At 61.3% G+C, this 115,343-nt stretch carries 92 protein-coding genes and 2 pseudogenes (1 of these 94 running past the window's edge); 46 read left to right on the forward strand and 48 right to left on the reverse strand.

The window, feature by feature from the left end; all coding sequences use genetic code 11:
- Positions 1-187: 187 nt before the first annotated feature.
- Positions 188-639, reverse strand: a pseudogene (locus PQR32_RS08935) (hypothetical protein).
- Positions 640-1,292: 653 nt separating this feature from the next.
- Here PQR32_RS08935 and PQR32_RS08940 point away from each other — a divergent pair.
- Positions 1,293-4,925, forward strand: coding sequence for an enterotoxin A family protein (locus PQR32_RS08940; protein WP_408224650.1), 3,633 nt, complete (start codon positions 1,293-1,295; stop codon positions 4,923-4,925).
- A 6-nt stretch (positions 4,926-4,931) separates the two neighbouring features.
- On the opposite strand, the gene cobA is transcribed toward PQR32_RS08940, so the two are convergent.
- From cobA to PQR32_RS08970, 6 genes are all read right to left on the reverse strand, one after another.
- On the reverse strand, positions 4,932-5,696 hold the full coding sequence (gene cobA / locus PQR32_RS08945) for a uroporphyrinogen-III C-methyltransferase (protein WP_408224653.1): 765 nt from the start codon (positions 5,694-5,696) through the stop codon (positions 4,932-4,934).
- A 54-nt stretch (positions 5,697-5,750) separates the two neighbouring features.
- Entirely contained in the window at positions 5,751-7,067 is a 1,317-nt protein-coding gene (locus PQR32_RS08950) for a sulfate adenylyltransferase subunit 1 (RefSeq protein ID WP_116119209.1), read from the reverse strand.
- A 25-nt stretch (positions 7,068-7,092) separates the two neighbouring features.
- A complete protein-coding gene (cysD, locus tag PQR32_RS08955) occupies positions 7,093-8,055 on the reverse strand; it encodes a sulfate adenylyltransferase subunit CysD (RefSeq protein WP_408224656.1) in 963 nt (320 codons plus the stop codon).
- Between the two features lie 109 nt (positions 8,056-8,164).
- Positions 8,165-8,911, reverse strand: a complete 747-nt coding sequence (locus tag PQR32_RS08960; protein WP_408224659.1) for a phosphoadenylyl-sulfate reductase — start codon at positions 8,909-8,911, stop codon at positions 8,165-8,167.
- On the reverse strand, positions 8,908-9,447 hold the full coding sequence (locus tag PQR32_RS08965; protein ID WP_408224662.1) for a DUF934 domain-containing protein: 540 nt from the start codon (positions 9,445-9,447) through the stop codon (positions 8,908-8,910). Before PQR32_RS08965 ends, PQR32_RS08960 begins: the two co-directional genes overlap by 4 nt.
- A gap of 22 nt (positions 9,448-9,469) precedes the next feature.
- Positions 9,470-11,149, reverse strand: a complete 1,680-nt coding sequence (locus tag PQR32_RS08970) for a nitrite/sulfite reductase (RefSeq protein ID WP_408224665.1) — start codon at positions 11,147-11,149, stop codon at positions 9,470-9,472.
- Between the two features lie 235 nt (positions 11,150-11,384).
- Here PQR32_RS08970 and PQR32_RS08975 point away from each other — a divergent pair, with 235 nt between their 5' ends.
- The 4 genes from PQR32_RS08975 to PQR32_RS08990 all read left to right on the forward strand — a co-directional run bounded on the left by PQR32_RS08975 (position 11,385) and on the right by PQR32_RS08990 (position 15,073).
- Positions 11,385-12,326, forward strand: a complete 942-nt coding sequence (locus PQR32_RS08975; RefSeq protein WP_007175965.1) for a CysB family HTH-type transcriptional regulator — start codon at positions 11,385-11,387, stop codon at positions 12,324-12,326.
- 32 nt (positions 12,327-12,358) lie between these two features.
- Positions 12,359-13,528, forward strand: a complete 1,170-nt coding sequence (locus PQR32_RS08980; RefSeq protein ID WP_408224667.1) for an ABC transporter substrate-binding protein — start codon at positions 12,359-12,361, stop codon at positions 13,526-13,528.
- 155 nt (positions 13,529-13,683) lie between these two features.
- Positions 13,684-13,944 (forward strand): hypothetical protein, encoded by a 261-nt coding sequence (locus PQR32_RS08985; RefSeq protein WP_408224670.1) that lies wholly within the window; start codon positions 13,684-13,686, stop codon positions 13,942-13,944.
- Positions 13,859-15,073: a J domain-containing protein gene (locus tag PQR32_RS08990; RefSeq protein ID WP_408224673.1), complete on the forward strand. Its 1,215-nt coding sequence runs from the start codon at positions 13,859-13,861 to the stop codon at positions 15,071-15,073. The genes PQR32_RS08985 and PQR32_RS08990 overlap by 86 nt, the downstream gene beginning before the upstream one ends.
- Before the next feature lie 46 nt (positions 15,074-15,119).
- Here PQR32_RS08990 and PQR32_RS08995 read toward each other — a convergent pair whose 3' ends face one another.
- From PQR32_RS08995 to PQR32_RS09020, 6 genes are all read right to left on the reverse strand, one after another.
- Positions 15,120-16,271, reverse strand: a complete 1,152-nt coding sequence (locus tag PQR32_RS08995; RefSeq protein ID WP_408224675.1) for a Gfo/Idh/MocA family protein — start codon at positions 16,269-16,271, stop codon at positions 15,120-15,122.
- A 32-nt stretch (positions 16,272-16,303) separates the two neighbouring features.
- Positions 16,304-17,353, reverse strand: coding sequence for a sugar phosphate isomerase/epimerase family protein (locus PQR32_RS09000; protein WP_408224677.1), 1,050 nt, complete (start codon positions 17,351-17,353; stop codon positions 16,304-16,306).
- Between the two features lie 78 nt (positions 17,354-17,431).
- Positions 17,432-18,394, reverse strand: coding sequence for a substrate-binding domain-containing protein (locus tag PQR32_RS09005; RefSeq protein WP_408224679.1), 963 nt, complete (start codon positions 18,392-18,394; stop codon positions 17,432-17,434).
- A gap of 89 nt (positions 18,395-18,483) precedes the next feature.
- Positions 18,484-19,497, reverse strand: a complete 1,014-nt coding sequence (locus PQR32_RS09010; RefSeq protein WP_408224681.1) for an ABC transporter permease — start codon at positions 19,495-19,497, stop codon at positions 18,484-18,486.
- On the reverse strand, positions 19,478-20,965 hold the full coding sequence (locus PQR32_RS09015) for a sugar ABC transporter ATP-binding protein (protein ID WP_408224683.1): 1,488 nt from the start codon (positions 20,963-20,965) through the stop codon (positions 19,478-19,480). The genes PQR32_RS09010 and PQR32_RS09015 overlap by 20 nt, the downstream gene beginning before the upstream one ends.
- Before the next feature lie 3 nt (positions 20,966-20,968).
- Complete coding sequence (locus PQR32_RS09020; protein ID WP_408224686.1) at positions 20,969-22,048, reverse strand: LacI family DNA-binding transcriptional regulator; 1,080 nt, start codon at positions 22,046-22,048, stop codon at positions 20,969-20,971.
- 310 nt (positions 22,049-22,358) lie between these two features.
- On the opposite strand from PQR32_RS09020, the gene PQR32_RS09025 reads away from it, so the two are divergent.
- The 8 genes from PQR32_RS09025 (at position 22,359) to PQR32_RS09060 (ending at position 27,993) form a co-directional block, all read left to right on the forward strand.
- Positions 22,359-23,012 carry a protein-L-isoaspartate O-methyltransferase family protein gene (locus PQR32_RS09025; protein ID WP_132375767.1) on the forward strand — a complete coding sequence of 218 codons (654 nt, stop codon included), beginning with the start codon at positions 22,359-22,361 and terminating at the stop codon, positions 23,010-23,012.
- A gap of 57 nt (positions 23,013-23,069) precedes the next feature.
- Positions 23,070-23,393, forward strand: coding sequence for a rhodanese-like domain-containing protein (locus tag PQR32_RS09030; protein WP_091796474.1), 324 nt, complete (start codon positions 23,070-23,072; stop codon positions 23,391-23,393).
- 16 nt (positions 23,394-23,409) lie between these two features.
- Positions 23,410-23,700 (forward strand): TolC family protein, encoded by a 291-nt coding sequence (locus PQR32_RS09035; protein ID WP_408224690.1) that lies wholly within the window; start codon positions 23,410-23,412, stop codon positions 23,698-23,700.
- Positions 23,697-23,882, forward strand: a complete 186-nt coding sequence (locus PQR32_RS09040) for a hypothetical protein (protein ID WP_408224693.1) — start codon at positions 23,697-23,699, stop codon at positions 23,880-23,882. The genes PQR32_RS09035 and PQR32_RS09040 overlap by 4 nt, the downstream gene beginning before the upstream one ends.
- Positions 23,883-23,982: 100 nt before the next feature.
- Positions 23,983-24,453 (forward strand): DUF2844 domain-containing protein, encoded by a 471-nt coding sequence (locus tag PQR32_RS09045; protein WP_408224696.1) that lies wholly within the window; start codon positions 23,983-23,985, stop codon positions 24,451-24,453.
- A gap of 30 nt (positions 24,454-24,483) precedes the next feature.
- Positions 24,484-25,803, forward strand: a complete 1,320-nt coding sequence (locus tag PQR32_RS09050; protein ID WP_408224699.1) for a DUF3443 domain-containing protein — start codon at positions 24,484-24,486, stop codon at positions 25,801-25,803.
- A gap of 145 nt (positions 25,804-25,948) precedes the next feature.
- Positions 25,949-26,401, forward strand: a complete 453-nt coding sequence (locus tag PQR32_RS09055) for a DUF2844 domain-containing protein (RefSeq protein ID WP_408224702.1) — start codon at positions 25,949-25,951, stop codon at positions 26,399-26,401.
- A gap of 32 nt (positions 26,402-26,433) precedes the next feature.
- On the forward strand, positions 26,434-27,993 hold the full coding sequence (locus PQR32_RS09060; RefSeq protein WP_408224705.1) for a DUF3443 domain-containing protein: 1,560 nt from the start codon (positions 26,434-26,436) through the stop codon (positions 27,991-27,993).
- An 84-nt stretch (positions 27,994-28,077) separates the two neighbouring features.
- Here PQR32_RS09060 and PQR32_RS09065 read toward each other — a convergent pair.
- Positions 28,078-28,578, reverse strand: a pseudogene (locus tag PQR32_RS09065) (aminotransferase class III-fold pyridoxal phosphate-dependent enzyme); the annotation flags it as partial.
- 377 nt (positions 28,579-28,955) lie between these two features.
- Between PQR32_RS09065 and urtA the strand changes: the two are divergent.
- The 15 genes from urtA to ureG all read left to right on the forward strand — a co-directional run bounded on the left by urtA (position 28,956) and on the right by ureG (position 44,751).
- The gene (urtA, locus tag PQR32_RS09070) at positions 28,956-30,254 is read left to right on the forward strand and encodes an urea ABC transporter substrate-binding protein (protein ID WP_408224708.1); all 1,299 of its coding nucleotides are present in this window, start codon (positions 28,956-28,958) and stop codon (positions 30,252-30,254) included.
- A 203-nt stretch (positions 30,255-30,457) separates the two neighbouring features.
- Positions 30,458-32,095, forward strand: a complete 1,638-nt coding sequence (gene urtB, locus PQR32_RS09075; protein WP_408224711.1) for an urea ABC transporter permease subunit UrtB — start codon at positions 30,458-30,460, stop codon at positions 32,093-32,095.
- Between the two features lies 1 nt (position 32,096).
- On the forward strand, positions 32,097-33,281 hold the full coding sequence (gene urtC / locus PQR32_RS09080; RefSeq protein ID WP_408224714.1) for an urea ABC transporter permease subunit UrtC: 1,185 nt from the start codon (positions 32,097-32,099) through the stop codon (positions 33,279-33,281).
- Entirely contained in the window at positions 33,278-34,141 is an 864-nt protein-coding gene (urtD, locus tag PQR32_RS09085) for an urea ABC transporter ATP-binding protein UrtD (protein ID WP_408224717.1), read from the forward strand. The genes urtC and urtD overlap by 4 nt, the downstream gene beginning before the upstream one ends.
- Positions 34,142-34,186: 45 nt before the next feature.
- Positions 34,187-34,879, forward strand: a complete 693-nt coding sequence (gene urtE, locus PQR32_RS09090; RefSeq protein WP_408214726.1) for an urea ABC transporter ATP-binding subunit UrtE — start codon at positions 34,187-34,189, stop codon at positions 34,877-34,879.
- A gap of 116 nt (positions 34,880-34,995) precedes the next feature.
- The gene (locus PQR32_RS09095; RefSeq protein WP_408224720.1) at positions 34,996-35,877 is read left to right on the forward strand and encodes an urease accessory protein UreD; all 882 of its coding nucleotides are present in this window, start codon (positions 34,996-34,998) and stop codon (positions 35,875-35,877) included.
- A 414-nt stretch (positions 35,878-36,291) separates the two neighbouring features.
- On the forward strand, positions 36,292-37,980 hold the full coding sequence (locus PQR32_RS09100) for a hypothetical protein (RefSeq protein ID WP_408224723.1): 1,689 nt from the start codon (positions 36,292-36,294) through the stop codon (positions 37,978-37,980).
- Between the two features lie 53 nt (positions 37,981-38,033).
- Complete coding sequence (locus PQR32_RS09105; RefSeq protein WP_408224726.1) at positions 38,034-39,119, forward strand: acyltransferase family protein; 1,086 nt, start codon at positions 38,034-38,036, stop codon at positions 39,117-39,119.
- Positions 39,120-39,372: 253 nt separating this feature from the next.
- Positions 39,373-40,176, forward strand: a complete 804-nt coding sequence (locus tag PQR32_RS09110; protein WP_408224729.1) for a transporter substrate-binding domain-containing protein — start codon at positions 39,373-39,375, stop codon at positions 40,174-40,176.
- Between the two features lie 175 nt (positions 40,177-40,351).
- Positions 40,352-40,654: an urease subunit gamma gene (ureA, locus tag PQR32_RS09115; protein ID WP_011487082.1), complete on the forward strand. Its 303-nt coding sequence runs from the start codon at positions 40,352-40,354 to the stop codon at positions 40,652-40,654.
- A 19-nt stretch (positions 40,655-40,673) separates the two neighbouring features.
- Entirely contained in the window at positions 40,674-40,979 is a 306-nt protein-coding gene (locus PQR32_RS09120) for an urease subunit beta (protein ID WP_054041797.1), read from the forward strand.
- 58 nt (positions 40,980-41,037) lie between these two features.
- Positions 41,038-42,744 (forward strand): urease subunit alpha, encoded by a 1,707-nt coding sequence (ureC, locus tag PQR32_RS09125; RefSeq protein ID WP_408224732.1) that lies wholly within the window; start codon positions 41,038-41,040, stop codon positions 42,742-42,744.
- 3 nt (positions 42,745-42,747) lie between these two features.
- Entirely contained in the window at positions 42,748-43,419 is a 672-nt protein-coding gene (gene ureE / locus PQR32_RS09130; RefSeq protein WP_408224735.1) for an urease accessory protein UreE, read from the forward strand.
- A complete protein-coding gene (locus PQR32_RS09135) occupies positions 43,406-44,086 on the forward strand; it encodes an urease accessory protein UreF (protein WP_408225141.1) in 681 nt (226 codons plus the stop codon). The genes ureE and PQR32_RS09135 overlap by 14 nt, the downstream gene beginning before the upstream one ends.
- Before the next feature lie 11 nt (positions 44,087-44,097).
- Positions 44,098-44,751 carry an urease accessory protein UreG gene (gene ureG, locus PQR32_RS09140; RefSeq protein WP_408224738.1) on the forward strand — a complete coding sequence of 218 codons (654 nt, stop codon included), beginning with the start codon at positions 44,098-44,100 and terminating at the stop codon, positions 44,749-44,751.
- 36 nt (positions 44,752-44,787) lie between these two features.
- Here the strand turns inward: ureG and waaA are convergent, their stop codons facing one another.
- The 4 genes from waaA to PQR32_RS09160 all read right to left on the reverse strand — a co-directional run bounded on the left by waaA (position 44,788) and on the right by PQR32_RS09160 (position 49,724).
- Entirely contained in the window at positions 44,788-46,104 is a 1,317-nt protein-coding gene (gene waaA, locus PQR32_RS09145; protein WP_408224741.1) for a lipid IV(A) 3-deoxy-D-manno-octulosonic acid transferase, read from the reverse strand.
- 67 nt (positions 46,105-46,171) lie between these two features.
- Positions 46,172-47,056: a Kdo hydroxylase KdoO gene (gene kdoO / locus PQR32_RS09150; RefSeq protein WP_408224744.1), complete on the reverse strand. Its 885-nt coding sequence runs from the start codon at positions 47,054-47,056 to the stop codon at positions 46,172-46,174.
- Positions 47,057-47,105: 49 nt separating this feature from the next.
- A complete protein-coding gene (waaC, locus tag PQR32_RS09155) occupies positions 47,106-48,107 on the reverse strand; it encodes a lipopolysaccharide heptosyltransferase I (protein ID WP_408224747.1) in 1,002 nt (333 codons plus the stop codon).
- Between the two features lie 222 nt (positions 48,108-48,329).
- Complete coding sequence (locus tag PQR32_RS09160; RefSeq protein ID WP_408224750.1) at positions 48,330-49,724, reverse strand: phosphomannomutase/phosphoglucomutase; 1,395 nt, start codon at positions 49,722-49,724, stop codon at positions 48,330-48,332.
- Between the two features lie 292 nt (positions 49,725-50,016).
- On the opposite strand from PQR32_RS09160, the gene PQR32_RS09165 reads away from it, so the two are divergent.
- The 11 genes from PQR32_RS09165 to PQR32_RS09215 all read left to right on the forward strand — a co-directional run bounded on the left by PQR32_RS09165 (position 50,017) and on the right by PQR32_RS09215 (position 63,971).
- Positions 50,017-51,279: an oligosaccharide flippase family protein gene (locus PQR32_RS09165; RefSeq protein WP_408224753.1), complete on the forward strand. Its 1,263-nt coding sequence runs from the start codon at positions 50,017-50,019 to the stop codon at positions 51,277-51,279.
- On the forward strand, positions 51,276-52,106 hold the full coding sequence (locus PQR32_RS09170; protein ID WP_408224756.1) for a glycosyltransferase: 831 nt from the start codon (positions 51,276-51,278) through the stop codon (positions 52,104-52,106). The genes PQR32_RS09165 and PQR32_RS09170 overlap by 4 nt, the downstream gene beginning before the upstream one ends.
- Positions 52,107-52,145: 39 nt before the next feature.
- On the forward strand, positions 52,146-53,294 hold the full coding sequence (locus PQR32_RS09175; protein ID WP_408224759.1) for a glycosyltransferase family 4 protein: 1,149 nt from the start codon (positions 52,146-52,148) through the stop codon (positions 53,292-53,294).
- A 12-nt stretch (positions 53,295-53,306) separates the two neighbouring features.
- On the forward strand, positions 53,307-54,329 hold the full coding sequence (gene galE / locus PQR32_RS09180; RefSeq protein WP_408224762.1) for a UDP-glucose 4-epimerase GalE: 1,023 nt from the start codon (positions 53,307-53,309) through the stop codon (positions 54,327-54,329).
- A gap of 224 nt (positions 54,330-54,553) precedes the next feature.
- Positions 54,554-55,771: an ABC transporter substrate-binding protein gene (locus PQR32_RS09185; protein ID WP_408224765.1), complete on the forward strand. Its 1,218-nt coding sequence runs from the start codon at positions 54,554-54,556 to the stop codon at positions 55,769-55,771.
- A 107-nt stretch (positions 55,772-55,878) separates the two neighbouring features.
- Positions 55,879-56,754, forward strand: a complete 876-nt coding sequence (locus PQR32_RS09190) for a branched-chain amino acid ABC transporter permease (protein WP_132375813.1) — start codon at positions 55,879-55,881, stop codon at positions 56,752-56,754.
- An 8-nt stretch (positions 56,755-56,762) separates the two neighbouring features.
- Complete coding sequence (locus PQR32_RS09195; protein WP_408224768.1) at positions 56,763-58,703, forward strand: branched-chain amino acid ABC transporter ATP-binding protein/permease; 1,941 nt, start codon at positions 56,763-56,765, stop codon at positions 58,701-58,703.
- A 29-nt stretch (positions 58,704-58,732) separates the two neighbouring features.
- Positions 58,733-59,467 carry an ABC transporter ATP-binding protein gene (locus PQR32_RS09200; RefSeq protein WP_408224771.1) on the forward strand — a complete coding sequence of 245 codons (735 nt, stop codon included), beginning with the start codon at positions 58,733-58,735 and terminating at the stop codon, positions 59,465-59,467.
- Between the two features lie 977 nt (positions 59,468-60,444).
- Entirely contained in the window at positions 60,445-61,308 is an 864-nt protein-coding gene (locus tag PQR32_RS09205) for a sugar transferase (RefSeq protein WP_408224774.1), read from the forward strand.
- A gap of 163 nt (positions 61,309-61,471) precedes the next feature.
- Positions 61,472-62,707: a glycosyltransferase family 4 protein gene (locus PQR32_RS09210; protein ID WP_408224777.1), complete on the forward strand. Its 1,236-nt coding sequence runs from the start codon at positions 61,472-61,474 to the stop codon at positions 62,705-62,707.
- 130 nt (positions 62,708-62,837) lie between these two features.
- Positions 62,838-63,971 (forward strand): AGE family epimerase/isomerase, encoded by a 1,134-nt coding sequence (locus PQR32_RS09215; protein ID WP_408224780.1) that lies wholly within the window; start codon positions 62,838-62,840, stop codon positions 63,969-63,971.
- Between the two features lie 161 nt (positions 63,972-64,132).
- On the opposite strand, the gene rfaE1 is transcribed toward PQR32_RS09215, so the two are convergent.
- Genes rfaE1 through PQR32_RS09230 form a run of 3 tightly spaced genes read right to left on the reverse strand, consistent with a single transcriptional unit; the run spans position 64,133 to position 66,553 of the window.
- Positions 64,133-65,194 carry a D-glycero-beta-D-manno-heptose-7-phosphate kinase gene (rfaE1, locus tag PQR32_RS09220; RefSeq protein WP_408224783.1) on the reverse strand — a complete coding sequence of 354 codons (1,062 nt, stop codon included), beginning with the start codon at positions 65,192-65,194 and terminating at the stop codon, positions 64,133-64,135.
- A complete protein-coding gene (locus PQR32_RS09225; RefSeq protein WP_408224786.1) occupies positions 65,157-66,305 on the reverse strand; it encodes a glycosyltransferase family 9 protein in 1,149 nt (382 codons plus the stop codon). The genes rfaE1 and PQR32_RS09225 overlap by 38 nt, the downstream gene beginning before the upstream one ends.
- Positions 66,302-66,553 (reverse strand): hypothetical protein, encoded by a 252-nt coding sequence (locus PQR32_RS09230; protein ID WP_408224789.1) that lies wholly within the window; start codon positions 66,551-66,553, stop codon positions 66,302-66,304. The genes PQR32_RS09225 and PQR32_RS09230 overlap by 4 nt, the downstream gene beginning before the upstream one ends.
- A gap of 1,301 nt (positions 66,554-67,854) precedes the next feature.
- Here PQR32_RS09230 and rffA point away from each other — a divergent pair.
- Complete coding sequence (gene rffA, locus PQR32_RS09235) at positions 67,855-69,027, forward strand: dTDP-4-amino-4,6-dideoxygalactose transaminase (RefSeq protein WP_408224791.1); 1,173 nt, start codon at positions 67,855-67,857, stop codon at positions 69,025-69,027.
- A 133-nt stretch (positions 69,028-69,160) separates the two neighbouring features.
- On the opposite strand, the gene PQR32_RS09240 is transcribed toward rffA, so the two are convergent.
- The 10 genes from PQR32_RS09240 to PQR32_RS09285 form a co-directional block, all read right to left on the reverse strand.
- On the reverse strand, positions 69,161-70,069 hold the full coding sequence (locus tag PQR32_RS09240) for a glycosyltransferase family 2 protein (RefSeq protein ID WP_408224794.1): 909 nt from the start codon (positions 70,067-70,069) through the stop codon (positions 69,161-69,163).
- 78 nt (positions 70,070-70,147) lie between these two features.
- On the reverse strand, positions 70,148-71,302 hold the full coding sequence (locus tag PQR32_RS09245) for an NAD-dependent epimerase/dehydratase family protein (RefSeq protein WP_408224797.1): 1,155 nt from the start codon (positions 71,300-71,302) through the stop codon (positions 70,148-70,150).
- A complete protein-coding gene (locus tag PQR32_RS09250) occupies positions 71,299-71,949 on the reverse strand; it encodes an acyltransferase (protein WP_408224800.1) in 651 nt (216 codons plus the stop codon). The genes PQR32_RS09245 and PQR32_RS09250 overlap by 4 nt, the downstream gene beginning before the upstream one ends.
- Entirely contained in the window at positions 71,946-72,947 is a 1,002-nt protein-coding gene (locus tag PQR32_RS09255) for a glycosyltransferase family 2 protein (RefSeq protein ID WP_408224803.1), read from the reverse strand. The genes PQR32_RS09250 and PQR32_RS09255 overlap by 4 nt, the downstream gene beginning before the upstream one ends.
- A gap of 11 nt (positions 72,948-72,958) precedes the next feature.
- Complete coding sequence (locus tag PQR32_RS09260) at positions 72,959-74,449, reverse strand: lipopolysaccharide biosynthesis protein (protein ID WP_408224806.1); 1,491 nt, start codon at positions 74,447-74,449, stop codon at positions 72,959-72,961.
- A 485-nt stretch (positions 74,450-74,934) separates the two neighbouring features.
- On the reverse strand, positions 74,935-75,828 hold the full coding sequence (rfbA, locus tag PQR32_RS09265; protein ID WP_408225144.1) for a glucose-1-phosphate thymidylyltransferase RfbA: 894 nt from the start codon (positions 75,826-75,828) through the stop codon (positions 74,935-74,937).
- 10 nt (positions 75,829-75,838) lie between these two features.
- Positions 75,839-76,900: a dTDP-glucose 4,6-dehydratase gene (gene rfbB, locus PQR32_RS09270; RefSeq protein WP_408224809.1), complete on the reverse strand. Its 1,062-nt coding sequence runs from the start codon at positions 76,898-76,900 to the stop codon at positions 75,839-75,841.
- A gap of 1,392 nt (positions 76,901-78,292) precedes the next feature.
- Positions 78,293-79,027 (reverse strand): Crp/Fnr family transcriptional regulator, encoded by a 735-nt coding sequence (locus PQR32_RS09275; protein ID WP_408225147.1) that lies wholly within the window; start codon positions 79,025-79,027, stop codon positions 78,293-78,295.
- A gap of 471 nt (positions 79,028-79,498) precedes the next feature.
- Complete coding sequence (locus PQR32_RS09280; protein WP_408224812.1) at positions 79,499-80,899, reverse strand: hypothetical protein; 1,401 nt, start codon at positions 80,897-80,899, stop codon at positions 79,499-79,501.
- Positions 80,900-81,376: 477 nt separating this feature from the next.
- Positions 81,377-82,924 (reverse strand): methyl-accepting chemotaxis protein, encoded by a 1,548-nt coding sequence (locus PQR32_RS09285; protein ID WP_408224815.1) that lies wholly within the window; start codon positions 82,922-82,924, stop codon positions 81,377-81,379.
- Between the two features lie 271 nt (positions 82,925-83,195).
- Between PQR32_RS09285 and PQR32_RS09290 the strand changes: the two genes are divergently transcribed.
- Positions 83,196-84,296 carry an MraY family glycosyltransferase gene (locus PQR32_RS09290; RefSeq protein WP_408214817.1) on the forward strand — a complete coding sequence of 367 codons (1,101 nt, stop codon included), beginning with the start codon at positions 83,196-83,198 and terminating at the stop codon, positions 84,294-84,296.
- A 112-nt stretch (positions 84,297-84,408) separates the two neighbouring features.
- On the opposite strand, the gene PQR32_RS09295 is transcribed toward PQR32_RS09290, so the two are convergent.
- The 4 genes from PQR32_RS09295 to PQR32_RS09310 are packed head-to-tail and all read right to left on the reverse strand — an operon-like array spanning position 84,409 to position 89,129.
- Positions 84,409-86,286, reverse strand: a complete 1,878-nt coding sequence (locus PQR32_RS09295; protein ID WP_408224818.1) for a polysaccharide biosynthesis protein — start codon at positions 86,284-86,286, stop codon at positions 84,409-84,411.
- 5 nt (positions 86,287-86,291) lie between these two features.
- Positions 86,292-87,323 (reverse strand): MraY family glycosyltransferase, encoded by a 1,032-nt coding sequence (locus tag PQR32_RS09300; RefSeq protein ID WP_408224821.1) that lies wholly within the window; start codon positions 87,321-87,323, stop codon positions 86,292-86,294.
- Positions 87,324-87,330: 7 nt separating this feature from the next.
- Positions 87,331-88,287, reverse strand: a complete 957-nt coding sequence (locus tag PQR32_RS09305; protein WP_408224824.1) for a UDP-glucose 4-epimerase family protein — start codon at positions 88,285-88,287, stop codon at positions 87,331-87,333.
- Positions 88,284-89,129 (reverse strand): glycosyltransferase family 2 protein, encoded by an 846-nt coding sequence (locus PQR32_RS09310; RefSeq protein ID WP_408224827.1) that lies wholly within the window; start codon positions 89,127-89,129, stop codon positions 88,284-88,286. The genes PQR32_RS09305 and PQR32_RS09310 overlap by 4 nt, the downstream gene beginning before the upstream one ends.
- Before the next feature lie 514 nt (positions 89,130-89,643).
- Between PQR32_RS09310 and PQR32_RS09315 the strand changes: the two genes are divergently transcribed.
- From PQR32_RS09315 to PQR32_RS09325, 3 genes are all read left to right on the forward strand, one after another.
- Complete coding sequence (locus PQR32_RS09315) at positions 89,644-91,869, forward strand: hypothetical protein (protein WP_408224830.1); 2,226 nt, start codon at positions 89,644-89,646, stop codon at positions 91,867-91,869.
- Positions 91,870-92,015: 146 nt separating this feature from the next.
- Positions 92,016-92,966 carry a glycosyltransferase family 2 protein gene (locus PQR32_RS09320; RefSeq protein WP_408224833.1) on the forward strand — a complete coding sequence of 317 codons (951 nt, stop codon included), beginning with the start codon at positions 92,016-92,018 and terminating at the stop codon, positions 92,964-92,966.
- The gene (locus PQR32_RS09325; protein ID WP_408224836.1) at positions 92,967-93,356 is read left to right on the forward strand and encodes a GtrA family protein; all 390 of its coding nucleotides are present in this window, start codon (positions 92,967-92,969) and stop codon (positions 93,354-93,356) included. It abuts the gene before it with no gap.
- 111 nt (positions 93,357-93,467) lie between these two features.
- Here the strand turns inward: PQR32_RS09325 and PQR32_RS09330 are convergent, their stop codons facing one another.
- Entirely contained in the window at positions 93,468-94,628 is a 1,161-nt protein-coding gene (locus PQR32_RS09330) for an acyltransferase family protein (protein ID WP_408225150.1), read from the reverse strand.
- A 212-nt stretch (positions 94,629-94,840) separates the two neighbouring features.
- On the opposite strand from PQR32_RS09330, the gene PQR32_RS09335 reads away from it, so the two are divergent.
- Positions 94,841-95,950: an acyltransferase family protein gene (locus PQR32_RS09335; RefSeq protein WP_408224839.1), complete on the forward strand. Its 1,110-nt coding sequence runs from the start codon at positions 94,841-94,843 to the stop codon at positions 95,948-95,950.
- A 40-nt stretch (positions 95,951-95,990) separates the two neighbouring features.
- Here the strand turns inward: PQR32_RS09335 and wecB are convergent, their stop codons facing one another.
- The 12 genes from wecB to PQR32_RS09395 form a co-directional block, all read right to left on the reverse strand.
- Entirely contained in the window at positions 95,991-97,127 is a 1,137-nt protein-coding gene (gene wecB / locus PQR32_RS09340; protein WP_408224842.1) for a non-hydrolyzing UDP-N-acetylglucosamine 2-epimerase, read from the reverse strand.
- Positions 97,128-97,154: 27 nt separating this feature from the next.
- A complete protein-coding gene (locus tag PQR32_RS09345; protein ID WP_408224845.1) occupies positions 97,155-101,195 on the reverse strand; it encodes a glycosyltransferase in 4,041 nt (1,346 codons plus the stop codon).
- An 86-nt stretch (positions 101,196-101,281) separates the two neighbouring features.
- Positions 101,282-102,757, reverse strand: coding sequence for an ABC transporter ATP-binding protein (locus PQR32_RS09350; RefSeq protein ID WP_408224848.1), 1,476 nt, complete (start codon positions 102,755-102,757; stop codon positions 101,282-101,284).
- 88 nt (positions 102,758-102,845) lie between these two features.
- Positions 102,846-105,299 carry a glycosyltransferase gene (locus PQR32_RS09355; protein WP_408224851.1) on the reverse strand — a complete coding sequence of 818 codons (2,454 nt, stop codon included), beginning with the start codon at positions 105,297-105,299 and terminating at the stop codon, positions 102,846-102,848.
- Between the two features lie 57 nt (positions 105,300-105,356).
- A complete protein-coding gene (locus PQR32_RS09360; RefSeq protein ID WP_408224854.1) occupies positions 105,357-106,313 on the reverse strand; it encodes an ABC transporter permease in 957 nt (318 codons plus the stop codon).
- A 59-nt stretch (positions 106,314-106,372) separates the two neighbouring features.
- Positions 106,373-108,544, reverse strand: coding sequence for a glycosyltransferase family 2 protein (locus PQR32_RS09365; protein WP_408224857.1), 2,172 nt, complete (start codon positions 108,542-108,544; stop codon positions 106,373-106,375).
- 84 nt (positions 108,545-108,628) lie between these two features.
- Positions 108,629-109,540 (reverse strand): glycosyltransferase family 2 protein, encoded by a 912-nt coding sequence (locus PQR32_RS09370; RefSeq protein WP_408224860.1) that lies wholly within the window; start codon positions 109,538-109,540, stop codon positions 108,629-108,631.
- Positions 109,522-110,418, reverse strand: a complete 897-nt coding sequence (gene rfbD / locus PQR32_RS09375; protein WP_408224863.1) for a dTDP-4-dehydrorhamnose reductase — start codon at positions 110,416-110,418, stop codon at positions 109,522-109,524. Before rfbD ends, PQR32_RS09370 begins: the two co-directional genes overlap by 19 nt.
- 14 nt (positions 110,419-110,432) lie before the next feature.
- Positions 110,433-110,984 carry a dTDP-4-dehydrorhamnose 3,5-epimerase gene (gene rfbC, locus PQR32_RS09380; RefSeq protein ID WP_408224866.1) on the reverse strand — a complete coding sequence of 184 codons (552 nt, stop codon included), beginning with the start codon at positions 110,982-110,984 and terminating at the stop codon, positions 110,433-110,435.
- On the reverse strand, positions 110,969-111,862 hold the full coding sequence (gene rfbA / locus PQR32_RS09385; protein WP_408225153.1) for a glucose-1-phosphate thymidylyltransferase RfbA: 894 nt from the start codon (positions 111,860-111,862) through the stop codon (positions 110,969-110,971). The genes rfbC and rfbA (PQR32_RS09385) overlap by 16 nt, the downstream gene beginning before the upstream one ends.
- Before the next feature lie 10 nt (positions 111,863-111,872).
- Complete coding sequence (gene rfbB / locus PQR32_RS09390; RefSeq protein ID WP_408224869.1) at positions 111,873-112,934, reverse strand: dTDP-glucose 4,6-dehydratase; 1,062 nt, start codon at positions 112,932-112,934, stop codon at positions 111,873-111,875.
- 455 nt (positions 112,935-113,389) lie between these two features.
- The gene (locus PQR32_RS09395) at positions 113,390-114,301 is read right to left on the reverse strand and encodes a GDP-mannose 4,6-dehydratase (RefSeq protein ID WP_408224872.1); all 912 of its coding nucleotides are present in this window, start codon (positions 114,299-114,301) and stop codon (positions 113,390-113,392) included.
- Positions 114,302-114,493: 192 nt separating this feature from the next.
- On the opposite strand from PQR32_RS09395, the gene PQR32_RS09400 reads away from it, so the two are divergent.
- Positions 114,494-115,343 carry the 5' portion of a symmetrical bis(5'-nucleosyl)-tetraphosphatase gene (locus PQR32_RS09400; RefSeq protein WP_408224875.1) on the forward strand. It continues 29 nt past the right edge of the window, so 850 of the gene's 879 nt are visible here — the first part of the coding sequence; its start codon is at positions 114,494-114,496; its stop codon lies beyond the right edge, outside the window.

Consider the following 115,343-nt stretch of genomic DNA (forward strand, 5'->3'; position numbering starts at 1 on the left):
CACACCGCTAATTCTTAGGCGGGGCCCCCGCGCAGTGGCGGTAGTGGTGCATCTGGAATCTGCGTTCTCGCACATTCGGCTTTCGTGACAAGGCGCTCATTCTTCCCGCCTCGCGCTCCGCGCTCGTCGGAACGGTCTGCTCAAAACCAGTGAGATATTCTGTGTGCGGTGGGGCCGTGAGCCACTGTCAGTGTGCCGTCGAAGTACGACGCGTGACCGTTTTGAATCGCATCTGCCCGTTCGCCATCACCCTCTTTGCACCCGTACGTTCACGGCTATCTGTTGCTGTCCGCGTCGCCTTAGCCAGAAGGTCCGTCGCGTGGCGCGCAGTAATGCGGCTTTGAGGAATGCCCTTCGCATCGAGCGCGATGACCTGGTATAACTCACGGTCATTCTCGACTTCGCGTTGGTAGTCCTCGACAGTGTCCAACAGCAGTTCCAGCAGTTTCCGCTGGCGATGTCTTTCGTCTCGCGTCACCGCCGGACTCTAACTATCGAAGCCACAAACGTGGCTAACTTGTCCAGTTGACTCAGTTGCCGTTCAACAAGTCCAAAAGCGGACAGGGCGAGTTTTTCGTATTGAAGTGCGTCAACGGGTGGGCGCGACGTGGTGCGTGAATTCTTGACGGATTTAGTCATGGCGCGATCTCCCTCAAACTAACCTAGATCGCCCGACACGCGCTTGTAAAGTGGTGAGCGGGCACAATGATACGGTTGGCAGACTGGCACCACACCAAACCAGCAGACCCGTAGGTCTCCCTATCACGGCCCGCCCATAGCAAGAGGACGCGCAGGAACAGACGCACGTCCCGCCGGAGCAGGAGTACGTGCGTGGTGAGCAGGCTGCCAAGCCTGACCGTCCTTGATGGACGGCGAATTGAGTTTAAAACGTATCGCTTCCCAAGTGATCACCCGCGCGAGCTAAAACTCGCGTGCCATCACCAATTCCGAAACTTCCCAAGCGTCCGCCTGAATACAAGACTACAGCGCCGAGGAAACGTCGGCGAAAAAACGGAACGATTGTTTGCTGACGGACCGCGGCGGCTGCGAGCAGCACTCGCCGGAAAGAGAAAGGGCGCGTCACCAAAGCGGAATGCTATGCCGGTCTAATAACGCTGCCCCTATGTAGCAGGACGTCCCTTCCGTTGCACCCACAATCGCCGCGGGTGATCGATCCCGCACGCCATACTCCGCTACCACCACGCTACGCGCCGTCATTCCTACGATGTTCCTCATAGTGTTTCCGGATCCACTTGGATATTTCCGGCAATCCACTTCCTGGAGCATTGACCATGCAAGTCTCCGATGCAAACCAAGGCTACACTCCTCGCGTTAGCAACGACGTCCCAGCCGATCAGCAGAACGCAGACGGTTCAACGTCCAGTCAAGACATCTGCAAAAACGGTACAGGGCAAACGGGCACGCAGGCCTCGGATGCGGCAGGAAAAGCCCACCCCGCGCCGCCGACCACGCAAGTTGGAAACGCCCCCGGACCTCGCCTCACCACGTCCCAACGCGTGAAGCTCGACGCTGGCCGGCACGGGTCCGATGCATTCAGTGCAAGCACGTCGCCCACACAAGGTAGGTCAACGGCAGGGAGCGGCCGCGCGGCCAGCCATGCGCTCCGCACCGGCTCGCCCTCGCACGCGCTGCCTGCACACGCTGCCGAGCCCCACGAGAGCGTACGGGTCGAACGCGGTGTGTGTTCAAGCAAATGCGTCATGGATCGCGGCGGCAACGCGCTAAGGGACGGCGCCGTGGATTCCGAACGAATCGATCAGCGCGATTACCCGGAAAGCCAGGATCAGGTGCACGGCGGGTTATGCGAAGGAATGGTGCGAGAGGTCATGCGGCGAATGGATCTCGCGACCACCCCCGGGGTCCCCACGACAGTATCCCCGACTGGCCGCATGTTGCCGCTCACGGCGGTTCAAGGCATGCGTGCGGATGCCAGCCGGTCCTCGCCTGCGCGGAACGATATGTTCGGCCGCATCAATAACTTCCAGAACAACCGAACCGGGCTCAGATTCAATCACTACACATCGCAAGCGCCGGTCACTCTTGACCGCACGGGGACAAAACAAAGGCGCATTGAACGGTTTCTGGACCGCTTACACGATTCGCTACAGAAACCCGATGATATGGCCTATGTCCAGTTGGCTTTGGTGAAGAAAGACGTAAGGCGCGGGCACGCCCTTCTGATCCAGCGGGGACCTGACAATCGCTATTCGATCTTCGATCCTAACAATGGCGCCTTCCAATACGCCGACTGGGACCATATGGCCCATGCGTTAGAGAGATATCTGAACTCCGCCTTCCAGATGGGCCAGGCTTCAGGTGGGCCGCGTTCTAACGTTCGTCAAGACCAGTATGACGTCATTCCCTTCAAAATGCAGGTCTATTCGAACGCGCAGCACGCCGGAACGCCAGTCGACGAACTTCCCCCGCAACAGGGGGCGGCCGGTATTAGCCCACCCGACGGCGGCTGCGATGACATCATCTACAAGGAGCGTTCAACGGCGTGGAGCGACACATCGCTCGATGCACTTTTCCCGCAAGGATCGGCAACGTCCGGCCTGCACAGTCCGAATGAGAGCGTCGGCAGCTATGCGCTGCAGGAAGTCGCGTCGGGCAGATCGATCAATCTCCTTGCCGCCACGAACCTGCTACGTGGCTCGCTGAGCAATCCGTACGGGCACCAGGGTATCGTCGACGCTCTGAATGTTGGGCACGAACGATATCAAACAGCCTCTACCACCGTATTACCGAACCACACCAGACACAGCGGCGTGCTCCATACGGCGAACGCGGGTGAGCTGGTCACCGATCTCAGGACGCACTTTAGCGAACCGTACGTCAGCGAAGATGCAACGACGCGCCATCCCAATGACTTCGCGGTAGTCGATCTGACGCTTAACCCACGAGCCGCTAGCGGGTCGAACCGAGAGCCCAGCCGGCCGGTCATCATCCAGCGGATGAACACCACGGACGACTATGCGAGCGATCAGTACCAGGTTTACGACCCGAACTCGGGGGTTTTCGTGTACCAAGGTTTTCAGAATCTGGCGTCCACCATGCGCCGCATCTACGATACCGGATATAGCGACGAGGGAGGCGTCCACCATGCGACGACCACGTGGTTTTCCAATGATTCCAGCATCGCCGACACCAGCCTCCCGGCCCTTGAAAGACAACCTCCCTCTCCGGTGCGGAACGTCACGCTGCTCCGCGCGGAGCATGCGGGTGGACTGGAGCACGCCAATGATGGCGCGCACGTACCGGAGAACTTTAATCTGCCGCCCGAGCCGGCCGATAACCGGCCTTCCATTCAGGATTACGTGCGCGCGCATATCGACGAATTGAAAAAACGTTCGGTCGATTCCCGGCCGGACGCCGAACCGCGGCTACTTTTCCGGCCTTCGACGGAGACACCCGAAGAAGTCAACAGGCAAGGCGGCTTCGACGCCGAATGGACACCGCTGAGCGAGATCAATCTGCGAATGCACAATTTCGACGTTGCCTCACACGAGGGGGAGACGGACAGCGCCGGCTATCTCGGCACTTTCGCTCTTCCGTCGGTTGCCGTCATACGCCAGCAGCATCAGCCCCGCCCCGGATACGTCTACGTCATCGCGGCCTCCCCCAACATGGTGGATGTCAACGGCAGCCTTGGACCACACGCCTTGGAGCGAAGAGACAGGGAATATGCGGCGATGGGGCATATCGACAACACGCAGGTAGTCGGCTGGTGGCGCACGGAAGACCTGCATAACAATCCCGCAACGAAGTACACACCCAACCACAATTTTCGCTGGGACGTGTACGACCATCTGCGAACCGCAGGCGCGCAACCACAGTTGGCGCGTTTTCCTGCTGGCAGCTCGGCCTGGCAGGAGCCCGCCTACAGACCGTTCGCAGGCACACGCCGACACAATGACCAGACGATCGCTGCGATCCCCAAGGAAGATCCCAACCGGACCCAGGCGGCCTTTTATCTGAACGCCATGATGAAAATCAATCAGGCGGCGGCCAAACAGTCGAACGGCGAAGATTACCGCGGGCCGATGACCATAGAGGCGTATGGCGGAGGGTCGTACATTCTTTATACGGATCGTTACGACCGTCCTTATATTGCGGAGAAAAGCTCTGCAGACAAGTACCCGGAAAACACACGGCAATTCGCGATGGGCGAGGACGGACGTCTCCATTATCCAAAGAACTACAACAAGGTGATACTGGTCGGCAGCGACGGTTATCTCCGAGTCGGACCAATTCCCGAGGACCCGGAGGATTTGAACGGGGTGTTTCGTTTCAGCGGTGGCCGTCTCGTTCACGCGAAGGACAACAAGTATCTGAACGTAGGTTATGGTTCTTCGCCATTCGTCGCTAACTATCCAAACGGTAGCTGGTCGCAATGGGAATTGAAGGATCCTGCCGGCCATGCGGTCACGCCGCCCATGTCCAACAGGAACAGCTATTCGCTGGAGGCCATGGCCTATAACCGGCGAAAGCTCTACGCCTTCAGTCAGGACCCGGATTCGGCGCTGCCGGCCGGCACGACGCACTTCGCCACGGAATTGGAGATGCTGGATATTCCGCCACGCAATATGCAGCAAAACATCGGATACCTGCAATATTCTGGGGCGACCGACGTAGTTGCCCCCGAGTTGTTCAACGAAAATGCCGCCTGGCTCTTCAAAGATGGCTATTACGCGACCGCAACTAGCGAGAACGAACTCCAGGTGCGCACTGTTTCAGGAGAGATGATCTGGGAGGCAACGCACGACAAGCAAACGGGCTGGACATGGAGGCAAGCCGGCCCGATTGTCTCCACGGGTTTCCCAATTAGCGACGAGATATGGAACGGCATCAAGGCGCGAGAAATCGGCCGCCTCGATCAGGAAGACAAGCTGGCAAAGGTATAGCTACCCTCAAGCCGCGACCAGCATTCCCTTCGCCGAGCGGACCATCGCGTCCGCCTCGCGCGCGGCGAACGCTTCACCGATCATCAGCAAGCTGGGCTGCGACGCCTCGACCCACCCAACTGCCTCGCCGGCAGCGAGCCCTTGCAGCGTCAACGTCAGCGTGCGCTCGCGCTCCGTGCTGCAGGCCTCGACGATCGCGACCGGCGTGCCGATATCCCGGCCCGCGTCAATCAATTGCTGCGCGATCTTCACACCACTATCGCGGCCCATGTAGAACACCAGTGAATCCGCCTTGACCTGCTCGCGGATTTCCTCAGACCCTTGCGCGCGACTGAAGGTCGCCAGCGCCACGCTGCGCGATACGCCACGCAGCGTCAGGGAGCGCTTCAACGAAGCCGCGCTCGCCAGCGCCGCGGTAATCCCCGGCACCACCTCGTACTCGATGCCGGCCGCTTCCAGCGCTCGCATTTCTTCGTCGGCGCGGCCGAACAGCATCGGGTCGCCGCCTTTCAGGCGCACCACCACGTCGTGCTCGAGCGCGGCATCGACAATCTGCTTATTGATGAACTGCTGCGCAGTGGAAAGCTGCCCGCAACGCTTCCCAACGGCAATCCGCCGCGCGTGCGAAGGCGCATAGTCCAACATAGCCGGCTCGACCAGCGCATCATGCAGCACGACATCGGCCAAACCGAGCAGCCGCGCCCCACGCACCGTAATCAGGTCCGCAGCGCCCGGCCCCGCGCCGATCAGATAAACCTTAACCTTACCCATTTGCCTAAACCTGTCCGTTAGGTCGCCAGCACGACGCAGTGACGTGCCAGGCGCTCAAGCCGAAAACGCCCGAATCATCCCCGCCGCAACGGTATGATGCGTCGCTTCGTCGATCAGCACGAATGCACCCGTGCCCTGGTGCGAGTCATAGACATCGCACACCAGCGGCTTTTGCAACGTCAGCGCCACGCGGCCGATATCGTTCATCGTCAGATCCTTGCGATCGGTCGCTTGCGACAGCGTATGCACGTCGAGCACTTCCTTGATCGCACCAATCCGCGCAAACACCGTGTTGGTGGTCTGCTTCAACAGATACTTGCGTTGCGTCGACAGCGGCGTGTCGTCGAACCAGCACAGATCGGCTTCCAGCTTTTTCGCCGGTTCGGGCGCCGCTTCACGCAACACGAAGGTGTCACCACGCGACACGTCGACGTCTTCCGCCAAACGGATCGTCACCGTTTGACCCGCGAACGCGCGGTCCACCGCAGCCGTGCCACCCGGCACCGGCGCAATGATTTCAGCAACCGTCGCTTCACGATTGGCCGGCAACACGACGATCGTGTCGCCGAGCTTCACTTCACCAGCTTCGACACGGCCCATGTAGCCGCGGAAATCGTCGGCCTGGCTGCCATCCTGGCGCGCCACCCACTGCACCGGGAAACGCAGCGCCTGGCCCGTCGGCACTTCGACAGGCAACGCTTCGAGCAGGTCCAGCAGCGGCTCGCCCGCATACCACGGCATGCTTTCGCTCGCCGTCACGATGTTGTCGCCCTTCAGCGCGGACACCGGCACGAAGCGCACATCGCTCAAACCGAGTTGACGCGCGAGTTCGACATACGCGTCGCGAATTTCGTTGAAGCGCTGCTCGCTGTAATCGACCAGGTCCATCTTGTTGATGGCGACGATCGCGTGCTGCAAACCCAGCAGCTTGACGATCGCGCTATGACGCTTGGTTTGCGGCAGCAACTGCGCGACGCCATCGACAAACGTCACGCGCGTTGCGTCGACGAGAATGATCGCCGCGTGCGCGGTCGACGCGCCCGTCACCATATTGCGTGTGTACTGCTCGTGGCCCGGCGTGTCGGCGATGATGAACTTGCGCTTCGCAGTCGCGAAGTAACGGTACGCGACGTCGATCGTGATGCCCTGCTCACGCTCGGCTTCGAGGCCGTCCGTCAGCAGCGACAGATCGATTTCGTCGCCGACGGTACGTTTATTCTTCGCGCGCGACAGCGCCGAGAGTTGATCTGAAAGCACAGCCTTGCTGTCGTACAGCAGGCGGCCGATCAACGTGCTCTTGCCATCGTCGACGCTACCCGCGGTAATGAAACGCAGCACGCCGAGGTCTTCTGGTTGGTGAATACCGCTCATGATTGCTTTACCCTCGTCCGTGTGCTTAGAAATAACCTTGCTTCTTACGCTGTTCCATCGCGGCTTCGGAGACCTGATCGTCCATCCGCGTCGCGCCGCGTTCCGTGATTTCGGTCACGGCCGTTTCGGCGATGATCTTCTCGAGATCGTCCGCATCGCTTTCCACCGGGCACGTGCAGCTGATATCGCCGACGGTACGGAAGCGCACCAGCGCCCTTTCGCTGACTTCGCCTTCACGCATCGGCGTGAGCGGCGTAACCGGCACGAGCAGGCCATTGCGGCGCACGATCTCGCGTTGATGCGCGTAGTAGATGGACGGCAGTTCGAGCTGTTCGCGAGCGATGTACTGCCACACGTCGAGTTCGGTCCAGTTCGAAATCGGGAACACGCGCAGATGTTCGCCGTTATGCAGACGCGCGTTATACAGGCTCCACAGTTCCGGGCGTTGCGCCTTCGGATCCCACTGACCAAATTCATCGCGGAACGAAAAGATCCGTTCTTTCGCACGGGCCTTTTCTTCGTCGCGGCGCGCGCCGCCGATCAGCGCGGTGTAGCCATACTGTTCGATGGTTTCGAGCAGCGTCACGGCTTGCGCGGCGTTGCGCGAATCCGTTTCGCGGCGCAGACGCACCGTGCCGCGCTTGATCGAATCTTCCACGTGACCAACCACCAGTTCCGCGCCAATCTCTTCCGCGCGACGATCGCGGAAGTCGATCACTTCTTCATAGTTGTGGCCGGTGTCGATATGCACAAGCGGGAACGGCAGCACAGTCTTGCGATTCGCGCCGATGCCGAAGGCCTTCAGCGCGAGGTGCAGCACCACGACCGAATCCTTGCCGCCCGAAAACAGCAGCGCGGGCTTGCTGCATTCAGCGACCAGTTCGCGCAGGATATGAATCGACTCGGCTTCGAGCCAGTCGAGGTGATCCATACGGTTTGCCGTATTGGCGAGCGGTGCGTTCACAGTGGAATCGAGCGTGGTGCTCATGTTTGGGTCCTTCGTTGGTTCGCGTCGCAAGCGGTTGCTCGCGTCGCGGAAGTATTCAAATCGATATGTGCGGCGTTCGGGCTAAAAACCAAGCCCGCTCACTCAACCTTCAGGCCTGGGCGTTTGCGCCGCGGTCGACCGCGATCGGCGTAATCGTCGTGATGTGCAGTCCGCATTCCTTCGTATCGCGCGACTCCCACCACCAGCGCCCTGCCCGGCTGTCTTCACCGGGGCGCACGGCGCGCGTACAAGGCTCGCAGCCGATGCTCGGATAGCCGCGCGCATGCAGCGGATTGACCGGCACGTCGAACGCTTTCAGGTAGGCCCACACTTCGGCCTCGGTCCAGTCGGTCAGCGGATTGAACTTCGCGATATTGCGCGCGGCGTCGTGCTCTTCCGCATGCAACTCAGCACGCGTCACCGACTGCTCGCGACGCTGGCCCGTGACCCATGCGCTGACATCCGACAGCGCGCGGTTCAACGGCTCGACCTTGCGGATTTCGCAGCAGCGCTTGCGCAGATCGACACTTTCATAGAAAGCATTCAGACCGTGCGAGCCGATGTATTCCTCGACCGCCGCGGCTTGCGGATGAAACTGTTCGATGTCGTAGCCGTAACGCTCTTTCACGCGATCGAGCATGGCCAGCGTTTCCGCATGCAAACGGCCCGTATTCAGCGAGAAGATGCCGATCTTCACACCGCGCGACAGAATCGCGTGCGTGAGCAGCATGTCTTCCGCCGCGAGGCTGCTGGCGAGCTTCACGTTCTCGTGGCGCGCGGCGATCGAGTCGAGCAGCGCATCGAGGCGTTCGACCTTCGCGGCGAGCTCCGGCGTGAGGGCTTGAACTTCGCTCATGCCGAGGCCTTCGCCAACTCGCCTGCTTCACGGCGACGGAACAGCGGCGACGAATTCACCGCGCCCTGGTAGTTAAAGCTGAATTCGTCGAACGCTTTGAGCGCGTCGTCGAAGTCTTTGTCGGCGCGCAATGCGTAAGCATCGAAGCCGCAACGGAACATGAACGCCAGCTGATCGCGCAGCACGTCGCCGATCGCGCGCAGTTCGCCTTTGTAGCCATAACGCTCGCGCAGCAGTCGGCCGATGCTATAGCCGCGGCCATCGCGGAACACCGGGAAATCCACGCCGATCAGCGCGACCTTGTCGAAGTCGGCGACGATATCCGCCGGTTCGCTATCCGCCGGGAGCCACACGCCGATTTCAGCGGTACTGCGCGATGCGATCAGCGCATCGCGGGAAGCCTGCCACAACGCGAGCGGTACCAGCACTTTGCCTGCGGGCAATGCATCGACTGCGGGCAGCGTGCCGTCTTCAGCGGCGCGCACCACCGTCCAGTCATCGTTGACGATCGCGCGGTTCTTGATGATAGAAGCCATCTGTTCAGTATCCTTTTCGCGGTTACGCGTGAGCCGGTTGACGCGAGGCGTACACGCGTTCCTTGAACGGGGTGATGCCGATGCGGTTATACGTTTCGATGAAACGCTCGCCTTCGTGACGGTTTTCCACGAACGTATCGATCACCTTGCTCATCACGTCCGGCATTTCTTCTGCCGAGAACGACGGGCCGATCACGCGGCCGAGGTGCGCGCCAGTAGCGCCCGTGCCCTGCTCGCCGCCGAGCGTCACCTGATACCACTCCGAGCCGTCCTTATCGACGCCCAGAATGCCGATGTTGCCGACGTGGTGGTGGCCGCACGCATTGATACAGCCCGAGATGTTCAGCGACACGTCGCCGAGGTCGTACACGTAGTCCAGATCGTTGAAGCGTTCCTGAATGGCCAGCGCGATCGGAATCGACTTCGCATTCGCGAGCGAGCAGAAGTCGCCGCCCGGGCACGCGATGATGTCGGTCAGCAGGCCGATGTTCGGCGTCGCAAAACCTTGCGCCTTGGCCTTTTCCCACAGCGCGAACAGGTCGCGCTTCTTCACGTTCGCAAGAATCAGGTTCTGTTCGTGCGACACGCGGATTTCGCCGAGGGAGTACTCGTCGGCCCAATCGGCGACGGCTTCCATTTGCGTATCCGTTGCATCTCCGGGGGCAATCGTGGTCGGCTTCAAAGACAAGGTGACCGACGAATAGCCCGACACCTTGTGCGGACGCACGTTACGCTCGACCCAACGGGCGAACGCACGGTTTTCCAGCAGATGGTTTTCGAACGAAGCGTCCGTGTCCGGCAGCTTTTCGTACACCGGCGGCTGGAAGTACTGCGACACGCGATCCACTTCGGCTTGCGTGAGCGTCGAAGGACCGTCCTTCAGGTGCTGCCATTCTTCTTCGACCTGCGCCGAGAATTTCTCCGGGCTCAACGCCTTCACGAGAATCTTGATGCGCGCCTTGTACATGTTGTCGCGGCGGCCGTAGCGGTTGTACACGCGCAGCACGGCTTCGCAATACGTCAGCAAATGTTGCCACGGCAGATCTTTACGGATGATCGCGCCGATGATCGGCGTACGGCCCATGCCGCCGCCGGCCAGGATATCGGCCACCAGCTCGCCCTGTTCGTTCTTCCGCAGATACACGCCCATGTCGTGAATCTGCACGGCAGCGCGGTCTTCCTTCGAACCCGACACGGCGATCTTGAACTTGCGCGGCAGCCACGCGAATTCCGGGTGGAACGTCGACCATTGACGCAGAATTTCGGCCCAAGGACGCGGATCGACGAATTCATCCGGCGCCACGCCGGCGAACTGGTCGGCGGTGATGTTGCGGATACAGTTGCCCGAGGTCTGAATGCCGTGCATTTGCACAGCGGCGAGCTTGCGCAGGATTTCCGGCGTTTCTTCGAGCTTGATCCAGTTGTACTGGATGTTCGAGCGCGTCGAGAAGTGGCCGTAGCCGCGATCGTGTTCGCGCGCGATCTGGGCGAGCACGCGCATCTGGTCGCTGCGCAGGTTGCCATACGGAATCGCGATGCGGTGCATGTACGCGTGACGCTGCATGTACAGGCCGTTCTGCAGGCGCAGCGGACGGAACTCCTCTTCGCTCAATTCGCCCGACAAGCGGCGGCGAACCTGATCGGCGTACTGCGCGACCCGTTCATCGACGATGGTCTGGTCGTACTGATCGTATTGGTACATTCGGGGACCCCAATTTTTTGCAGTGATACGCAGCGATCCGGGGGCCGGCCACCCGGTTTCGCCGCGCCTTGGATACCTCTGTTTGTCACCATTCGCAGACGAACGTTTAGACCCATCGCTCATTTGCTTATGACAAATACAGATATCCATATTGAAAAAGATGGACAGATCGTAATAAACTCGCCTTATATTTCAAACGACTAAAAAATTCTTTTGATATGCGGAGAGGTTATATATGAACCTGCATCAATTCCGCTTCGTCCGCGAGGCTGTGCGGCAGAATTTCAACCTCACGGAAGCGGCCAAGGCACTGTTTACAAGCCAGCCAGGCGTTTCCAAGGCGATCATCGAGCTGGAAGACGAGCTCGGCGTGGAAATCTTCACGCGGCACGGCAAGCGCGTGCGCTCGCTGACCGAGCCGGGACGCATCATTTTGCAGTCGGTGGAGAAGATTCTGCAGGAAGTGGAGAGCCTCAAGCGAGTCGGTAAAGATTACGCGGCGCAAGATCAAGGCAATCTGGTGATCGCCGCGACCCACACGCAGGCGCGCTACTCGCTGCCCGCCGCTATCGCCGAATTCAAAAAGCGCTTCCCGAAAGTCCACCTTTCGATCCTGCAAGGTAGCCCGACCCAAGTGGCCGAGATGGTCATTCACGACCAGGCCGACCTCTGCATCGCCACGGAAGCGATCGCTAACTATAAAGAGCTAGTCTCGCTACCCTGCTTCCAGTGGCACCACGTCGCGGTGATGCAGCCGGATCATCCGCTGCTCGACCGCAAACTTTTGTCGCTGGATGATCTGACCCAATATCCGCTGATCACTTACGACAACGCGTTCGCCGGCCGCACCAAGATCAACGAGGCGTTCCGCCTGCGCGGGCTGCATCCGGACATCGTCCTGGAGGCGATCGACGCCGACGTGATCAAGACCTATGTGGAACTGGGCCTCGGCGTCGGCATCATGGCGGATATCGCGTTCAACGCCGAGCGCGACCGCCATTTGCGCGCGATGCCGGTCGGCCACCTGTTCGGCAGCAATGTGACGCGGGTCGCACTGAAACAGGGCGCCTATCTGCGCAGCTATGTGTATACGCTCGTTGAACTGCTGTCGCCGAGCATGAATCGCAAGCTGATCGAGCAGGCGCTCAAGGGCGAACACGAAACCTACGAACTTTGACATCACCACGCTTGTTGCCACGGAGACCCTCGATGACGTCGTATAACAAGAAATTCAACGGCCTCGCCGCCGCTTTTGGTTTTGGCGCGCTCCTGCTCGCCACCGCTGCACACGCCGACATCAAGGTCGGCATCGATCTGTCGAGCACCGGCCCGGCGGCCGTGATCGGCATCACCAGCAAGAACGCGATGCTGATGTGGCCCACCACGATCGCCGGCCAGAAAGCCGACTACATCTTCCTCGACGACGCCTCCGACCCGGGCGCCGCCGTGCGCAACATCCGCAAGCTGATCAACGAGGATCACGTGGACGTGATCGTCGGCCCGAACATTACGCCGGCGGCAATGGCCGCGCTCGATCCGGTCGCCGAAAGCCAGACGCCGATGATTACGCTGATCGGCTCGGCAAGCGTGGTCGAACCGCAGGAAGGCAAGAAGGTGTGGGCCTACAAGATGGCGCAGACCGACAGCGCGATGGCCGACGTGATGACGCGCTACATGTCGAACCACAACGTGAAGACGGTGGGCTTCATCGGTTTCGCGGACGGCTACGGCGAAAGCTGGCTCAACGAGTTCAGCAAGTTCGCGGCGCTGCGCCATATCCAGCTAGTCGCCACCGAGCGCTATAACCGCACCGACGCGAGCGTCACCGGCCAGATTCTGAAGCTGATGGCCGCCAAGCCGGACGCGATCCTGATCGCCGGCGCCGGCACGCCGACCGTGCTGCCGCAACGCACGCTGATCGAGCGCGGCTTCAAAGGTCCGATCTACCAGACGCACGGCATCGCCACGCCCGAGTTCATCAAGCTGGGCGGCAAGGACGTGGAAGGCACGCTGTTCCCGACCCAGCCGGTCGTGGTGGCGCGCACGCTGCCGGCCGATCATCCGGCGAAAAAGGCGGCGCTTGCCTTTACGAACGAATATGAAGCGAAGTACGGCGCGGGCAGCGTGACGCAGTTCGCGGGCGATGCAGCCGGCGTGTACCCGCGTTTGCAGGACGCGGTGGCCCGCGCGTTGAAGACGGCGCAGCCGGGCACGCCGGCGTTCCGCACCGCGCTGCGCGACGAGCTGGAGCACGCGCATGAGCTGGTCGTGCCGAACGGCGTGGTCAACACGAGCCCCAAGGATCACGTGGGTCTGGATCAGCGCGCTAGCGTGATGGGCACTATCAGGAACGGCAAGTTCGTTTATTTAAGCCAGTGAGCCAACCCGTCCACATTCGCCGTTCGCCGTTCTTCCCAACGTTTTGTTCGGGGTGAACCTCATTGCTGGGTCTTGACCAGTTCAGACACCGACAGTCAGGCGCGCGGCGTATTGCTGTTAAAGTGCATAGCTTCAATTAGCCGCTTCCCCCCATCATGCGCACCACGCGAGCCATCCACGCCGTCGAGCGGTTGAAAACCCGCAGCGGCAACCCACAGTTCGCCGCGATCAGTCTGTCAGGCGGCCTGTTTTATCTGGTCGACAAATCGAGCGGCACGGACAAAAAAGTCTCAGATCCGCTGACGCTCGACGACTTCGTCAAATTCGTCGATGCTTTCGGTCCGCCCAAACCGCGCAAAGCAAGCAAGCTCGATATCGCATTCGAAGAGCAGCTCAAGAAGAGCAAGGGCAGCTAGGCAGCGTTGCACTGATTTGGCGACCCAAGATATCCGCCACATGACCAAGCCAAGCGCTAAGCCCGTCAGCATCGCGCCGGACCACAATCAGCCCACCCTGTCAAAGGGCCAGAAAGCGTTCAACACGCTGATCAAACAGATCGAAAAGCGGCGCGCGAGGTTGACCGGGTGGGAGGAGTTGGAGCCGGCTTTCCAGCAGAAGTATGTCAATGAACTGCTGCCGCTGACGCAAAAGATGCAACATTTGCGTGCGCGGATGGCACACCTTCTCGACGAGCAAAGCAACCAGAAACGCGTCACGCAGACCGAGCGGCGCACCCTTTCAGCGGTGATTGCCGATCTGGCGGCGACGTGCCTCGCGCAAGAAGATAGCGACGAGTTAAAAGCGCTATACAACCGGCACAGCGAGTCCAACTACGACGACGACAAAGCGTCCGAGTTAGACGAAATGAAATCGATGTTGGAGACGGTATTAGGCGTCGAGCTAGACGACATCGACATGAACTCGCCAGATGCCGTACTCGATCGCCTGCAGGCGCACATCGAACAGGAAGATGCCGCGCAAGCGGCGGAACATCAGGCGCGCCAGGCGCAAAGCGCCGCGAAAAAGAAGACGGCAAAGCAGATAGCGGCCGAAGCGCGGCGCGCGGAAGAAGAAGCGCAAATGAGCCGCTCAATTCGCGAGGTCTATCGCAAGCTGGCTAGCGCGTTGCATCCCGATCGCGAAAGCGACCCGGAAGAACGCAAACGGAAAACCTTGTTGATGCAGCGAGTGAACGAAGCGTACAGCAAGAAGAATCTGCTGCGCCTGCTCGCATTACAGCTGCAACTGGAACACATCGATCAGAACGCGATCGATAGTCTGAGCGAAGACCGGCTCAAACACTACAACAGAATACTGAAAGAGCAGGTCGCCGAACTCGACGACGAAATCGTGTTGGTCGAAATGACCTTCAAGGAACGCTTCGGGATCGACCCAATGGCTTCCATCACGCCGAAGAAGGTCATGGACGGGCTGATGGCGGACCTCTACATGCTGCAAGATCAGATCGATTCGCTCGAGCACGATCTCGTGGAGTTTCAGGATCTCGGCGCGCTCAAAGTCTGGTTAAAAATCAGAAAGCGTTGAAGCGAAAGCCTTTCGCCGCTACGCGGCACGCGGCACCCATCCAAGGTCAAGCGGGTTTTATCTCGCGCCACTCCCCGTCAGCCGCGCTGCTCGCGAGCATGGCGTCGATAAAACGCAGCCCCGCCACACCGTCCTCCACCGTCGTGAGCAACAGGCTTTCGGCGGGCAACGCGCGACCTTCATTCAACGCTTCGATCTGCAACGCCGCGTCTTTGTACAACTGCGCAAACGCCTCCAGATAACCTTCAGGATGTCCTGACGGCACGCGCGTCGCATGAGCCGCGATTGCGCTCTTCACGCGCCCTCGCGTCAGCCGTTCAGCCGCGCCGCCCAATGGCGTGAACCACAATTCATTGGGCTGCTCCTGATCGAACGCAAGACCGGCTTTCGTTCCATACACCCGCAAACGCAAGGCATTCTCCGCACCGCTCGCCACCTGGCTCGCCCATAGCATGCCGCGCGCGCCGTTCGGATAACGCAGCATCGCCTGCACATGATCGTCAATGCGACGCCCCGGCACGAAGGTATGCACTTCCGCCGCGAGTGCGTGCGGCGTCATGCCCGTGACGAAAGCGGCAAGATGATACGCATGCGTGCCGATATCGCCGAGACATCCCGCCGGCCCCGCTAACGCAGGATCCGTGCGCCAGCCCGCTTGCTTGTTCGTGCCGCTCGTTTCGATCGGTTCCGCCAGCCAGTCCTGCGCGTACTCGACCTGCACGACGCGTATTTCGCCCAGCTCGCCGCTTTCAATCAACTCGCGGGCATGACGCACCAGCGGATAGCCGGAGTATGTATGCGTCAATGCAAACAACTTGTTCTTCTCGCGAGCCAGTTTCGCCAGCGCCTCGCCTTCCGCCAGCGAAATCGCCAGCGGCTTGTCGCACACGATATGAATCCCGGCTTCGAGAAACGCCGTCGCCACCGGCGCGTGCAGATGATTCGGCGTGACGATCGCCACCGCGTCGATACCGTCATCGCGCGTGGCTTCGGCGCGCGCCATCTCTCGCCAGTCCGCGTAGCTGCGCGCGATCCCGGCCTCATCGGCACTCGCCTGCGCGCGCTGCGGATCGGACGACAGCGCGCCCGCCACCAATTCGAAACGATCGTCGAGCCGCGCCGCGATCCGATGCACCGCGCCGATGAACGCGCCCTGCCCGCCGCCGACCATCCCAAGCCTGAGCCTTCGTTGTGGCATCGTCCCTGCTCCTTTGCGGTTGTTCGCGGGCGTCAGATGCCGAGCACGCGCTTTAACTGCGCGGCGTCCACACCGCTGCCGGCGAAGTCGTCGAATGCATGCTCGGCCACGCGGATGATGTGCCGGCGAATGAACTCCGCGCCTTCACGCGCGCCGTCGTGCGGATGCTTCAGCGCGCACTCCCATTCGAGCACCGCCCAGCCGGGGAAATCGTATTGCGCCATCTTCGAGAAGATCGCGCCGAAATCGATCTGCCCGTCGCCGAGCGATCTGAAGCGCCCGGCGCGCTGGACCCAGCCGCTGTATCCGCCATACACGCCCTGCTTGCCGTTCGGACGAAACTCCGCGTCCTTCACATGGAACGCCTTGATTCGCTCGTGATAGATGTCGATGAACGCAAGGTAGTCGAGCTGCTGCAAAACGAAATGACTCGGGTCGTACAGAATGTTCGCGCGCGCATGCTGCTTCACCGCGTCGAGAAAACGCTCGAAGGTCACGCCGTCGTGTAGATCCTCGCCTGGATGCAGTTCGTAGCACACGTCGACGCCGGCGTCGTCGAACGCATTGAGAATCGGCGTCCAGCGGCGCGCGAGTTCGTCGAACGCGGCCTCGACCAAACCTGTCGGACGCTGCGGCCACGGGTACAAATACGGCCACGCCAGCGCCCCTGAAAACGACACGTGCGTGCTCAATCCCAAACGCTGTGAAGCCTTCGCCGCCAGCTTCATCTGGTCGATCGCCCACTGCGTACGCGCTGCCGGATCGCCCCGCACATGCGGCGCGGCAAAGCCGTCGAACAATGCATCATAGGCCGGATGCACGGCGACGAGTTGCCCTTGCAGATGCGTCGAGAGTTCGGTGATCGTCACGCCCGCGTCGTCCGCGACCTCGCGCAACTCGTCGCAATACGTCTGACTCGCCGCCGCCTGTTCGAGATCGATCAGGCGGCTGTCGCATGGCACCTGAATCCCCTTGAAGCCGAGACCCGCGGCCCACTCGGCAAGATGCGCGAGGTTGTCGAACGGCACCTCGTCGCCCATGAACTGGGCGAGAAAGATCGCCGGCCCTTTGATGGTTTTCATCGTACGGTTCCTCGAACGAGGGCGCGCTCGCCGCGCCGCTGCGGCAGAAGGCCCGGCGGCGCGCCCCGGATGCTCAGGTCAGAACGGCGAGTCCGGGAAATAGAACTGCTGCGCGTTTTCCTTGGTGATCAGCACCGACGGAATGATCGTGGTGGGCGGCAGCTTGTCGCCCTTCAGGCGCGCTTCGGCGGTGAGCTTGATGGCGTCGTAGATGAACTTCGGCGAGTACGACACGTCGGCCTTGATCATCGGCGCGCCATCCATCACGTTCTTCACCATGCCCTTCGAGCCTGCGCCGCCGAACACGATCTTGATGTCGGTGCGCTTGGCCTGCTCGATCGCCTTGATCACGCCGACGGCCATGTCGTCGTCCGCGGCCCAGACGGCGTCGATATGCTTGAAGCGCGTCAGATAGTCCTGCATGACCTTGAAGGCGTCGTCGCGATTCCAGTTCGCGTACTTGGCGTCGAGGATCTTGATGTTCGGATACGCCTTCAGCACGCCCGTAAATGCGGTCCAGCGTTCGTTGTCGAGCGTCGTCGGAATGCCTCGCAGCGCAACGATGTCGCCCTTGCCGTCGAGCGCTTTCGCCAGATACTCGGCGGGAATCTTGCCGAACGCGGTGTTGTCGCCCGCCACGTACGCATCCTGCGCGCTGGTGTCGGTCAGGCCGCGATCCACCACCGTCACATACACGCCCTTCTTTTTCACCTGCGCGACCGGCTGCGTGAGCGAGGCCGATTCAAACGGGAAGATCACGAGCGCATTGATCTTGTTGACCGTCACGAGATCCTGCAACTGGTTCGCCTGTTCGGGCGCGCCGGCCGCGGTCTTCACGATTACCTTCAGATCGGGATGCGCCTTCTCCAGATCGGTCTTGGCCTTGTTCGCCCACCAGACGATGCCGCCCGTGAAGCCGTGGTCGGCCGTTGGAATCGCGACGCCCAACGTGACTTTTTCATCGGCACGCGCAATGTTCGCCGTGCCCAGTATCCCCAACGCCAGCATGCCGGCGCCGACCGCTCGAATGACCTGCTTCATGGTTGTGTCTCCTTTTGTGAGGCGTTCGTGCGCCCCGATTCTCAACTCGCCGTGATTGCAAATTCAAGGCGCAATTTGAAGCGCCGCCGCTACCGCCGTCCACGTTGTACGAACGCGACGAAGATAATCACTACGCCCTGCACCGCCGCGTTCAGATACACGCTGATGATGCTGGTCAGATTCAGAATGTTGGCGATCACCGAGAGCAGGATCGCGCCGATCACCGTGCCGATCACACGGCCTTCGCCGCCCTTGAGCGCGGTGCCGCCGACCACCACCGAGGCGATCGCTTCGAGTTCCCATAGCAAACCAGTGGTCGGCGTGGCCGAGCCGAGCCGCGGCACGTACAGCACGGTGGCGACGCCCACGCAGATGCCGAGCAACACGTAGGTGACGATCTTCACCGTGTCGACACGAATCGCCGCATAACGCGCGACCTGTTCGTTCGAACCGATCGCCTGCACGTGACGGCCGAACGCGGTGCGGTTGAGAATCAGCGCGCCGCCCGCCGCCACCACGAGGAACACCCAGATCGGCACCGGCACGCCGAACAGGCTCGCGTAATACACCGGGCCATACAGATCGGATAGCGAGTTATCCAGCGTCAGCGCCCCACCATCGGCGAGCCAGGTAAGCACCGCGCGAAAGATGCCCAACGTGCCGAGCGTGACGATGAATGGCTCGATGCGTCCTTTGGTGATCAGCAAGCCGTGCGCGCAGCCGAACAGGCCGCCGAGCATCAGCGCGCCCACGATGCCGAGCGTGAGAATCACCAGCGGCGGGAACGCGTGTCCGCCGACGCCCGCCGCGAGTCCGTTCATCAGCCAGATCATGCTGCCCGCGATCAGCGCCGCCATCGAGCCGACCGACAGATCGATGCCGCCCGAAATGATCACGAAGGTCATGCCGACCGCGATGATGCCAATGAACGACGTGCGCGTGAGCACGTTCATCATGTTGTCGATGGTCGCGAAATCGCGGTTGAGCAGCGTGCCGATCACGCACAGCGCGATCAGTCCGACGAGCGGCCCGAGCGCATACAGTCGATGCGCGAAGCGCAACGCGCGGCCGGATTGCACGGCTTCAGTGGGTGCCGGTCGCATGGGCGATCAACTCCTCTTCGGTCAGATGCTCGAGCGTGAGCGTGGCTTGCAGGCGTCCCGCGCGCATCACGGCGACGCGGTGGCACAGGCCGATCAGCTCGATCAGTTCGGATGAAATGACGATCACCGCGCGGCCCTGCGCGGCGAGGCGATGAATCAGAAAATAGATGTCGCGTTTCGCGCCGACATCGACGCCGCGCGTCGGCTCGTCGAGCACGATCACGTTCGGGTCGGGTTGCAGGAATTTGGCGAGCGCGAGCTTTTGCTGATTGCCGCCGGACAGCATGCGGGCGCGGCTCGACAGGTCGCCCGTGCGGATGCCGAATTCGCTCACGGCTTTGGTCAACGCGGCGCGCCCCGCTTTCATGTCGAGCAATGGATGCGCGTAGCGTTCGAGCGTCATCAGCGTGACGTTGTCCTGCAGGCTCAGGTTCACGTGCAGGCCTTTGCCCTTGCGGTCCTCGCTGAGATATGTGATGCCGTGGCGCATTGCGTCGCGCGGGCTTTTCAGATCGGCGGGACGTCCGGCGACTTCAATGCGGCCCGCCGTGCGCTTGCGCAAGCCGATGATCGCTTCGAACGCTTCGGTGCGGCCCGCGCCCACCAGTCCCGCGAAACCGAGCACTTCGCCGGCGCGCACGTCGAAGCTCAGGTCTTCCACCCAATCCGGCACAGCCAGGCCTTCCACCTTCAACGCGAGCGGCGCGTCGGCGGACACAGTGATCTTGTCGGGAAACATGTCGGAAAGCTCGCGGCCGACCATCAGGTTCGCCATCTGCTGGCGCGCGAGTCCCGCAGTTTCGCCGCGCGCGACGAAGCGGCCGTCGCGCATCACGATCACTTCGTCGGTGATGCGCTCCACTTCATCCAGCTTGTGCGAGATGTAGATGATGGTTACGCCGTCGGCCTTGAGCTTCGCCATCAGCGTGAAGAGGCGCTCGGTCTCGGACGGCGTGAGCGTTGCGGTCGGTTCGTCCATGATGAGCAGCCGCGCGCGGCGCGACAGCGCCTTGGCGATCTCCACCATCTGCTTTTCCGCGACGATCAACTCGCGCACCTTCGTGTCCGGCGCTTTTTCAAGGCCGACCTGCGCGAGAAAACGCGCGGCCTCCGTGTTCATCGCAGCATCGTCGACGAACCAGCCGCGCTTTTTTTCATGGCCGAGATACATGTTCTGCGCGATCGTCAGATGCTCGGCGAGATTGAACTCCTGGTGGATCAGCACGATGCCTTGCGCTTCGGCGTCGCGCGAACCGATGAACTGGTGCGCATGTCCGTCGATCAGCAAGCTGCCCGAGGTTGCGGTCTCGTAGCCAGCAAGGATCTTCATCAACGTGGACTTGCCGGCGCCGTTTTCGCCGAGCAACCCGTAGATACGCCCCGGCGTCAGCTCGAAGCTCACGCCGTGCAGCACGCGCACGGGGCCGAAGTCTTTGCGGATATCGTCGAAACGGATCGCGAGGCTCATGATTCACGCGCTCCCGCGAATCACGAGCCGATGCGGCAGAAGCACGCCCGGCACGTTCGCCAACGGATTGGCAAGCCGCTGTAGCAACAGACGCGCGGCGGTTTCGCCCAGTTCGCGCATGGGCTGCGCGATGGTAGTAAGCGGCGGATCGATCTGCGCGGCGAGCGAGATATCGTCGAAGCCGACCACCGCGATGTCGTCCGGCACGCGCTTGCCGACACTGCGCAAGCCGTGGATCACGCCGATCGCCAGCGTATCGGAGACCGCGAAGATCGCACTCGGCGCCTGTGGCTGATTCATCAGCGTGGCCGCGGCCGACGCGCCCGCTTCATAGTCGAGGCTGTTCAGGTTCATGCGCCAGCGTTCGTCCGGCGTGATGCCCGCTTCGGTCAACGCGTCCAGATAACCCTGCTGACGCTGCCGCGCGTACAGGTAATCCACATCGGAATTGATGAGGCCGATGCGCCGGTGGCCGCGCGCGAGCAGATGCCTGACGGCATCGCCCGCTGCGCGGTAGTTGTCGATGCCCACGTACGGCACGCCCATCGCCGGGTCGAACTCGCAGCACGCAACCCACGGCAGCGCGCTGGAGGCCTCGCCAAGCGCCTGCTGGATGGTGGCCGGATCGAGACAGATCGCGCCGTCCGCGCGCCGCCGCCGCAGCAGATCAAAGTAGCTGCGCTCGCGGCCCGGATCGGCGCCGGTGTCGCACAGCAGCATGAAGTAGCCGTGCTGGCGCGCCACACTGTCGATGCCGCGCACGATCTCTGCGTAAAAAGGGTTGCCGACGTCCGGGACCATGGTCAACAGCAGGCGGCTCTCGGCGGTGCGCAGGTTGCGCGCGAGTTCGTTGACGCGGTAGCCGCTCGCATCGATCGCGGCCAGCACCTTGTCGCGCGTGGCGGCCCGCACGTTCTCGTGGCCGTTCAGCACGCGCGACACCGTCGCCACCGAGACGCCCGCCTGCTCGGCCACGCCGGCAATCGAAATGCCATCGGCCGCGCCGCGCAATGGCTTGACGCCGGGCTGGGGATGCGCCGCGGACACCGCCGTGGAAGCCTTCGTGGACGACGATCTGGACAAGTGAACTCGCCTTGAAAATGTAATCGATTACATTTTTGAGCGATAGACACCGGAAGCGCAAGGATAGATCGCTAGGGATTAACACGGGGGCGCTCGAGTCCCGGCAATGCCGCGCTTCGTCTCGGGGACGGACGGCGCCCTGCCCGCGAGGGCGTGGATCGGCACCGTCATTTGGTACAATCCCGCAGTTACCCTGACGGGCCTTGCGCGCTGAGTCGTGCTGCGAGGCCGGTGGTCAGTGGCTGATAGCAAACCCGGCAAAATCAGCAAAACCCCGCAAAACTCGCCAAACCATACAGTCGAACCCACCATGAACATCGAGCAAGCGCGTTTCAACATGATCGAACAGCAGATCCGCCCCTGGGAAGTGCTCGACCAGGACGTGCTGAATCTGCTCTCGATCGTCAAGCGTGAAAACTTCGTCCCCGCCGTGTATCGCGAGCTGGCCTTCGTCGACTTCGAAGTGCCGCTGCCGGCCGGCCAGCACATGCTGGCCCCGCGTGTCGAAGCGCGCGTGCTGCAGGAACTGGCGGTGAAGAAACACGAAAGCGTGCTCGAAATCGGCGCGGGCTCGGGTTACATGGCCGCGTTGCTCGCGCACCGCGCGCAACACGTGCTGACGGTCGACATCGAACCGGAACTGGCGGAACTGGCGAAGACCAACCTGATCGCCAACGGCGTGCTGAACGCAGAAGTCACCACCGGCGACGCCGCGCGCGGCTGGGCCGGCGCCGCGCCGTACGACGTCATCTGCGTGTCGGGCGGCCTGCCGGTGCTGCCGCAGGAAATGCTCGACCATCTGAAGATCGGCGGCCGTCTGGCGGCGTTCGTCGGCACCGCGCCGGTCATGAAGGCGCAGATCATCACGCGTATCGACGAGAAGCAATACCGCATTGCCGACGTGTTCGAAACGTATGTCGAGCCGCTCATCAACGCCGTGCAGCCGTCGCGTTTCAAGTTCTGATTCACACGATCCGGACGGCGGCCACGCCCGCCGTCCTCTGAACTGGATGTTCTGCTGATGCAAAATCTGACCGCTCCGGCGCTCGCCGAATGGCTTGCCGATACTTCGCGTCCCGCGCCCGTGCTGCTCGACGTGCGCGAGCCGTGGGAAATCCAGACGGCGTCGATCGCCGGCGCCGTGTCGATTCCGATGCGTGAGATTCCCGCGCGCAGCGAAGAACTCGACGACGACGCGCAAATCGTCTGCGTCTGCCATCACGGCGCGCGCAGCGCCCAGGTCGCGATGTTCCTCGAGTCGCGCGGCCATACCAACGTCTTCAATCTGCAAGGCGGGATCGACGCGTGGTCGCGTCAGGTCGACCCGTCCGTTCCGACTTACTGACCCCCGCCCTGCTGCAATGACGCGCCAGCGCCTGCCGGTCCTCGCGGCCGCTCTGGCGCTGGCTTGCGCGTTTCACACACGACCCGCGCAGGCCGTCGGCTTCTCCCAGCTCTACGACGAAGCGCTCTCCAACGACGCGCAACTGCGAAGCGCACGCGCCTTGCTCGCCGCCCATAGCGAAGAACTGCCGCTCGCGCGCGCCAAGCTGCTGCCGCAAGTCTCGGCGTCGCTCACCGCGAGCCGCCAGAGCACCGATTTCGGCGGCGGGTTTCCTTCTTCCTTTGGGGCAACAGCAACGGCTACGTGATTTCGCTCACGCAGCCGCTGATTCACGTCGATAGCGGGTACGGCTATGCGCAGGGCAGGCCCGCGGTGGATTCGGCGCAGGCGTCGTTTGCGCAGGCTCGCCACGATCTGATCGTGCGGCTCGCACCCAGTTCAACTAGCGCCGCTGCCAAGCCGCCCCTTCAGCTGAACACTAACGGCTAGCTTTCGTTGCGCCACTTCACGCATTCGCTTCCGAAATTTCATACGGTTTCCTGAGCTTCACACAGGCACCATGCTTCCGACCTTTTTGGGGAGCCATGTGATGAGACTTTCGAAGATCGCGATGCTAGCCGCAACCCTGTTGCCGCTCTCGTCGCATGCCACCTTGGGCGGTGCGCCGAGCGCCGGCGCATCCTCGCCAGCCATGCTGCGCGCCACGCCGCAACCCGCCGCCGCGACGCCTGCGGCTCAACCCGCGAACGCGGCGCCCTACTCCATGCGCCAGTCGGTCGACGCCAACGGCGTCACCATCCGCGAATACGTGCTGCCCGGGAACGTCGTGTTCGCGGTCAAGTGGAACGGACCGATCCGTCCGGACATGACGGCGCTGCTCGGCAGCTACTTTCCCAACTTCGTCAACGCCGGGCAAAGCCGCGCGACCGGCACGGGACCGCTTATCGACGGCAATGACGACTTTCGCATCGAGTCGACTGGCCGCATGGGGCGCTTCAGCGGTATGGCCTGGCTGCCTCGTCTGATGCCGGCCGGCGTGCGTCCGGGCGATTTGCAATAAGACCTGCGTCGAGCTATGGGAAAACAAAACATGAACACATTGAAGAAGACGCTCCGGCTCGCCACGGCCATCGCGGGGATCGCGCTTTCCGCATGCGGCGGCGGCGGAAGCTCGGGCGGCAATCAGGGCGGTAACTCCATCGGCTGGAACGCTACGCCGGACTGGATCCCGCCGCCAGGCGGCTCCGGCAATTCCGGTAGTTCGAACAATTCATCCACTCCTGCTACCGGCGACAACACGGTGCCGGTTCGCGTCGATAAATCGACGGGCAATATCAACCGGCTTCTCGCGTCGATCAAGGTTTGCGTGCCGGGTACACGGGGCGCGCCCCAGTGCGTGACCGTCGACAACATGCTGGTGGACACCGGCTCGACAGGCGTGCGCATTTCAGCCCGCGCGATACCCACGCTGGCTCCTCTGCTGCTCACACAAGCCGGCGCCGTGGACGACAAGGTCGGCTCGGCGCCCATTACCGAGTGCGCGCCGTTCGCGTCGGGCTACACCTGGGGCTCGGTCAAGCGCGCCGATATCACGATCGGCAGCAAGACGGCGAGCAATATTCCGATCCAGGTGGTTTCCGATGGCGCGTTCTCCACGCCGGACGACTGTATCGCGCACAACGGCCACGACCTGGGCAGGTCCCTCGACGTGATGGGAGTCAGCGGCATTCTCGGCATCGACAACTTCATAGGCGACTCCCTCGATGCCTTGACCAAGGCGGTGCCCGGCCTTTACTACTATTGCCCATCGCAAAACAGTTGCGTCAGCACGCGCATGCTGGCGAGCAGAGAGGTCACGAATCCGGTTGCCGCATTCGCCACGGACAACAACGGCATGGTCATCCGTCTGCCGGCCGTGCCGGCCGCGGGCCTGGCAAGCGTCACGGGCCAGCTGGTGTTCGGCGTCAGCACGCAGCAGAACAATATGTTGCCGGCGAATGCCACTGTCGTTGCGTTGGACAAATACGGTGCGTTCACGACGCAGTACAAGGGGCAGGTGTTCAATCAAAGCGCGATTGATAGCGGCACCCTTAGCTACGCGTTCCCGGATAGCTTGATTCCGGTTTCCATTGACGGCTTGTACACGCCGACGAGTACGCTGAATCTGACCGCGACGATCGAGCCGAACAACGGAACGAGCGCGCCGCTCCAGATGCCGTTTTCAATCGACAACGCCGACACTCTCATGGCAAGCGGGAATGCCGCGTTCATCAACATCGGCCAGTACTTTTCGAATAGTGACGACAACATGTTCCTGTGGGGACTGCCGTTCTTCTATGGCCGCGATGTCTATAACGTGATTGGCAATGCCAAGGTCGGCAAGCTGACAGGACCGTTCATCGCGTTTTGATGACCGACTGCGTGGCCGACGCGGGAAGCGCTGCTTAATGACAGCGTCTCCTCGCGCCATTTCCGATTTTCGATTGAGACTTTTCAGGCAATCCCAATAACGCCCCGCTGGCACCATGCTCCGATCTGTGTTCTGGAGCAATGTGATGAATTTTGTGAAGGTCGCGCTGGCTGTGGCGGGCGTGTTGCCGCTGGCTTCTTATGCGGCATTGGGAGGTGCACCGGGTACTGGCGCGGCGCCGCCGTCGTTGCTCCGATCGGCGGTTTCGCTCGACACGTCCACGGCAGTCACGCCGTACACGATGCGCGCATCGTATGGCGCAGATGGCGTCACGATTCATGAATACGTCCTGCCCAGCAACGTGGTATTTGCCGTCACCTGGCAAGGCCCGGTGCGCCCGGACATGAGCACGCTGCTCGGCAGCTACTTGCCCAATTTCACGAATGCGGCCGCCGGACGCGCGCGCGGCGTCGGCCCGATGATCGAACACAACGGCGAATTCCATATCGAGTCGGCTGGTCGTGCGGGACGCTTTTTCGGTAAGGCGTATCTGCCGCGCCTCGTTCCCGCCAATGTTCGCGTGGAGCAACTGCAATGAAGCGGCGCGCGGATTCATCCAACACATCAAACATGACAACTTTGAACAAGACGCTTTGCTGCGCGCTTCTGGGTGCCAGCGTGGCGCTGTCCGCTTGTGGTGGCGGTGGCAGTGGCAGCGGCGACGATGGCAGCGCCAATGCGGCGAAAAATAACGTCAAGCCAGCGTCGGGGTCCGTGGGCACGACACCGGCTTCGTCGCCGGGCGCGAGTGCTGCGCCTACGCCGAGTCCCGCTCCGACGCCCGCTCCGAGCCCTACACCGACTCCAGCGCCGACGCCTGCTCCGAGCCCTGCGCCTACGCCAACTCCAGCGCCCACACCTACGCCAATTCCAAAGCCGACTCCAACACCAACACCAACTCCAACTCCAACTCCAACTCCAACACCAACTCCGACTCCGACTCCAACTCCAACACCAACTCCAACTCCAACACCAACTCCAACACCAACACCAACACCAACTCCAACACCAACCCCAACTCCCACCTCCAACACCGCCCCCATCACCGTCGAGCGATGGACGGGCAACTACGCGAACATGCCGTACGTAACCGCGACGATCTGCATCCCCGGCGTTCAGGGCAGCAATCAATGCGCGACCGTCGATCACATGCTACTCGACACCGGCTCGGTCGGCGTGCGCGTGCTCGGCAGCGCGTTGGGTTCCGCGCTCGCCGCTCGCTTGCCGACGCAATCCGGCGCCACCGACGATCCGACCGGTAACGCGTCGGTCGCCGAATGCGCCGTATTCGGCTCGGGCTACACGTGGGGGTCGATCAAGCGCGCCGACGTCACGATCGGCAGCAAGACCGCGGGCAACATGCCGCTGCAGGTGATTGCCGACGGCCAGTACGCGACGCCGGCGGACTGCCAGTCGCGCGGCGTGTACAACCTTGGCTCGGCGGCCGCGCTCGGCGCGAACGGCGTGATCGGCATCGGCCCGGCGCGGCGCGATTTCCCCGCCGCGGCCCAGACCGTGCTGCCATCGGCTTACTACTACTGCACGTCCGCGACGTCATGCACGAACACACGTGTTCCGCTCGACACGCAGGTCATGAATCCGGTCGCCGATTTCACGTCCGACAACAACGGCGCGATCATCCGTCTGCCTGCGTTGCCCGCAGGCGGCCAGGCGAGCGTCACGGGTGAGTTGGTGTTCGGCATCGGCACGCAGAAGAACAACGCCATGCCAGCGCAGCCGAACATTCTCGCGCTCGACCAGTACGGTTATTTTTCGACCATCTACAAGGGCAATACGTTTAGCAGCGCCATCGACAGCGGCTCCAACGCGAACATCTTCGTGGACTATACAGTGCCCTATTCCGGTGACTGGTACGTGCCGGCCGCCACGCTCAGCCTGTCCGCGATTCTCACAGGCGTCGACAAGGCCCCCGCATCCATCAACGTACCGTTCTCGCTGGCCAACGGCTGGAACCTGATGGCAAATCAGTACGCGGCCTACGACAGCCTCGGCTCGCCCTCGGCCGGCATGTTCATCTGGGGCCTGCCGTTCTTCTTCGGCCGCAGCGTGTACACCGCGATCAACGACGTGATGATTGGCAAGCAACCGGGGCCGTTCATCGCTTTCTGATCGATCGTCCACTACGCAAGTCCAGCAATGCAAACGGCCAGCGCCACACGACGCCGGCCGTTTTCTGCCCCTACCCGACCCGACCTACTCCACCTCCCTCGACACCTCCGCCACCGTCCCAAAGATCTCGTCGATCTGTGCCTCTTCGACGATCAGCGGCGGCGAGAACGCCAGAATGTCGCCCGTATAACGCGTCAACACGCCCTTCTCAAAGCAGCGCACGATCACGTCATAAGCCCTCGCCCCAGGCGCGCCTGAACGCGGCGCCAACTCCACCCCACCCACCAATCCAAGATTGCGCACATCGATCATACGACGCTCGCCTCGCAGCTTATGGATCGCCTTCTCAAACACCGGTGCCATCCGCGCGGCCCGTTCGAACAATTGATCTCGCTCATACACATCGATCGTTGCGCACGCCGCAGCAGCCGCAATCGGGTGCCCGGAATAGGTATAGCCATGAAACAGCTCGATGCCGCCCGGCGCACCGTTCACGATCGAGTCGTGAATCTTCGCGCTCGCCGCTACTGCACCCATCGGCGCGGCCGCATTGTTGGTGCTCTTGGCCATGGTCAACATATCGGGTGGCTTAACGCCGGCGCGCTCATTCATGTCGTGTCTCCTCGCGCGAGTGGACTTTCAGTGTAGGGAGAGCGCGGCCCATGCACAAAGGGGCGGCGGCGATGCACCGCCGATGCCCGCTGGCGGATCCGTGCGCTTCGTTGCGGCGCGGCGCGCACCCGAACGAGGCGCATCGTCCGATGCTGCACCAATTGTGCGCCGTATTCCGCATAAGCCGCCCGCCGCACAGCCGCGCTGCAGCATGCGCTCCCCGCCGTTCAAGTCGAATTTACTGCATGGCATGTGCCTTGCAGTACACAAGCGGCAAGTCATGCGGGACAAGCCCTGCTGGCTGAAATCGACGCCCATAAACAGTCACCATCAATGGCAAGGGGATGCACATGAAACGTCGCAGTCTGTTGAAGTTCGGCTCCATGTCGGGCGCGCTGGCGCTGGCAGGTCAGGTTCCGTTTGCGCAGGCGCAGTCCGGCAGCGGTCCGATCAAGGTGGGGATTCTCCATTCGCTGTCGGGCACGATGGCGATCTCGGAGACATCGCTCAAGGACACCGCGTTGATGACCATCTCGGACATCAACAAGAACGGCGGCGTGATGGGCCGACAACTGGAGCCGGTGGTGGTCGACCCGGCGTCGAACTGGCCGCTCTTCGCTGAAAAAGCACGTCAGCTGATCACGCAGGACAAGTGCGCCGTGGTGTTCGGCTGCTGGACTTCAGTGTCGCGCAAATCGGTGCTGCCGGTGTTCGAGGAACTGAACGGCCTGCTGTTCTACCCGGTGCAATACGAAGGCGAGGAAATGTCGCGCAACGTGTTCTACACGGGCGCTGCGCCGAATCAGCAGGCGATTCCGGCGACCGAATACCTGATGAGCGCGGAAGGCGGTGGCGCCAAGCGCTTCTTCCTGTTGGGCACCGACTATGTGTACCCCCGCACGACCAACAAGATCCTGCGCGCGTTCCTCAAGTCGAAGGGCGTGCAGGAAGCCGATATCCAGGAGGTCTACACGCCGTTCGGCCACAGCGACTATCAGACCATCGTCGCGAACATCAAGACCTTCTCGCAAGGCGGCAAGACCGCGGTGATCTCGACGGTAAACGGCGACTCGAACGTGCCGTTCTACAAGGAACTGGGCAACCAGGGGCTGAAGGCGTCGGACGTGCCGGTCGTCGCGTTTTCGGTCGGCGAGGAAGAACTGCGTGGTATCGATACGAAGCCGCTGGTCGGCAACCTTGCGGCATGGAACTACTTCATGTCGCTGCGCAATCCGGCCAACGAAAAGTTCAAGAAGCAATGGGCCGCATGGGTCGCGCAGAACAACCTGCCGGGCGGCACCAAGCGCGTAACCAATGACCCAATGGAAGCGACTTTCGTCGGCATTCATTTGTGGAAGCAGGCGGTCGAGAAGGCGAAGAGCACGGACGTCGACAAGGTGCGCGTGGCGATGGTCGGCCAGAGCTTCGCGGCGCCGTCGGGCTTCACGCTGGAAATGGACGGCAATCATCACCTGCACAAGCCGGTGATGATCGGCGAAGTGCGGGCCGACGGTCAGTTCAACGTAGTGTGGCGGACCAAGACCGCGATCCGCGCGCAGCCGTGGAGCCCGTTCATTGCCGGCAATTCGAGCAAGCCGGATGTGGTCAGCTCGATCCCGGCGTTCCTGAAGCGCTCGCGCGTCGCCTGACAGGAAGGCGTGTTACGGCGGCGGCGAAACCAGCCGCCGGTGACACGCCAATTGCGATCTCGCGGGCGCGCCCACCGCGCCTGCGTTCGTGCCTTGATCGGCCGTCCGGAAGGCACGACCTTCGCCCGCAGCAACCCGACAGCGCGGCAAGAGCGCTTGCCACAATGCCGCGCCGCTCCGCCGGTTTTTCATCAAGGGCCATCATGGCGTTTTCATTCCTGATATCCGCACGAAAAGTTGCACGGCGCAGCATCGCCAGCGTGGCGCTCGTGCTGTTCGCCAGCGCACCGCTCGCCGCGTTCGCGCTGACCCAGGCCGATGTCGCGCCGCTTGCCGGCGACGACTTCGACGCGAAATCCGCGGCCATCGACAAGCTTATCGCCAATCACGACAAAGAATCGATGGCGGTTCTCAAAGCGCTATCGGAAGACAGCGCGCTCGCCACCGACGCAGGCGCCGTGCTGCTTCAAGACGGCGATACGGCGAAAGACGCGGTGACCGGCAAGACCGTCGCCGCTGGCGACGCTCAACCGGTCACGCTGAACAACCTGCTGCGCTCGAAAGTCGCCGGCGCGCTGTCCGGCGTGCAACTCGATTCGCCGGACAAAGCGACGCGTGACGCCGCAATCACCTCGCTGCTGCAGAATCCGGATCCGTCGATCAAACCGCTCGTCGACGCGGCTCGCGCGAAGGAAACCGATCCCGCGTTGAAGAAGCGCCTCGACACACTGTGGGCGATGACGGCCCTGCACGACGCCGATCCGGCCAAGCGCCTCGAAGCCGTGCAACTGGTCGCCGCGCGGCACGATCTCGACATGAACGAACTGCTGCGGCCGCTGGTCGCGAAGAAGCCCGACGGCACCTTCAATGAGCCCGACGACCGCGTGCGCGCCGCCGCCCAAAGTGGCATCGACGAACTCGATGCGATCCAGCGCCGCAGCCAGATTGCCGGCACGCTGTTCGCGGGCCTGTCGCTCGGCAGCGTGCTGCTGCTCGCCGCGCTGGGCCTTGCCATTACGTACGGTCTGATCGGCGTCATCAACATGGCGCACGGCGAATTCCTGATGATCGGCGCCTACGCAACGTACGTCGTGCAAAACCTCTTTCAGCGCTTCGCGCCCGGCGCATTCGACTGGTATCCGCTGCTCGCCATTCCGGCTTCGTTCGTCGCCGCGGGACTGGTGGGCATCGTGCTCGAACGGCTGGTGCTGAAGCATCTCTATGGCCGTCCGCTCGAAACGCTGCTGACCACCTTCGGCGTCAGCCTGATTCTGATTCAGGCGACGCGCATGCTGTTCGGCGCGCAAAACGTGCAGGTGGTCAACCCGGCCTGGATGAGTGGCGGCGTGACCGTGCTGCCCAATCTGATCCTGCCGTACAACCGGCTGGCGATTCTCGCGTTCTCGCTGATCGTGGTCGGCATCGCGTGGGCTGTGCTCACGAAAACGCGTCTCGGTCTCTTCGTGCGCGCCGTCACGCAGAACCGGCGCATGGCGGCCTGCGTCGGCGTGAAAACCGCGCGGGTCGATTCGTATGCGTTCGCGTTCGGCGCGGGCATCGCCGGGTTAGGCGGCTGTGCGCTCTCGCAGATCGGCAATGTCGGGCCGGACCTCGGCCAGAGCTACATCATCGATTCGTTCATGGCTGTCGTGCTGGGCGGCGTTGGTCAACTGGCCGGCACGGTGATCGGCGGCTTCGGTCTCGGGCTCATCAGCAAGGCCATCGAACCGTTCTGGGGCGCGGTGCTAGCGAAGATCGCGGTGCTCGTGCTGATCGTGTTGTTCATCCAGAAGCGTCCGCAGGGCATGTTCGCCCTCAAGGGCCGTAGCGCGGAGGCATGAGATGACATCTGCAACCTCATCGGCTCACGTCGGCGCAACCAGCGGCGGCGCGCTCGCCGGACGCGAAGCGCAAACGGGCTTCGCGCTCGGCCTGCCGCCGCGTCCCGCGCTGTTGTCGCGGCGCGCGTGGCTCGCGCTGATCGCGTTGATCATCGTCTTCGGTCTCGGCGTGCCGTTCGCCACGCTGGTTGTTCCGGAGACGAGCGCGCTGCATCTGTCCGCCTACGCGATGACGATCACCGGCAAGTTCATGTGCTACGCGATCGCGGCGCTGGCGCTCGACCTTGTATGGGGCTACTGCGGCATTCTGAGCCTCGGCCACGCGCTCTTTTTCGCACTCGGCGGCTACGCGATCGGCATGTACCTGATGCGCTCGATCGGCCACGAAGGCAAATATGGCAGCGACCTGCCCGACTTCATGGTGTTTCTCGACTGGCATCAGCTGCCGTGGTACTGGCAAGGCACGCAGCATCTCGGCTACGCGCTGCTGCTGGTGGTGCTGGTGCCGGCGGTGGTCGCGTGGGTGTTCGGCTTCTTCACGTTCCGCTCGCGGGTGAAGGGCGTGTATCTGTCGATCATCACGCAGGCCATGACTTTCGCCGCAATGCTGCTGTTCTATCGCAACGAAACGGGCTTCGGCGGCAATAACGGCTTTACCGACTTCAAGCGCATCGGCGGCTTTCCGATCACGCATCCGGGCACACGCACCGCGTTGCTGCTGATTACGTTCGCGGTGCTGATCCTTGCCTTCCTCGGCGCGCGGGCGATCGTCACCTCGAAGCTCGGCCGCGTGGTGACCGCGGTGCGCGACGGCGAAACGCGCTTGATGTTCCTCGGCTACAGCCCGCTCGCCTACAAGCTGTTCGTGTGGACGGTGTCCGCCGTGTTGTGCGGCATTGCCGGCGCGCTGTATGTGCCGCAGGTCGGCATCATCAATCCGGGCGAGATGTCGCCGGGCAACTCGATCGAAATGGCGATCTGGGTCGCCGTGGGCGGACGCGGCACCTTGATCGGCCCGATCATCGGTGCCTTCGCGGTGAACGGCGCGAAGAGTTTCTTTACGGCGAACTTCCCTGAATACTGGCTGTTCTTTCTCGGTCTGATTTTCGTGCTGGTCCCGCTGCTGCTGCCGAACGGCATCATGGGGCTGATCGAACTCGTGACGCGCAAGAGGAACCGCTCATGAACGAAAACCCGATGGTTCCCGATCTGGCTTTACCGGAAGAACCCGCTGAAACCTCGTTAAGCGGCGTCGCAAGCATGGGCCGCACGGTCGTGCCCGGCGAGATCGACGTGTCGCACGGCACGATCCTGTATCTCGAAGACGTGACCGTGAGCTTCGACGGTTTTCGTGCGTTGAATGCACTGACGCTGACCATCGATGCCGGGGAATTGCGTTGCATCATCGGTCCGAACGGCGCCGGCAAAACGACGATGATGGACGTCATCACCGGCAAGACGGAGCCGGATTCCGGCAAGGTGTTCCTTGGCCAGTCGATCGACCTGACGCGGATGAACGAGCCGTCGATTGCGCGTGCGGGCATCGGCCGCAAGTTTCAGAAGCCCACGGTGTTCGAACAGCATCCCGTGTGGGAAAACCTCGAACTCGCGATGAAGGCCGACAAGGGCTGGTGGGCCTCGTTGCGTGCGCGTCTGGATCGCGAGGCGCAAGCGCGCATTGAAGAGACGCTGGCGTTGATCGGTCTGGAGAGCGAAGCGCGGCGGCTCGCCGGCGAACTCTCGCACGGTCAGAAGCAACGGCTTGAAATCGGCATGTTGCTGATGCAGCAGCCGGCGCTGCTGCTGCTCGACGAACCGGCCGCTGGCATGACCGACGACGAAACCATGCAGCTCGCCGAGTTGCTCAATCATCTGCGCGGCACCTGTTCGATGATGGTCGTCGAGCACGATATGGAGTTCGTGGCGGCGCTATCGGGCGAGACCGGCAAGGTCACGGTGATGGCCGAAGGACGCGTGCTCGCTCACGGCACGCTCGACGAAGTGAAGCGCGACGAGACGGTCATCGAGTCTTATCTGGGCCGGTGAAACGGGTCGGTGAAACGGGTCGCAGAAAGAAAGGGTCGAACGGACATGCTAGAAGTAGAAAACCTGAACCAGTACTACGGCGGCAGCCACATTCTGCGCGATGTGAAGCTCACCGTGCCCGACGGCAAACTCACCGTTCTGCTGGGCCGCAACGGCGTGGGCAAGACCACGCTGCTGCGCTGCCTGATGGGCGTCGTGCAGACGAAGAGCGGCTCGATCGCCTGGCGCGGTGCGCCGATCACCAAGCTGCCGACCTATTCGCGCGTGGAGAAGGGCCTCGCTTATGTGCCGCAAGGGCGCGATATCTTTCCGCGGTTGACCGTTGAAGAAAATCTGTTAGTGGGCGCCGCCAGCAAGAAGGCGCCTAAGAAAATCCCGGATCGTATCTATGAACTGTTTCCGGTGCTGAAGGATATGCGCAGCCGCCGCGGTGGCGATCTTTCCGGCGGTCAGCAGCAACAGCTTGCCATTGGGCGGGCGTTGATGAGCGACCCGCAATTGCTGATTCTCGATGAACCCACCGAAGGCATTCAGCCGTCGATCATTCAGGATATCGGCCGCACGCTGCGTCAATTGGTCGAGGAAATGGGCATGACGGTGCTGCTCGTCGAGCAGTATTACGACTTCGCCAAGGACATCGCCGATCGGTATTGGGTGATGAGCCGAGGGGAGATCATCGCGGGCGGCGAAGGCGCCAATATGGATGCGGATGGTGTGCGGGCGTTGATCGCCGTGTGAGCGGCGTTAGACATCGCGCGTGCTATTCTCGATGCATCCTGTGTCAGCGCGGTTGAGCGCTGTCTGACGTGCGCAGGCACGCTTGGCTTTTCTTCGTCTGGTCGCACTCCATTCGCATGTCGCTTCACGAAAATCACGTTACGCTCGCTGCCGCTCAGGCCGGTGAGCATTCGCTATGGCGCGCGCGTCTTGAACTTGGGTTCGTCAAGGATGGCGAACGGACTACGCTCAAGCATCGGTTGCATGATGGGCCGTTGCGGGTTCAGAGGCCGCTTTATCCCGAAGGACATGGCGTCTGTCATGCGGTGATTGTGCATCCGCCGGGTGGGATCGCGGGTGGGGATCGGCTTGCTATTGATGTTTCGGTCGGTGACGGGGCGCATGCTGTTATCACCACGCCGGGGGCGACCAAGTGGTACAAGTCCAATGGACGTGAAGCGCAGCAGCATATCGCCGTGCGCGTCGGCGAGCGGGCTAAGCTCGATTGGCTGCCGCAGAATAATATCGTTTTCGATCATGCGAATGCGAAGCTGGATTTTTCGTTGACGCTTGGGGAAGGCGCGACTGCGATTGGGTGGGATGCGACGCAGCTTGGGCGGCAGGCTGCTGGGGAACGGTGGTCAGAGGGTAGCTTGGGGGCGGTGTCGCGGATCGTTGGGGCTGGTGGCGAGTTGCTGTGGTTTGAGCGTGCGAGTCTCGCAGCCAATGATTCGCTGCGCGATGCCGCTCAAGGGCTGGCCGGGTTTCCTGCTTATGGGACGCTTTGGGCCGTTGGTGCGGGTTGTGATGATGCGCTTGCTGAATGGCTGACTGCTCAGTTGCCGTTTGATGATTCTGTTCGGGTTGCGGCTTCTTGTGTTACTTCTGGGCTGTTGGTTGTGCGCGGTGTTTCAAGGTCGATGGAGATGCTGCAGCGTGCGTTCACCAAATGCTGGCTTCAATTGCGGCCGGTTGTGCATGGGGTTGATGGGGTGCCTTTGCGGATTTGGACTACTTGAGGTGGTTGGCTGTGGTTTTTGCGGTGTTGGCCTTGGGCCTTTCCTTGATTTCATGGTGGTCTATTAGCGTTGCCCCTGTGCGGGGCGGCACCTAAGAAAGCGGCTTCACACCGCCAGCTTATAAGTGGGTCTCTCGCACAGTCGCGGTAGTGGTGCATCTGGAATCCGTGTTCTCGCACATTTCGCGTCGGTGACAAAGCAGTCATTCTTCCAGCGGCGCTGCGCGCGCCGTCGCGGTCTTCGTACATGCATGTCTTGAAACTCTTCGTACATGCATGTCTTGAAACGTCTGGACATTTAGATCGTATGTCCCAGCCTTGGGTCCATGCGGCCACTTACGTGCGAGGTCGCACATAACGCATTCCGCGATCCCCTTACAATCGTCCGGCGCAGATGAACGCTAAGGATCTCCCAATGCGTTTCGTACACCTCGTCCTGTTGGCAATCATATGCTGCGCGTGCTCGCAGCATGATAGTCGCGCGGCCTTTTCTCCAGAGGATCGCGGAATCGAAAGCGCAGTGCACGCATGGAGAGACAAGTTCGACCCGCTGTGGCGATATAACCGCACAACGTGCGGAGCCGGGACCGTCGCGCTCGCTGAAGTGAAAAGCCTATTCCAGCAGCTCTTGCATGTGTCGACAGCGACTGCCTGCGATCGTTTGAGGGCGCTGCCTGAAACCTATGACACGCAAGTCGACGGCAACCAGGCTAGCGTAGTGGTGCAAAACGTTGACGGGCGACCGGGGAGCCGGGTTCAGTTCGTTCTTGCTTCGTCGGCCGGAGCCTGGACGGTGCAGAAAGTATCGGCGGCAAGCGCGCTGTCTGCGACGACTATCTTCGACGCATCACAGGCAGGTTCTGGCGATGGGCGCATCGAGCCGGCTTATTCGGCATGGACTCCGCATGGCGCAGCGCCTTGGGATATCACCCACGTCATTAGCTACGGCCAATCGCTCAGCCAGGGTTTTTATAATAAACCCGTGCTGTCCACCCGTCAGCGTTATTCGTCGCTGCGATTCAACGGTGGGGTGCGGGCTCAAGACGGTGTGCAAAGCGAAGGCGTCGAGGTGGCGTACAAGCAGTTCGTACCGTTAGTCGAGACTCAGTGGGGTGACAAGGCCGAGACGCCGACCAGCGGGACGTTGAATATGGCCATGCAGTTGATCGAGCAGGAGAATCTGCAAAGTCACGCGGATCTCCCTTACCGGTTCATTGGATCGGCACCGGGTGAGGGATCGATGGACATTGCGACGCTGTCGGCGCCGGGGCGCTATTACTCTCAACTGCTGCAAGACATCGCTCAGGGAAAGCGGCTCGCTGACGCCCAGGGCAAGACTTACGGCGTCGGCGCAATCACGTGGACGCAAGGGGAAGCCGACGATTCCAGCCAGACATCGATTCCAACTTACATTGCGAAGCTGAGGAGCTTACGGGCCGACGTCGATCGCGATGCCAAGGCAAAAACCGGACAGAAGCAGGACGTCGAGATGATCACGTATCAAGTGGCCACGCATCGCCATTTCGACCAGCAGTATCCGCACATCGCGCTCGCGCTGCTGGAGGCCAGTCACGAAGATCCACACATTCATCTGGCTGTGCCGATGTATCTCTTTCGCTACGTGGACGGTGGACATACCGACAATCGCAGCACCGAATGGATGGGCGCCTATTATGGGCTGGTCCTGAAGAGGATTCTGATCGACAAACAGACGTGGACGCCTCTCGAACCGTTGAACTGGCGACGCGAGGGCACGACGGCCGTGCTGCGCTTCAATGTCCCCGCCCCTCCTCTCAGATGGGACACGACGCAGGTTGCCGGCAATTCGGATTATGGTTTCTCGTTGCGCCTGCCGTCCGGCGACTTGCTGCCGATCCGGTCGGTATCGATCACCGGACCCGACGAGGTGAGCATTACGGCCCAATCGCCTATTCCTACTGGTACGCATGTCGAGTACGCATTCAACGGCGTTGGCGTCGCGGGAAGCCGTTATGGTCCGCGTGGCAATCTGCGGGACTCACAGGGTGACGCGATCCGGTTCAACGACGGACGGGAATCGATGCGCCTCGACAACTGGTGCGTGATTTTCGATGTCCAGCTTTAGCACTGCGTGAAGGGCCGGCCGCATCGCATGGCAACATGAACCGGAACGAGGGAATGGTGAAAGAAGAGCGCATCAGAGGCGGCCTGGCAATTTCCATCATTGCGATCGTGTGCGCCGAGGTGCTGCGCCGGGTCAGCGATGCCGGCTTTCTGCAGGATGGGCACGTGTCTCGTGTCCTGAAGATTCTTCAGTACGCCGCAAGCATGTTGGGATACCCGACGGTCTTCTTCCTTCTCGGCATGAGTACGCTAGCGTGTTTGCAACGCTCACGCGCCGGGCTGCTGAAATCAATCGCCCTAGCCGTGCTCTATCCGTATCTGCTTTGGTCGATATTGCAGATGGCTGTGCAATGGCTCGTCGCCGACTATAAAGACTACGCGGCCCAGCAGTTCGAGTTGACTCGTCTGGCATCGGCACCCGTTGGCCAATTCTGGTTTCTTTACGCGCTGCTCATCTGTCAGATCGTCGCGTGCATCACGGTATGGCCACGGCCCACAAAGGTCCGATGTGCGTTGACGGTGGCAAATCGCGGCCTGATTGTCGCGATGATCCTCGTCAGCGCCACCGTCGCGATACGGAGTCACTGGGGCGTCGTCACCATGACGTGTTGGGGCCTTGTCTTCTTTCTGTCCGGCGTGCTGCTTGGCTCCCGGTCGGTGCGGCAAAGCGACTCCGCCTCTGGCCTTCGCGTCGCGTTGGCATCCGGAATCGCGTTTGCAGCCGCCGCGATCATGGGGCAACGTTTAGGCCACTATCTGGACTTATATTCACTGCTGGCGAGTTTTCTGGGTATCGCGGCAGCCCTTTCCGTTGGGCGGTGCTTGCCGATATGGCGAAGGTCGCGCTGGATCGCGTCGATCGGCTCCTCGTGGAAGCCGGTCTACCTCCTGCATGTGTTTGCAACCGCGTTGGTCTGGAACGCGTTGCTGGCCCGCGGCATCAGTCAGCCACTTGTCCACCTGGTGCTCGGTAGTGCGGCCGGTTTGGCGCTACCGATAGCGATCTATTTGATAACGAAGCGTCTTGGAATCGCGAGTTGGGCGGGCTTCGAGGAACCTGCGGCCGTGCGGAGCGCAGGCACGCCGTTTTCGGGTGCCGCTCCGCGGAGTCCTGACAAGACCGCTAAGTCACGTGCGTGACTTGGGTCGTTGGCACAGTCATGTCGTCAAGCATGAGCGCTGCTTCACGACCAGTTGCGCCTTTCACCGTCGTAAGACAGCGTGCGCACCAATCCGGCGCATCTCGACGCTTCAACTGAGTGCATCGCTCGCTTTCCCGCTCCGCCAGCCCATGCTGCACCGCCATGGCACATACCTTGCGTCGCCCTTCCCCACGATGCTGCCGCGTCCTGACGGCAGCCGACCGGCTCGTCGCCACCACCGCTCACAGAACATGACTCGATCGACTCTTCGCCCCGCGCGTCGCGCCTGGCTCGCCGCACTGTTGCTCTCGCCCGTCCTCGCCGTCAATGCGGCCGCCGCTCACGCGGATACGCTCGATAACATCGCGAAGGCCGGTGTGCTCAAAGTCGCCGTGCCGGAAGACTATCCGCCGTTCGGTTCGGTCGGCGCGGACATGAAGCCGCAAGGCTACGACATCGACACCGCCGCCCTGCTCGCGAAGTCGATGAACGTGAAGCTCGAACTCGTGCCGGTCAATAGCGCCAATCGCATTCCCTATCTGCAAACGGGCAAGGTCGATCTGGTGATCTCGTCGCTCGGCAAGACGCCGGATCGTGAGAAGGTGATCGATTTTTCGACCGCCTATGCGCCGTACTACCAGGGCGTGTTCGGTCCCGCCGATATCAAGGTCAGCGGCCCCGCCGATCTGACCGGCAAGACGGTCGGCGCAACCCGTGGCGCGCTGGAGGAAATCGGTCTCACGCAAATGGCGCCGAACGCGACCATCAAGCGCTTCGAGGACAACAACGCGACCATCGCCGCGTTCCTGTCGGGCCAGGTGCAGTTGATCGCCGCGGGCAACATCGTCGCGGCTGCGATCCTCGCGAAGAATCCGCCGCGCCGCCCGGAACCGAAGTTCGTGATCAAGAACTCGCCGTGCTTCGTCGGCATGAACAAGAACGAACCACGCCTGCAGCAGAAAGTGAACGCCGCCATCGCGCAAGCGAAGCAGGACGGCACGCTCAACACGATGTCGAAGAAGTGGTTCAGCGCGCCGCTGCCGGCTGACTTGTAAGCGCGCCGTTAGCCGAACTTGATACCGTGGCTGGCTTATCCGGCATTGCACTCGTCATGGACTCATCCGGTGTCTGACACGCGATCGCGTCCATGACGCGCAGCGCCTATCATTGTCGCAGCCGCTCCCGCCCGGGATCGCCACAACGACCGTTGCAACCCTACGCACTCATTCGATGAAGCTGACACCTCGCGAGAAGGACAAGCTGCTGATCTTCACCGCCGCGCTGCTTGCCGAACGGCGCCGCGCACGCGGCCTCAAACTGAACTACCCGGAAGCGATCGCCTTCATCACCGCCGCGCTGATGGAAGCGGCCCGCGACGGCAAGACCGTCGCCGAAGTGATGCACTACGGCACGACCCTGCTGACCCGCGACGACGTCATGGAAGGCGTGCCGGAAATGATTCCCGACATTCAGGTCGAAGCCACGTTCCCCGACGGCACCAAGCTCGTCACCGTTCATCACCCGATTCCTTAAATAAGCAAGGCAGCCCCAGATGATTCCCGGCGAACTCCTCATCGACGACGGCGAACACGAACTGAACGCGGGCCGCGCCACCGTCACGGTGGTCGTATCGAATACCGGCGACCGTCCGGTGCAGATCGGCTCGCATTATCACTTCTACGAAGTGAACGAGGCGCTCTCGTTCGATCGCGAAGCGGCGCGCGGCTTCCGGCTGAACATCGCGGCGGGCACCGCCGTGCGCTTCGAGCCCGGCCAGGAACGCACCGTCGAGCTGGTCGAACTGGCGGGCGATCGCGTCGTCTACGGCTTCAACGGCAAGGTGATGGGCAAGCTGTGAGGCTCCTCCCTCTCTCGGCACGAGCCCAGATCGCCCTGCTCATTTCCGGACCCACACCATGACCTTACGCATTGGCCGCCGCGCATACGCGGAAATGTTCGGCCCCACCACCGGCGACCGCGTGCGCCTCGCCGATACCGAATTGCTGATCGAGATCGAGCGCGACTTCACCACCTACGGCGAAGAAGTGAAATTCGGCGGCGGCAAAGTGATTCGCGACGGCATGGGCCAGTCGCAACGCGTGCATGCCGACGTGGTCGATACCGTCGTGACGAATGCCGTGATTCTCGATCACTGGGGCATCGTCAAAGCCGACATCGGCATCAAGGACGGCCGCATCGCCGCAATCGGCAAAGCGGGCAATCCCGACATCCAGCCGAACGTGACGATCGCGATCGGCGCCTCCACCGAAGTGATCGCGGGCGAAGGCCTGATCGTGACGGCGGGCGGCATCGACACGCACATTCACTTCATCAGCCCGCAGCAGATCGAGGAAGCGCTCGCGAGCGGCGTGACCACGATGCTCGGCGGCGGCACCGGTCCGGCCACGGGCACGAACGCGACCACCTGCACGCCGGGTCCGTGGCATCTCGAACGCATGCTGCAAGCGGCCGACGGTTATCCGATGAATCTCGGCTTTCTCGGCAAGGGCAACGTGAGCCAGCCGCAACCGGCGCTGGAGCAGATCGCCGCGGGCGCGATCGGCCTGAAGCTGCATGAAGACTGGGGCACGACGCCCGCCGCGATCGACAACTGCCTCTCTGTCGCCGACGATACCGACACGCAGGTCGCGATTCACACGGACACGCTGAACGAAGCGGGTTTTGTCGAAGCAACCGTGGCCGCGTTCAAGGGCCGCACGATTCACACGTATCACACGGAAGGCGCGGGCGGCGGCCACGCACCGGACATCATCAAGGTATGCGGCGAAGCGAACGTGCTGCCCTCCTCGACCAATCCGACGCGCCCGTACACCGTCAACACGCTCGAAGAACATCTCGACATGCTGATGGTGTGCCATCACCTCGATCCGTCGATTGCGGAAGACATCGCGTTCGCCGAATCGCGCATTCGCCGCGAGACGATTGCGGCCGAAGACATCCTGCACGACCTCGGCGCGCTGTCGATGCTGTCATCGGATTCGCAGGCCATGGGCCGGGTCGGCGAAGTGATCATCCGCACGTGGCAGACGGCGCACAAGATGAAAGTGCAACGCGGCGCGCTGCCTGAGGACAACGCGCGCCACGACAACTTCCGGGCGAAGCGCTACGTCGCCAAGTACACGATCAACCCGGCGATCACGCACGGCATCGCGCATGAAGTCGGCTCGATCGAACCGGGCAAGTGGGCCGATCTGGTGTTCTGGGAACCGGCGTTCTTCGGCATCAAGCCGTCGCTGATCCTCAAGGGCGGCATGATCGCCATGGCGCAGATGGGCGACCCCAACGCGTCGATTCCGACGCCACAGCCGGTGCACTATCGCGAGATGTTCGCCACACGCGGCGGCGCATTGGGACGCACGTCGCTGACCTTCGTTTCGCAGATGGCCGCCGATGCGGGCGTCGCCGAACGCTACGGCCTGAACAAGCGTATCGTTGCGGTCAGGAACTGCCGCAACATCTCGAAGGCAGACATGATCCACAACGCGTGGCGCCCGGCGATCAGCGTCGATCCGGAAACCTATCAGGTGATCGCCGACGGTCAATTGCTGACCTGCGAACCGGCCACCGTGCTGCCGATGGCGCAACGCTACTTCCTGTTCTAAACCATGCGCACCATCGACAAACTCATCGCGCCGCATCTGAAACTCGCGCCCGTGCTGGTGAAACGCGCGCCGACCCTGACGCTGGCGTTCGACGACCGGCGCAAGAGCCGGCTCGCAGCCACGCTCGATAGCGGCGAGGAAGTCGCGCTGCTGTTGCCGCGCGGCACCGTGCTGCGCGACGGCGATGTATTGGTCGCCGACGACGGTGGCCTCGTGCGGGTCGTCGCCGCGCCGGAAACGGTGCTCTACGTGCGCGCGAAAGATGCGCTGACTTTGACTCGCGCCGCCTATCACCTCGGTAATCGACACACGCCGGTGGAAGTCGGCGCCGACTATTTGAAGCTCGAATACGATCCGGTGCTGGCCGATATGCTCAAGCGCATCGGCGCGACGGTCAATCAGGTTTCGATGCCGTTTCAGCCGGAATCCGGCGCGTATGGCGGCGGGCATAAGCATGGTCACGACGAAACGTTTGCCGAAGACTATGCGCTCGCACAGCAGGTGTTCGGCGAGCATCATGGGCATGAGCATTCGCATGACCATGAGCACGAGCACGCACATAGCCACGCGGCGCAGGGGCATTCGCATGCGCACGATCATGACCACGATCACGGCGATCACGTCCACGACGAATCCTGCGGCCACGGGCATCACCACCATCATGCGCATCGCTGAACTGACGGCGCTGCTGCATCTTGCGTCGCCGGCGCTGCCGATTGGCGCATTCAGCTACTCGCAGGGTCTCGAAGCCGCCATCGAAGCGCAACTGATCACCGATGCCGACACCGCCCGCGAGTGGATCGCCAGCGGACTGACCGACGTGCTCGCGCGCGGCGAACTGCCGTTCCTCGCGCATCAGATGGAACGCTGGCGCACCCATGACGCCTCGGCCCTCGCGCACGCCAACAGCGAATTCCTGGCGAGCCGTGAATCCGCTGAATTGCGCCGCGAAACGGAGCAGATGGGCTGGTCGTTGCGGCAGTTGTGCGTATCGCTCGAATGGGGCGATGCTGAGCGGCGCGCGACGCTCGCCTCGATGACGCCGCTCGCTCAACCCACGGCGTTCGCCTTCGCCGCTTACGCCCACGACGCAGCCGTCGACGCCGCCCTCGCCGCCTACGCATTCAGCTGGGTGGAAAACCAGGCGGCCGCCGCGTTGAAGGCCGTGCCGTTGGGACAGCTTGCCGGTCAACGCATCATCGTCGCCTTGCGCGAGCCGATCGATGCCGCCGTCACGCGCGCCATGGCCACGCCGCCCGAAAACATCAACACCTTCGCGCCGCAACTCGGCATTCTCTCGGCGCGTCACGAGTCGCAGTATTCGCGGCTCTTTCGCTCATAAAACGATCCATCATGAACGCACCTCATCATCCCGCCCACCCGACCGTCCGCACAAAAAAACTGCCGCCGCTGCGCGTGGGCGTCGGCGGCCCGGTCGGCTCGGGCAAGACCACGTTGCTCGAAATGCTCTGCAAGGCGATGCGCGAACAGTACGACCTCGTCGCCATCACCAACGACATCTATACCAAAGAAGACCAGCGCCTGTTGACGGTGGCGGGCGCGTTGCCGGCCGAACGGATCATGGGCGTCGAAACGGGCGGCTGTCCGCACACGGCGATTCGCGAGGACGCTTCGATCAATCTCGAAGCCGTCGACCGCATGCTGACGCGTTTCCCCGACGCGGATATCGTGTTCATCGAATCGGGCGGCGACAACCTCGCGGCGACCTTCAGTCCGGAACTGTCGGACCTGACGATCTACGTGATCGACGTGGCGGGTGGAGAGAAGATTCCGCGTAAAGGCGGCCCCGGCATCACGAAGTCCGATCTGCTGGTGATCAACAAGACGGACCTCGCGCCGATGGTCGGCGCGAATCTCGAGGTGATGGCGTCGGACGCGAAGAAGATGCGCGGCGAGCGGCCCTTCGTGATGTGCAATCTGAAGGCGCTCGACGGGTTGGATGTGGTGGTGAGGTTTATTGAGGAGAAGGGGTTGTTGAAGGTGTGAGGCACGGGCGCGCGTGCCGCGTTTGCGCCCCCTCCCTCACTCCTCCTCCGGCAACAACGCCATCAACACATCCACGGTCCGCGCCGTCGCGCCACGATGACGCGCGGCGAACGCCGACGCCGCGCCGCCCATGGCCAGCCTGCGTGACTTGTCGCCGAACAGCTCGCGCAATGCCCGCGCCAGATCGGCCGGATCTTTCACCTGCACGGCAGCGCCTGCCGCCACGGCATCCGCGGTGGCCTGCGTGAAGTTGAACACGTGCGGGCCGATCAGCACCGGCACACCGACCGCGCACGCCTCGATCAGATTCTGCCCGCCCAACGGCAACAAACTGCCGCCGATGAACGCCAGATCCGAAGCGGCATAGTAAGCGCCCAATTCGCCCATCGAATCGCCCAACAACACGTTCACGCTAGAAGGCAAAGCCGGCATACCACCGCTCGCGGCCGCCGCCGACGCCACCTTCGCATCCGGCGCCCACGCCGACCGCCTCTCGAGCCGCAGCCCGGCCTTCTCGACCAGCCCCGCGACTTCATTGAAACGTTGCGGATGACGCGGCACCAGAATCAGCAGCGCGTTGTCGATGCCGAGCGCCGCGAACGCCTGCAGCACCAGTTCCTCTTCGCCCTCGCGCGTACTCGCCGCGACCCACACCGGACGCGCGCCGATTGCCGCGCGCCACGCATGCCCGCGCGCCGCCAGCTCCGGCGGCGTGCTCATGTCGAATTTCAGATTGCCGAGCACGGCCGCGTTGCGCGCGCCGAGCGCGGTCAGCCGCTCGGCATCCGATGGGCTCTGCGCCAGCACACGCGCAAAGCCGCCGAACACGTCCTTGGTCGCACTGCCGAACTTGGCCGCGCGCTTGTACGAGCGCGCCGACATCCGCGCATTGGTCAGCACCAGCGGCACGTCCGCGCGACGGCACTCGTCGATCAGCGTCGGCCACACTTCGGTTTCCATCACCAGACCGAGCGACGGGCGCCATGCCCGCAAAAACCGCTGCACGGCATGCGGCATGTCGTACGGCAGATAGCTGCGCAAGACCCGGTCGCCGAAAATCTGCTCGCCGGTGGCGCGCCCGCTCGGCGTCATGTGCGTCAACAGAATGCGCGCGTCGGGACGTGCCTTGATCAACGCGTCGATCAGCGGTTGCGCAGCGCGCGTCTCGCCCACCGACACCGCGTGCACCCAGATCAGCGGCGCATTGTCTTCAGGCAACCGGCCGCGCGAATAACCGAAGCGCTCGCCGATATGCTCGCGATAGCCGCGTTCCTTGCGCGAGCGGATCAACAGGCGCAACACCGCCAGCGGCGCGATGATCCACCAGAGCGCGTGATAGATCGCCCTCAGCATCGGCACTCCGCCTGCCTGGAGGGACGAGCCAATGTGTCGAGCGAAACCGGCAAATGGAGCGCGCCGCTCAAACCAGCGCCCTGCCCTTCAGGCGCTCGAGGATGCCGAGCGGCGCGCATTCAGGCTGCGCCATCGACTTGACCGGCAGGAAAAAGGTCTGCTCCAGCATGAACTGCCCGGACATCACCGCGTGCGAGGTCTGATCCGAGAAACACACCCAGACACTGCCGGGCGGAAACGGCATGGTCTCCTGCGGGCTCGACTTCTGATAGTCGAGGTCGGCCTTCATGCCGTCGTGCAGATGCAGCATCAGATGGTCGTACTCGCTGCGCGGCGACTTGGTCACGTGCAGCAGATTCAGCAGCCATGCGGCGCCCGGCATTTGCGGCTTGATGCGCGGCAGAAAACGTTTGGCCATGTCCTCGAACGGCTCGCCGACGCGCCACACGCGCGGCGCGCCATGCGGATTGACGTTGGTGAACACGCGCAGAATGCGCTCGCCATAGTTCGGCCGCGAAGGAAAGGCGTCCACATGCAGGCGGCTGTCGTCTTTGCGCCATGACGTCTCGCGCGTTTCCACCTGATGCAGCCGCAGGCTGGTCGGCGCCACGCGCAACCTGCCGTTGTATTCGGGAAAGAGCCCGTCGACCAGCGTGCGCGCATTGGTCTGATAACGCGCGATCAACGCGCGCACGGCGGATTGCGTGACGGCGTCGCCGGCCACGCCGTGCAACGCGCCGCCATTGGGTTCGAGGCTGATGTTCTTGCGGGTCGGGTCGGCGAGCGCGGGGTCGAGCAGCGCTTGTTCGCCGCCTTCGATCGGGAAGCGCAGATTCGGGAAATACAGCACTTTGCCGCGTTCGACGCCGGCAAGCAGCATTTCGCGCGGCACGGACAGATTGCGTCCGTGCCAGTCGGCGTTCGCTACTTCGATGATCTGGGTTTCGTTCATGGTCGCCCTTGAAAACGGTTGGAGCGCAAGGCGAAGCGCCCCGGACGTGTTACAGCAGGCCGAAGCCCGCGAGTGCCGACTTCACCTGTTGCAGCGTGGGCGGCTGTCCGGCCGTACCGAGATTGACGACGTTCGGCGACCAGTAGCCGCCAGTGCGCCACGCAGTGGCGAAATTGTACAACTCGACCGTGGGCCGCTTCAGCGCCGCGGCGATGTGAACCAGACCTGTGTCAACGCCAACCGTCGCGGCCGCGCCTTCGATCAGGCCGACCACCGCGGGCAACGAGAGTTTCGGCGGCACGATGGCCGCCGCGCCGAATTCCTTGGCGAGGCGCTCGCTGGTGGCGCGCTCCTCCTCGCTGCCCCACGGCAGCACGATCGACGCACCGCGCCGCACCAGCGACTGGCCCAGTTCGATCCACGCGGTGTCCGGCCACTGCTTGTCGGCACGCGAGGTGGCGTGCACGAACACGACATACGGCACCGGCAGGTTCAGATTCGCCTCCGACAAAGCCAGCGCGGCGCGCCCGGTGTCGATGCCGAAGTCGATGTCGTCGGTGGGGTGCGGCGGTGGGTCGTCCAGCGCCGCGGCCACCAGTTGGCGCGTGCGCTCGACCACATGGGTGCGCGGCTCGATCGGCACGCGCTTGTCGTAGAAGAAGCGCACCGGCCATTCGAAACCCGCGCCGTCGGTGCGGTTCGCGAGGCCGGCCAGCGGCCCGCGCGCCATGCTCGCGACCCACGCGGTCTTGATGAGCCCCTGGCAGTCGATCACGAGGTCGTAGTGTTCGGCGGCGAGCGCGCGGCGGAAAGCGCCGATCTCGCGCCAGTTGTCGACCGACAGAATGCGCTTGCGCCAGCGCCGCAGCGACACGGGAATCGCCCGCCGCACGCCGCTTACGAGTTGCACGAGCCCGACGAAGCTTTCTTCGACGAGCCAGTCGATATGGGCCTCGGGATGGCGGCGTCGGATGTCGGCGATCACCGGCATGTTGTGAACGACGTCGCCCAATGACGACACCCTCACGATCAGTATCTTTTGCACGCTCAAGAGTGGGAAAACCGGCTATCCGGCCCGAAGATGCGTTGAGAGAGCCCCCGAACCCCGGTGGGGGATGAGAAAACATGAGCCTGTCTGGTGTTTTCTCGCGAGGACGGCAATTCTAGCGCGTTGCATGTAAATGGCATGAAAAAACGCGGCGCGGTAAGAAAAACCCGCGCCGCGTTCGACGGCCACCGCGGTTCGAACCGAACCGCGGCGCCGCTCATGCGTTTAGAACGGCAGCTTCGCGTCCGGCTTCTCCGCCATGATCACGCGGCGGAAGTCTTCCTGGATGCGCTTGAGCGCTGCGTCGTTATCCGCTTCGAAACGCATCACGACCACCGGCGTGGTGTTCGACGAACGCGCGAGACCGAAGCCGTCCGGATACTCGACGCGCAGGCCGTCGATCTTCACGACGTCGTCCGCGCCGGTGAACTTCGCGTTTTGCTGCAGGCGTGCGATCAGCTCGAAGTTTTCGCCTTCTTCGAGCTTCAGTTGCAATTCCGGCGTGGAGTTCGAGTTCGGCAGCGAGTTCAGCAGCTTGCTCGGATCTTCCACCCGCGTAAGGATTTCGAGCAGACGCGCGCCGGTGTACAGGCCGTCGTCGAAACCGTACCAGCGGTCCTTGAAGAACACGTGGCCGCTCATTTCGCCGGCCAGCGGCGCGCCGGTTTCACGCAGCTTTGCCTTGACGAGCGAGTGGCCGGTCTTCCACATGAGCGGCTCGCCGCCCTTGTCCTTCACCCACTTCGCCAGGTTGCGCGTGCACTTCACGTCATAAATGATCTGCGCGCCCTTGTTGCGCGACAGGACTTCTTCGGCGAACAGCATGAGCTGACGGTCCGGATAGATGATCTGGCCGTCTTTGGTGACCACACCGAGGCGGTCGCCGTCACCGTCGAACGCGAAGCCGATTTCAGCGTCCGTCTCCTTCAGCGCGCGAATCACGTCCTGCAGGTTTTCCGGGTGAGCCGGGTCCGGGTGATGGTTCGGGAAGTTGCCGTCGATCTCGGTGAACAGTTCGACCAGTTCGCAGCCAAGCTTCCTGAAGAGCTGGGGCGCGAGGCCGCCAGCGACGCCGTTGCCGGTGTCGACCACGATCTTGATGGGACGCGTGAGTTTGATGTCGCCGGCGATACGATCGAGATAAGCGTCGGCGATGTCGTACTCGGTGTACGTGCCGCTGCCTTCGGAGAAGTTTTCGTCGACGATGCGCTGATGCAGCGCGAGAATCTGCTCGCCGTAAATCGCCGCGCCACGCAGGACCATCTTGAAGCCGTTGTAGTCCGGCGGATTATGACTACCCGTCACGACGATGCACGAATCGACGCGGCGCTCGCCGCCGTCGAGCTGCAACGGCACGCTGGCCGCGAAGTAGCCGACCGGCGTGGGCACCATGCCCACGTTGACTACGTCGACGCCGGCCGCACGCAGGCCGTCCGACAAGGCCTGAACCAGTTCGGGGCCCGACAGGCGGCCGTCACGCGCGACCACCACGGCGTCGCCGCCTTGCGCCCGCACTTCGCTGCCGAATGCGCGGCCGATCGAACGCGCTGCGTCGGCGTCGAGCGTCTTGCCGATTACACCGCGAATGTCGTACGCCTTGAAAATAGATTTGGAGATCATGTTGGCTCACTTGCGTGCAATGGAAAATTTTGACCGGCGCACCGATGATGAATCGGTAAAACACAGCGATGCGCCCTTGCCGGAAGCGATCCGGTTCCAACTTATAATTGCGCTTTTCGGACCAGCCTTATAGCACCATTCTAATGCTTAGACGCCCTCCAAATGTAAAGTTGCCGCGACAGTCGGCTGGGTGGGCAAACGTGCGCACTGCGCCGCTCGGGTCCTGCGCGCCGCTCGCGCTCACGGTGCCGTCGGCACGCCTGGCGCAAGCGGACCGGCGAGCGGCCAGCGGATGCTGACGCTCAAACGCTTCGCCAATCCGGACGTCACGCGCGCCTTCACGAATATCGTCTGGCTCGGGCTGGAGCGGCTCACGCAGATCGGCGTGGCGATCGTGATCAGCGGCATGCTGGCGCGCTACTTCGGGCCGGACACGTTCGGCAAATGGCAATACGCGAACACGCTGCTGCTGGTGCTCTCGCCCATTACCTGGGTGTGCGGCGCCGAGATTCTGGTGCCCACCATCGTCAACCGGCCGCCGGCGCAGCTCGGCACGGTGCTCGGCAGCGCCTTCGCGCTGCGTATTTCCGTGTCGGTGGCGGCCTTGCTGCTGACCTGGCTCGGCATCGCCCTGCACTTCTTCGAGCCGCTGGTCGGCGCCATGCTCGCCGGCCTCGCCGTGACCATGCTGTTTCGCGAACCGTTCGTCGGCGTGATCAACGCGTGGCTGCAAAGCATGACCTACAGCAAGCCGCAGTTGCTCACCAGTATGAGCACCGCAGTGCTGAAGGCCGCTCTGGTCTATCTGCTGGTGCGCGCGGCGGCTACGCCCGCACGCTTCGGCTGGCTGTGGGCGCTCGAATCGGCGGCGATAGGCGCGGTCCTGCTGATCTATTACATGCGCCGGCATGACGGCAAGCTCGGCTGGCATCTCGACCGTTCGCTCTTCAGGCACTTCGCGAGCGCCGGCACGGTGTTCTGGCTCGGCCTGATCTGTATGTATCTGTTCCTGAAACTGGACCGGCTGATGCTCGAACGAGCGATTTCCTTCGCCGACCTCGGGCGCTATTCCGCTGCCCAGCAATTGAACGAAAACTGGATCACGCTCGCGCTTATGCTCGCACAGACTATTGCGCCCGCCTTCGTCTACCGTGTGCAGGACGCCGCCCAGTTGCGCCGCAACATGTGGCGGCTCACCGCCATGACCGCGGCGCTGATGGTGAGCGGTGCGATCGTGCTGGATCTGCTGGCCGGGCTGATCATCCGCCGCGTGTTCGGGCCGCAGTTCGAAGGCGCGATCGAGATCTTCCGCTGGGCCGTGTGGCTGTCGGTACCCGCCGGCATCGAGGCGATCGGCAACCTCATCGTGTTGAAATATCAGGCCAAGTTCGTGTTGCTCACGAAGTGGCTGCTGGCGCTGGCCGTCGCGTTCGTGGTCAATCTGCTGGCCATTCCGCGGTTTGGCGCGTATGGCGCGCTCGTGGGCCTCGCGGCCGGCTATCTGGCGGCCGCGTCGGTTAATCTTTATTACATTCGTTTCAAATTGCGCCCATGACGAACTCACCCGCCACCGCGCAAATGACCCTCGACGACGTCGCGGTGCTGATTCCCGCCTACAACGGCCAGGCCGATCTCGACCTCACGCTCGCGTCGTTCAGTGAAAGCGCGCCGGTGCACGTGCTGATCGTCGACGACGGCAGTACGCCGCCGATCGTCGCGCCGGCCATTGCCAATATGAAGATCGAAGTGCTGCGCATGGCGCGCAACGGCGGCATCGAACGCGCCTTGCAAACCGGCATCGACGCCCTTGCGCAGCGCGGCTTTAGCTATGCGGCGCGCATCGACGCGGGCGACCGCAGCGTACCGCAGCGGCTCGCTAAACAACGCATGTTCATGGAATTGCATCCACGCGTGGCCGGCCTCGGCATGTGGACGCAAGTCGTCACCCGCGAAGGCACGCCGCTCTTCATGCTGACGCCGCCCGCCGAGCCGGGCGCGATCCGCCGCTTGCGCTTCTTCCGCTCATGCCTCGCGCATCCTTCGATGATGCTGCGCATCGACGCCGTGCGCGCCGTCGGCAACTACCGCGCCGAGTACCGCTCCGCCGAGGATCTCGATCTGTTCGTGCGGCTGATGGAGCGCTTCGACTGCGCGAACCTGCCGGAGCTCGGGCTCTACTACGAACTGAACGAAGGCGGCATCAGCGCGACCAAACGGCGCCGCCAGGTGAGCTCGACGCTGCGGCTGCAACTGCGCTACTTCAACGCCGCCAACCTGTACGACTGGCTGGGCCTCGCCAAAAATCTGCTGCATCTGGTGACGCCTTATCGCGCGCTGCAGCGGATCAAACGCAGCCTGCTCACGCCGCGCGCGGGCCATTAAATCATTCCCCACCCCAATCACCGCCGAGCTCGTTCCCGCATGAAGCCTGCCTTGAAGTCGACGCCCGCGTTGCGCATTACACTCGTCTGTAACACCGCCTGGGCAATCTATACCTATCGGCAAGGGCTGATCCGTATGCTGGTCGGACGCGGCGTCGACGTGACGGTGCTCGCGCCGCGCGACCGCACGTTCGAACTGCTCACCGCCATGGGCTGCCGCTGCATCGAATTGCCGATCGCCTCCAAAAGCACCAGTCCACGCGACGACCTACGCACGCTGTACGCGCTGTACCGGCAATACCGGACCATCCGCCCGCACGTGGTGTTCCACTACACGATCAAGCCGAATATCTATGGTTCGATTGCCGCGAAGCTGGCGGGCGTGCAGTCGGTTGCGGTCACAACCGGATTGGGCTACGTGTTCATCCAGCAGAGCCGCGCCGCGCAAGTCGCCAAAAAACTGTATCGTTTTGCGTTCCGTTTCCCGCGCGAAATATGGTTTTTGAATCGCGACGATCAAGCCGCGTTTGTCGAACGGAATTTGTTGGTGCATCCTGAGCGCGCGAGGTTGTTGCATGGCGAGGGCGTCGATCTCGCGCAGTTCGCTTTCACGCCGTTGCCCGAGCGGGCCGATTACCGCTTTGTGCTGATCGGACGGCTGCTGTGGGACAAGGGCGTGGGCGAATATGTCGACGCCGCGCGGCGTTTGCGTGAACGTTACCCGCACGCACGGTTCCAATTGCTCGGTCCGGTGGGCGTCGACAATCCCAGCGCGATTACGCGCGAGGAAGTGGTGGCGTGGGAACAGGAAGGCATCATCGAGTATCTTGGGGAGGCGCACGACGTGCGGCCCCTCATCGCCGAGGCGGATTGCGTTGTGCTGCCGTCGTATCGCGAAGGCGTGCCGCGCACGCTGATGGAAGCCTCGGCAATGGGCCGGCCGATCGTCGCGACCGACGTGCCGGGCTGCCGCGAGGTGGTGGCGGACGGCGTCAACGGATTGCTGTGCGAAGTGCGCAATGCAGAAAGCCTTGCGGCCACGCTGGCGCGCATGCTCGACATGAGCGGCGCGGAGCGGCGGGCCATGGCGGAACGCGGCCGGAAGAAAGTCGCGGAGGAATTCGACGAACGGGTGGTCGTCGAAACGTATAAGGACCTGGTGCAGAAAATGACGGGCGTTTTACTTTAACGGAGCAACAGCATGACCACGAAGGGCACGATTCTGGTAACGGGCGGCGCGGGCTTTATCGGCTCGCACACCTGTGTCGAACTGCTGAACGGCGGTTACGACGTCGTGGTAATCGACAATCTCGTGAACAGCAACCGCGAATCGCTGCGGCGCGTGGAAAAGATCGCCGGCAAGCCGGTGACCTTCTACGAAGCCGATGCGCGCGACGAAGCGGCGCTCAACCGTATTTTCGATGCGCATCCGATCACGGGCGCGATTCATTTTGCCGCGTTGAAGGCGGTGGGCGAGTCGGTGGCCAAGCCGATCGAGTACTACAGCAATAACGTCGGCAGCCTGCTGACCTTGCTCGGCGTGATGCGCGACCGTAACGTCAAGCAGTTCGTGTTCAGTTCGTCGGCGACGGTGTACGGCGTGCCGAAGAGCTCGCCGATCGACGAGTCGTTCCCGCTGTCGGCCACCAATCCCTACGGCCAGTCGAAGCTGATCGCCGAGCAGGTGCTGCGCGATCTGGAAGTGGCCGATCCGTCGTGGCGTATTGCCACGCTGCGCTACTTCAATCCGGTCGGCGCGCACGAGAGCGGCCTGATCGGCGAAGATCCCGCCGGCATTCCGAACAACCTGATGCCGTATGTCGCGCAGGTCGCCGTCGGCAAGCTCGAGAAACTGCGCGTATTCGGCGGCGACTACGAGACGCCTGACGGCACCGGCGTGCGCGACTATATCCACGTCGTCGATCTGGCGCGCGGACATCTGGCCGCGCTCGACGCGCTGGTCAAGCGCGATGCGAGTTTCGTCGTGAACCTCGGCACGGGTCAGGGTTATAGCGTGATCGATGTGGTCAAGGCATTCGAGAAAGCCGCCGGCCGGCCGGTGCCGTATGAAATCGTGGCGCGCCGCCCCGGCGACGTCGCCTCGTGTTTCGCCGATCCGGCCGCGGCCGAGAAGATCATCGGCTGGCGCGCGCAGTTCGGCATCGAGCGGATGTGCGCGGATCACTGGCGCTGGCAGTCCACGAATCCAAAAGGATTCGCGTGAGTTGAATGAAGGTCGACGGCGGCGCGAAGGAGTCGCCAGGCAGGGGCTCCGCCGCCGTCGATTGAGGGATTGCACCACGCGGGTAATTCCGAATATTACTAATACTTTACGATTTCTATACTGACTCACCGATTGACGGTCAGGCTTCCTAAGAACGTGTGAATCGGCGCGCATGAGCCCGCATCGAGGCTTCATGCAAGAAAAGACATGCTACGGAGACAGTTATGGGAATTCGCTTGAAGAGCGTTGTGGGTGCGCTCGCCCTTTGTGCCCTCGCCAATGTCAGCTACGCGGCGGATCCGATCAAGATCGGCGTCGACGGACCGTTCACCGGTGGCTCGTCTTCGATGGGCGTGAGCATGCGCGACGGCGTGCGCCTCGCGACCGCCGAGATCAATAAGGCCGGCGGCGTGCTGGGCCGCCAGATCGTGCTGGTGGAACGCGACGACGAAGCGAAGAACGAACGCGGCGTGCAGATCGCGCAAGAGCTGATCAACAAGGAAAAAGTCGTCGCGGTGGTCGGCTACATCAACACCGGCGTCGCGCTCGCCTCGCAGCGCTTCTTCCAGGAAGCGAAGATTCCCGTATTCAACAACGTCGCCACAGGCAGCATCGTGACGAAGCAGTTCACCGATCAGCCGGATAACTACGTGTTCCGCAATGCCGCCGCGGACCGTATCCAGGCGCCGATGATCGTCGAAGAAGCCGTGACCAAACGCGGCTTCAAGAAGGTCGCGATTCTCGCCGACTCGACCAACTACGGTCAGCTCGGCCGCGAAGACCTCGAAAAAGCGCTCGCCGCCAAAGGTGTGAAACCCGTCGCCGTCGAGAAATTCAATATCAAGGACGTCGATATGACCGCGCAACTGCTCAAGGCCAAGGAGGCCGGCGCGGAAGCGGTGCTGACGTACGGGATCGGACCGGAACTCGCGCAGATCGCCAACGGCATGGCCAAGCTCGGCTGGAAAGTGCCGCTGATCGGCAGCTGGACCCTGTCGATGGCGAACTATATCGACAACGCGAGCACCAACGGCGAAGGCGCACGCATGCCGCAGACGTTCATTCAGGAAGCGAACACGCCGAAGCGCAAAGCCTTCATCGACGCGTACCTGAAGGAATTCAAGCCGAAGAACAATCGCATCGACTCGCCGGTGTCCGCCGCGCAAGGTTACGACTCGGTCTATCTGCTGGCCGCCGCGATCACCCAGGCCGGCTCGACCGACGGCCCGAAGGTGCGCGCCGCGCTCGAAAACCTCAACACCAAGGTGGAAGGCGTCGTGATGGTCTACGACAAGCCGTTCACGCACGACGACCACGAAGCAATCAGCCCGAACGTGCCGGTGGTCGGCGAGGTCAAGGGCGGCCGCGTGGTCTATGCGTACGAAGCCGACAAGAAAGGCGGCAGCCAGTTGCGCAGCAAGCAGGCGAGCGCGGCGAACTGAGCGTGAAATAAGCGCGAAGCAAGCGCGGCGGCATGCTACGAAGCCGCACCCGCCTCAAGGCGGGCGCGGCTTTGCTTCATATCCGGTGAACTCCAAGGCGGTCGACGATGGCCATTCTTCTGCAGCTCATCTATAGCGGCATTGCGCTCGGCATGATCTACGCCGTGATCGCATTCGGCTATCAACTCACGTTCGCCACGTCCGGCACGCTGAACTTCGGCCAGGGTGATGCGCTGATGCTCGGCGCGCTGGTCGGCCTCACGCTCGTCACGCTCGGCGTCAATTACTGGCTGATGATTCCGCTCGTCTGCGTGTTCGGTCTGCTGCAAGGCGCGTTTGTCGAACGGATCGGCGTGCGGCCTGCGATTAAGATCAAATCCGAATTCGGCTGGATCATGTCGACGATCGCGCTCGGCATCATCTTCAAGAACGTCGCGGAGAACCTTTGGGGCCGCGACGATCTGCGCTTCCCCTCCCCGCTGCCGGAAGCTCCGCTAAAAGTATTCGGCGCCAATGTGCTGCCGATGGAATTGCTGGTGGTCGGCGGCGCCCTCGTGATGATGCTGGCGGTCGAGTTCTTCAACCGCAAGACGATCTTCGGCAAGGCGGTGGTCGCCACCGCGAACGACCGCGACGCCGCGGCGTTGATGGGCATCAACACCGGTCTCGTCATCACGTTTTCGTACGCGTTATCTTCGCTGACCGCGGCTTTTGCCGGCGTGCTGATCGCGCCGCTCACGCTCACCGGCGCGACGATGGGCGCGGTACTCGGACTCAAGGCGTTCGCGGTGGCGATCATCGGCGGCCTGTCGAGCGGGCTGGGTATCGTGGTGGGCGGCGTGATTCTCGGCATCGCCGAAACCACGACCGGCTTCTACCTCTCCACCGGTTACAAGGACGTACCCGGACTCGTGCTGCTGCTGATCGTGCTCGCGTTGAAACCCGCCGGCCTGTTCGGCAAGACGTCGATCAAGAAAGTGTGAGGACCGCCGTGAATCCGAAGAAACTCATTGCGTCCGCGCTGGCGCTGATCGCGCTCGCGGTGTTTCCCGTGCTGTCGGGGAACCCGTACTACATCCACCTGCTCGAGACGATCATGATCTACGCGATCCTGCTCTTCGGTCTCGACATCGTGGTCGGCTATACAGGGCAGGTGTCGCTCGGGCATGCCGGGTTGTTCGGCGTCGGCGCTTACACGGCCGGTGTGTTGTTCTTCAAGCTCGGCATGCCGTTCATCGTCACCGCGCCGCTGGCGATTCTCATCACTGCGGCTTTCGGCGCGATTCTCGCGCTGCCGGCGTTGCGCGTGTCCGGTCCCTACCTCGCGATGGTGACGCTCGCGTTCGGCACGATCCTCCAGATTCTCATCAACGAGATGGATTTTCTGACCAACGGGCCGATGGGCGTGAAGATCCCGAAGCCTTCGATCGGCGGCCGGCCGATGAACGAGGTCGAATACTACTGGCTCGTCGCGGCGCTGCTGGTCGCCTCGCTGATCGTCGTGCACCGCGTGCTCAGATCGCATCTGGGCCGCGCGTTCGAGGCGCTGCGCGACAGTCCGATCGCGTCGGACTGCATGGGTGTCTCGGTGTACCGCTACAAGGTCTACGCGTTCGTGATCAGTGCGGGGTTCGCCGGCCTGGCCGGCTGCCTCTATTCGTATTCGGAGCAGTACATCTCGCCGAATACGTATAACTTCGAACTCACCATACTGTTCCTGCTCGCGATCATCATGGGCGGGCGCAAGACCCGCACCGGCGCGCTGCTCGGCTCGGCGATCATCGTGCTGCTGCCCAAACTGCTCGACGACATCGACATGTTCCGCACCGTCGCCTCCGTACTGGCGGCGGTCGTCGTGATCGGCGCGGGTGTCGCGTTGGCGCGCAAGGTGTCCACGCCGCGCAAAGTCGCGATTCCGGTTTTGGGCACGGTGGGTCTCGCCGCGTTTTCCTACCGGATCGACACGCTCGCCGACTGGCGGTTGACGATCTTCGGGCTGATGATTTTGCTGGTCGTGTATTACCTGCAGGACGGCGTGGTCGGTTTCGTGCGCAAGATCGTGATGCATGGCCGTGTCCGCACGGTTACTGTCGACACCACGAAGCCGGCCGCGATCGGTGGCGATGCGATTCAGGCAGTCCAGGCGAGCGGAACGGAAGACATTCTGCAATTGCGCGGCATCCTGATGCAGTTCAGCGGACTGAAGGCGCTCAACAATGTCGATCTGACCGTGCAGCGCGGTACGATTCACGGACTGATCGGCCCGAACGGATCGGGCAAAAGCACGATGATGAACGTGCTGACCGGTATCTATGTGCCGACCGCGGGCACGCTCGACTATCGCGGCGCGTCGCTCGCGGGCAAGACCTCCGCACAGATTGCGCTGTCCGGCATCGCGCGCACCTTCCAGAACGTGCAGTTGTTCGGCGAAATGACCGCGCTCGAGAATGTGCTGGTCGGCCTGCATCACACCTTCAACGCCAATCTCGCGGATGTCGGTCTGATGTCGTCGCGTTATCGACGCGAGGAACGCGCCGCCCGCGAGCGTGCGTTCGGCATGCTGCGGTTCGTCGGTCTGGACAACGTCGCCGCCGAAGAAGCACGCAACCTGCCGTACGGCAAACAACGGCTGCTCGAAATCGCGCGGGCGCTCGCGCTCGATCCGCAACTGCTGCTCCTCGACGAACCCGCCGCGGGACTCACTGCGCCGGATATCAAGGAACTGGTCGCGATCATTCGCAAAGTGCGCGATCACGGCATTACTGTCGTGTTGATCGAGCATCACATGGACGTGGTGATGAGTGTGTGCGACCGCGTTTCGGTGCTGGACTTCGGGCAAAAGATCGCTGAAGGGAAGCCTGCCGATATTCAGTCGAACGAAAAGGTCATCGAAGCCTATCTCGGCGGCCAGCCTGCCGGTCAAGCGGCGTGAACTGACCCAACACGCCTACAGGAACAGACATGTTATCGATCAGAAATCTACATGCGGGCTACGGCAAGGTCAAAGTGCTGCATGGCATTTCGATCGATGTGCCAAAGGCATCGGTCGTCACGCTGATCGGCTCGAATGGCGCGGGCAAAACGACGACGATGCGGGCGATCTCCGGCATGATCCGGCCGAGCGCCGGTGAGATTACGATGGGCATCGGCGCCGACGCGAAGCGCATCGACGCGTTGGAATCACATCGCATCGCGCGGCTCGGACTCGCGCATTCGCCGGAAGGCCGGCGCGTGTTCGCGACCATGAGCGTGACCGACAACCTGATGCTCGGCGCGTTCCCGCGCCTCACTTCGGCGCGGCCGCGCGGTGACGTAAAGGCCGATCTGGAGCGCGCGATCGAGATGTTTCCGCGGCTTAAGGAACGGCGTCACCAACTAGCCGGCACGCTTTCCGGTGGTGAGCAACAGATGCTGGCGATGGCGCGCGCAATCATGATGAACCCTGAGCTGGTCTTACTCGACGAACCGTCGATGGGACTCGCGCCCATTCTGGTCGAAGAGGTGTTTCGCATCATCGGGAATCTGAAGAGCCAGGGCGTCACCATGCTGCTGGTCGAACAGTTCGCCGCCGCGGCGCTCAATGTGGCCGATTATGGCTATGTGCTGGAGAACGGCAGGATCGCGGCGCATGGGCCCGCGGCGGAGTTGCGCAACGATCCCTCGGTGAAGGCGGCGTACCTGGGGGCGAGTCACTGAGCGCCTCTGCTAGTCCGCGGCACGAACCGTGCGGGTCGCATTCAACCTTCTCTTTCGACTCCACAAGCGAGATGAAAGATTTAGCATATTCCGTGCGAGATCGAACACTCGTCTGGTGGGCTAGCCAGCACAATTAAGCTAACGTTAAGCCAACGGAATTCTCGCTATTGGCTTGGCTGAAATCCGGAAACGAAAGCGCAATACATGGCAACGGCAATCCCACTCATCTCGTCGGTGCCCGGTGCCCGCGTCTGCGCGGCGAGCCGCTTTCATCATACACATGGACGCGGCGGCTGACGCATGCGCTAACCGAGCTTTGTGTGCTGTACCGAACGGAGTAGCGGCATTCGTACAGATACTCTACGTCTACACATGCTCGACCCAACACGGAGGAGGCGCGTATTTATTGAATTGATCGTCACCGTGAGTCGATGCGGAAATGGCCAGAGGCGGCCTGTCACGTGAAACTGGTTTACCTATCGCATCCGGCTTCGGCTGCGACAACTGTAATTTTGATAACGATCAACATTTTCGCAGTGCCAACGGTGACCGTCAAATGTATCGCGACACTGATTGGCATATCTTTCTGAGTCGGCCAAGACATCGGCATTTTACGACTTGTCCGCGAACGGACGCCGGATTGCCAAGCTATACTTTCTATTGAAATAATTAGGATTTTTGTTACCGGGGAATGCGATGCTTCGCAAGCGCTAGTGTGCGCCATCGCATCGAACGGAGAAGCTTTTTTATTCAGTTTTTCTTGAGCTTTTCTTCTTATTTGCCTGAAGTAATTTTTATAGCAATTATATATTGCTATATCCCTATTTTCCTATCTCGAGTTGTCCGCCGCAATCGTCCGATGGCCTGCTTTTGTCTGATGTTGCAAACGCTTTGCCTCAACGGTTGAAATAACCGGCACGACTTGCAATGCCGAAACACTGATCTACTCGTCAACGAACTTTGAACCGGGGGCAGCAATGGCTTTAGTCGGCAAGGTATCGGAATCAGTGTCAAAGGACGTCAATCCTTTCGATACCCGCTACGAAAGTCGTTCGCACGCCGATCATCCTGAATTGGGCGGCCGCGGCTTTTCAGCTTCGCATATGGATAACACCTCGGAATTGAACCGCGCCGACGAGCCCTTTTCTGCGGACGTGTCCGCCGATGCCGCTGCTGGCCCCGTGGCTCGCCGTACGTTGTCGGCGGCTAATGACCCCGATATCCCGTCAAGAAAAGGCGACTTCACGAAGCGTGCTTTCGACATTTTCGGCGCATCTGGCCTGCTCCTCGTGCTGCTGCCGATTTTTCTCGTCATAGGTTGCGTCGTGCTGAGCGACGGGGGGTCGGCTTTCTTTGGCCATCCGCGCGTTGGAAGAGGCGGACGATTGTTTCGCTGCCTGAAATTCCGCTCCATGGTGCCGAAGGCCGATGTCGTTCTCGCCGAACTCCTTGCCACTGACGCCAACGCGCGCGAGGAATGGAATCGCGATTTCAAACTTAAGAACGATGTACGCATCACCACCGTCGGCCGGTTTCTACGCAAGACGAGCCTTGATGAACTGCCTCAACTCTGGAATGTTCTTCGGGGCGACATGAGTCTCGTCGGCCCTCGCCCCATCGTTACCAAGGAGCTGGAACGGTATGGCTCCGACGCCCACTATTACCTGTCGGTCAGACCCGGCGTGACAGGATTGTGGCAAGTCAGCGGACGGAATAATGTTGACTATGCAACGAGAGTCGCACTGGACGTCTCGTACGTGAAGGAACGCTCGACCCTGCTCGACATCAGCATTCTGCTGAGAACATTCAAAGTGGTCTTCGACGGAAGCGGAGCGTATTGAAGATCGTTCCCACGACGTAGCGAAACACCCGACAACTCACCTTGTCTCTCCCCCGAACGTCCCGTTGCGGCAAATTCACATGAAGGCCGAGCGGTGAACGTTTGTGCTGGCTGACAGCGCCTTCTCGATGCTCGCATCGACTGGCATACCGGAGCGATATCTGATGAAACAGTTAGCGGAGCGGTCCAACGTGCGCCGGGAAGTGGCCCCCGTTCAGACTGCGTTGCCCGCCGACGCCAGCTCGGCGCGAGACTCCCAGTGGCGGGGTCCTTCTGCTGGGTTTGCAATCAATGGCAAGTTTGCGTCTCAACGCATAACAGGGGTGCAACGTGTCGGTTATGAATTGGCGATGGCGTTCCAGCGTCTGTTTCCTGACGAAGCCGACCTGCCCTTGTTGATTCCTGCGAACGCACGAACTGACGTTGTCTTGCCGAAGGCAAAAATGATCGGCCGGTGGTTGAAGGGTTCGCTGTGGGAGCAACTGGCACTGCCATTCGCGATTGGCGGCCGAACGCTTCTCAGCCTTTGCAATATGGGCCCCTTATTCGCTCGCCGGCAGGTCGTGATGATGCATGACGTTGCGATCTACGATCTGCCCGAGAATTACTCGTGGAAGTACAGGCTCTGGTATCGCGTTGCGTTCTCGCTGCTGAAGCGCAACGCTAGTCACATCGTGACCGTGTCGGAATTCTCGAAGACACGAATCATGGAGCGCCTCGGCATCGACGCGTCGCGCATTTCGGTGGTCTTGAATGGCGTGGATCACTTTGAAAAGATCGCACCAGACACGGCGATTCTGTCGCGGTTGAATCTGCAGAACGATGGTTACGTGCTCGCTGTCGGAAATCTCTCGGTAGGAAAGAACCTTCCACGCATCGTTGCCGCGATGGAGCGCCTGAGTCAGCGCCGCGACTTGAAGTTTGTTGTCGTTGGCGGATGCGACTTGCGGGTCTTCAGTTCACAGGCGAAGGTGGGTTACGACTTGTCGAAAAACATCATCCCCGCAGGCTTCGTTTCGGATGGCGAATTGAGAGCACTGTACGAAAACGCAGCCTGCTTTCTGTTTCCTTCGTTATATGAGGGCTTCGGATTGCCCCCGCTTGAAGCGATGTCTTGTGGATGTCCTGTCATCGTGTCACGTGAAGCTTCGCTTCCTGAGGTATGCGGCAATGCTGCAATGTACTGTGACGCGCATTCGGTCGACGACATCGTCGACAAAGTGACGCAGATGATGGAAGACGCCGCGGTGCGCGAAACCTGGCGCGAACGCGGAAGGGAGCATGCTCGTGGCTTCCGGTGGGAGCGGTCTGCACATCAATTGCTCGATGTTCTCGAGCGTGAACTCGCGGGCGGAGTGCATCGCCACGTTCACGCGCGATCCGCGACATCGCGCGTTTAGCGCGGATCGCGGCAGCGTGCGTACGATTCAGCGCGCGTATGGCGCGAGCTCGTATGCGCGATTCCGAGCGTGCCGGGCAGGTTCGATGCGACCAAACCTTTTCACGACCTTATCGAAAGAGATTCGCAGCATGAATACGCCCGCCTCCACGATCGTCCTTGCCGCCACGCTACGAGATCACTTCGCACGCGTCGTCCTGCCGATCTGGCGCGGGCCGGGCTTCAATACCGCGATGCATCTGCCCTACGAGGCCGTCAGCGCTGACGTGGGCCACCTTCCGATGCCGGTAGAACGCTATCGCGCGATGGCGTGCGCGCGGCAGTTGTTCGTCTTCTCGCAAGCCGGCGAAGCAGCCCATGCCCATGTGCTGTTCGAAGCCCTGCTGCACTACTTTCACGACAAACAGCGTGGCGGCTGGTTCTACAGCGTTGATGCACAAGGTGCGCCGCTCGATACGACGAAGGACCTCTATACGCACGCGTTCCTGGTCTTCGCATGCGCTGAATATGCCGCAAGCTTCGACAATCGCGATGCACTCGACCTCGTCCATAGCACCTCGGCGCTAATCGAAACGCGTTTCACCGCGCCACATGGATTGTTCAACGCAGCGCTCGACGCGGATTTTTCGACGGTGACCGGCACGCCGATGCAAAACCCGTTGATGCATCTCACCGAAGCCTGGCTCGCCGCGCGCGAGGTGACCCAGGACAGCGCGTTCGATTCCGCGTTGCGCAAGCTGGCCGACGCCATCGAACGCACGTTCGTGCATGTGCCGACCGGCTGCATCGCGGAACTGCCGTTGGGTTTCGACGACAACCGTCTGGAGCCCGGCCATCAGTTCGAATGGTTCTGGCTGGTCAGGCAAGCGGGCGCGCTGCTGGATGGATCCGGGCTCGACGACGCGCTCTCGCGCGCATTTGAGTTCGCGCAACAACATGGCGTGGATCCGGTCACCGGCGGCGTGTGCGCGTCGCTCGACGAAGCCGGCCGAGTAAAGGACGCCACTCAGCGAATCTGGGCGCAAAGCGAATATCTGCGCGCACTCGCCACCCGCGACGATGACGCGGCACGCGCCGTGTTGCCCGGGCAGATCCAGCGCTTCAGCGAGCGGTTTCTGCACGCGCAAGGCTGGTTCGAATGCAAGACGGCCGCGGACGACGTGTCGCGCGCCGACATGCCGTCGACTACGCCCTATCATCTCGCCACCGCTTACGCGGCGCTACCGGCTGAGGCTCACGCCGCTCGCAGCATCGCTGCGGCTTGATTGCTGCCTGAGAAGGACAAGGTCCGCGCAATCATTCGGGTCAAGGGCTTGAACTCATTCATTTCGGCATGCCAATCGATGTGAACATCGAGAAGGGTCAGCAGCCGGCACAATGAGCACACCGTGCCAGCCTTCCGGGTCCCGCTCACGCAATCGACGCGTCAGGCACTCACATTACCTGGCTTTTCAGAACGGGGCTTCGGTCGCCAAGGTAACAGGGAAATTCGCGCGAGAATATTGCCTCGACGTACGGAATGCAAGTCATGCTGCAGTGCCTGCTGGAGTTCGGGGCGACGCACGGTCGCGGTTCCCAATTTAGCCACGACGATGCCAGCCGCGACATTGGAAAGCACGACCGCTTCGTCCAGCGGCATGCCGGCACCGAGCGCGGCACTTAGCGTGGCAACGACAGTGTCTCCGGCGCCCGTCACATCGAACACCTCGCGCGCGCGCGTCGGCAAATGCAAAGGGGCGTGGCCGCGAGCGATTAACGTCATGCCTTTCTCACTGCGCGTGACGAGCGCCGCTTCGAATTCAAACGCATCGCAAAGGGCGGCGCCCTTCTGTTCAATCGTGGCATCACTCTCGCAACGCCCAACGACAGCCTCGAATTCGGCCAGGTTGGGCGTAATGACAGTGGCGCCGCGATAACGCTCGAAATCCGTTCCTTTCGGATCGACGATGACGGGTTTTCCGGCACGGCGAGCGGCGGAGATCAGGTTCTTGGAATCGTGCAGCGATCCTTTGGCGTAATCGGATAGGACCACGGCATCGACTTCGTGCAATTGCCGCTCAAAGCTGAAGATCAGCTCATCACCATTGCGTTCGGGAAAATGGTCCTCAAAGTCCGCTCTGATCATCTGCTGATGGCGGGAAAGAATGCGAAGCTTCGTGATCGTCTTGCTGCCCGCGACGCGTTGGAGAACGCAATCAACCCCGCCTTCGCGCAGCAACTCTTCAATCCGGTCGGCGTGCGCATCCTGCCCGGCCAGGCCGAGAAGACGAACGCGCGCTCCGAGTGCCGCCGCGTTCAGCGCGACGTTTCCTGCCCCGCCCACACGCGTCTCTTCAGCTTGCACATGGACGACGGGAACGGGCGCCTCCGGCGAGATTCGTGAGGTCGAACCATGCCAATACCAATCGAGCATGACGTCGCCCACGACCATCAATTGAGCGCAGTCGAAATCAGGAGGCGAAAGCTTCACCGGCGGGTTTCTTGTCATGGCGGCCTAAATTGATCGAATAAACTTCACTCAGAACGTCGGCGACAGAAGCGACGCTTATTTTTTCCATCACGTATTTCGCATTTCTGGGATATTCAAATCCGAGGCTCAGGAACATTCCGCCTTCTCGCTTGGACACAGCAAGGACTCCACGCTCTTTGCTGACAGGGCCCCATCGAAACGGATTGGTAGGACCATGCAGACTAATCATCGGCGTGTCCAGCATTGCGGACAAATGCATGATCCCGGTGTTCACACAAACTATGCATTCCGCCCGCCTTACTATTCCGACCACTTCAGTCAGGCTCACCTTGGCTGCCACGCTTACGACTTTCTGGCTGCCGATCAGATCAACCAATTGTTGAGCCCGTGTGGCATCTTCGGGGCCGCCCGTTATGACAATGGCGTACCCGTTATCAATCAACATATGTGCGAGATCGCGCCAGCACTCCATGGGCCATTCGCGCATGGCGAAATTCGTTCCAGAGGCCCACGGGTGAAAAACAACATATTTGTCGTCAACGACGAACGGCAAACTGGAGGGGCGAATAGCTTTGGTGATTTTCGGATATTCCGTCGACTCGACGCCTAGAGGGCGCAATAGCCTTCTGAAATTCTCCAGCTCATGAAGGCCGTCGCAATGCTCAACGCTGGCGTCATAGGCATAATGGCGGAATTGATTCCTGGTCTTGAAACCGATCGTAAATTTCGACTTCGTAAACGCTGCCAATATGGCCGAGATCCTCGGCCATTGCGAAGTATCGATCAAGACGTCAACTTCGTATTTCTTTATTTCCTTGAGTGCATTCAACGGGCTGGTCAAAGGGACAATTACAATTTCGTCGAGGCCGTCGAACAGGTCATAAATGCGCGCGTTGCTTCGCGATGCAAATACCACCACTCTGGAAATATTTTTGATTTTTCTCAACTCAGAAATAATGATCGACGACAAGATCGAGTCGCCGATTGCAGCAAAGGCAAAAATGCCTGCGGTCGTGCATTCCGCCGGTAGGCGTCGCTTTTTGCGAAGCGCCCCTAATACGTACAGGAGAGCGCCGCCGACAATAAGGTCGACGCGCTTGAGAAGGTTCTGTCCGCGCTCATTTTTCATTTCATGTCCGGCAGCATCGAGTTGAACGTCGAACTAGGACCCGAGCGGTTGCACACCTTCGCCGGCCCGGTTGAGATAGGCGTGATGACCGCGCGCCTGGGCAGATGGCCCGTTCGAGCCACCGCGCGCTTGTCACCACATGTCTTCACGTTGTCGCACTGTTCGAGCAATGTCGCCAATTCCGCCTCGGTCGTCTGCTGGATGATCTGACAGGCACCGCGCTGGATCAGGTCATCCAGGCTGCCCAACGTGTCGCTGTACCGTTGTTCGCTGATCCCGTCAACGCATGCATTGACGGTGGAATCCCGTTAGCTGGTTGTGACTCTCGGCAGGCACTGTGCTCGGCTTACTGCTACTGCCGTCGGAACACCTCGCGTCAGGCCAGTCAGTCCAGCCACCGGGTCCGACGATACCTTTGAGCGCTCACGCTCCGGAGCGGAAGGTCACAAGTCGGCGGCATCGAGCGCCGAAAGTCTGCAATGGTCGATGATGCAACTGCATGATCCGTGCTGGAACGTGCTGTGTCTGTGCGGCGCCGAACGTTCAAATCTCTGAGTGAATGCGGGCGCCCACGGAAAACAGGTTTTGCAGCAGCAACGATTCGTGTAGAAAAGTCGATCGATATACAGAGTACTGCTTATATTTCCAGTTCGGAGAATTGTTCAGCGGCTTACACTTGAGCGGCGCAAGCGTACTTACCTGTCCTTTCGTGCCTATGCGAATCACTACGACACCGCCTCACGAGGATTCGGGCACGGCGAAACGACTTGAACCCGGCACCGATCAGGGGCGCCACCTGGTCGGGATAATTGTCACTTCAGTAATTTCTGCAGGCTTTCGTGGTTCATATCGGGCGAAACTTCATAGCGCTTATTAATGCAACTGTAATCAATCCTGCCACGCCACTATTTGCGAAACAAATAGTTTTGCCTGCCTGTCGGCAATCCGCCTACCTAAACTGAATCGGCGCAGCGCAACGTGCGCTAAACCACAGACTCCGACGTGGCAAAGGAGGTATTCCTATCACACTTGCTCAAAGTCTCGATGGACGCGGCGAAGCTTGTCGCTCCATCGAGAAGCTTGTTACCCCGGATCTTGGAGATGGCGCCTTTGAACACGCATATCCGCAGTTTTGAATCGTCTCGCACAGGCCGCTGGCATTGATCGCCATTGCGACGTTCGCGGCCTCTCCTTTTTTCTTGCGGCACCTATCCGGCCAATCCGGCAGAGCTTTTGATCGTGCACGACTTCAGGAAAGTCGCTGATCAGCTGAGCGAGCAGTCCGATGTCGCACCAGTCGACGCTCCGCCTTGCCTGGTCTATGAGCAGGCCGCGCAGTCCACACGCACCATCCATTAGGCAGACGAAGTGTCACGCTACAGAACAATCTCCAGTTGAGATTCACAGCAAGGGACTTCGCGCAACTTGCTTATTGAAACACCTGGCGAGTTTGCCGGAAAGCGGGGCCTTGAAGCCGGGCAGCTTCGAGATCCAAATATGTGTCGCAGCGAGAACTATTGATTCTCGATCATGTTGGGGTGAACTATTCATGAGCCGATCTACGCCGCAAATTGGAATCGAGGTAAACGAGAATCGTATTCCTTTCAATACGCCCGCCATGACGGGTAACGAACTGAAGTACGTCGCAGAAGCTCACTTCAGTAAAAAGCTCGCTGGCGACGGCTCCTTCACCGGTCGTTGCAACGAGTGGCTGCAGGAAAGAAGCGGTGCCGGCAGGGCATTACTGACTCACTCCTGCACAGCCGCGCTTGAAATGGCAGTTCTGTTGCTGGACATCCAACCCGGCGACGAAATCATCATGCCGTCGTACACGTTCGTCTCGACGGCGAACGCATTCGTCCTGCGCGGTGGCGTGCCTGTCTTCGTGGATGTCCGTGAAGACACCATGAATCTCGACGAGCGATTGATCGAAGCTGCGATCACGCCACGAACTCGCGCGATCGTCCCGGTGCATTACGCCGGCGTGGCATGCGAAATGGACACGATCGTATCCATCGCCCAACGCCACGGACTCAAAGTCGTCGAAGACGCAGCGCAGGGCGTCATGGCAACCTATAAGGGTCGCGGCCTAGGCTCCATTGGCCACCTCGGCGCTTACAGTTTTCACGAAACAAAAAATATCATTTCGGGCGAGGGTGGCGCTTTGCTCGTGAACGATCCCGCCCTCACGAGGCGCGCGGAAATAATCCGCGAGAAAGGCACGGATCGCAGCCGCTATCTCCGCGGAGAGGTCGACAAATACACCTGGCAGGAAGTCGGCTCTTCATTCTTACCGAGCGAGTTGGTCGCCGCTTATCTTTGGGCTCAACTGGAAGGTGCTGAAAAGATTACGCAGGCACGCCTCGCGCACTGGGAGCGATATCACGCGCTTCTCGAGCCATTCGAGCGCAAGGGCGCGCTTCGTCGTCCGATCGTACCGAAAGAGTGCCAGCACAACGGGCATATGTACTACGTTCTGGTCGAAGATGAACACGTGCGTCAGCGTCTACTCGATGAATATAGAAGGCAGGAAATAGGCTCGGTATTTCACTATGTTCCGCTTCATTCATCTCCTGGCGGGCAACGGTACGGCAAACTTGGCGGTCCATTGGACGTTACCATCGACCAGTCAAAACGCCTGATTCGCCTTCCCCTCTGGGCCGGCCTGACCGAAACGCAACAGATGCGCGTGGTCGACATCTTTAGCGCGCTGGTGAAATAGGGCTGGCCGACTCTGGGCAGGCATGCACGAATCGCATCCGGGCGCGTTGACGAGAGGTCTTCGGCAGCGGTCCGGATGTCGTCCATTTCTGCTTCCCGCACCGGAAGGTGCGGCGACCGGGACCTCCATCCAGTCAATGATCGGCGACTGACAGTGAGAAGCCGGCTCTAAGTCCTTTGAACACGCTCGATCTGGCCGCCGGCGAAAACTTTACGCATTTGACCGTCAACGTCACGATCGCATAAGCAATTGCAATTGCACGATGTGCAGGTGCGAGATGCTTGCGGCTGAAATAAACGCGATTGCGCGCCGTATAGAACAGGCTGAAGGGACTTTCATTGCCGCCGGTGGACACCGCCACCTTGTGACCGACGCTCGATGTCGGCACATACAGCAGGCCAATGTCGGCACTTTTCATGCGCCAGACGAAGTCACTGTCGTCGTAATAGACGAAGTATTTTTCATCCATCATTCCAATCGTCTGGAAGATGCTTTTGTGCAGCAACATAAAGCAGGTCGGCGCGTATTCTGTGAACATTTCTTCGTCGAACTGCCCGCGATCTTCCTTCCGGTCGCCTACGTGCGGCGTGGTGGCGGTAAGCGGCGAGAACCTTCCGCCCGCACACCATATCCGATTGGTGCCGTGATAGGTGATCTTGGGCACCGAGGCCAACGCGCCCGCCTCCTCGGTGTGCCGTACAAGTCCCGCGATCACGTCGGGATCCGGAAAGTCGGTATCGTTGTTGGCCAGCAGAACGTACTCGCATCCGTCTGCAAGCGCCATCTCTATGCCCTGATTGTTGCCGCGAGCGACGCCGACATTGTCGTTATTGAACACGATATCGGCGTGAATATCATTGAGAGCCGCAAGCTCGCGCGATATCGCACACCCCGTATCCTTCTCGCTGTTGTCGATCACGTACAGCTTGAAGTTCGCATCGCGCTGGGCGGCGAGACTCTTGAAAAAATCGGGAAGCACGGAATCGGAGCGATACAGCACGGTGACAATCCCGATCAGCGGTGAACCATATCTCGTTGACATATCGCGTCCTTCAAATGAGTTGCGGAGGCGGCCGTCGCGGCGCCTCCGTCATGGCGTGAGCGGCGCGTCACCGATGTGTCATGCGGCGCGTTCACAGCCCTTGTATAGACCCTTCTCCCGCATCTCGGCGATGCTCTTCTCGTAGGTATCGGCCATCACCTCCTGCTGGTCGACCCATCGGGCAAACCGCGCAATGCCTTCGCTAAACGACACCTTGGGCTCGAATCCGAGCATGTCCCTTGCCTTGGTCAAATCGGCGTAGACATGGCGGACATCGCCCAGGCGGAATGCGCCGGTCACGGTGACGCTGACATCGCTCGCATACACTTCGCACAAAGTCCTGGCGACATCCATGACCGAAGTGCGCACTCCCGAGCCGATGCCGAATACGTTGTCCGCCGCGTTGGCGTTCGTGAGCGCTGCGTAGGTCGCATCCACCACGTCATCGATATAGACGAAGTCGCGGCTTTCCAGGCCGTCCTCGAAAATATTGATCGGATTGCCGTTTTTGATGCGCGTCGAAAAGATCGAGAGAATGCCCGTGTAAGGGTTGGATAACGACTGACCCGGACCGTAGACATTCTGATAACGCAACGCCGACGCATCGATGCCGATGGAACGGCAGGTCGTCATCACCATCTGTTCCTGAGTCTGCTTGGTAATGCCATAGAGCGACGTCGGATGGATTTTCGATTCCTCGTCGGTCGGCACGCATTCCATCGCTTCGCCGCTTATCGGGCAGAGATGCTCGAACTGGCCTTCGAGCATGTCTTTTTCCTTCCGCGGACCGGGATACAGAATGCCGGCGGCCGGAGAACGATACTTGCCTTCGCCATAAATCGCGCGCGACGAAGCAACGACCACTTTGCGAACGGAATTGCGGCTATTCTTCACCAGTATGTCGAGAATCAGGGCCGTGCCATGCACGTTCACGTCGACATAGCGGTCGACCTCGTACATCGACTGGCCCGTCCCTGTCTCGGCCGCGAGATGAACGATCGCGTCCTGCCCCTGCATGACGCGCTCGAGCATGGCCCGATCGGTCACCGACCCCTTCACGAAGTGCACGCTTTCCGGCAGCGATGCGAAGATCGCCGACGTGACACTGGGATTCTCTCCATGAATCTGCGGGGAGAGGTTATCGAGGACCGTGACTTCCGCATTGTTGGCGCAAAGCTTGCGCGCCAGACTCGAGCCGATAAAGCCGGCGCCACCCGTAATCAGGACTTTCATTGTTTCTCCCTCTCCCAACATCTGGTTTCGAAGTTGTAGCGCTTGATGATTTGCGCCGGATTGCCTGCGACCACGCAATAGTCGGGAACGTCGCGGGTCACTACCGAATGCGCGCCGACCACGACGTGGCGGCCGATCTTCACGTTGGGCAGAATGACGGCGCTAAATCCAATAAACGCGCCCTGCCCGATCAGCACGTAATTACCTCGCGTGCGAATACGCTCGCCAATGCGGGTGGTATCGTTCACGTCCTCATACGGATGCTCGACATCGACAATGGCAACGTTCCCGGTAATGGTCGCGCCGTCGCCGATCTCGATTGAAGAGCCGCATACGATGTGAACGTTCTGCTCGATATTGACGTGGCTTCCGATCGTGAGCCGCGGCGGCGCAGCCGCGTCCGTCACGACAAGCTCGATGCGCGCGCCCGGTCGAATCAGCACACGCTCGCCGATCGACGCGTAGTGCACGTTGGCGAGCAGCATGGGACGAAAGATCGTCGTTTTCGCGCCGACCGACTCGAACACATGCGCGTACCACAGACGCGTCTTGAGTCGGTACCAGGCGAGAAACGCGCGGTTACACAGGTCGAGTAACCTCACTTTCTTAGTGGCAGGCCGCTCATTCCCCTGGACGGTGGTACTCATGCGTGGACCCGTTGTCGTCCGGTCACCTGCTTGAGCCGCGTATAGACAGCGCGTGACAGACGTGGCCACCGGCGCGTCGAGTACAAAACGAGCTGTTTCATGCTGATTCTTGCCGCCCGCCAGCTCGACTCGATGCAGTCCTCGAAGTTATCCTCGTGTCCATGCTCCAGATAGAAGATGGCCGAGGTCAGATAGAACTTTGCGCGCCCCCGGTTGACTGTATCGCTCGCCATGCCGAGATCGGCCGCGATCTGGCAGGTCTGGATCATGTCGCTCATGTATTCCCTATGACGCTCGGGATTGTTAATTCGCGTCGAGGTCATACCGGTCCGGTTGACGCGGTAAAGGCCCAACTCTTCGTCCAGGTAGCAGCCTTGCCAGCCGAACACCACCTGTAGCAAGTGGGCCACATCACAGACTGATTTCAGACCCACGTCAACGGGACTGCGATGACGCAGGTGAGCCCGATACATTTCCGAGCTATGAAAAAAGTACGGTCCGTTCTTGATGAGGAATTCAGCGTCAAACGTTGCGGGCTTATTTTGGGGCAATGGATATGGCACAGACTCCAACGTATCCTGGTCCACCGTGCGCATTCTATGCACCACGAGACCGCATTCCGGATGCTCTCTTAAGAAATCGAGTTGGCGCTGCAACTTGCCAGGAAGCATGACATCGTCGCCGTCGATGTTCGCGATATATTCGCCCTTTGCCATCGCGACGGTATCGGCGAAGTTCGCAGCGAAGCCGACGTTGGCTTCGTGCGAAACGACCTTGATCACATCCGGATAACGCGATCGAAACGACTCGATAACATCGAGGGAATTGTCGGGCGAGTTATCATCGCCGACGATCACCTCGAATGGCACATCGAGCTTCTGGTCGAGTACGCTTTGGAGGCACGGACCGACATACTCGCCTTGCCGGTAGCAGAGCACGATGACCGACAGTACGGGCGCGGCCTGCTCCTGGACCGGAGGGTTAAGGTTAATATCCATGCTTGTTTTTCTCAGTTGAGGACCAGCCGCCCGGCCAGGTGGCGAGCCTTTCGTTGAATAATCGGCGAGACCGCGATGGTCGATGCAGCCATAGCGAGCCACGCTCCTGATAGAACAAAGAACAGACCAATACGCGAACAGGTTGTCAGATCCGCGAAACTCAACAGTAGTCCGACGGGGGTGAGCGCAGCGATACGCGCCGCGAGGCCTCGATACCAACTGGCGTTGATACCGGGGATAAACTTTCGGTGTACGATCGCAACCCAGCCGAACAGGAGCAGAAAGTTCATTCCCGCCCACGCATAAGCAGCGCCGACCGCACCCAGATGAACGCCGCCAAATAGAACTGCGGGCGCATAAAGCACGAGGAAACCGATATTGCCTTTCAGATGCAGAGACAGGTCCCCTTTCGCGTACTGCACAATAAACGCCAGCGAAGCGATCGCTGAGAATGCGTTTCCTGCCGCATAGCATTGCATCGTTCGCAATGCCTCGGGACTCAACGGTGCGCTTGCGGACCAGAATCGAAGCACGGCCTCCGGCGCACAGATGAACACCGCCGCGACGGGGATCACCGCCAATGACGTCAGTTCGGTGGCCAGTGCGTACATCTGACGAATTCGTTCCCCGCCACCGAAGCTTTCGGTAGTCAGCCGTGGAATGAACGCCTGTTGAATCGGGTTGGCGAGCAGCAAGATTCCGCTCGCCAACAGCGTCGCCAGGCTGAACACCGCAAAATCCGCCAGCGGCAATATTTTCGAAAGGGCGATCTTGTCGATCTGTGTGGTGCAGGCCCAGATCACCGTTGCCAATGCAATCGACAGCGACAGCTTCGCGCGCGATGACAGTACCTTCCATGAAAAACGTGTCGACACAAACGGTATGTCGATCGTACGGCCGAGCAGTGTCCGCATCGCGGCTGCTTCCACGACAATCGCCAAAAGTTGCCAAACAAAGAAGAACTCAATACGCGGCCAGATCATGATGATCGGCACAACGAGCACAGTGCGTATCACGGCGAAGGTGATGACAATTCCGTTGAGTGCAACCTGTCGATCGATGCCGACTACCCCCCCACGGTATAGCGCACTGAGCCATCGCGCGATGGCAGTCAGCATCATCAGTACAAATGCCGTACGAATCACACTCGGAGGCAACGTGGACGCATTCAACCATCGTTCGGCGAAATAAGGCGCGATGAAGATCGACAAGACGAACAGGATGGCGCTGGTGCCGAGAATCAGCTTTTCCAGTGATTCCAGCAACAACCCGACTTCAGCTTTCGAACCGGTACCGGCCCGCAGGCTGCCGAGCTCGCGGCACAACGTGGGCGAAAGCCCGAAGTCGAGAACGAGTACCCATGCGAGAACCACCGCGTTGATCGCAATCAGCCCATAAGCTTCGACCCCGAGATGACGCACGTATATCGGGACCATGACGATGCCGAGCAACGCGGTCACCATCTGTCCAACGAAATTTGCGAGCAGGGTTCGTCTCAACATCGCGGTCTGCCAGTAAATTAGGTAAGGGCTGAAGGTACCGTCAGAGTCGCCGCGAATTCCGAATTGACATCATTAATATCAACTCATCGCGAACGTGTCCTAGGGCGAGCGTTTGATCTGCCAAACGACCGAAAGATGCCACCTCCATTCCGGCCGGTCGATGCCGGAATGACAATTCACGCTGAGCGCAACGCGTTTCGACGCTAGGGAAAAATGACTACTCGTGAAACTTGATGTACTACCAAAGTATCCGATGCGGTCTGCGGGCGGATCGTGACTAGTGCCAAACGCCCCTCGGCGTGAACAGACGCCGATAGGAACACTTCTGCGCAAGCCACCTTGCGATGCGCATTACTGCGGTCTACGCCTTGAAGCGTACCTGTCCAGCTTCAATTTAAATGTGCGGCGGCGCACGTTCAACAAGTTGCGTATCAGCTACCGCATTGAGGTCGGAAGCGGCTTCACTCTGCTCGAACATGACGGGGTCAGCGGCTTGGCCATGCCACCTGGTCCTTCGGAAGGTTGAGCAGATACTGGCCATACGCATTCTTGGCGAGCGGTTTGGCGAGTTGGAGCAATTTCTCCTCATCGATCCAATGTCGGCGGAATGCAATCTCCTCCGGGCACGCCACCACCAAACCCTGACGCTTCTGCAGCGTTTCGATAAACGTAGCCGCCTGGATCAGCGAATCGTGCGTGCCTGTGTCGAGCCAGGCGTAACCGCGCCCCATGATTTCGACTTCAAGCGCATCGCGCCGCAGATAGCACGAATTGACATCGGTGATCTCCAGTTCGCCACGCGGCGACGGCCTGATGTCCGCAGCGATGTGGCAGACCTGGTTATCGTAGAAATAGAGGCCTGTGACCGCGTAGTTCGAACGCGGCTCCGCGGGCTTCTCCTCGATGGAGAGCGCGTGAAAACTCTTATCGAACTCGACCACGCCGTAACGTTCAGGATCCTGCACGTGATACGCGAACACGGTCGCGCCGCTGTCACGCGCATTTGCGCGCTCGAGCTGCTTCGCGAGATCGTGGCCGTAGAAGATGTTGTCGCCAAGAATCAGCGCCGACGGATCGTTGCCCACAAAATCCCGGCCGATGATGAACGCCTGCGCGAGTCCGTCCGGCGAAGGCTGAACCGCGTACTGGATGTTCATGCCCCACTGGCTGCCGTCGCCGAGCATCGCCTCGAAGCGCGGCGTGTCCTGCGGCGTCGAAATGATCAGCACGTCGCGAATGCCCGCAATCATCAACGTCGACAGCGGATAGTAGATCATCGGCTTGTCGTAGACCGGCAGCAACTGCTTGGAGACCACGTGCGTGATCGGATACAGGCGGGTGCCCGATCCGCCCGCGAGAATAATGCCTTTGCGCGCCATTGCCGTGCCTTTACGCGCGCTGCGCGTAGTTGGTCTCAACCCACTTTCGATAGTCACCCGAGGCGACTTCGTCCGACCATTCCTGATTGTCCAGATACCACTGGACCGTCCTGGCCAGACCCGTTTCGAACGTTTCCGCCGGCTTCCAGCCGAGTTCGCGTTCGAGCTTGCGGGCGTCGATTGCGTAACGGCGGTCGTGGCCCGGACGATCCCTCACATACGTGATCTGGTCGCGGTACGACGCGCCCGCCTTCGGACGCAACTGATCGAGCAGGTCGCACAGCGTGTGCACGACCTCGAGGTTCTTCTTCTCGTTCCAGCCGCCGACGTTGTACGTCTCGCCCGGCGTGCCGCGCGCGAGTACTTCGCGGATCGCGCTGCAATGGTCGCCGACATACAGCCAGTCGCGCACGTTCTGACCGTCGCCGTAGACCGGCAGCGGCTTGCCGCCGAGCGCGTTGGCGATCATCAGCGGAATCAGTTTCTCGGGGAACTGGTACGGACCGTAGTTGTTCGAGCAGTTCGTGGTGAGCACCGGCAGGCCATACGTATGATGGTAGGCGCGCACCAGATGGTCGGAACCCGCCTTGGTGGCCGAGTAAGGGCTATTCGGCGCGTACGGCGTGGTCTCGGAGAATTGCGGATCGGTAGCGGAGAGCGAGCCGAACACTTCATCGGTCGATACGTGCAGGAAGCGGAATTCCGCTTTGGCGACGTCGTTCAACTTGCTCCAGTACGAGCGCGCCGCTTCCAGTAGCGTGAAGGTACCCACGACATTGGTCAGCACGAAGTTCTCCGGCCCGTGAATAGACCGGTCGACATGAGTCTCGGCCGCGAGATGGATGATTGCGCGAGGCTGGTGTTCGGCGAGCAATTCGTCCATTACGGCGCGGTCGCCTATGTCGGCGCATACGAAAATATGCATCGGATTGTGCTGCAGAGATTGCAGCGTGCGCAGATTGCCCGCATAGGTGAGCTTATCGACATTCACCACGGGTTCATCGCAGATTTGTAGCCAGTCAAGCACGAAGTTGGCGCCGATAAAACCGGCGCTGCCTGTCACCAAGATCATGGAAGCCCTTTGGAAGCCGCCTTCACGCAGTTTGCGCGAAGGTCGATGGAGTCTGGCTGACGTCCGGTGAATTGCGCAGCCACGGGACGTCGGTAAAGCAGCTTTGGTGTAGCGTTCCATCGCGACTTCCATCGCCGCGAACAGATACAACCAGCTTAGTGTAGGGTTCTAGAAATCTTGTTTCAGTGCGGAAAGCAACATACACGCTTTCGCCTGCGCTAACGGGGGGTAAGGAGGGGCGCTTCGCGCGGTCGGCACGCTTGCAGCGTTCGCGTTGCCCGTGCCTCGACCGCATGGCGTTGACGTGGCTCGGCCTTATCGCCGATGGCCAACTATTTCTTTTGTGAAAGCCGCGCCTGTGACGTCGCGATGATCGACGCGGCCTTCATGGTTTGCGGCAGATGTACCTGCCGATGCGCGACGGGGCGCCGGCTGCCTGCGCGTCCCGAAGAAAGAGTTATTTATCGTCTCGAGGTGTTCTGGAACGTGCGACACATAATGCGCATACGAAAACGCCAATGACCACGCCGAATATGAAGCATAAGAAATGTGTCAAAACGCTCGACATTTACCTGGTCCTTTCAATTGAGGCGAGATTGAATTTATAACGATTCACCTCCTTCGTGATTCACCGGAGATCACCGCACGCAGCCGGTAGAACGTCGAAGACACACAGGCAGCAGCGATGGTATGACGCGGCGGTTGACGCGCCAATCATCATACTTTACTAGAATCGCGACCAGGTCGAAAAAACGGCACAGCTGAAGCAGTACGCGTAGGGCGTGGCAGTGGATGTGACATCAGGCTCCAGCCGGACGCGGATGATCGCGCCGTCGGAGCTCACAGCGTGAAGCCAGCCGCGCCCACGAGCATGGCAAAGTCGGCAAGAGCGCGCATGTAGTGCGACGCGAGGCAAGAACTGCAGGCCGCCGCGCAATGGCAGTTTGACAGACAAAGCAAACGACGAACGGCAACTTCCGATCAGATCGATTGGCCTATCCAAGGGCAATAGAACTATGAGTCCTGGACGGGGGCTCAGCGCGAGCGCGATCGCTGACACGCGCGAATAGCTCTCCGCGGGAAAGAGAAACTGCCGCGCGTGATCCCGAGCACACGGGCCGCGGCGCGGTCATTCGTTGGCCAGTACCTGACCAGTTGTCTCCAGGCCTTCTTTCTTCTTTCGCTACAAGCACCCGGGCCGATCAATCGTGAGCTTACCGATATCACGATACGTGAGCAGCGACCCGACTCTTGCCGATGCTGGCGTCAGGTTCCATCAAGTCAGGTGCCCGCCGCATTTATCGTCGTGGAACGTCAGCAATACATCCGAACGCACCAACATATTGCCGGGCGTTCCAGACGTCAATTCGGATTGTGAAAATGGCAAAGCCGTCAGCGCGTGACTTCCATCGCGTTGATACGCGGCAATAACCGGTCGAATTCGCGTTTCACGATCTCATAGCATTCGCATGAGCGCGCCTCGAGTCCGCTCCGATCGAGAATCCGGACACGGCCACGACTGTGATGGATGAGATCGGCTTCGCAAAGCTTGCCGGACGCCTCAGTCACGCCTTCACGACGCACGCCGAGCATGTCGGCAATGACTTGCTGCGTGACGTGCAAGTCGCTTGTGCCCGAACGATCGATATCGACCAGCAGCCACCGGCACAGTTGCTCGTCCAGTCGATGCAGCCTGTTGCACGCCGCAGTCTGTGCGACCTGGGTGAGGAGAGCCTGCATGTACAGCAGCATCGACGAGCGCAGAGAAGCGCAATTGCGCAATGCTTCGCGCAGTGCTGTAGCGCTGATGCGATAAGCAAAACCCCGGCATTGAGCCTGAACGCTGGCTGGCATGGTGTCGCCGCCCGTCAGGATCGGCACGCCTGTCGTGCCATCCCTGCCAATCGCGGCAATTTCCACCGAACTGCCGTTTTCCATGGTTTGCAGCAGAGACACGATCGCTGTGGCCGGAAAATAGACGGTTCGGATGAGTTCGCCGGATTTCGACAGCAGTTGACCCGGACTCAATTCGACGAGTTCAAGATGAGGAAGCAGCGCGTCCCATTCATGCGTTGGGAGCGCTTCGAGCAGACGGTTGCCACGGCGGTATGACTGGAATGTCGTCATCATTTCCCTCACGTAAGTATCGCAGCCTGCCTTGGTACGGCAGGCCTCGCTCGAATCGAGGAGTCAATGACGATGCATTGCCCTCATTCGCGCGGTCGGCAAACAGAAGCGGTAATGGAGACGATCAAAGCTTCGCACTGGTCATCGCGTTGCGTTCGATGTCGCAGTGCAGCATAGCGGGCAAACAGGGGCGCGCCAATAATGCTGGCGGAATATCCCGCACGATCGGCGGATTTAAGAGGACTTATTTGCGTTGAAGGTTGGTTGAAACGCTGAACGCCCATGTCACTTTGTTGCAGATCGAAAGGAGCCCGATGTTAGCTGAAGTGTCAGTAAGTGCTAGTGTGAAATCGCAACATGTCGAGCTTATTAAGGATGTCTATGGGATGAAATAAAGCGGACGATATGCCTTATCTCAGCGAAGCGTAAGCCAGAGTGATGCCGAGCTGAGTGGTCACGCTTGCCCGTCAGTCAGCGGCGATGGTCCGCTCGACCGCGACGTGGCCGGCCGCCTGCGTGTGTGTCGTCATCCGCCGTCGCGATCATTTCCGCTTCCTGCGTAATGGCCCTCCCGGCCAGCGCTTTCAGAACGCCAGTCAGAATCCGCCTGCCGATTTCATGGTGAAAGATCCAGACGCCATGGATTCGTCCGGTGAATGCAGCCTCGCTCCCGATCTCCGGGTCGGGCCGAAAGCCGGAACCCAGTCCAAACGTGAAGAGTCCGCGTATCACCTTGCCGTTGATGTCGAGCGGACGGCCGAACTTGTCGACCTCGATACCGCCCTGGCAGAACTGCAGCGGAATCTCCACCCCTCGATGGTCGACCAGTGCGGACATGTTGGGCCTATAGCCGGCGCTATGGACCACGCCACATGACTGCATGAGACAGGTGGCAGCACGGGCGCGCCCGGCTTCCCCGGAGGCGGCATCGATCAATTCGACACGTGGTGTCGTTCCCGCGACGCGGCCGTGCGACATCACCGAACATGCGATCTCGAATGCGCGGTAGCGCAGACCGCTCGAACGATTGACGCGCCGCGTGATCGGGCAAATATCGTTGGCTGGATCGACCGTATAACCCCATGCGCGCGCTTCCTCCTCGGTTTCGAAAAACAGCCGGACTGGCGAGCGATGAATGATGGCGATTTCATCGAGTCCGGCGTCGCCGAGATCGGTCGCAAGACGCTCGGTCATCGTGAACGCGCTATGCGAGCCGCCGATGATCGTGATCCGGTTCGTACGCCGGGCCGTGGCAGGGGAAAAAAACACGGGCGCGAAGGTGTCGACCAGTTGCGTGCTCGTGAGGCGAAGCAGTTCATCCGACGTGCAGGTGATGACGCCGTTGCCCGGCAATGGAATGTCCAGCGTGCGGCACAGATCATCGATCTCTTCAACGCGCTGCGATCCACCGAGATTCATCACGACGGTGTCGCTGATCATCATCCGGCGTGCCGCGGGTCTGCGCGTGTCGTGATAAGCGATTTCGAAGCGGCCGTCCCGGCCGTGACGAATCGCATCGATTTCGTGTCCGCGCAGTACATCGACGTCGAAATGTTCGACGAGGTGCGCGATGAGTCGCTCCGCAGCCAGCGAGAGCAGCTCGCCGACCTCCGAGAGCAGCGGCGCACCCTCGGGGTCCGCGGCCAATTTCCTATGCAACGCGTTGTATTCGCGGATGTCGCCGAACACTTCGTCGAAGCGTTCGTGCTCAAGGCATGCGAGGAAAGATTTGGCGACCGAGTTGCCCGTAACGTTCACATAGTCACCGAGTTTGCCTGCTCCGAGGCTCGCGCGTTTGTCGATGATCAGCAAGCCGTTTCTGGCCACCTCTGCCAGCTTGCCGCTCTTGAACGCGTAGAACAGGAAGCCCATTCCTGCCGGACCGGCGCCGCACAACACACACGAGTAATCGCTTGGTACGCTCCCGGAACTATCCGGATCTACTGCTGAGGACCTCTGCATAACTTTGGGGCTCGATAGTTGTCCGCTATGAATTTGTGCGCACCATGCGCGTTGCCGGAGTCGAGGACATTCCTCGGATCGGATTCAACACACAATATCGCTTAATGCGAAACGTCACTCTGTGCGCTTGCGCACGGACAATATTTCGGAACCTTACTGCAAGGCATCTTCATCCCAACATTCTGCTGTACGGAATAAATTTCCAGTCACGGGTTGCGTCGGGAAAAACTTCTTCACATAAGCAATCGACGTACCACCATAAACATAAAATGCCACACATATGGCCGATTTTACAAAATCTAACAATTAGGATTTCTGAATTAAATTTCCGTTCAATGCCCGATTAAAACCGGCGCTCGCGACCAACGCGAGCGCGGCCCTCCGCCATTACGCCATCTGGAACACCGCCACGGCGTCGCGCAATATGGTCGCCTGCTCTTCCAGCGACTTCGCCGCCGCAGCCGCCTCTTCCACGAGCGCCGCATTGTGTTGCGTGACTTCGTCGATCTGTGAGACGGCCTTGTTGACCTGTTCGATACCGTCACTCTGTTCGAGTGCGGACGCTTCGATCTCGTTCATCACGCCAGTCACGCGCTCGACGGCGCTCATGGCTTCGTGAATCGTCTTCTGCGCGTCGGACACGAGGGACGCGCCCTCCTGAACCTTGGCGGCCGATTCGCCGATCAGTTCCTTGATTTCCTTCGCCGCCGCGCCTGAGCGCTGCGCGAGGCTGCGCACTTCCGAAGCCACCACCGCGAAGCCGCGCCCCTGCTCGCCGGCGCGCGCTGCCTCCACCGCTGCGTTCAACGCCAGAATGTTGGTCTGAAACGCAATCCCCTCGATCATGCCGATGATTTCCGTCACCTTGCGCGACGACTCGCTGATCCCGTCCATCGTTTCCGTGACACGCGAGACCACTTTGCCGCCACGCGTGACCGTGTCGAGCGCGCCGTGCGCGAGCCGGTTCGCCTGCTTCGCGTTGTCCGCGTTCTGTTTCACCGTGGCCGACAACTGCTCCATGCTCGCGGCGGTCTGCTGAAGCGCCGCTGCCTGCTGCTCGGTGCGCGAGGACAGATCCGCATTGCCCGACGCAATTTCGTTCGCGCCTTGGGTGATCGCCGTCGTGCTGCCGCGTACTTTGGACACGGTTTCGACGAGGCCGTCGCGCATCTTCGTCAACGCGCCCAGCAACTGGCCCATCTCGTTGCGCGATTTGATCTTGATCGCGACAGTCAGATCGCCGGCGGCGATGCGCTCGAAATGCTTGACGGTTGCGTTGACCGGCTTGATCAACGCCACTGACAAACCGATGCGCGCCGCCACGCCGATCACGAGCGCGATGGCGCCGATCGCGGCGAACAGCAGCGTCGCGATCTGGAAGCGTTGCGCGGCCGTTTGAGCCTGCTGATGCTGGCTGTCGATCTGCGAATGTTCGAGCGCGTCGATCGCTTTCGAATAAGTGGCGTAAAAGTTGTTCGCCGTCTCGCCCTGAATGTTGCGGAAGGTATTGAAATCGAAGTCAGTCAGCGCCTTGAACTCCGGCTCGATCGCCTTATCGACCAGGGCGCTGCGCGCCTGCTCCACGTTCTGCGCGAGCTTCTGCTCGTTTTCGTTCGCAAAAGGGCCTGCCATGTAATTGCGGAAGTCTTTGTTCGATTCGACCAGCACCTTGTGCGCGGCCGGCAACAGGTCATCGGTTTGCTTGCCGACACTAAAGAGTGTCTGATACGAACCCAGTGCGAGCTGCACCTGCAGCAGCTTCTCGGAGCTCGCCTTCAGATGCGACAGCGCGGTCGCGCTACGCTGCGTGTCGTCGAGGCTGCTGTTGGCGAGCTTGAGCGCGCCATAGCCGACACCGATCACTGTCAGCAGGAAAGCGACGAATACGCTGATCACCAGCGTCAGGCCGCCACGAATTGTGATGTTATTTAGCATTGGGTCTCCGGAACGTCTTGCCGATCGGCGGCGAAACAGATGGCAGGCACGCGCGCCGTCTTTTTTGCGCGTGACTTACTCTTCGCCGCATCCCAGGTTAACGACCTCGCACGGACCCTGCTAAATAGGTGGAATCCATGACCGGCGGGCGTTTGCGAGCACTTTTCACCTCACTATCTGGGATATTCGGGCGACCACGCGGCAGCGCTGCTTTTCCGGGCGTTGCGCGTTTCGTTTGTATAATTCGGCGTCTTCGCTCAGGCTCACTTTCATGCTTAGTTTTGCGCTCGGCTTTCTCGTTTCACTGCTGATCACGCTGTTGATCGTGCGCTACGCGCATCTGCATGAAAAATTCTCCACCGACACCGATCTGGCCGGTGTGCAGAAATTCCATGTTCGCCCGGTGCCGCGCATCGGCGGGACCGGCATTCTGCTCGGGCTGATCGTGTCCGCCGTGCAGCTGCATCACGCGTATCCCGCCGTGTCAGGCGGCATCCTCGGGCTGATTGCGTGCGGCATGCCGGCCTTCGGCTCGGGTCTGGTCGAAGACCTGACCAAGCGCGTGTCGCCGCTTACAAGGCTGGTCTGCACGATGGCGGCAGCGGCGCTCGCCTATTTCCTGCTGAACATCGCCGTGACGCGCATCAGCGTGCCGCCGCTCGACTTCCTGCTCTCGTACGCGGTGATCTCCTGCGCGGTCACGGTGCTGGCGGTTGCCGCGCTCGCCAACGCGATCAATATCATCGACGGCTTCAACGGACTGGCGTCGATGGTCGCGTTCATGATGTTCGCCTCGCTCGCCTATGTGGCGTTCCAGGTGTCCGATCCGATCGTGCTGTCCGCCTCGTTCATGATGATGGGCGCGGTGCTCGGCTTCTTCATCTGGAATTTCCCGGCGGGGCTGATCTTTCTCGGCGACGGCGGCGCGTATTTCATCGGCTTCATGCTGGCCGAACTGTCGATCATGCTGGTGATGCGCAATCGCGACGTATCAGCGTGGTATCCCGTGTTGCTGTTCATGTATCCGATCTTCGAGACCTGCTTCTCGATCTACCGGAAGAAATTCATTCGCGGCATGTCGCCGGGCATTCCGGACGGCGTGCATCTGCATATGCTGGTGTACAAACGGCTCATGCGCTGGGCGGTCGGCGCGCGAACCGCACGTGAATTGACGCGGCGTAACTCGCTGACGTCGCCTTACTTGTGGCTGCTGTGTCTCATCGCGGTCGTGCCGGCCACGCTGTTCTGGCGGCATACGCTGCATCTGTTCTGCTTCGTGGTGGTGTTCGCCGCGACGTATGTGTGGCTCTACGTGAGTATCGTGCGGTTCAAGTCGCCACGGTGGATGGTGGTGAGGAAGACCAGGCGGTAACGAAAAAAGGCGCTCGAATGAGCGCCTTTTGCTTGTAACCTTCGTGACGCCCGCCTTGCGATGCCGATGCCAGGGCCGCCGCGGAAGGCAAGCTCACCTCACGGGTTCATGCTCACGAAGCCCGCGTTGCCGGCGCCACGCTATGCAACGCCGGCGCGGCAGCCGGCTGATATTCCGGCACCCAGCGCCGCAGATCGCGGCGCACTTCCTGGTCGCTCGGCACACGATGCTGCATCAGCCAGGGAAGCAGTTCGTCGAGCAGATTGTCGGGCGCTTCGCGCGCCTGCGCGATGCGCAACTTCGGATGCGGCGTGCGCGTGGTCGCTTCGTCGTCGGCCAGCAGTTCCTCGTAGAGTTTCTCGCCAGGACGCAGGCCTGTGAAGACGATGCGGATATGCTCCTCGCTGAAGCCGTACAGGCGGATCAAGTCGCGCGCCAGATCGACGATCTTCACCGGCTCGCCCATGTCGAGAATGAAGATCTCGCCGCCATGCCCCATGCTCGACGCTTGCAGCACGAGTTGCGACGCTTCGGGGATCGTCATGAAAAAGCGCGTGATCTCCGGATGCGTGACTGTGACCGGCCCGCCCTTCGCGATCTGTTGTTGAAACTTGGGAATGACGCTGCCCGCGCTGCCGAGCACATTGCCGAACCGCACCGTCTCGAACTGCGTTCGCGTGCTGGTCTGCTGCAGCGCCTGGCAAGCCATTTCCGCGAGGCGCTTGCTCGCGCCCATCACGTTCGTCGGGTTCACCGCCTTGTCGGTGGAGATCAGCACGAAGTGCTTCACATCGTGGCGAATCGCCGCGCGCGCGACACGATATGTGCCCAGCACGTTGTTGCGCACCGCCTGCCATGCGTTCAGTTCTTCCATCAGCGGCACATGTTTATAGGCCGCGGCGTGAAAAAGAATGTGCGGCGTGTAGCGCGACAGCACCTGGTCGAGCAGCAAGGAATCTTTGGCGTCGCCGATCACCGGCACCACGGAGAGCTTCGGAAAACGGTCATGCAGCTCTTCCGTGAGACGGTACATCGCGTACTCGGACAGATCGAACGCGATCAACTGAGCGGGTTCGAAGCGCAGAATCTGGCGGCACAGCTCCGAGCCGATCGAGCCACCCGCGCCGGTCACCATCACCACGCGGCCGCTCAACAGTGCTTCGACGTGCGGCATGTCGATACGTACCGGCTCGCGCCCCAGCAGGTCTTCCAGATCGATCTGGCGCACGCGCGACAGGAACGCTTCACCTTGCGTCAGCGTGGTTAACGCGGGCAGCACCATGGCCCGCACACCGGCGCGCACGCACAGCGTTGCCACACGACGCTGCGCGTCGACTGACGCCGAAGGGATCGCGATGATCGCGTGTTCGACCTTCATGTCCGAGGCCCAGTGCTGCAGGTCGCTAATCGGCCCCCACACCTTGTAGCCGTAGATTTCGCGGCCCTGCTTGGCCGGATCGTCGTCGAGCAGGCCCACCAGCCGCCATTCGCTCGAACGCGACAGTTCGCGGGCCAGGCTCGCGCCCGCGTTGCCCGCGCCGAGCACCACCACCGGCTTGCCTTGCCCGACCAGGCCGCCGTAGAGATAGAACTCCTTGGAGGCGCGATAGAGCGCGCGCGAGCCGCCCATGGCGAGGAACAGGAGAAGCGGAGAAACAGCGAGTACGGAGCGCGGAATGATGGGATGCGGCTGGGCCATGACGGCTACCATCATCATCACGAATGCGCCGGCCAGCACGGCCTTCGCGATGCGCATCAGATCCGGCAGGCTCGCAAACACCCACATGCCCCGGTACAGGCCGAAGATGCGGAACATCACACCATAGACAGGGAGGACCCAGAGGAGGGTTCGGACGGCGCCGGACCAGAACTCGTCCGGAACGTAGCCATTGAAGCGGATCAGGTATGCCGCGAGCCAGGTGCCCGCGACTGCGCAAAGGTCGAAGGCGAAAGCGCTAAATGATAGCCATGAGGCTTTGTGTCGAAACATCGGCGTCACACCTCAGGTTGTTCGGAATCTGCTATCCGGAATCGACGCCAGCGTGAATCGACTCCGATACCAATCAATACCAGCACGATCACCCATGCGCCCACGCTACACCATTGAAGAGCTGAAGACCAGCCAAGCAACACGACAGCAAGTACTATACCAGCCGCCATTACTGCATACCATAGGATGGCCGTCTTCGAATGCCCAAGTCCGTACTGGACCATGCGTTGATAGTAGTGCTCGCGGTGCGCCTGCCAGACTTTCTCGCCGCGCAGCAGCCGTCGCAGCAGCGTGACCGAAGCGTCGCCGATGAACGGCGAAAACACCAGTGCGGGAAACCAGATCGGCCAGACGCCGTCGCTCCAGCCCCAATAGCCGAAAGCGCCCGCCAGAAAGCCGAGCGGAATCGACCCGGCGTCGCCGAGGAAGATTTTCGCCGGGTGGAAGTTGAAGAGCAGAAAACCCGCGGCAGCGCCCGCCACGGCGGCCGAGGCCAAGCCGAGCTCCGGCGATGGATGCGCGGTGAGCGCGGCCCCAACCGCGTAGCCCGCGAAGCCGAACAGCGTCATGCCGCCGGCCAGGCCGTCCGCGCCGTCCATAAAATTGTAAAGATTGACCAGCCAGAGCAGTAAAAACGACAGGGCCGCCAGCAGCCAGACCGGCGCCGGCGCCGGATGCGAACAGACGAAGATCGCCACCGCGGCCAGGTGCGCCGCGAATCTGACCCGCGCGGGCAGTCCGCGCCGGTCGTCGAGCTGCGAGACCGCCGCCAGCACGGCAGCGCACAGTGCGGCAAGCCACAGGTGCGGCGCGACGAGCAGCGTCGCCACCACCACCACCGGAACGATGCCCCAGCCGCCCACGCGCGGCGTGGGCCGCGTGTGCAGCGAGCGGTCGTTGGGGATGTCGGTGGCCAGACGCCAGGCGAGGCCGGTCCTGAGCAGCGCCCACAGGATCGCCGCGCAGGCGCAAGCGGAGCCGAGCGCGATCAGGATCACGGTCGTCCAGCCCGGCAACGTGGAATGGGACATCAGCATGCGCGCCTCAATGCGTGGATCGGTACCAACGGGCTGTCGCGGCCAGCCCTTCATCGGTGGACTGCGGGGCCTGCCAGCCCAGCACCGTGTGGATCCGGCCTGTGTCCAGCTGCAAGGAACCCACCAGCCGGTCGACGTGCGCCGTGCGCCCCGTCAGGCGGCCCGCCAGCCTCAGCCAGCTCGCGGGCACCGGCAGCAAGCGAACGGGCTTGTGCAGATGCCGCCCGAGCGAACGTGCGAGTTCCGCCACGGTGAGCGGGTCGCTGTCGGCCACATGGAACGTTTGGCCCGCGGCGCGTGGGTCGGTCGCGCAATGCATCAGCGCGTCCGCCAGGTTGTCGACGTAGACGAGGCTGCGGCGCGCGTCGATCGCGCCGAGCGGCAGCGGCACGCCCTTCCAGATCACGTCCATCAGCCGCAGGAAATTGGCGCGCACATGCGGGCCATAGACGAGCGGCAAACGCACGATCACCACCTCCAAGCCGCTTTCCTCGCCGTAGCGCACCAGCGCCTGTTCGGCCGCGAGCTTCGAACGCCCGTAGGCGTCCTGTGGCGCCGGCGGGTCATCTTCCCGCAACGGACGACCCGCGTCCCCCTCGGCCAGTGCCTTGACGCTGCTGGCGAAAACGAACCGCCGCGCGCCATAACGCGACGCCGCCTTCGCGACGCGCAAGGCGCCCTCGACATTGGTGGCGTGAAACGCGGCGTCGGGGTCGGCCGCGGTGTCATGCATCACATGCACGCGTGCCGCCAGATGCACGACACAGTCGACCTGCAGAGCGGCGGGCCAGCCGGCGTCGACGCCGCCAAAATCCGCCTGAGTCTCGACCCACTCGCTCACGCCCCGCTCGAGTTGCCCCGCCTGACGCACGAGTCCGCAGACCGTATGGCCGGACTGCATCAAGACGCGGCACAAGGCCTCGCCGACGAACCCATTGGCGCCCGTCACCAGCACACGGCTCATAGCCACTTCCAGCCGAAACGGTTGAAGAACTTGTACGCCGACGCCAGGAACATCCGCACGTGCGCGGAGCCCTTGCGCGCGGCGCCGCCGCCGTGATGCAGCACGCGCACGGCGGGCGCGTAGGCGACACGGGTGACGTCATGCGCGCGCAGGCTCAAATCGTAGTCCTCGAAGTACAGAAAATAGCGTGTGTCGAAGCCTCGAAGCTTTTCCAGCACGCTCGTTCGAAACAGCATGAAACAGCCGCTGACGATCGGCGGATCCCAGCAGACGTCCTGATCGTTGATGACGTCACGCATCTCGTAGCGGGCGATTCGGCGCTGGAACAGCCGTCGCAATCCTGCCGGCAGAAAACCGCGCACGAACAGGTCCAGCAACGTCGGATAACGGCGGCAGAGGAACTGCTGACGCCCTGCTTCGTCGCCGATCCACGGCGTCAACAGGCCCGCGGCCGGATTAGCCTCGAAAAATTCGAGCGCGCGCAGCAACGCATGGCGATCCAGATCGATATCCGGGTTCAGCACGAGATGGTAGCGGCCGACGGCGCGCTCGATGGCCAGATTGTGGCCACGACCGTAGCCGACATTGCCGTGACCGCTGAGGATCGTGCTGGTGACGCCTTGGGCCCTCAATGCGTCCAACGCGGCACGTTCGTCGGGCAGGCCGCCGTTGTCGACGAGGTAAAGGTGAACGGGCAGGCCCGGCCGCGTGGCGCGCAATGCCTCGCAGGCATGACCGAGGCTGGCGAACGTTGTGGCCAGTTGTGCCTGATCCGGCCGATAGACGACCACGGAAACAGACAAGCCCTCGAGTTCAGGACGCGGCGCGCTAGTAGCATTCATGTAAGTTGGAACTGCGTGCCTTATGGACGACACTTGGGAACGACTTCGTTGTATGGCCGCAACAAGGCCGCAGTTTGCGCAAATCCGCCGCCTTCGGCAACTGGCTTTTCCTTTTGTTACGGCTGGCCGGATACGGTTACCGTCGAGCCTGCAAAAGGGGACTATTCGCGCGGCGCTGCCGCCCCGGCGGGACTCGGCGGCGCAGCCCTCACTGCGCGACCGGCCGCTGGCCGTGAACGGGCGCTATTTTATGCTGGATTCGTCCGGGCGGGCCGACTCTCGAGGCCTTTGCCGCGTTGTGAGCGCCGCGCGTAAACCGGCCGCCCGCCGCTGTCCCCCAAAAATGGGACATGCCCGACCCCGATGTCCGCTCTGTGAAGGCCCTGCTCGCACCACCCGCCCTCAAGTTCGCGATACAGCGCCCTGTAGAATGTCGCCTTTCCGGCCCACGACACCTTCATCGTGACGATGACGATACGGTTCGCACAGCAGAACCACAACGAGATGCCGCGACATGCCAGACATAGAAGATACGGGCGACTCAACGCGTCGCATTGCCATCACGGCTGTCATTCTGTTGTGCCTTGCTCCGCTGCTAGTCAAAGCGCCGCTATTACTCGGCCTGCTGAACGCTGATCCGACCTTGCTCTACGCAGGTCTGCAACAAGGCTTGCAGCATGGTCCGTTCGGCGGCTTCCCGCCTTACCCCACCATCGACCCCAACATCGCGTTCACCAGTCACACGCTGGGATATCGCGCGATTCTGGATATCCTGCAGGGGCAGTGGCCATGGTGGAACTACTACGAAGGCGTCGGCACACCCCTTGCCGGCGAAATGCAATCCGCGGCGCTGTTCCCGCTGACATGGCTGCTGTACTTCGAGAATGGCCAGCTGTACATGCACCTTGCGCTGCAGATCATCGCCGGCGTATCGACTTACGTGCTGTTGCGCAGAATGCGGATCGCACAAGTCGGCTCGGTTGCCGCCGCGCTCGCCTTCCAGTTCAACGGCACCTTCGCCTGGCTGGCCAATGCGGTCATCAATCCGATCGCTTTCCTGCCGCTCACGCTGATCGGCGTGGAGATCGCCCTCGAGCGGGTCGCCACCGGCCGCCGCGGCGGCGCCTTCTGGATCACGATCGGGCTCGTCGCGGCTTTGTACGCTGGCTTTCCGGAGGTGGCGTACCTCGACGGGCTACTGATCCTTGCCTGGACGCTCGTGCGAATGATGGCGCTTCCGTCGGCGCTGCGCGTGCGTTTTCTGTTGCGCGTCAGCCTTGCCGGCGTGGCCGCGCTCCTACTGTCGGCACCCATCCTGGTCGCCTTTTTTGATTATCTTCCCTTGGGCTTTACCGGCGACCACGCGGGTGAGGGATATGCGTCCGCCCACCTGCCGGCGACGACTTTGATAGCGACGCTGATTCCCTACCTGTTCGGCGGTATTTCCCAGGATCGCGCGTTCACGGGTTTTTGGGGCTCTGTCGGCGGCTACGCAGGCATTACGCTGATGACGCTCGCGCTATGCGGCATCTTCGGACAGCGCTACCGCGGGCTCAGGATCATGCTCGCCCTGTGGGTCTTCGTGACCGTCTCGCTTTCGTATGGGTTACCCGGCGCGAGCGTACTGACCTCGATCGTCCCTGGCCTCAAGCTCGCCGCGTTCTACCGATACCTCCCGCCATCCTGGGAATTCAGCCTCTGTGTCCTCGCGGCGCTGGCGCTCAACGACGCCGCGCGTGCGGGCCTGCAAAAACGGCTCAGATATGCTTATGGCGTCACGCTGATCCTGATCTGCGCGGGATTCGCCGTCACGCATGGTGCTGGAATCAGACCGCATGGGCGTTATGTTCTATGGGCGTTGATCTTCGCCGCGCTAGTGCTCGTCGCGCTTGCGATCATCCTCTTCCGTCGCAACGCGAGTTCAAGCCGCGTCGCCCTCGCTGTGTCGATTGTCCTGGCGTGCGAAAGCGCGATGTACTTCGCCGCGCCGGTCATGAGCAATCCGTCGCGAGGCACGGTGGATCTCGTGGGCGTCCGATTCCTGCAAGCCAATCTCGGCATGCAGCGTTTCGTTACGCTCGGTCCGTTGGCACCGAACTATGGTTCCTACTTTGGCATCGCTTCGATCAACCACAACGATCTGCCGATTCCCCGCCTCTGGACCGACTTTGTCGCCAGAAAACTCGACGCCAATGCCGACCCGATCAGGTTCACGGGTTCAGTTCGCGTGGATCCGGCCGGACCGTCCTCGCAAGACAGCTTGCTGAAGAATTTGCCGAACTATCTGGCCATCGGCGTGCGCTATGTGCTGGCCCCGATCAGCGCGCCGCTACCGGAAGATGCGACAGCAAGAGGCATCGAGCAAGTTGCTGCCGACACCAACATGCGCATCTACGAACTGAGCAACCCGCGTCCATACTTCGACGCGCCGGCGTGCTCGCTGGAAGCGGCAACGCGCGGCGGACTGCGCGCCAACTGCACGCAGCGCACGACGCTCACGCGCCTGGAGCTCTATATGCCGGGCTGGCGAGCCTTCGTCAACGGACAGGAAACCGCGATTCGTCAGGTTGACGAAATTTTTCAGCAAATCGACGTCCCCGCGGGCACATCCAACGTTCAATTCGTATTCCGGCCCCCGCATATCGAATGGGCGTTCGTTGCGTTCGCAATCGGGTTGCTGACGATGCTGGTGGAACTCGGCATGTCAGCCACATCGAGACGCGCCGCCATGCGCATCTGACAGAGCAGCCGGAAAGAGCCGGCTTTCGTATGCGCTACCATTACGCCACTCGCCGAATTTGCGTCTGGCCCGCATGACACGCTCCGCAGCCAGCGAAAGATCAGCTCGCCGCACTTTTGACCGTCAAATCCAGAACACAATCGCCAATGCAAGACTTCAACCCAGGCACCGTGGCCGTCGTGATTCCCTGCTACAACGAGGCAGCTACGATCGCCACGGTGGTTCGCGATTTTCGACGCGCGCTGCCCGAGGCTTCCATCATCGCTTTCGACAACAACTCGACGGACGACACCGCACGTGTCGCTCGCGAAGCGGGCGCGGACGTCATCAAGGTTCCGCTGCAGGGCAAGGGCAATGTCGTGCGCCGCATGTTCGCGGACGTGGAAGCCGATGTGTACGTGATGGTGGACGGCGACGCGACGTACGACGCAGCCGTTGCGCCTGCATTGATCAGCAAGCTGGTCGAGGAGCGGCTGGACATGGTGGTCGGCTCCCGCGTCAGCGACGAACAGGCCGCTTACCGATTGGGCCACCGCTTCGGCAATGTCATGCTGACACAATGCGTCGCATCGATTTTCGGCCGCACGTTCAAGGACATGCTGTCGGGCTACCGGATCTTTTCGCGCCGCTATGCGAAGTCGTTCCCGGCCCATGCATCGGGCTTCGAAACCGAAACGGAATTGACGGTGCACGCGCTCGGCATGCGCATGCCCGTGGCCGAACTGCCCACGCGCTACATCTCGCGCCCGGAAGGCTCCGAGAGCAAGCTGAATACCTATCGCGACGGCTTCCGTATCCTGATGACCATTTTCAAACTGGTCAAAAGCGAGAAGCCTTTCGCGTTCTTCACGGTCGGCTTCGCGATCTGCGCGCTGCTGTCCATTGTGCTGGCTATTCCGGTCTTCGAAACCTACGTGGAAACCGGGCTCGTGCCGCGCCTGCCCACCGCGTTGCTCAGTACCGCGCTGATGCTGCTCGGCGCGATTCTGCTGATCTGCGGCATCGTGCTGGATACCGTGACGCGCGGCCGGATCGAGGTCAAGCGGCTGGCGTACCTCGCCATCCCTGCGCCAGGCAAGCAGGAGCAAAGCCAGTAAATGCGCACTCAGTTTTTCAGATTCGCCATCGCCGGCGCCATCGGTTTTCTGGTGGATGCTGGCGTGCTGTATGTCGCGCTGGCAATCGGCCTCGGGCCGTATCTCGGCCGCGCCGTCTCCTTTCTCTGCGCGGCTTTCGCAACGTGGCAGATCAACCGCCGCATGACCTTCGTGGTGAAGCGGACGGAGTCGCTCTGGTCCGAATGGGTGCGCTACCTGGCCGCCATGTCGGTGGGTGGCGCGTGCAACTACGGGACCTATGTGGTCATGCTGCTGTTCCTGCCGAAGGTGACCGTCGCGCCGCTCATCGCGCTGGGCGCGGGCTCGATCGTCGGCATGTTCGTCAACTTCGCATTCGCGAAGTGGTGGGTCTTTCGCGCCCAGCATTGAACGACCGCCCCGCGAGTTGTCAGTCATCGACGGCGTGTCATTGCATGTTGGGAGCTTGCTAAATCAGTACGCCGACGCATCTGTTCCGCGCCTGATCAGCGCCCTACTGGCTCACGGACGAACATTCACGCCATTCGCCGAATAAGCTGCCGTTTTCGGCGAGAACTTGCGGCGCAAAGCTCGCGCGCCATTCTGCGAAGGCACTTCGACCAGCCTGTTCATCGCGTAGCCGAGGATAAGTGCTCCGAACACAGTCGCGAACCAGACTGGCACGGCGCCGAATCGCGGATAGAGAATAACCAGCGACACGCTCAATACCACGTAGTGGTTGAGATACACGCTGTAGGAGATCTTGCCAAGCCAATGGCCGACGCTGTAGATCCGGCCCGGCCGGATGGTGAAGGACAGCGCCATCAACAGGAACGCGCCGGTCGAAGCGCCCAGATCGCCGAAGATGCGAGCGCCCATGCTCCAGGGATTGTCGAACGGATACGCGAACAGCGCCAACGCAACGATCCACAACATGGCGCGAGACGCCGGCCGCAATGCATGCGCCCACGACAGGATCCTGGAGCGGCATGAATAGAACCACGCTCCGATCACGAAGAAAGTGCCGTAGTGCGTAGTCAGTAGCGCATCCTGAAGCGGCCATGGAATATGGCTCGGCGATCCGGCCAGAGCGGCGATGCCGATTAGCGTGGAACTGACGACCGCGAGAATGACCGCCTTGAACCGGAGGTGCAGTACGAGAAAGGCAATCACCGGAAACGCCAGCGACAGTCTCATCTCATGCACGATCGACCACATGGGCGGATTGATGATCGAGGTGTCGTAGCTGCCGATCAACTTCAGATGATCGAAGATCATCTGTTTGTCGGGATGCGGATGCGCCGTGTACATCCAGCCTTTTTCCCAGACGAAGCCGGCGCGCGCAACCAGCCAGTAGAGGCCTAGCGCGACCACGAGCGATGCGACAAACGGCGGATACAGCCGCACGACTCGCGCGGCGGCAAAGGTAACGTAGCGGCGCACACGTTGCTCGCCATACATGTGCGCGAGTGCGTAGCCGCTCAGCATGAAGAAGACGATCACCGCCTGGTGCCCGGCCCACAGGACGCGCAGGGGAGTCCATTTCAGGAAGCCCCAGAGCGGTTCGACCTTGTACAGGCCTGCTACCGTCGTATGGGAGATCACTACGATCAGCGCGGCATAGCCTCGCAATATGTCCAGCGAGGGGGCTCGGTCATTACCTGGACGCGCCGAATCCACCATATGCCGCCTCTTCACCCAAGTCCTATTTGAGATACCAATTCTATCAGCTATCGCTCACGTGACTGTCCGGGCGGGCGTGGGACGTTGGCGGTCAGTTCCTTCCTGTCCGGCGGTTTCGGCCGCAGCCTCTCTTGCACCCGATCTTCTCCAGGAAAGGATTGGCAAGATTCTGCAATAATAAGATGGGCATTGCAGCCGAGCGGATAACGTAAATGAACGAGAGAGACACGACAGTTGATGTCCTTCGGGGGCTTGGCATCATCGCTGTCGTGGCGGGACATGCGTGGAGCGGCACCGGCTTGGCGCCCTTCTCGCCCTATTCATTTCACATGCCGCTGTTTTTCTTCCTCTCCGGCCTCTTTTTCGGAGAGGAAAAACTGGAGGCGCCGGTCGCTTTCGTACTGAGAAACGCGCGCACCCTGTTGCTTCCCACGACGATTTTCTTCCTTGTCTACGCGCTCGTCTGCCAGGTCATACGGGCCGCCGGTTTCGTGAGGCTGTGGCAGCCGTTTTCAATCTCGAATGTGCTGTTCAATCAGTTCGGTAGCGCCGCAGCGTATGGATTCACTTCGCCGTACTGGTTCATCCCCTGCCTGTTCTTTGTCCGGGTGTACTTCGCGCTCGTGCACACGCGAGTGAACGCGCCTCTCGCGCGTATGGCGCGCGGACGTGAAGCGGTTTTGCAAATCGCCTGGGTTTTGCTTTACCTGACCGGAGCTGGCTGCGCCATCTATTTTGCCCGGCGTATGTATGCCGAAGGCCCTGTCACTTATCGCGAAATCGGTCTGCTGCGTGTCGTGTTCGCGGCTTTCTTCTATTACGTCGGCTATCTGGCGGCGCATTGGAAAGCAACGCGATTCCTGCCCAATGTCCTCGTGCTCGTGGCTTTGTATGTGATTCAGCAACAACTGTGGCTGACGGGCAAGACGTTGGACTTCTGGATGCAGATCATGCAATTCGAGCATCCCATTCTGCCCATCGTGACCAGCCTCACGGGCATCGCCTTCATGTACGGCGTGGCCGGCATGATCGCGAATAATCCGACATCGAGAAAGATATTGGCTTTCATCGGCACCAACGCCCTGCCGATCGTGTTTCATCAGCTATTTGCGTTCTTTCTCGTGAACGCGGCGCTGTGCGGCCTTGGCATCATCAAGCCAGCGGACGTGAAGGGCACCGCCTTTCAATGGCATACCGAGCATATGTGGTTCGTCTATGTGCTGGCGGGCATCGTCGTGCCCCTCGCAATCGACCGTTACCTTGTGAAGCCGCTTGGTCTTCTTTTCAGGAGCGCTTGGCGCCGGCCCGCCGCTGAAACCTGACAGCGAGCCGCACGCGCGATTCGAACGCCTTACTTCGCCCTTACTTCGAGGCAAACATCGACTTCAGAATGGCAACGATCTGCTCGCCAGCCGTACCATCGCCAAACGGATTCTTGCCGGCCGACATCGCCTGATACGCGGCTTCATCGTCGAGCAAGCGCGCAGTCTCACGAACGATTGTATCGACATCCGTACCGACCAGTTTGTTGACGCCGGACTCCACGCCTTCCGGCCGCTCGGTCACATCGCGCATCACCAGAACCGGCTTGCCCAACGCCGGACCCTCTTCCTGAATGCCGCCCGAATCGGTGAGGATGATATGACTCGCCGCCATGAGCCGCTGGAACGGCTTGTAGGTCAGCGGTTCTTCCAGATAGACCCCCGCCTGATCGCTCAACACGCGGTTGACCACTTCCCGGACCTTCGGATTCATGTGCACCGGATAGACGATGCGCACGTCCGGATGCGCCTCGGCGATTTTCCGCAACGCCGTGCAGATGTTCTCGAACCCAGGCCCGAAACTCTCGCGACGATGCCCCGTCACCAGCACGATCCGCCGCCCTTCCGCGAGTGCGGCCTCGACTCGCTCCGGCAACTCGACATGCTCGTTCTTCAGGCGTTCGAGCATCAGATACAGCGCGTCCACTACGGTATTGCCAGTCACGAAGATCTGGTCCGCGGGCACCTGCTCGGCAAGCAGATTCTTCTTCGACAATTCCGTCGGCGCGAAGTGGACGTCGGTCACGAGCGAGGCCACACGTCGATTGAGTTCCTCCGGAAACGGCGCGGCCATGTCATGACTGCGCAGCCCGGCTTCGATGTGCCCGACGCGAATGCGTCGATAGAACGCCGTCAACGCGGCGACCTGAACGGTCATCGTGTCGCCCTGCACGAGGATGATATCGGGCGACTGCGCGGCGAGGAACTCGTCGATCGCGGTGAAGAGCCGCGCACTCAAGCCTGCCAGCGACTGATTCTGCGACATCACGTCCAGACTCGCGTCCGGCGTCACGCCGAAGTCCGCGAAAGCCTGCATCAACATTTCCCGATGCTGCCCGACCGAACACAGGCACACGTCGAAATCCTCGTGAGCCGCGCGCAGCGCCTGCACGACCGAAATGACCTTGATCGCTTCCGGCCGCGTGCCGGCAAACACCACTACTTTTTTCTTTGCCATGGTAGATATCCTATGAAACCGGCGGCTTCAGACCACTTCGGGCCGCGCATCGGTCAACTTGAAGTAACGGCTTTGACGCTGAGGCAGATACGACGCATAGCGAACGCAATCGGCGTTTGTGCGGGTCAGGATGGCCGCGAAAATCTCCACGTGCCGCGTGTAGGCCTCGGCCGGTGTCATCGACTGGAACGACTGCTGCAAGCCGTCGCGCGGCTGGCGTACCGGCCGTTCGGCGTGGTCGACAATCGTTCTGGCGAGTTCGTCGCGAACCGCGTGCAATTCCCACTCGTTTGCGATTGCCTGATAGAACTCGGTGCCGTCCAGTGTCGACCAGTCATCACGATAGGCGCGAATCACCGTGCTTGCCTCGCCAATCAACTGTTCGCGGGCGCCGCCGACGTCGGTGGCGATGACCGGCGCGTTACGCTGAAGCGCTTCTGATATCGCCAGACTCCAGCCTTCGGTAAAGGACGGCATCACGACTGCGCGCGCGAGATCGACGAATCGATAGACGTCGGACCGGTAACCGGGCATCGACACCACGCCCTGGAGGCCGTGATGCACGATGCGCGCCTGAAGTTGCGCGGAGTATCCGGCATCCGAGTGCTTGCCGAGGATCACGAGGCGGATATCGGGCCGCTTCGCATGCGCGATCGCAAATGCGTCGATCAGCAAGCCCTGCCCCTTCACCGGATTGATCGAAGCGACGTTGAGGAACACGGGACTATCCGCCGGAAACCCAAGTTCCTCGCGCAGCGCGACGTCGCGCTCCGGTTCGAGCAAGGGCATTGCGCTGCCCGAGTCGCAGCCGTTCGGCACGACGATCATCCGGTCCGCGCTCAAGCGCAGATTCACATCGGCGAACATCGCGACGTTGGCCGACACGCAGATATAGGCGTCCGTCACTTCGTCCACGCGACGCCACTGTTCCTTGCCCGCGGCGTCGAGCCACATGTACATGTTATGCACGGTTTGGACAAACGGGATTTTCAGCGAAGCGCAGACCTCACCGAGCGACAGCGAATAATGAGCGTTGACGAGCGCCACCTTCCGCTCGACCAGCACTGCGCGAAGCTCCGCGGGATCGCTGGGCAGGCGCGCGTAGTTGAACTGCCGTTGCTTGAGTTCGGCCTCGGCCTCGGTCGCGATTTCGCCGGTGACGCCGAGCATGGGCCGAAAGCCCGCTTTGCCCAAGCGGTCCAGCAGGTCAAAGACGACACGTTCGAGACCGCCGACCATGAAGCTGTCGACCTGCAACATGACGACCGGTGCGACCGACGGCTCGAAGGCGGCCGCGTCCGGTACCGCCAGCGATTGCGTGCTATTGGTCGCCGTCCAGAAACGGCGCGCGGAGTCGACGACGTTCGCGGGCGTCGTCTCGATCACCATGGGGTGAAGCAGCGCCAGTCCCAGGAATACCTGATGGTCGAGTGCGATACACAAGTCCACATGGTCGTAGACGTCGCTGCGTAATGCGTACGGATTGTCACCCGCCTTGAACACCGCGACGATCACCACGCCCGACGCTTGCGGCGTCAAAGACGGCAAGTCGGCTGCGGCGATGATTTTCAGTTGCGTGTCGTCGGCATTCAGGTCGCTCGCACCACGCTCGCTAGCCGGCAAGACGGATGCGAGCGTCTGGCTCGACGCCCAGCGAGGCGCGTCCGTATCGAACTGACCGAGCCACTGCGCGACGCGTCGTTCGTCGAGCAATAACGGCGCATTGGCAAAGCGCTTGACGGCCGCTGGGGCCGAGACGACCGGCGTAGGCTGAGGTGCCTTGACCGCCGCGCGAGCCCGCCTGGCAAGCGCACGCAACACGCGACGCAACCGCGCCCCCAGCGTTCGCTCAGCGGACGCGCGCAGCGCGTCGCCAACGCGCTGTTGTTCCTCGAGCGTCGCCACAAGACGGGTCGCCTGTGCTTCGTCAGCAGCAACGGTCTGTTTGAGAGCCGCCACTTCGCTATCCTTCTGTCTAATCACGCCCTCGAGGCGAGCTTCCTCGTTCTTGCCTTGCTGAATGACGCCTTCCAGCCGATCGGCTTCGCCTCTCAATTCGCGGACGAAATCCTCCAGACGTTGTGTCTCGCCATACAGGAAGGTGTTGCGTTCCAACAGAGCCCCGATCTGCGTATCCTTTGCTTCGAACCCACGTTCATAAAAGCCCCGGTGTTCACGCCACACCAGTCCGGGGCGATACCCGGCGTCGGCGAGATAGTTTAGAAGATACGCACACCGCGCACCCAGTTCGGCCAGTTGCGAAACTTCCGGCAAGCCGAAGCTCAGTGGCTTCGACAGGTCGCCGAGGATGTTGACCCAGTCACCCGACAGAACCCGCTGGACTTCCCGCACCGCTCGCTCGAGATACCGTCGCGCGGTTTCATAGTCGCGGCGAGCCACGGCAAAGCTGGCCGCAAGGTCGAGCGCAGCAACCGTCTTGGTGGCCAGCAGCGGACTAAAAGGAACCGGGTCCATCGCGGCGCACTTCAACGCCCAGGCCTCGGCACCTTCCAGGTCACCTACCGCCTGCAAGAGTTTCGCGGCCACGTAACTCTGCGAGATCGACCACCGCAGATACTGCGCGTCGTTCTTGTTCGTATCGAGGTACGCCTGAATTTCCGCCACACATGTGCGAACCGTTTCCGTCGAGGCCCGCGCAGCAAGCACGCGATAGGCGTGGCCGCAAAGCGCGGCGCCGTAGTCGGCGGTGTCGTGCGGCGCCTGCTGCAAGACTCGCGCTTGCAGGCTGCCCAATTCGGCGTCGTTGTCCATGCGCGTGCCGATGGTCACCATGCTCCTGAAGAGCCATGGATTCACCATGCTGCGTCCGTCCGGCAACACATTGAACGCCGGCGAATCGGCGTGCTTGTACATCGTATCGACAAAAGCCGACGGATCCGCGCCGACGGGATCGCGCATCGAGACGACGATCAGGTGGCCGTCACTGGCCGTCGTACGCTCGTCGAGTTCTATCTTGCGCCATGCAAAGTCCGACGGCGTATCCGGCGGCGAAATAAAAGCGCATTCCGGCAGCCAGCTTGCGTGAGTCGAACCCGTAGTCGAGCGCAGCAGTTCGACAGGAGACTGCGCTTTGGCAGAAGCGTCGCCCGTGCTCTCCGGCGCCGTCATGCCGAGAATCAAGCGGCCACCCGGCCGCACGATGTCGGCGAGTCGCGGCCAGTCTAGCGGCGCGAACCGGCGAACGTCACGGCAAATCACCACGTCGAAAGAATGACTTGCAAGGCCATGCAATTCCTCACCGGACCACGGTTTGAAATCGACGCGATTGGCCACGCCATATTGACTCGCCGCATAGCCGCACCGCTGCGCGTCCGGCACGATGCCGAGCACGTGACTCGCTGTCGAGTTCTGCGCAACGATGTAGGCACCGCTGCCGGCGGTGTCGTCCAGCACGAGAACGGCGTCGCCGGCTCGTACGAAACTGCCGATCTGCGTGAACTCAGCGACTGCGGTTTGCGACGCCGGGTCGGTATGCAGCAAGACATCTTCGGCTTCCGCGGGGCGTTGCCCGGTCGAGGCGTTTGCAGCACGCTCGAAAGCGCAGACTTCGAAGCCGCCCAACGGGGGCAGCGGACAAGTCAGCCGCGCGAATGTCAAACGGGCATGGATGCGGAACCCGAGTTCGAAGGCTTGTGCTTTGACGGGGCCGCTGGAAGCAAGGCCGGCTTCGTCTTGCGCGAGCGGGCTCATCAACGCGACGCTCGTGACGCCGGCATCCGCGATCAGCTTGAGCCAGACTGCCGCCTCGGTGGCGTGGCTGTTCCGCGGGAGAACCACGATCGCCGCGTCGAAAGATTCGCGCTGGGCAATGTCGAGAGCGGGCGCCGTGACGGACGCCGCTTCGAGCCGATTTGACACGAACCGATGATCGGCTTGCGCCCCGCCATCCGCGTCGAGCGAAAGCGCGTACGGATCGGTTCCGGCGGCCAGCAGGAAGTCGAGCGCAGCAGCGGCATGCGCGCCGATATACAGGATCTTGCCGTGCCCGAAACAGGTTACGCACTGGCGCAAGCATGCTCGCACATCGAGGCTTGAAAACACGGTCATACAGTCAACACCAAGGTTTTGTACGGCGAGCCGTTTTGTCGAAGGAGGCCAGCCGCTCCTGGTTGTTGCGACTGACAGGCGTTCACTTACGAGGCTTCGCCGGTGGGTGCTTCAAGTTCGGCGCGCATGTGCAGATCGCACACGCCGCCGAAGAAATGCGTGTCGACACGCGCGCGGACCATGAAGAACGCGGCCTCGTCGATCCAGTGCAAGATTGCCTGATCAGAGAAGTTCATCGACTCCTGGTGGATCAGCGAGGCCTGCACTTCGTAGAAGTTTTCGCCGAGCGAGCAGGAGTCCATCGTGAAGACGACGGAATGCTCTTCGCCCGCGCGGAACTTCCGGTTCCAGAAAATGAAGCCGTCCTGCTTCCCGGCGATCAGTTCTGCGTCCTGGTTGAACGTCCCCCAGGAGTACATCTTGATGCCTTCCTTGTTACGGATACGCAGATTGACATAGAGCTTGTCCATGTCCTCCCGGATCGAGAATTTCACCACGATCTTGATCGTATCGCCGGTATAGAACGTCGTGCATTGCTCGCCCGCGCCATCCAGCACGGAGACGTCCGTAATCAGCGCTTCCAGGCTGCCGAATTCGAATTTGCCGCCTTCGTTGCGCGCCTCCGTTTCCATCTGATCCGCTGCGTCCGAGACATTCGACACGGCTTGCGCAAGGTGCCCCTCGGCGGCAGCGGCCTCGAGCGGCTCGGCCGTCGCGGCAGGCGCCGTCAACTGCGGCGACTCGACAGGCGCCGCGACCTTCGGTGCCGTGTCCGCCTTGACTGCCTGCTTGTGCTCGGCGATCTCCTTCGCTTTGGCGAGGTTTTCCTCGTCGTGCAAGAGTTTGCGATAGGCCAGCACGACTTCGCCGGACGGCCCTGCCGCCATGACCTCGCCGTGGTGAAGCAAAATGGCGCGGTCGGTAAATGTTCGGACCGACTCGATGTCGTGCGACACGAACAGAATCGCGACGCCACGATCCCGCAGCTGACGAATGCGCTGATAGCAGCGCTTCTGGAACAACGCGTCGCCCACTGCCAGTGCCTCGTCGACGATCAGCACATCCGGATTCAGTTGCACCTGCACCGCGAATGCGACGCGCACCATCATCCCGCTCGAGTAATGCTTGACGGGTTGGTCGAAGAAATCGCCGATCGCCGCGAAGCGGATGATCTCCGGCATGGCCGCGTCCATCTCCTTGCGCGTCAGGCCGAGAATCGAGCCATTCAGATACGCGTTTTCGCGGCCCGTAAATTCCGGGTTGAAACCGCTGCCCAATTCCAGCAGAGCCGCGACCCGGCCGTGCACCTTCACATCGCCTTGCGTGGGCGACAGGACCCCGGCGATGATCTGCAGCAGCGTCGATTTGCCGGCGCCGTTGCGGCCCACGATACCCACCGCTTCGCCCTTCTTCACGTTGAAGGAGATGTTGCGCAGCGGCCAGAATTCGCCGAAAAACTGGCGACGGCCACGGAGCAGCATCTGCGCCAGCCGATGGTGAGGCTTCGCATAAAGTTCGTAACGCTTGCTCAGATCACGAACGTGGATAGCTATATCGTCCAAGACCACTCTCTTTGTTGATGAACAGCTTTAAACAAAGCTGTGATCGGGAGCCGCCCGCCTCTCGTGCGCGGCGGCCCCGGTTAGCCGACTAGGTCAGCGCCTCGATGAGTTCCTTCTCGCCGGTGGCCTTCTGCTCGACCAGCCGCTCGCAGATCGCCCGATTGTGTGCGGCCATCTCCATGCGCGTTGCTGCGTCCGGAATGAGCCCCTTGGCAAAATCCTCGACCTTCACGAAACGCATGCCGTATGTGTTGAAGTCGCCGATGTTGGGCGTATCCACAATGGGCACGATGCCGAACGCCAGATACTCGATCAACTTCGTCGGGCAGGACACGTGGTTCACCACCATGTCGTCCCGCAGGATGAAGCCGAAATGGCAGTGCTGATACACCTCGTTGAGTTCAGCGCGCGTCGCGCTGGCCACATGGAAGTTCGGATGGGCCTGAACCTCAGGCGCCGCCGCGTTTCTCATCACGCCGACATCCGGCGTGTACATCCACCAGTCGGCGTGTTCCAGGGCTCGCGCGACCACGTTCATCATGGCAGGTACGTTTTGCCACTTCTGCGTGCCGCCGGCATAAATGACCGTGGGCCGGCCTTCCTTGTAGGGCCGCACCGCTTCACTGCCCTCTTCCAGGGCGAAGATCGGCAACACGATCACTTTCGCGCGCAGCAACTCGCGGTACTTGTGCGCCAGATAGTTGCCCATGGCCTGCGACACGACGATCACACGGCTCGCTTTCTCCGCCGCCATGCGCTCGCAATCGTCATGGATGCGCGCGGAGAAGAAATCATTGTGCATCCGAAACTCTTCGGGCACGACACCGTGCACGTCGAGGACCCATTTCAGGCCCGGTACGCGGAGCGCCGCTTCAGCGGCCGCATTCGGCATGCGCAAGACGCTGTGGAAATAAACGCGCTTGAAGCGGCGCGCCAGCAGCGCCACGACCCGGCATTGATTGACCGAATGCAGGGAGATATTGAGAACCCAGGCGTTGTGCGCCGCCCTTTCGATAAAAGGCTTGGCCTCCACATGACCCCGCACATCGCAATACACCCGGTGCTTCGAGGGAAACAGCGAATCGATCGCCTTCACGCGCTGGAAGTAGCCGTCGCGTTCACGCTCCCTGGTCGGATACGGAGCGAAGAAAAGAATTCCTTCGCCGTGGAGCATCAGTTGCAACAATTCGTATCCGCGCACGAGACGGCTCACCTTCGAGGTGGGGAATTGCGCCGCGCGAGCCAGCCGGTTCGTCACTCGCTGCATCAGTCCGAGCGGCTTGTCTTTCAGCTTGGCCGCCTGCATTGCGGTAAGTTCGCGAGCCATGCCCGCCGTCCTGGCGACCAGCGCCTCCAGGTCATGAGCGAGCGACTCGAACCGAACCGTCATGCGCTGCACGATCTTCGGCGCGACCGCCTCGCCGTCCGTCGACAGGTATTGCTCGATGTCCGCGTCGATGCTGCTGATCACGGGGAGCAACGAAGCCGCCGACGCACGTTCGTCGACATGACGCCCCATCACCAGTGAACGCAGGTCGGTCAACCGCTCCGCTTGCATGCGCGCAATTTCGCCGCTCAGGTGTTTCGCGTAGCCCTCGAGGCCTTCCACGAGCGTGCGCATCTGACGCGCGTACAGGTGATGCGTTTCGAGGTGAATCGGAAACCGCTTCGGCGAGGCAATCGCAAACAACGAATCCTGCATCCAGGCGGTCACGGACAGGCGCGTGCGGTCTTGCCATGCGCGGCCATGCTTCTCTTCGAAACGCGCGCGGTTCTGCGCGGCGAACCCTTGCGCCTCGACGACATCCAGTTTGCCGAACGACGCCGAGCCCCAGTGATGGATATACACATCGCGCGCCACATGCATTTTGAAACCGCCTTCCAGAATGCGGACGCAATGGTCGTCGTCTTCGTAGGCGCCTGGAAAGAAGCGCTCGTCGAGCGTGCCTACGCGTTCGATCAGCTCGCGCGAAAACAGCACGCAGTAATAGCTCAGGAAGTCGCTGTCGACAGTCAAGCCCAACCAGCCTTCGCGCCGGCGAATAGCGAACTCGGTGAGCACCGGCATATCGAGCGCGGCGCTGCCTTCGCCCAGTCTGTTGCGATCGCCGAGATGGTAGGGAATGGGAATGCCCTGCTCATTGTTCGACGCGTTGGTTAGCGGGCCGATCGCATCCTTATCCGCCGCGACGAGGTAGTCCAGCCAATGGTCGGTGACGATGACATCGCTATTGAGCAGGCAGATATGCGTGATCGTCGGGTCCGACAGGCAGTACTCGATACCGATGTTGTTGCCGCCGGCAAATCCGAGGTTCTTGTCCTGCTGAAAGAATTTGCCTTGCAGGCCATGCTGGGCGACGGCGTTCTCGAACGTGGCCTGCACGGCGGCACGCTCAGGCGGCCGGGATGCGTTATCGATCGCGGCCACCACGAATTCCGTATCGCTTCGGGTCTTGATCAGACTCTCGATCGCAAGCGCGAACACCTCCGCCGAATTGAAGGTTACGATAATAATCCCAACACGCGCCTTCTTGCTATTCATTATATTAATCCAATACTTGCCGACGTTAATTCGACTTATACTTTCCTGGCGAATTTCTTAAAGCACATCAGGAAATCCTTTTTTGGATTTCATGAAAAACCAATAGCATGCGCATAGAAAAGCAATCGAAATCGCCAACTGAATAATCATGCCCAGCGGATCCGGCCATTCGCCAAAGAAAAACACGTGCCGTACGTTTTCCAGCACCGGCGTAAAAGGATTCATCGCAACCGCGAATCGCAGGATTTTCGGCACCATGTCGAGCGGATAGAACACCGGGCTCAGATACATGATCGCCATGGAAACCGGCGGCACCAGCAGCTTGATATCGGGCAGATACACGCCGAGCGACGCCAGCAGATACGTCACGCCCAGCACGGCGAAAAACATCGGCAGCAGCACGACCGGCAGCGCAATGGCGGACAGCGGCGGCAGGCCGACGAACACCAGGTTGAACAAGAGCAGAAGGCCGTAGCCGATCGCCGCGTTCACGACCGCGGACAGGGTGATGGCGAGCGGCAATACTTCGAGCGGGAACACGACCTTCTTGATAAAGTTCGGATTCTCGCGCATCAGCATCGGCGCGCGCAGAAAGCATTCGGAAAAGAACGTGTAAGTGATCAGTCCGCTGAAGAGAATCAGTGCGGACGCCTTACTGTTTAACCCTTCGCCTGCCCAGCGCGCCTTAAACACGACGCTAAAAACAAAGAAATAGACCAGCAAAGTGAGGATTGGCGTAACGATCATCCAGACGGAGCCGAGCGCCGAACCACGGAATTTAGTCGCAAGGTCCCGGCGGACGAAGTCCCACAAGAGCGACCGATGCCGCAAAACAGAAATTTGCATTGATAGATTCCGACAAACCGTCTGCGTTCGATTGTCTAAACCGATACAAACGATGCTAAAAATCCCGGCGCCGTGTTGACAGGCGCGCCGGAACGCAATGAATATTTCTGGATACAGCCGCCGCCATCTTAACCCGGCATTCTGCCGTAGCGGACTGAACCCAGTCAAATCAGGTCTTGCGCGCCGCAAGTCCCTTCGTGCAGGCGTCAGGCCGCCTGCACCGCAAGCTACTCGAACTGACCGATGCGCGGCGGCGACGCCAGCGTAAACGGCAGAACCTCGGCGCTGAGCGACAGATTGGGGTTGTATGCCGGATCCCGTTCGAACCAGCCCTCCCAACGTGCCTCCATGCGGCGAATCTCGCTGACGAAGCGCTCGTACTTCACGGGGTCATGGTCCGAGCCACGCGTGGCCGATTCGTGGTGGTACAGCTCGGCATACGGCGTCCAGATATTGCGGTAGCCCGCCTTCAGCAGCTTCATGCAGAAGTCCACGTCGTTGAAGGCGACCGCCAGTTCTTCTTCCAGGCCGCCCACTTCGTCGTAGACCGACTTCCTGACGACGAGGCAGGCCGCGGTCACCGCAGACAGATTCTGCGTCGCCACCGCCCGGCCGAAGTACCCGTAATGCCCACGCTTCATCATGTGGTGCATGTGGCCCGCGATCCCGCCGAGACCGACCACCACGCCGCCGTGCTGCAACGCATCATTCGGATACCACAGGCAGGCGCCCACCGCGCCGGTGCGCGGCAGACTGGCGAGACTGACCATTTCATTCAACCAGTCCGGCGAGATCACCTCGATATCGTTATTCAACAGACACAGGAATTCGCCGGTCGCCACGCGCGCCGCGCGATTATTCAGAGCCGAGAAATTAAACGGCGATTCATCGTGCAATACACGCACATCAGGACGCTGCGACACTTCGTCGAAATAGCTCAGCGTCTCCGGCTTCACGCTGCCGTTGTCGACGATGACGATTTCGAAATTCTGATAAAGCGTGCGCGTAAAAATACTGTCCAGACATTGCTTGAGCAGCGCGAGCCCGTCCCGCGTCGGAATGATGATCGACACTTTGGGCTGCGGACTCGGCAGCGTATAGCGCACGCGCAGCACGCCGAGTGTTTCGATCGGATGCTCCACCGTCGCGCTGATGTTGGCCCGCTTCAGGTGATCTTCCAGCGCGCGAATCGCGGCGATCAACGCATAAGGCTTCTCGCTGCCGCTGCCCGCCGTGCTGCCGGGCACGATGCGCCAGTGATACAGCACATGTGGAATGTGGATCACGCTGTCGTCGCCGGCAAGCTCCACGCAGCGCAACGCCAGATCGTAATCCTGGCTGCCTTCGAAGCCCTTCCTGAAGCCGCCCGCTTCCCGAACCAGCTTCGTCTCGAACACGCCGAGATGGGAAAACATGTTCTGGGTGAGGAACATTTGTGGGTTCCAGTCGCACTTGAAGTAAGGCGTGGTGCGCTTGCCCTCGGTGGTGAGCTTGTCTTCGTCGCTGTAGAACAGCCGGCCTTGCGGATGCTGATTGATGTAGCGCGCCACCATGTACAGCGCGTGGGGCGGCAGCAGGTCGTCGTGATCCAGCAAGGCGACGTATTCGCCCGTTGCCAACGCGAGCGCGCTATTGCTGGCTTCGGAAATGTGGCCGTTCGTCTCGCGGAAGACGACCTTGATGCGGCTGTCGGCAGCGGCCAGTTCCTGCAGGACGACCTTGACGTGTGGCTGGGTCGACGCATCGTCCGCGATGCACAGCTCCCAATGCGGATAGATCTGCGCCCGAACCGAGGCAACCATTTCGCGCAGCAAGCGTTCGTCGCTATTGAACGTGGGCACGACGACGGAGATCAACGGCTTGCGCGTCAGCAGGCCGATTTCCGCTTCGATTTCGAGTTGCCTCGTCGGCGTGACCGTGTCGTACAGGTTAATCCACTCGTGGTAGACCTCGTCACGCGGCGGACCGTCGGCGAAACCGCGGCCGCTTTTGAGCCGGCGCACGCGCGCCACGACGCCCGGCAGACCTTCGCGACGGATCGTCGACGCGTAGTAGCCCAATGCGCTACCCAAGCCGCCCCTCACCTCAGCCTGGCGGCCAATGGTGCTGAATGCGAGGCGCACCGCCAGCACGACACGGGCAACCGAGCGCAGCGGCGCCGTCACCCGCCACGAGGTCGAATTGAGCAAAGCGGCCTTCTCAACTTCCAGTTTCAGAATCCGATTGTTCAGCTTCGCGATCGACTCGCCATCGTGCAGCGCATCATCAAGCAGTTTCTCGAGCAGTGCCACACGCCCCTGAAGATGGTGCGTATCCTCCGCGCCATGCGACAACGGCTCATCTTGGGAGACGTCCTGACTGACTACATCCTGCTGATGCTCACCATATTTTGTGTTCATGCATTTCCTTCCTGCTCATCCGACGAGATGACTGCTGCTCGTAGGGTTCCGGACCCATGGCACTGACCACCGCTGCCCCGCGCTCTAAAGTCTGCCCAGCCGCCCGCGAATGCCATCCCATATGCCAAGCAACGCCATTTTCAAATGGGCCTTCCGCTGCGTGGGCATCAATGAATAGATGACGAGCCGCACGGGAAATTTGACCAGTTCGGACGACTTCCACGTCCAGGGCACATAGGAACGGCCGATCAGCACAACGGCGTTGCGGAACAGGTAGTAATGGCGCGACGGGCTATGCATGGGATACGCGCGGCCCAGTACGTGGACCGGCTCGCCGCCCAGTTCATGGCTCATGTGCACCCACGGCACGCCCAGCACCCGATAGCCCTTCTGCTTGGCACGCACACACCATTCCAGGTCGACAAAATCGATGAAAAGCGCGTCGTCCATCGGACCGATGCTCGACCACCAGCGCAAATTGATGCACGACCCCGACGAAATCAGGAAGTCGACCTCGATGGGCTGATCGCCCTGCGGCTCGATCCTCCGCAGCGAACCCCATCTGAAGCGCACGAACGGCGCGAGGCCGCGCAGGCGCGAATCTTCGTAGGCCGGGCCCACCAGCGCGACACGCTCGCCTGATGCGTTGGCCGCGTCGATGACCTTCGGCAACTCCGTAAATAGCGACGCGGGCGGCTCGCTGTCCTGATCGAAGATGATCGCCAGGTCAGAGCCGCCGCGAATCAGCGCTTCAACGCCCTGATTGATCGCTGTCGCGATACCCACATTCTCACCGTTGGCGAGATACTCGATCGTGCCGGCTAGTCCCAGCTCGCTCGCCGGGCGCACGCCCGGCGTGTTGTCGACCACCACACAGTACATTCTCGCCGCGAGCCGGTTGGCCCGCTCGATACAGGCCGCATCGGGGTTGTAGAAAACAACGACAGCCCCCGTACGCGATGTTCGCGGCGTGTTGCTCAACGCTCGGCCATGCAAAGTTGCAAGGCGTCGCGCCAGTCCGGCGCTTGCACGCCGAACGTCCGTGCAAGCTTGTCATTCGACATGCGCGAGTTGCCTGGCCGCTTCGCCGGCGTCGGATAGGAGGCAGCCCGGATCGGTTTGACGGTCGGCGTTTTCGCCAGGCCCGACAGTTCGAAAATGGCTTCGGCAAAACCGTGCCACGACGCCGAACCCGTCGCGGTCAGGTGATAAACGCCCGAATGCTGCTGCCACCAGTCGCTCTGACCTGGCGCCGCTGCCTGTGCGAGTACGTTCGCAGTGAGCGCCGCAATCGTTTTCGACCAGGTCGGCGCGCCGATCTGGTCGGCGACCACGCTCAGCTCGTCGCGCTCCGCGCCAAGGCGCAGCATCGTCAGCAGGAAGTTCTTGCCGCGCGTGCCGTACACCCAGCTCGTGCGGAAAATGAGGTGCGCGCAGCCACTCGCGGCGATGGCCCGCTCGCCGGCCAGCTTGGTGCGTCCATACGCGTTTTGCGGATCGGTGGGATCGTCTTCGACGTAGGCGCCATCTTTCTCGCCATTGAACACGTAGTCGGTCGAATAGTGAACCAGCGCCGCGCCCAGCTTTTTCGCTTCTTCAGCGAGCACGCCCGGCACTTCGCCGTTGATGCGCATGGCGAGATCGAGCTCCTCTTCCGCCTTGTCGACCGCGGTGTAGGCTGCGGGATTGACAATCAGTGCCGGGCGAATGTTGCGCACCACGGCACGAACCTGATCCGGGTTGGACAGATCCATGGCGGCCCGGTCCACCGCGACCACGGTGCCGAGCCCCTGCAGCGTACGCGCGAGCTCGAAGCCCACCTGGCCATTTACGCCGGTGACGAGGATCGTCCGCTTGACATCATGTGCGCTCATGCGAGAACCCCTTATTATTCGAAGACATCGGCATCGGCAAGGCGCTTGGCCGCCGCGTCTTTCGCAGCCAGCAGCGGCTCGACGTCGATCGGCCATTCGATGCCGATCCCCGGATCGTTCCAGACGATGCTTCGCTCGTGCTCGGGATACCAGTAGTCGGTAGTTTTGTAGAGGAACTGCGCGGACTCGGACAGCACCACGAACCCATGCGCAAAACCGGGTGGCACCCACAACTGCCGATGGTTGTCGACCGACAAAACCACGCCGGCCCATTTGCCGAACGTCGGCGAGCTCTTGCGGATGTCGACCGCGACGTCGAACACTTCACCTTCGACGACGCGCACGAGCTTGCCTTGCGCATTCTGGACCTGGTAATGCAACCCACGCAGCACGCCCTTCGCGGAGCGCGAATGGTTGTCCTGCACGAACTCGATGCCGGGCTCGACCTGCTCGGCGAACTCCTTCGCATTGAAGCTCTCAAAGAAAAACCCTCGGGCATCGCCGAACACCTTCGGCTCGATGATCTTGACTTCCGGCAACGCGGTAGCGGTTACTTGGATGGCCATGCCACTTGATCCGTAAGAAGGTTTCGCAGATATTGCCCGTACGCATTTTTGGCGAGCGGTTTGGCGAGCGCCTGCAGTTGCTCGCGGTCGATCCACTGTTGCCGGTAAGCGATCTCTTCCGGACACGCGACCACCAGGCCCTGACGCTTCTGCAGCGTAGCAATAAACGTGGCCGCTTCGATCAGCGAGTCATGCGTGCCGGTATCGAGCCACGCGTAGCCACGGCCCATGATTTCGACTTCGAGCGCGGCGTTGGCGAGATAACGCGAGTTGACGTCGGTGATTTCAAGTTCGCCACGCGACGACGGCTTGATGTCCGCAGCGATGTCGCACACCTGTTTGTCGTAGAAATACAGACCCGTGACCGCGTAGTTCGAACGCGGTCTGGTCGGCTTCTCTTCGATGGAGAGCGCGCGGAACTGCTTGTCGAATTCGACCACGCCATAACGTTCGGGATCCTGCACATGGTACGCAAAGACCGTGGCGCCTTCCACTTTCTCGTTGGCGCGTTCAAGCTGCTTCCCGAGATCGTGGCCGTAGAAGATGTTGTCGCCGAGAATCAGCGCAGATGGATCGTTGCCCACAAAATCCCGGCCGATGATGAACGCCTGCGCGAGTCCGTCCGGCGAAGGCTGAACCGCGTACTGGATGTTCATGCCCCACTGGCTGCCGTCGCCGAGCATCGCCTCGAAGCGCGGCGTGTCCTGCGGCGTCGAAATGATCAGCACGTCGCGAATGCCCGCAATCATCAACGTCGACAGCGGATAGTAGATCATCGGCTTGTCGTAGACCGGCAGCAACTGCTTGGAGACCACGTGCGTGATCGGATACAGGCGGGTGCCCGATCCGCCCGCGAGAATAATGCCTTTGCGCGCCATTGCCGTGCCTTTACGCGCGCTGCGCGTAGTTGGTCTCAACCCACTTTCGATAGTCACCCGAGGCGACTTCGTCCGACCATTCCTGATTGTCCAGATACCACTGGACCGTCCTGGCCAGACCCGTTTCGAACGTTTCCGCCGGCTTCCAGCCGAGTTCGCGTTCGAGCTTGCGGGCGTCGATTGCGTAACGGCGGTCGTGGCCCGGACGATCCCTCACATACGTGATCTGGTCGCGGTACGACGCGCCCGCCTTCGGACGCAACTGATCGAGCAGGTCGCACAGCGTGTGCACGACCTCGAGGTTCTTCTTCTCGTTCCAGCCGCCGACGTTGTACGTCTCGCCCGGCGTGCCGCGCGCGAGTACTTCGCGGATCGCGCTGCAATGGTCGCCGACATACAGCCAGTCGCGCACGTTCTGACCGTCGCCGTAGACCGGCAGCGGCTTGCCGCCGAGCGCGTTGGCGATCATCAGCGGAATCAGTTTCTCGGGGAACTGGTACGGACCGTAGTTGTTCGAGCAGTTCGTGGTGAGCACCGGCAGGCCATACGTATGATGGTAGGCGCGCACCAGATGGTCGGAACCCGCCTTGGTGGCCGAGTAAGGGCTATTCGGCGCGTACGGCGTGGTCTCGGAGAATTGCGGATCGGTAGCGGAGAGCGAGCCGAACACTTCATCGGTCGACACGTGCAGGAAGCGGAACGCGGCCTTGTCGGCCTCGTCGAGCGCAGTCCAGTAGTGGCGGGCCGCCTCGAGCAGCGTAAAGGTGCCGACCACGTTCGTTTGCACGAAATCAGCCGGGCCATGGATCGAACGATCCACATGGCTCTCGGCGGCGAAATGCAGCACGGCACGCGGCTTGTGCTCGGCGAAAAGCGCGTCGAGCGTGGCGCGATCGCAGATATCCGCGCGCACAAAGACATGCTTCGGATTGCTTTGTTGTGACTTGAGCGTACCCAGATTGCCGGCGTACGTCAGTTTGTCCACATTCAGTACCGCTTCGTCCGACGCATTGAGCCAGTCGAGCACGAAATTGGCACCGATAAAACCGGCGCCGCCCGTTACCAGAATCATGAAATTCCCTTCTAGATGTTGGCGGCAGGTCAAATAGGTGGCTTAACCTGCCACCACGCGTTGTGGTGTCGGAATCTTGCCGCCGCACCGCCGCTCCTGGCACCGCGGGCGGGCGCTTAAACGTCAATGCTATGAAGTCCCGATTATAAAGCGGCCAAAGGTAAAAACTAGGACCCTAACAACTTGAAACAGCTTGATAAATTTGGTAATTCGGCCGCCACTTTCGAGACGAAAATCGCATCAGACGGCCTTGCGCATGATGGCGTGCCGAGCCGTTGGATCGGCCAGCGGCCTGATTCAGTAACGATATACCGGGAAAACGGGAGGAAAGCGCCGCACACGTCTGAACAAACCAACAGTCAGTGTGCAGCGCAATATGATTGGTTATACGCGAACGAAAGTCGCGCGTCACCATAACGCAAAAAGATGGCGGATCGCCGAGCCGGTGCGGCCGATTACGCCGCCAGCATCCATCGCAGCGTATCCATGAACGGAATTGCCTCGACTTTCGGCACGAGCGTGCGCAGCTTGGCGGGTGAACCAGCCAGCATCTTCACATCGGTTTGTCGCACGAAGGCGGGATTGATCTGAATCTCGAGCTCATGCCCCGTCAGATCGCTCGCCGCCGAGAGGATTTCGCGCAACGTAAAGGGCGTGCCGGTGCAGACATTGACTGTTTCCGAGGCGGCCTCGGAGTCGAGCAACGCTTCGTAGGCGCTCGCCACGTAGCGCACGTCGGAGAAATCACGCGCGACGTCGATATTGCCGAGTTCGATCGACGGTTCGCGGCGCGCGAAATGCTCGACGATCTTCGGCACGAGGAAGTTGGACGCCTGGCCGCGGCCGGTATAGTTGAACGGCCGCACGATCAGGATCGGCAACCGGTCGAACCAGGTCCGCACCATGGTTTCCATCGCCGCCTTGCTGGCCGCGTAGTGATTGACCGGCGTGACCGGAAAGCTTTCGTCGATGGCGTCGCTCGTCACGTTGCCGTAGACGTTCGCGCTGCTTGCGATCAGCAGTTTGCGGGGCGTATGACCGACGGCGGCGCACGCCTCCAGCAGATTCAGCGTGCCGATCACGTTGACGCGGTAAAAGTCGAGCGGATCGTTATGGCCTACGAAGCTGATGGCAGCCAGATGGACAATGTAGTCGGGCCGCGCGATTTCGATCGCGCGCCGGCAGGCATCCGGCGACGTAATGTCGAGCCTCAGGCGCGTCGGCGTTTCCGGCTCGTTGCGCCCGGCGACCGTTTCGATCACCGTGTGGCCGCGACCGAGCAGGTTATCGACCAGATAGCGGCCGGTGAAGCCGCTCGCCCCGGTGACGAGCGTACGGATAGGTTGCTCTGCATGAAAAGACGACATGCTTTCTCCGTTCATGAAAGTCATCCTGTTGTGTCGCAATATCGCGGGGTCCTGCACCAAGCCGCTTGCCAGCGGCGCCTGTCGCGATATCAACCCTTCAAACGGGCTATTATGTCACGCTAATATGTTGCATTGCCCAACGCGGCACGCCTCGTGCGTAACAGCGTGTATCAAACCGCACCCATTTCCTTGATGACACCCGCCACTACGTCTTCCGCTCTTTCCGATCCGCCCCTACTCCCGCTCGCTTTCGGCGATCTGCAAGGTTGCCGCACGCCGTTCCAGCAACTGCTGGCCAAGGCCGCGCCGCCGGCCGGCACGCCGCTATGGTTCGCCGGCGACCTGATCAACCGCGGCACCGAGTCGCTTGCCACGTTGCGCGACGTCATCGCGCTCGGCGAGCAGGCGGTGCCGGTTCTGGGCAATCACGATCTGCATCTGCTGTCGGTGTCGGCGGGGATTCGCAAGTCGAAAAAAGGCGACACGATCGACGAGATTCTCTCCGCGCCCGATGCCGCCGACCTGCTCGAATGGATCCGCCACCGTCCAATTGCGCACTTCGACAACGGCATGTTGATGGTCCATGCGGGCGTGCTGCCGCAGTGGGATGTGAATCTGACGCTCGAACTCGCCGACGAATTGCAGCGTGCCCTGCGTGCGCCGAACTGGAAGGAGACGCTCGCCGGTTTGTATGGCAACGAGCCGAGCCGCTGGAAACCAGGACTGAAGGGCATCGAACGGCTGCGTTTGACGTGCAGCGCGTTGACGCGCATCCGCTTCTGCAACGCCGAAGGCGTGATGGATTTCAGCAGCAGCGGCGGCCTGAACGCGGCGCCGCCGGGTTGCATGCCGTGGTTCGATGTACCGTCGCGCAAGACCGCCGATGTGACCGTGGTGTTCGGTCATTGGGCCGCGCTCGGCCTGATTTTGCGTGACAACCTGATCGGACTCGACTCAGGCTGCGTGTGGGGCGAACAACTGTCCGCCGTGCGTCTTGCGCAAAACCCCTCGGAACGCACGCTGACACAGGTCGAGTGCGAGA

It is taken from the genome of Paraburkholderia dipogonis (assembly GCF_046027395.1).
Taxonomy (GTDB): Bacteria; Pseudomonadota; Gammaproteobacteria; order Burkholderiales; family Burkholderiaceae; genus Paraburkholderia; species Paraburkholderia dipogonis_A.

Excerpts from the sequence above, each read along its gene's own strand:
- PQR32_RS08940 (WP_408224650.1), top strand. The coding sequence starts at position 1,293 with ATGCAAGTCTCCGATGCAAACCAAGGCTACACTCCTCGCGTTAGCAAC.
- cobA (WP_408224653.1), bottom strand. The coding sequence starts at position 5,696 with ATGGGTAAGGTTAAGGTTTATCTGATCGGCGCGGGGCCGGGCGCTGCG.
- PQR32_RS08950 (WP_116119209.1), bottom strand. The coding sequence starts at position 7,067 with ATGAGCGGTATTCACCAACCAGAAGACCTCGGCGTGCTGCGTTTCATT.
- cysD (WP_408224656.1), bottom strand. The coding sequence starts at position 8,055 with ATGAGCACCACGCTCGATTCCACTGTGAACGCACCGCTCGCCAATACG.
- PQR32_RS08960 (WP_408224659.1), bottom strand. The coding sequence starts at position 8,911 with ATGAGCGAAGTTCAAGCCCTCACGCCGGAGCTCGCCGCGAAGGTCGAA.
- PQR32_RS08965 (WP_408224662.1), bottom strand. The coding sequence starts at position 9,447 with ATGGCTTCTATCATCAAGAACCGCGCGATCGTCAACGATGACTGGACG.
- PQR32_RS08970 (WP_408224665.1), bottom strand. The coding sequence starts at position 11,149 with ATGTACCAATACGATCAGTACGACCAGACCATCGTCGATGAACGGGTC.
- PQR32_RS08975 (WP_007175965.1), top strand. The coding sequence starts at position 11,385 with ATGAACCTGCATCAATTCCGCTTCGTCCGCGAGGCTGTGCGGCAGAAT.
- PQR32_RS08980 (WP_408224667.1), top strand. The coding sequence starts at position 12,359 with ATGACGTCGTATAACAAGAAATTCAACGGCCTCGCCGCCGCTTTTGGT.
- PQR32_RS08985 (WP_408224670.1), top strand. The coding sequence starts at position 13,684 with ATGCGCACCACGCGAGCCATCCACGCCGTCGAGCGGTTGAAAACCCGC.
- PQR32_RS08990 (WP_408224673.1), top strand. The coding sequence starts at position 13,859 with ATGCTTTCGGTCCGCCCAAACCGCGCAAAGCAAGCAAGCTCGATATCG.
- PQR32_RS08995 (WP_408224675.1), bottom strand. The coding sequence starts at position 16,271 with ATGCCACAACGAAGGCTCAGGCTTGGGATGGTCGGCGGCGGGCAGGGC.
- PQR32_RS09000 (WP_408224677.1), bottom strand. The coding sequence starts at position 17,353 with ATGAAAACCATCAAAGGGCCGGCGATCTTTCTCGCCCAGTTCATGGGC.
- PQR32_RS09005 (WP_408224679.1), bottom strand. The coding sequence starts at position 18,394 with ATGAAGCAGGTCATTCGAGCGGTCGGCGCCGGCATGCTGGCGTTGGGG.
- PQR32_RS09010 (WP_408224681.1), bottom strand. The coding sequence starts at position 19,497 with ATGCGACCGGCACCCACTGAAGCCGTGCAATCCGGCCGCGCGTTGCGC.
- PQR32_RS09015 (WP_408224683.1), bottom strand. The coding sequence starts at position 20,965 with ATGAGCCTCGCGATCCGTTTCGACGATATCCGCAAAGACTTCGGCCCC.
- PQR32_RS09025 (WP_132375767.1), top strand. The coding sequence starts at position 22,359 with ATGAACATCGAGCAAGCGCGTTTCAACATGATCGAACAGCAGATCCGC.
- PQR32_RS09030 (WP_091796474.1), top strand. The coding sequence starts at position 23,070 with ATGCAAAATCTGACCGCTCCGGCGCTCGCCGAATGGCTTGCCGATACT.
- PQR32_RS09035 (WP_408224690.1), top strand. The coding sequence starts at position 23,410 with ATGACGCGCCAGCGCCTGCCGGTCCTCGCGGCCGCTCTGGCGCTGGCT.
- PQR32_RS09045 (WP_408224696.1), top strand. The coding sequence starts at position 23,983 with ATGAGACTTTCGAAGATCGCGATGCTAGCCGCAACCCTGTTGCCGCTC.
- PQR32_RS09050 (WP_408224699.1), top strand. The coding sequence starts at position 24,484 with ATGAACACATTGAAGAAGACGCTCCGGCTCGCCACGGCCATCGCGGGG.
- PQR32_RS09055 (WP_408224702.1), top strand. The coding sequence starts at position 25,949 with ATGAATTTTGTGAAGGTCGCGCTGGCTGTGGCGGGCGTGTTGCCGCTG.
- PQR32_RS09060 (WP_408224705.1), top strand. The coding sequence starts at position 26,434 with ATGACAACTTTGAACAAGACGCTTTGCTGCGCGCTTCTGGGTGCCAGC.
- urtA (WP_408224708.1), top strand. The coding sequence starts at position 28,956 with ATGAAACGTCGCAGTCTGTTGAAGTTCGGCTCCATGTCGGGCGCGCTG.
- urtB (WP_408224711.1), top strand. The coding sequence starts at position 30,458 with ATGGCGTTTTCATTCCTGATATCCGCACGAAAAGTTGCACGGCGCAGC.
- urtC (WP_408224714.1), top strand. The coding sequence starts at position 32,097 with ATGACATCTGCAACCTCATCGGCTCACGTCGGCGCAACCAGCGGCGGC.
- urtD (WP_408224717.1), top strand. The coding sequence starts at position 33,278 with ATGAACGAAAACCCGATGGTTCCCGATCTGGCTTTACCGGAAGAACCC.
- urtE (WP_408214726.1), top strand. The coding sequence starts at position 34,187 with ATGCTAGAAGTAGAAAACCTGAACCAGTACTACGGCGGCAGCCACATT.
- PQR32_RS09095 (WP_408224720.1), top strand. The coding sequence starts at position 34,996 with ATGTCGCTTCACGAAAATCACGTTACGCTCGCTGCCGCTCAGGCCGGT.
- PQR32_RS09100 (WP_408224723.1), top strand. The coding sequence starts at position 36,292 with ATGCGTTTCGTACACCTCGTCCTGTTGGCAATCATATGCTGCGCGTGC.
- PQR32_RS09105 (WP_408224726.1), top strand. The coding sequence starts at position 38,034 with ATGGTGAAAGAAGAGCGCATCAGAGGCGGCCTGGCAATTTCCATCATT.
- PQR32_RS09110 (WP_408224729.1), top strand. The coding sequence starts at position 39,373 with ATGACTCGATCGACTCTTCGCCCCGCGCGTCGCGCCTGGCTCGCCGCA.
- ureA (WP_011487082.1), top strand. The coding sequence starts at position 40,352 with ATGAAGCTGACACCTCGCGAGAAGGACAAGCTGCTGATCTTCACCGCC.
- PQR32_RS09120 (WP_054041797.1), top strand. The coding sequence starts at position 40,674 with ATGATTCCCGGCGAACTCCTCATCGACGACGGCGAACACGAACTGAAC.
- ureC (WP_408224732.1), top strand. The coding sequence starts at position 41,038 with ATGACCTTACGCATTGGCCGCCGCGCATACGCGGAAATGTTCGGCCCC.
- ureE (WP_408224735.1), top strand. The coding sequence starts at position 42,748 with ATGCGCACCATCGACAAACTCATCGCGCCGCATCTGAAACTCGCGCCC.
- PQR32_RS09135 (WP_408225141.1), top strand. The coding sequence starts at position 43,406 with ATGCGCATCGCTGAACTGACGGCGCTGCTGCATCTTGCGTCGCCGGCG.
- ureG (WP_408224738.1), top strand. The coding sequence starts at position 44,098 with ATGAACGCACCTCATCATCCCGCCCACCCGACCGTCCGCACAAAAAAA.
- waaA (WP_408224741.1), bottom strand. The coding sequence starts at position 46,104 with ATGCTGAGGGCGATCTATCACGCGCTCTGGTGGATCATCGCGCCGCTG.
- kdoO (WP_408224744.1), bottom strand. The coding sequence starts at position 47,056 with ATGAACGAAACCCAGATCATCGAAGTAGCGAACGCCGACTGGCACGGA.
- PQR32_RS09160 (WP_408224750.1), bottom strand. The coding sequence starts at position 49,724 with ATGATCTCCAAATCTATTTTCAAGGCGTACGACATTCGCGGTGTAATC.
- PQR32_RS09165 (WP_408224753.1), top strand. The coding sequence starts at position 50,017 with ATGCTGACGCTCAAACGCTTCGCCAATCCGGACGTCACGCGCGCCTTC.
- PQR32_RS09170 (WP_408224756.1), top strand. The coding sequence starts at position 51,276 with ATGACGAACTCACCCGCCACCGCGCAAATGACCCTCGACGACGTCGCG.
- PQR32_RS09175 (WP_408224759.1), top strand. The coding sequence starts at position 52,146 with ATGAAGCCTGCCTTGAAGTCGACGCCCGCGTTGCGCATTACACTCGTC.
- galE (WP_408224762.1), top strand. The coding sequence starts at position 53,307 with ATGACCACGAAGGGCACGATTCTGGTAACGGGCGGCGCGGGCTTTATC.
- PQR32_RS09185 (WP_408224765.1), top strand. The coding sequence starts at position 54,554 with ATGGGAATTCGCTTGAAGAGCGTTGTGGGTGCGCTCGCCCTTTGTGCC.
- PQR32_RS09190 (WP_132375813.1), top strand. The coding sequence starts at position 55,879 with ATGGCCATTCTTCTGCAGCTCATCTATAGCGGCATTGCGCTCGGCATG.
- PQR32_RS09200 (WP_408224771.1), top strand. The coding sequence starts at position 58,733 with ATGTTATCGATCAGAAATCTACATGCGGGCTACGGCAAGGTCAAAGTG.
- PQR32_RS09205 (WP_408224774.1), top strand. The coding sequence starts at position 60,445 with ATGGCTTTAGTCGGCAAGGTATCGGAATCAGTGTCAAAGGACGTCAAT.
- PQR32_RS09210 (WP_408224777.1), top strand. The coding sequence starts at position 61,472 with ATGAAACAGTTAGCGGAGCGGTCCAACGTGCGCCGGGAAGTGGCCCCC.
- PQR32_RS09215 (WP_408224780.1), top strand. The coding sequence starts at position 62,838 with ATGAATACGCCCGCCTCCACGATCGTCCTTGCCGCCACGCTACGAGAT.
- rfaE1 (WP_408224783.1), bottom strand. The coding sequence starts at position 65,194 with ATGACAAGAAACCCGCCGGTGAAGCTTTCGCCTCCTGATTTCGACTGC.
- PQR32_RS09225 (WP_408224786.1), bottom strand. The coding sequence starts at position 66,305 with ATGAAAAATGAGCGCGGACAGAACCTTCTCAAGCGCGTCGACCTTATT.
- rffA (WP_408224791.1), top strand. The coding sequence starts at position 67,855 with ATGAGCCGATCTACGCCGCAAATTGGAATCGAGGTAAACGAGAATCGT.
- PQR32_RS09240 (WP_408224794.1), bottom strand. The coding sequence starts at position 70,069 with ATGTCAACGAGATATGGTTCACCGCTGATCGGGATTGTCACCGTGCTG.
- PQR32_RS09245 (WP_408224797.1), bottom strand. The coding sequence starts at position 71,302 with ATGAAAGTCCTGATTACGGGTGGCGCCGGCTTTATCGGCTCGAGTCTG.
- PQR32_RS09250 (WP_408224800.1), bottom strand. The coding sequence starts at position 71,949 with ATGAGTACCACCGTCCAGGGGAATGAGCGGCCTGCCACTAAGAAAGTG.
- PQR32_RS09255 (WP_408224803.1), bottom strand. The coding sequence starts at position 72,947 with ATGGATATTAACCTTAACCCTCCGGTCCAGGAGCAGGCCGCGCCCGTA.
- PQR32_RS09260 (WP_408224806.1), bottom strand. The coding sequence starts at position 74,449 with ATGTTGAGACGAACCCTGCTCGCAAATTTCGTTGGACAGATGGTGACC.
- rfbA (WP_408225144.1), bottom strand. The coding sequence starts at position 75,828 with ATGGCGCGCAAAGGCATTATTCTCGCGGGCGGATCGGGCACCCGCCTG.
- rfbB (WP_408224809.1), bottom strand. The coding sequence starts at position 76,900 with ATGATCTTGGTGACAGGCAGCGCCGGTTTTATCGGCGCCAACTTCGTG.
- PQR32_RS09275 (WP_408225147.1), bottom strand. The coding sequence starts at position 79,027 with ATGACGACATTCCAGTCATACCGCCGTGGCAACCGTCTGCTCGAAGCG.
- PQR32_RS09280 (WP_408224812.1), bottom strand. The coding sequence starts at position 80,899 with ATGGGCTTCCTGTTCTACGCGTTCAAGAGCGGCAAGCTGGCAGAGGTG.
- PQR32_RS09285 (WP_408224815.1), bottom strand. The coding sequence starts at position 82,924 with ATGCTAAATAACATCACAATTCGTGGCGGCCTGACGCTGGTGATCAGC.
- PQR32_RS09290 (WP_408214817.1), top strand. The coding sequence starts at position 83,196 with ATGCTTAGTTTTGCGCTCGGCTTTCTCGTTTCACTGCTGATCACGCTG.
- PQR32_RS09295 (WP_408224818.1), bottom strand. The coding sequence starts at position 86,286 with ATGTTTCGACACAAAGCCTCATGGCTATCATTTAGCGCTTTCGCCTTC.
- PQR32_RS09300 (WP_408224821.1), bottom strand. The coding sequence starts at position 87,323 with ATGCTGATGTCCCATTCCACGTTGCCGGGCTGGACGACCGTGATCCTG.
- PQR32_RS09305 (WP_408224824.1), bottom strand. The coding sequence starts at position 88,287 with ATGAGCCGTGTGCTGGTGACGGGCGCCAATGGGTTCGTCGGCGAGGCC.
- PQR32_RS09310 (WP_408224827.1), bottom strand. The coding sequence starts at position 89,129 with ATGAATGCTACTAGCGCGCCGCGTCCTGAACTCGAGGGCTTGTCTGTT.
- PQR32_RS09315 (WP_408224830.1), top strand. The coding sequence starts at position 89,644 with ATGCCAGACATAGAAGATACGGGCGACTCAACGCGTCGCATTGCCATC.
- PQR32_RS09320 (WP_408224833.1), top strand. The coding sequence starts at position 92,016 with ATGCAAGACTTCAACCCAGGCACCGTGGCCGTCGTGATTCCCTGCTAC.
- PQR32_RS09325 (WP_408224836.1), top strand. The coding sequence starts at position 92,967 with ATGCGCACTCAGTTTTTCAGATTCGCCATCGCCGGCGCCATCGGTTTT.
- PQR32_RS09330 (WP_408225150.1), bottom strand. The coding sequence starts at position 94,628 with ATGGTGGATTCGGCGCGTCCAGGTAATGACCGAGCCCCCTCGCTGGAC.
- PQR32_RS09335 (WP_408224839.1), top strand. The coding sequence starts at position 94,841 with ATGAACGAGAGAGACACGACAGTTGATGTCCTTCGGGGGCTTGGCATC.
- wecB (WP_408224842.1), bottom strand. The coding sequence starts at position 97,127 with ATGGCAAAGAAAAAAGTAGTGGTGTTTGCCGGCACGCGGCCGGAAGCG.
- PQR32_RS09345 (WP_408224845.1), bottom strand. The coding sequence starts at position 101,195 with ATGACCGTGTTTTCAAGCCTCGATGTGCGAGCATGCTTGCGCCAGTGC.
- PQR32_RS09355 (WP_408224851.1), bottom strand. The coding sequence starts at position 105,299 with ATGAATAGCAAGAAGGCGCGTGTTGGGATTATTATCGTAACCTTCAAT.
- PQR32_RS09365 (WP_408224857.1), bottom strand. The coding sequence starts at position 108,544 with ATGAACACAAAATATGGTGAGCATCAGCAGGATGTAGTCAGTCAGGAC.
- rfbD (WP_408224863.1), bottom strand. The coding sequence starts at position 110,418 with ATGAGCGCACATGATGTCAAGCGGACGATCCTCGTCACCGGCGTAAAT.
- rfbC (WP_408224866.1), bottom strand. The coding sequence starts at position 110,984 with ATGGCCATCCAAGTAACCGCTACCGCGTTGCCGGAAGTCAAGATCATC.
- rfbA (WP_408225153.1), bottom strand. The coding sequence starts at position 111,862 with ATGGCGCGCAAAGGCATTATTCTCGCGGGCGGATCGGGCACCCGCCTG.
- rfbB (WP_408224869.1), bottom strand. The coding sequence starts at position 112,934 with ATGATTCTGGTAACGGGCGGCGCCGGTTTTATCGGTGCCAATTTCGTG.
- PQR32_RS09395 (WP_408224872.1), bottom strand. The coding sequence starts at position 114,301 with ATGTCGTCTTTTCATGCAGAGCAACCTATCCGTACGCTCGTCACCGGG.